Genomic DNA, 114,923 nt, shown 5'->3' with positions numbered 1-114,923 from the left:
CTTCTAAGCCTGCAAATACGGTGCTGGTTTCCCGAAGCTGCAGGCGTTGAGAGGTGGTTTCGCTTGTTCCCGAAAATGGCGCCAGATGCAGAACTCGGCGCGATCACTCTGAACGCATCATGGTGGTCTTCAGAACGCAGAGATATCTTCACGGTGCATATACATAGGCGTACGACGCGAATGGCGCCGAAGATTCTAAGGGTTCAGCAGGTTTGAGGGGCCAGACGGTCGCCGTTCCATGCGCAGGGCATGGGCCGCACCACTTGGTCACTCAACTCCGGCCGGCAAAAAGATACACCATCAGGCCGCCTGCCCAAACACAAGAGCGGCCTTGTTGCAAAAAGTGACCTGGCTTCGATGCAGAAGCACCGCCGAAGTGGAAGCGCACAAATTGCGGCGGTCAGGTTTCGGCAGACGACCCAGCAGCTTGAAAACGGACCTCGAACTCACGCCGCAAGCTTTTCCTGACCTCAGCTGCGCGCTGGCGCTGCTTTCGGACGGCGGTGACGGGATCGTAGGGCGGAACAGCAGTCGGACGCCCTTCGGCGTCAACGGCGACCATGGTGAAATAGCAGGAATTCGTGTGCCGACGCTCGCCGGTGCGGATGTTTTCGGCTTCGACGCGGATCCCGACTTCCATCGACGTCCGCCCGGCATGATTGATCGAGGCGCGAAAGGTCACGAGTTCGCCGACATGGATCGGTTGGCGAAAGACGACCTGGTCCACTGACAGGGTTACCGCATACTGCTGCGAATAGCGTGAGGCGCAGGAGAACGCGACGCGGTCGAGAAGATTGAGCAGGGCGCCACCATGGACCTTGCCGCTGAAATTGGCCATGTCGGGCGTCATCAGGACGACCATTTCTAGCTCGCTGGTATCATGTCCGGCTTCCACGGCAACTCCTCTGGATTGGTTGACAAAGCCCCCTTGGGCGACGTCTGCGTCGTCCTCCCGGAGACGTAGTCGTTATCATATGCACTGCGGCCCCCGGCTTGAAGTCCATTCCTCCAGCTTCGGTAGCCACGCCGAGATGTTTCGGCCTGCCTAGGTCCGCGCCCCGCCGAGCGCGGCGGGCAGAACCGCTCCGTGAGCGCCCGGCGGCTTCGGGGCAGGGATCTTGCAGCGATACCGCATCGTTCTGCGGGCGATCGACCCAGAAAAGGGTCTGCGGTTGCGGCGAAAGGTCTTGAATTCCTCTCGCCCGCAACCTTTACTGGCAACGCGGGCGGATGCTGGCGTTGAGGAACGCCGCTGTATGACGATGGAGGGGGCCATCGGAAGCGCGCTTGGACCATTGTTTATTTCATGATCGCTCCGGGCGGCGCCCCCCTCGGCGCTCACAGGGCGTTGATGCCGTTTTACCTACCCGTTTTTCCCGGGAGGACAGCTGCATATTGTGACAGCGCCTCCCTATCACTTTTTTTCCTTCTTCAATATTGATCGTCATGAATGAGCAATTTCACCCGTCCGACCTTTCCGACTCTGCCCCCCCATACGAACTGATCGCGATTGCCGAATGTCTTCATCCCACGATGAGGCAGCCATCGCACGACTGGGCCTATATGGCCGCCGCCCACCTCATCGGTTCGCCGGCCAACATTGCGATTGCGGCAATTCTGGAGGAAACCGGCAAGCTTGCCGGTGCCGACAGGGCGTGGATGTTCGAATACGACGACGATTTTCTGCACTTTCGAAATACCGAGGAGTGGGTGGGCAAGGACGTCTCGTCACATGTGAGTGATCTGCAGCAGACGCCGGTGACGATGATCGGCTGGCTGCATCAGTGGCTGGTCACCGGCAAAGCGGTGATGATCAACGATGTCGCCAATCTTCCGCGTCCTGCGCGCGCCCTGCAGGCGGAAATGCTGAGGCAAAACGACAAGAGCGTCCTTTGCGTCCCGATCTTTCACGACTGCATTCTGCGTGCCTGCATCGGCTTCGATGCGACCAGGACGAAACGCCGGTGGCCGGTGGACGAGATCCACCAACTCGCCCGCTGTGCGAGGTTGATCGGAATCGCCCGCTACGGGCGAGCGCCGGTGGATGGCCGACGGGACGTGGTTGCCGGAAGTGCGCTCAACGGCGCTGAACCCCTCGTGCATCTGCATATGCCGGGGCGCACGCGCGGCGTACCATTGGCGGCGATCGTCGGACTGCGTTCCGCGAAGGATTACACGCAGATCTGGTTGAGAGACGAAGCAGCCGTTCTCGATCTGCGGCCGCTCTCGTTCTGGATCGGCCTGCTGCCGAAACCGAACTTCCTGCGCATCCACCGGACCACGGTGATAAACATATCGCATGTAACCGAGTTGGATCGCCACGCAGGCCCGACCAAGCAAGCCTGGACAGTACGCCTGCGCAGATTCGATCAGCCCTGGGCGGTATCGCGGCCTTACAGGCAGGAATTGCGCAGCCGGCTCGGGATCTGAGATTTTCCACAGCCGGAATCCCCCTAGCTTTGTTGCTTCGTCGAACCTGTAGGTTGTTTCGTCGATATGGCATTGCTGCTTCAGGGTTGCCGTGCAAGCCAGCTTCCTGGGATATTTTGAGTTGTGGGCGGAGGGCAAGCCTTTGAAAAAGATCAATTGTATTACTAAGGGCTTGGCTACTGGGCTTAAGGGCGGTGAACGCACGGGTCGCCAACCGTCGTATCGAGGGCGCTCCACATCCAGCAACCAACGCTTGCTGATGAGCAGCACTGCTCTGTGGTTGTTCGCAGCCACCGGCCTTGCACTCGGCATGGTCGCGGCCGTGCCGCTGGCGCAGGCGGCAGGCAAGGGCGGCAACGGTGGGAGCTCGGGCGGCGCCGGCGGCAGTGTCGATGGCAATTTGCAGGGCACGCCTGGCAGCAATGCGCCTATTGCCGGAAGCGGCGGCGGCGGCGGCGGTGGGCCGGGTGCGGCCGGTGGCACGGGAAGTCAGACAGGTATCGGGGATGCCGGCTCTGGCGGTTTCGGCGGGACCGGCGGCAGCCCGAACGGTGCGTCGGGTGGAAATGGCAGCGGCAGCGGCGGACATTATGGCGGTGGCGGCGGCGGGGGTGGCGGTGCGCACGGCAGCGTCGGCATCGCAGCCGGTCGCGGTGGCGATGGCGGCTCCTCGTCGAACGGCGACGGCGGCGGCGGCGGCGGCGGCGGCTACGGCCGGATTATTGCCGCTGGCGGCACGGACAGCATAACGGGCACGCCCGTTTCAGGCGGACAGGGTGGCAACGGCGGCAATGGTGGTGCAGCGACGGGCGGCATCGGACTTGGCGGCAGCGGTGGTGACGGCGGCGATGGCGCGGCACTGGTCAATGGTGGAACATTGACGGTGAACACCAACGTGACGGGCGGTGCCGGTGGCAACGGTGGTGCAGGCGGTCAGCTGTCAGAGAAGCGCAATGGCGACGGCGGCCACGGTATCAGCGCGCTGAACGGCGGTACGGTGAACGTAAACGGCACTGTGTGGGGCGGTCTGGCCGGAACGGGCGGGACAGGCGGCGTGGGCGGTTCGGGCCTCTTCGGACGCGATCTGATTGTGAACCTGGGTGCTTCCGGCTCCATCAACGGGCAATCCGGTGGCAATGCCATGACCTTTGATGGCGGCGCCAACACATTCCGTTTTCTGGCCACGTCCCCCGGCCTTTTTGGCAACATTGCAATCAACAATTCCGCCAGCCTGACGATTGAGCAGAGCAGCAACGGTAGTCTGAGCAGTGCGATTACGGGCAACGGGTCGCTTAGCAAAACCGGCAGCGGCACGCTGACACTGGGTGGGATGAACACCTATACCGGTGCAACGTCGATCGCGGCGGGCGGTACGCTTGCCCTGTCCGGCCAGGGCCGGATCAACGCCTCAAGCGGCCTGACGGCCGACGGCGTCTTCGACGTCTCGGCGGCGGGCGCACCGTCGGTAAAGTCTGTTGTCGGCAGCGGCCAGGTGGAGCTCGGCACCAAGACGCTGAATATCACCAATGCGACCGGTACGTTCTCCGGCGCGATCAACGGCAGCGGCGGCATTTCTGTCAGTGGCGGCACACAGGTGCTGACCGGCGCGAATACGTTCAGCGGTCAGGCGGGTATCAATATCGGCTCGACGCTGCAGATCGGTGACGGCGGCGCGGGCGGCTCGCTCGTATCGAACATTCTCAACAGCGGCGCGGTGGTCTTCAACAGTTCCAGCAACTCGACCTATGGCGGCTCGATCACCGGCAATGGTACGTTCTCGCAGATCGGTAGCGGCACGCTGACGCTGACGGCCAACAACAGCACGGCTGGCGCGGTGACAATCGGGTCGGGCAGCACGCTGCAGCTCGGCAATGGCGGCACGACAGGCTGGATCGGCGGCAGCGGCAATTTTCTAGGCCCGATCACCAACAACGGCACGCTCGTTTACAACCGCTCGAACGATGTCAGCCATGCTGGCACGATCAGCGGCAACGGCACGATTTCGCAGGCCGGAACCGGCAAGCTGACGTTGACGGGCGACAATTCGCTGTTTGCAGGCGCAACGTCCGTGACGTCGGGCACGGCCTATATCAACGGCCAGCTTGGCGGCAACGTCAATGTCGGCTCCGGCGGTACGCTCGGTGGATCGGGCCGGATCGGCGGCGGCGTCACCGTCAATGGCACACTTTCCGCCGGCAACAGCCCGGGCACGCTGACGATCGGTGGTGACCTGACGCTCAATGCCGGCTCCACGTCTGTGTTCGAGCTGAACGCACACGGCCTCGTCGGCAGTGCCGGCAACAACGATCTGGTGAAGGTCGGCGGTAACCTGACGCTCGGCGGCGTGCTGAATGCTCAGGTGGCGTCGGCCGGTTATTACCGGCTGTTCGAATATGACGGTTCGCTCACGGGCAGTTTTGCTGCGACGGCTGCGACATCGACGGCGCCGAGCTTCACGGTTGCCAGCCACGAGGTCCAGACGGGCATTGCCAAGCAGGTCAATCTCTCTGTGCTCGGCACTGGCCAGACGATGCACTTCTGGGATGGAGTGGACACGACCGGCAACGGCGCGGTCAACGGCGGCACCGGAACCTGGTCTTCGACAGGGACCAACTGGACCGGCCCGTCGGCGCGTTCCGGCATCAACGGCAGCTTCGGCGGATCGGTCGGCGTGTTTGCCGGTACGAACGGCGGTGCCGTCAACGTCGTCGGCACGCAGAGCTTCGACACGCTGCAGTTCTCGGCGACGACCGGTGGCACAGGCTACACCCTCAATGGGGATGCGCTTACCTTCAACCCGGCAAGCGGCACAGCGGCAATGATCAATGTCGGCAGTGGCGTTTCAACCACGATTGGCTCGGTGCTGCAGGATGGCGGGACTGGTCGCGGGCTCAACAAGGTCGGCAACGGCACGCTGACGCTGACGGGCGCGAACACCTATACCGGCGCGACGAGCATCAACGCGGGCGGTACGCTGGCCCTGACCGGACAGGGCAGCATCAACACCTCGAGCGGCCTGACGGCCAACGGCATCTTCGACGTCTCGGCGGCCACATCGGCGCAGATCAAGTCGCTGAGCGGCAGCGGCCAGGTGGTGCTCGGCAGCAATTCCCTTGATATCAACAACGCCACCGGCACATTCGCGGGCGCGATCACCGGCACCGGCGGCGTCAATGTCGCGGCTGGCACACAGGTTCTGACCGGCGCCAGCACCTATACTGGCGCGACGACGATCGCGGCGGGCGGTACGCTTTCGCTTTCGGGTCAGGGGCGGATCAACACCTCGAGCGGTCTGACTGCCAACGGCACCCTCGACATCTCGGCGGCGGGCGCGCCGGGGGTCAAGTCGCTTGTTGGCAGCGGCCAGGTTGTGCTCGGCAGCAAGTGGCTGGCCATCAGCAACGCGGCCGGTACGTTCTCCGGCGCGATCACCGGCGCCGGCGGCATTTCCGTCAATGGCGGCACCCAGGTTCTGACCGGTGCCAACACCTTTACCGGCAGTGCGGTGACGAGTACTGGCGCGACGCTGCAGATCGGCGATGGCGGCGCGGGTGGCTCCATCGTCTCGGACATCTTCAACAACGGTGCCGTGGTCTTCGATCGTTCCGGCAACTTGGCCTATGGCGGCTCGATCACTGGCGACGGAACGTTTTCTCAGATCGGCGCGGGCACGTTGACGCTGACGGCAGACAGCAGCACGGACGGCGCGGTAACGATCGGTGCGGGCAGCACGCTGCAGCTCGGCAATGGCGGCACGACCGGCTGGGTCGGTGGCACGGGCTCGATCGCCAACAACGGCGCGCTCGTCTACAACCGCTCGAACGATGTAATCTACGCCGGCACTGTCTCGGGCAACGGCACGTTGACCCAGGCGGGCACGGGCAAGCTGACGTTGACGGGCGACAATTCGCTGTTCAACGGCGCAACGTCGGTGACGTCGGGCACGACCTACGTCAACGGCAAGATTGGCGGTAACGTCAATGTCAGCACCGGCGGCACGCTCGGCGGGTCGGGCGAGGTCGGGGGCGATGTCACGGTCGATGGCACGCTTTCGGCCGGCAACAGTCCGGGCACGTTGACGATCGCTGGCGATCTTACACTCGGCGCTGGATCCACGTCGGTGTTCGAGCTGAACACGCCCGGCCTCGTCGGCAGCACCGACAACGATCTGGTGAAGGTGGGCGGTAACCTGACGCTCGGCGGTGCGCTGGACGCTCGGGTGGCTTCGGCCGGTTATTACCGGCTGTTCGAATATGACGGTACGCTCACGGGCAGCTTTGCAACGACGACTGCCACATCGACGGCCCCTAGCTTCACTGTTGCCAGTCATCAGGTCCAGACGGCCATCGCCAAGCAGGTCAATCTGTCGGTGCTCGGCACCGGCCAGACGATGCAGTTCTGGGACGGTGCGGACACGACAGGCAATGGTGCGGTCACCGGCGGCACCGGTACCTGGACGTCTGCCGGCACCAACTGGACCGGCGACCCGCTGAATGCCGGCGTCAACGGTACCTTCGGCGGATCCGTCGGCGTGTTTGCCGGCGCCACCGGCGGCACCGTCAACGTCGTCGGCACACAGAGCTTCGACACGCTGCAGTTCTCCGCGACGACCGATGGCAGCGGCTATACCATCAACGGTGGCGTGCTCGCCTTCAATCCGGCGAGCGGCACGGCGGCGACGATCAATGTCGGCAGCGGCGTGACGACGACGATCGGTACGGTACTGCAGGACGGTGGAACTGGCCGCGGCCTCAACAAGGTCGGCACCGGCACGCTGACGCTGACGGGCATGAACACCTACACGGGTGCAACGAGCATTGCTGCCGGCGGCACACTGGCGTTGTCAGGCCAAGGCCGGATCAACGCCTCAAGCGGCTTGACGGCCGACGGCACCTTCGACGTTTCCGCGGCGGCTTCTGCACAGATCAAGTCGCTCGCCGGCAGCGGGCAGGTGGTGCTCGGCAGCAAGACGCTGATCATCAACAACGCTACGGGCACGTTCTCCGGTGCGATCAACGGCACCGGCGGCATCTCGATCGGTGCTGGCACGCAGGTTCTGACGGGCACCAACGGCTTTACCGGCGGCGCCGGCATCTCCCAGGGCGCAACTCTGCAGGTCGGCGATGGTGGCACGGGCGGTTCTCTGGCATCCAATGTCACCAACTACGGCGCGCTCGTCTTCAACAGCTCCGCCAACACGACCTATGCGGGCTCGATCAGCGGCCCCGGCTCGTTCTCGCAGATCGGCATGGGCACGCTGACGCTGACGGCAAACAACAGCACGTCAGGCGCGGTAACCGTTGGCACGGGCAGCACGCTGCAGCTCGGCAATGGCGGCACGACCGGTTGGATCGGCGGTTCCGGCAATTTCCTCGGCTCGATCGCCAACAACGGCGCGCTGATCTACAACCGCTCGAACGACGTCACCTATGCCGGCACGGTCTCGGGCAACGGCACTCTTTCTCAGGCAGGCACGGGCAAGCTGACCCTGACGGGCGTGAACACTTTCACCGGCGCGACAGACATCAAGTCGGGTGACCTGATCGTCAACGGCTCGTTGGCGAACTCCAGCCTGACCACGATCCGGCGCGGAGCGCGTCTCGGCGGCACCGGTACGCTTGGCAACACCACGATCCAGGCCGGTGGCGTCCATGCTCCGGGCAATTCGATCGGCACGCAGACGATCGCAGGCAATTATACCAACAACGGCGTTCTGCAGATCGAAGGCACGCCCACAGCCACCGACAAGCTGATCGTTTCGGGCAGTGTCGATATCTCCGGTGCTACGCTCGACCTCCTGCTTTCCCCCAACACGGCGGCGAGCTGGAACCCGATCAACGGCCCGTTCATTCTCATCGACAAGACGAGCTCCGGGGCGATCACCGGCACCTTCGCGTCGATCGTCGACAACCTGGTGTTCCTCGATCCGACCGTCGATTACAGCGGCGGCGATGGAAACGACCTGTCGCTGAAGCTGAGCCGCAACGATCTCAGCTTTGCCAGCGTCGGTCAGACCCGCAACCAGATCGCCACCAGTGCCGCTATCGACCGCTTGGGCCTGGCCAACCCCGTCCTCAACGCCATTGCCTTTTCGGCAACGCCCGAAGCGGCACGTAAGGCTTTCGATCTGCTTTCCGGCGAGGTTCACAGTTCCTTCCAGTCGATCCTGGTCGAGGATAGCCGGTTCCTGCGCGACGCGGCAAACGATCGTCTGCGTACGGTCCTCGGGGCCGTCGGCGCCAAGCAATCGCCCGGAAGCACAGCGGTCGAAACGGGCGAGCTCGCCCTGTGGTCCCAGGGATTCGGTTCCTGGGGACGCTGGGATGGCGACGGCAACGCGGCCAAGGCAGATCGATCCATCGGCGGCTTCTTCGTCGGCGCCGATACGCAGGTGGACGAATGGACCGTCGGCGCGCTTGCCGGCTACTCGCGCTCGTCGATGGATGTCGACGCGCGGTACTCCTCTGCAACATCCGACAATTATCATCTTGGGCTCTATGCCGGCGGACAATGGGGTGACGCTTCGCTGCGCACGGGTGCAGCCTATAGCTGGCACGACATCGAGACGAACCGCTCGATTTCGTTCCCTGGTTTCTCCGATCGTCTAGACGCCGACTATAATGCCGGCACCGGCCAGGTCTTCGGAGAGTTTGCCTATGCCGTCAAAACCGGGTCGGTCGATTTGGAGCCGTTTGCCAATCTTGCCTATGTCCACCTCAACCGCGACGGCTTCGCCGAAAGTGGCGGGGCAGCAGCGCTCGTTGGCAAGGATGCGTCGCAGGATACGACGTTCACCACACTGGGTCTGCGTGCAGCCACCAGCTTCGACCTCGGCGGCGTGTTGGCTACGGCGCGCGGTACGATCGGCTGGAAGCACGCCTTTGGCGACACGCTGCCGCTGTCGTCGAACGGGTTCTCGTCAACGAGCACCTTTGTCATCGCCGGCATTCCGATCGCCGAGAATGCAGCGGTGCTTGAAGCCGGCCTGGACTTTGCGCTTACGCCGGAGGCCAATTTCGGACTGACCTACGCCGGACAGTTCGCCAGCGGCGTCAGCGATCAGACGTTCAAGGCAAACCTGAGCCTCAAGTTTTAAGCGATCGCAGCCGAACAGCCGCCTGTCGAGGTCATGTCTGACGTTGACAGGCGGCTTTTCTTGTCCGAAACGGCGGCTCGGGCGCATGAGTGCCGGCCGCAGCAAACGCCACCGTCTCCGCTCAGCGCGGCCGTTCGGATACCATCCACACATGCGTCCACGGGGTACGCGGACCTCATGTCGTGCTGTGGGCTCGTCTGACAATTGATTGCAATGACGACCTCGGCCAGTTCGGCGCTCCCTCGGATCGCGGGCCAACGCCATCCGCGTTTAAAGCGCGTCGCGATCTTTCAGATTCGCTTGGCGCGCTTTAAGGTCTTGTTTTCACGCATCTCGTTAGCGCAAAACAGCTGCACACTTTTGCGCGATATGCTTTACGCTCCGAGCTTCGTGCGCTCCGCAAGCCGCCATGCTCTGGGTGTCATCCCGGTCTGGCGCAGGAAGAAACGGGAGAAATAGGCGGGATCGGCAAAGCCCAGCCTGAAACTGATTTCCTGGACGCTACCGCGGGTGAAAACGAGCTCACGTCGGGCTTCGTCTGTCAGCTTGCGCGCGATGATTTCGTGCGCGCTCTGGCCGGTGACGCTGCGGGCGATACGATTGAGATGGGTTGGCGAGAGGCCAAGTTCGCGTGCATAGAACGCCGCCGGCTTGTGTGCGCGGTGGTGTTGCTGGACAAGGCCCAGGAAGTGCTCGACGCGCCGTTCGTCTTGCGTGTCGGCGGCATCGTCCTTGACCGGATGCGCCTCGCCGAGGCGGGCACTCAGCGTCAACGCCGACGTCAGATAGGCGTCGAGCAGGTCGGTGCGGTGGCTCCGGTTGGCCTGCCATTCCGCCCCCAGCCGGGCAAGCGTCAACGCCACATAACGGCCGTCTTCGTTGGTGTCGAGGCGGGTTACGCGTGGTGCGGCCATCCAGGCGCCAAGGCGGCTGCGCTCGCCGGGTGATACCCTGAGGTTCGAGGCGAGGACGGTGAAGACGAACCCGTCGATATCTCGGGAGAAACGGAACCCATGGCTGGTTGCCGGCGGCACGGTGATCATCACCGGCGGGCGAATGGCGTGCACCGTGTCGCCGAACACCGCATCTCCCGACCCGTCGCCAATGTACAAGATCTGAAAGAAACTCTCGTGACGATGCAGCCCGATCTCCCAATGGTGCAGGCTGCTGCGCGAAGGGATCGTTTCGCAATGCAGCCAGAAATCTGGCCGTTCTCGCGTTTCTTCGCCATAAAGCTCGTAGGTCGGGATATGTCGTTTCATCGTGTGCATCCGTCAACGATGTTCGATTAGTGCAATTTCTTGGCCGAAATGTCCATTGAGGCCAAAGGCGCTCCCGCGCAAGATTTTGTCAAAAGTCAGTTTCGGGAGGAAGGCATGCGCACACAGGTCGTCATCATCGGTTCCGGCCCATCGGGCCTTCTGCTTGGGCAATTGCTGACCGGTGCGGGCATCGACAATGTCATTCTCGATCGCGTCAGCAAGGACTACATTCTGGGCCGGGTGCGCGCGGGCGTGCTGGAGGAGGGTACGATTCACCTCATGGATCGAGCCGGATCCGGCGCTCGCATGCACGCCGAAGGTCTGCCGCATGATGGCTTTTCGCTGGCCTTCGATGGCCGCGATCACCGCATCGACCTTCACGAACTGACCGGCGGCAAGCGGGTCATGGTCTATGGCCAGACGGAACTGACGCGCGACCTGATGGAAGAGCGTGCGCGCACCGGCGCCCCGTCGATCTACGCGGCCGCAAATGTCGTGCCGCATGATTTCGATGGCCATGCGCCCTGCGTCACCTATGACCTGGACGGCACAACGCATCGCATCGATTGCGACTTCATCGCCGGTTGCGACGGCTTTCACGGGATTAGCCGCAAGTCGGTTCCCGAAAAGGCGATCCGATCCTTCGAGAAGATCTATCCCTTCGGCTGGCTCGGCATCCTTGCCGACGTCCCGCCGGTCAGCCACGAACTGATCTATGCCAACCATCCGCGCGGGTTTGCGCTTTGTTCGATGCGCTCGCAAACCCGCAGCCGATACTATCTTCAGTGCGCGCTCGACGAGAAGGTCGAGGCGTGGACCGATCAGCGCTTCTGGGACGAACTGAGGCGGCGACTGCCGGCCCACCACGCCGAGGCGCTCGTAACCGGGGCGTCATTCGAGAAGTCGATTGCACCTCTTCGCTCCTTTGTTGCCGAGCCGATGCGTTTTGGACGGCTGTTCCTCGTCGGGGATGCGGCCCACATCGTGCCGCCCACCGGCGCCAAGGGCCTGAACCTTGCGGCGAGTGACGTGCACTATCTCTTCGAAGGGCTGCTGGAACACTACCAGGATCGCTCGAATGCCGGCATCGACGCCTATTCCACACATGCGCTGGCAAGGGTCTGGAAGGCGGTTCGCTTTTCCTGGTGGATGACCACAATGCTGCATCGTTTTCCGGATACCGGCGATTTCGACCAGAAGATCCAGGAGGCGGAGCTCGACTATCTCACGCATTCGCGCGCAGCCTCGACGGCTCTTGCGGAAAACTACGTCGGGCTGCCGTTCTGAAGCGGGCTCTTTGCGGCGAGATCGCTGCGAAGCATGCCGTAGAGGGCGGTGTCCCATCTGACATCGCCGACCCTGGCGGAAGACCGCCGCACGCCTTCCTCGATAAAGCCGAGTTTGAGATAGGTGCGGATCGCAGCGGTATTGAAGGTGTAGACGTTGAGTTCCAGCCGCTCGAAGCGAGCGTCTGCGAAGAACCGTTCGATGATGCGCTGGAGGAAAGGGTGGGCGAGGCCCTGTCCGCGGAACCCTGGATTGATCGCGACACGGCTGAGGCGGCCGACGCCATTGTCCCAGTCGAGCGCCACCTGGGCGTGGCCGGCAAGCTCGCCATCGACAACGCCGGCAAACATCCAGCGCGCCGGTGGATCGCCCAAGGTCGAAGCGTACATCTCTACGAGCTGCGCCGCATCGAGCGGAAAGCCGAGCCCCGGCCCACCCCACTGGGTGAGCGCTTCGGCGGTCGGAAACCAGGTGCCGAGCTCTGCGGCATCTTCGAGGAGGAAGGAGCGAAGGGAGATCGGCACGGCGGATGGCGTTTCTGTAATGGAGTTCTGTGTCGTCGCATTCTTGCGTTTGAGGAAGCGTTGTAAAGTGGTGTTTTGCCGTTGGCGTCTGCGCTTGCTGCGGTCCACCGTACGCCTTTTTTGCCTATTTTGTTCGGCGCGCGCCCCCGGGCTTGTGATTGCACATCTTCGTTGAAACAGGCGCGGTGCGTCAATGAATGTCATCTCTGCCGTCACCAGCAGCTTTGGAAGAGGCCTGGCGGAACGGGTCGGCCGCAGCTTTGGCAGTTTTGTCGAGCGCGCGCAGAAAGCAGCGCCTACCCCCATTGTTGATGCTGGTGCGGACAGTTGCGTCGTTTTCGGCAAAGGGCTTGGTCGTGAAGGCGATGATTTGCACGCAGCATTCCTCCGGGCGGCCAAGAAGTGCGCGACGCCATTCGGAAGGTTCAGGAGGGCGCCACCATGGACCTTGCCGCTGAAATTGGCCATGTCGGGCGTCATGAAAACGACCATTCCAAGCTCGCTGGTATCGTGTCCGGCTTCCACGTTGCCTCCGTCTTGGACGATTGCGGCGCTTAAGGGCCGATAGAACCAAAACTTTGTAGTCTACCGACCGGCAGGGCAAGTCGGCATCGTCGACGATTTGGCCGCCAAAGAAAATCTTTGGATGCCTCCCTCGACGGCAGCCATGAACGAGTTGGCGTTCCTGAAAGCCTGATTGGCGACTGTTTCAAGCCGATTTTCGCATTTGATACCTCGAATTTGCTATTCTGATTAGGTGCGGAGATGGCTGGCCGTTGTGTTACTATCAAATGGTCTGATTTCTCTAGGTGCAGTGAAGGCAGCCAAATTCGGGAACAAACCCGTCCCGAGTGTGTTTTCAAACAGCGTAGTGGCCGTATCAGAAGTCTGACTTTCGGCGGCCGCAGGAGGGTTCAATGAGGACCAGCGACGGCGATGTATTCGACGTATTTTCAAAGACGTACGCGAGTGGAGTGCAAGAGAAAGTAAGCTTACAGGAATATCTCCTGGCCTGTCGCGACGATAAGAGCATGTACGCCACGGCGCCGGAGCGCATGGTTACCGCGATCGGCGAGCCCCAGCTGATTGATACGAGCGCGGATGAGCGCTTGGGGCGGATTTTCGCTAACCGAACCATCAAGGTTTACCCCTCCTTCTCTGACTTCTATGGAATGGAAGACACGATCGAGCGGATCGTTGGCTACTTCCGATATGCCGCGCAGGGGCTCGAGGAACGCAAGCAGATCCTTTACCTGTTGGGGCCGGTAGGTGGCGGCAAATCGTCTCTTGCCGAACGCCTCAAGAAGCTGATGGAGCAACAGCCGATATACACGTTGGCGATCGACGGGAAGATAAGCCCCGTCTTTGAATCGCCCCTCGGTCTGTTCAGCCGCGATCACATGGGGGATCTTCTCGAAGACAAATACGGAATTGCAAAAAGGCGGCTCACCGATTTGGTGTCGCCCTGGGCGGCCAAGCGGCTAGACGAAATCGGCGGCGACATTTCGAAGTTCAGCGTCGTAAAGCTCATGCCGTCACGTCTGCGCCAGATCGCCATCGCCAAGACCGAACCGGGTGACGAGAACAACCAGGATATTTCTGCGCTGGTAGGTAAGGTCGATATCCGTCAATTAGAGAATTTCAGCCAAGCCGACCCTGACGCCTATTCTTATAGCGGCGGGCTCAACAGGACAACGCAAGGGCTCCTCGAATTCGTCGAAATGTTCAAGGCGCCGATCAAGGTTCTGCATCCACTGCTCACCGCCACGCAGGAAGGAAGCTACAACGGCACCGAGAACTTCGGAGCCTTTCCCTATCAGGGCGTGGTACTTGCGCATTCCAACGAGTCGGAATGGCTTCAATTCAAGCACAATAAGAACAACGAGGCCTTTCTCGACCGAATACTGGTCGTCAAGGTTCCCTATTGCCTTCGTGTCACGGAGGAACGGCTCATCTATGAAAAGCTGCTACGCGAGAGCGAACTATCCGAGAGCCCGTGCGCGCCCGAAGTGCTGGAGAACCTTAGTCGCTTTACGGTGGCGACGCGTCTCTCTCTGCACGAAAACTCGCCGACCTACACAAAGATGCGGGTCTATGACGGCGAAAACCTGAAGGACACCGATCCCAAGGCGAAGTCCCTGCAGGAGTATCGCGACGCCGCAGGCGTCGATGAGGGCATGACCGGTGTAAGCACCCGCTTTGCTTTCAAGGTTCTGTCGGAGACCTTCAACTACGACACTAAGGAAGTCGCTGCCGATCCGGTTCACCTGATGTATATCCTTGAACAGGCTATCCGGCGGGAGCAATTTCCCAAAGAGATCGAAGCGAACTATCTCGATTTTATCCGCTCGGAGCTCGCCGCTCGCTATGCGGAGTTCATCGGTCACGAGATCCAGAAGGCCTATCTAGAATCTTATAGTGAGTATGGTCAGAACCTGTTTGACCGCTACATCGCCTACGCGGACGCCTGGCTCGAGGATCAAGATTTTAAGGATCCCGATACAGGCCAAATCCTAAATCGCAACGTTCTCGATGGCGAGTTGTCACAGATCGAAAAGCCTGCAGGAATTGCTAACCCCAAGGATTTCCGCAATGAAGTTGTAAAGTTCACTTTGCGTACCCGCGCCAGGAACAACGGGCGCAACCCTGCCTGGACCAGCTACGAAAAGCTCCGGGAAGTCATCGAGAAGCGCATGTTCGGGCAGGTCGAGGATCTTTTGCCGGTCATCAGCTTCGGCTCGAAGAAGGACAGCGCGACCGAAAAGCAGCACGCTGAGTTCGTTGAGCGCATGACCGAACGGGGCTATACCGTACGTCAGGTCCGGCGGCTCGTCGATTGGTACATGCGGGTCAACAAGGCCGGTTGATGATGCCGATGCGGGGGACGGGAAAATGCCGAACTTTATCGATCGCCGGCTTAACCCCAAGGACAGGAACCTCGGCAACAGGAAGCGCTTTTTTAAGCGAGTCCACGATGAGTTGAAGCGGACCATCAGGGATCAGATAAGGTCAGACAAGATCACCGATGTGGACGCCACCCACGGCGTTCCGATCCCGAACCGGGGAGCAGACGAGCCTAGTTTCCGGCATTCGAGCAACAGTGGCGATCGGCAGTATGTCCTGCCCGGAAACGAGATTTTTTCGCCGGGAGACCGACTTGGTAAACCGAATGCCGGCGCCGGTGAAGGGGGCGGCGCTAAACCTGGCCGGGGCGAACACGCGGACGATTTTGTTTTCCTGCTTTCGCGCGAGGAAGTGCTCGATCTTTTTTTTGAAGATCTTGAGCTTCCGGATATGGTGAAACTGAGCCTGAGGGAGACCGTCAGATACAAATCCCATCGCGTCGGGTTTTCGACGGTGGGCACTCCTAGCAACATTAATGTTGGTCGAACGATGCGCAATAGCTTCGGTCGGCGCATGGCCCTGCGCCGCCCGAGCGAGAAAGAATTTCAGGCGCTTGTTGACGAGATCGCGGCCCTGAACGGGGAAAACCAACCATCCTCACAACAGCGCCACAGGCTCTCGCAGGCGCGCGAAGAACTGGAAGCGCTTGAACGGCGGCGGCGGCGTATTGCCTATGTCGATCCCGTTGACGTGCGGTTTAATCGTTTCGAACGTCAGCCCTTGCCGAATGCGAGCGCGGTGATGTTCTGCCTGATGGACGTCTCGGCCTCGATGGGTGAACGCGAGAAGGACCTTGCCAAGCGCTTCTTTGTTCTCTTGCACCTGTTTCTTAAGCGCCGTTACGAGCGGATTGACATCGTGTTCATTCGCCACACGGACGAAGCGCGGGAAGTTGACGAGGAGACGTTTTTTTTCAGCAAGCAGAGTGGAGGCACTGTTGTTTCCACGGCGCTTGAGGAAATGCTGCAGGTCATTGAGGATCGCTATCCCTCGAACCTTTGGAACATATATGCAGCCCAGGCCTCCGATGGCGACAATGCCAACGGTGACTCGGAGCGGTGCGCCGAACTTCTGCGGGGATCACTCATGCGTCTGTGCCAGTATTACGCCTATGTCGAGATCATAGACGAGCGCGAGAGCGGAATATTCGGCTCGACGGACAACGGCACCTCACTCTGGCGCGCCTACCGCAAGGTTGATAGCGCGGTGCCCAATTTCCAGATGACGCGGGTTTCAAGACCCGCCGACATCTACCCCGTCTTCCGAAAACTTTTTGCCCGGCATCAATCCGGTCAATTGAGCAGGTGAGGGGACGCGCGAATGGCAAGACGGCCAGTCTCAAGTCTGCTGTTCGACGGTTCCGAATGGAATTTTGCGACACTTTCGCGCGCCTATGATGCGATCGAGGCGATTGCGATCGGTGAGATGGGACTAGATGTCTATCCGAACCAAGTCGAGATCATCTCCTCCGAGCAGATGCTCGACGCTTATTCGTCCGTCGGCATGCCGCTGATGTATCAGCACTGGTCGTTTGGCAAGCGCTTCGTTTTCGAAAGCCAACTCTATCAAAAAGGCTATCGCGGGCTGGCGTATGAACTCGTGATCAACTCCAATCCCTGCATCACCTATCTCATGGAGGAGAACACAATGCCGATGCAGGCGCTGGTCACCGCGCATGCTGCCTTCGGTCACAATCACTTCTTCAAAAACAACTATCTGTTCCGCCAGTGGACGGATGCAGGCGCCATCCTCGGCTACATGGACTTCGCCAAGAAATACATCGCCAAATGTGAGGAGCGGCACGGCCTTAGTGCGGTGGAGGAAATCCTCGATTCGGCTCATGCTTTGCAGGATCACGGCGTATTCCACTATCGCCGTCCCCCCCGGCTCTCATCGGAAAAGGTGACGGAGCGTGCGCGGGAACGGCTGGAATACGAGGAGCAGACATATAGCGACTTGTGGCGGACGCTGCCAGCGGCAGGTGGAACATCCGATATCGAGGAGACGGAGCGCGAGGCGTTGGAACGGAAGAAGACGCTTAACCTTCCCGAGGAGAACCTGCTCTATTTCCTCGAGAAGCACAGTCTGATCCTTGAACCCTGGCAGCGCGAGATCTTGAGGATTGTTCGCGTGATCGCGCAATATTTCTATCCGCAAAGTCAGACCAAAGTGATGAACGAGGGCTGTGCGACCTTCGTCCACTATTCCATTATCAACAGACTGTTCGACCAGGGTAGAATCAGTGAAGGCGCAATTCTGGAGTTGCTGGCGAGTCATACCAATGTTGTCTTTCAGCCGGGCTTTGATAATCCCCGCTTCAACGGCCTCAACCCTTACGCGCTGGGCTTTGCGATGATGCAGGACATCGAACGCATCTGCACCACGCCGACGCAAGAGGATCGGGACTGGTTTCCTACCATTTCCGGCAATGGCGACCCGATGGGCACGCTGATTGACGCCTGGGAAAACCATCGCGATGATTCCTTCATTCTGCAGTATTTGAGCCCGGCGGTGATCCGCAAATTTCGCCTGTTTCATCTCTCTGACCGCGCGACCAACAAATTTTGTGAGGTCACTTCCATCCATGACGAGCGGGGCTATTCATCCGTGCGCGCCGCGCTCGCTCGGAACTATGACCCTGTGGCAAATAGACCGGAAATACAGGTGGTTGATGTCGATCTGCTTGGCGATCGGCAACTTCGATTGAAGCACGTGGTCAAGAACGGCCTCCTGCTGGAAGAAAACAATCGCGACGCGACGATTGCCCACATCAGCCGGCTTTGGGGATATGATGTGAGCCTGGCGGGTATCGATGCTTCAACCAGCAAAGTGCTCTATGAATGTTCATCCGCACAAACGTGACCGCAAAGCAAGCAGTCATCGTGGGCAATCTTTCATTACTTTTCATGGGCGCCAGTTAGGCGCGGCCTTAGGGTTGGCCGTGAACTCCGGACACGCCTAATCTACCGGAGGACGAGTTTTCGCGGTATTTCCGGTCTGTCCTCAGACCCGTACAAGCGCGCATCCGGTTGACGTTCCAAGCGGCTGCAAAATGATCTCGCTTTTGCGTGCCGTCCGGCCACGTGCGTTAGTCAAGCAGGATGCGGTTGGACGGCGAAAGCCAAATCCCGCGACGGTCAGCCAGTGAGAAGCCTTGAGCGATCATGCTGCTGGCGACGGTGACCCGCTCATGCCGCGCCGACCGTCGCTATCGAGGTAATTCCTATCGCGGCGGTGGCGATCAGGTATTGTCTGTTCGCTGGCTTGGCCAGAGAGCTACGCGCCTAGCCTCGTGGGTGAGGCGATGTAGAAGGCAGCTGGGTACTTCCGACCGCCGTCATGGTTTCTGGGAGATGTCCGATGCCGCCTCGCGGATAGTTTGCATGAGGATGGCGAGCGGTAACGATGGCACGGAGTCGGCACGCATTGTCAGGCCGACCGGGCCCTTGGTCTCGCTGGTGTCGATCGGCAGGATCGCAAGCGTGCCGTCATCGATATCGCTGGCGACCACACCCGCCGAAATGATCCAGATCGCATCGCTGGTGCGCACAAAGGCGCGGCCGAAGGCATCGGACACGGTTTCGATCTGGTTGGGTAGGCCCGGTATGCCGTTGGCGATCAAAAAATGCTCGACGAAGGGGCGAATGATCGAGGCGCGTGTCGGCATCAGCACCGGGTAGTCGCCAAGATGCGCGAAAGCCGATTGCGTGCCGGAAAGCAGGGGATGCCCGGCGCGAACGGCAAAGACCACCTGTTCGGAATAGAGATGCTCGAAGGAAAAACCGGTCATCTTTTCGGGCGCCGCCAGGCGGCCGACGACGAGGTCCAGATCGCCGACGCGCAACTGTTCGAGAAGCACGGCATTTTCGCCGGTGACGATCTTGATTCTGGCGCCGGTGTCTTCCTTCAGAAAGAGCGACATCGCCCGCGGCATGATGCGCGTTGAGACTGTCGGAAGGGCGCCGATGCGCACCGGGACGCCATCGCCGGAACGCTCCTGCGAAACCGAATCGAGGCCCTGGCGAAGCGCCGTCAGCGCCGCGCCGGCGTGGCGAAGAAAGACCTCGCCATAACGGGTGATCTTGATGCCGCGCCCCTCGCGCTCGAAAACGGCGACGCCCAGGACTTCTTCCAGCTCGCGGATGGTCTTGGTAACAGCGGGCTGACTGACATGCAGGAGTTCGGCCGCCTTCATCACGCTCTTCTGGCGAGCGACCTCGACAAACGTCTGCAGATGACGAAACTTGACCCGGGCGTCGACCATCGAATTCATAACCCTTGAGTTAATGGAATGCCGTGAAATATCATTTTACCTAACCAGATTAAACAGACAATTTGGTTGCAGAGGAGACGTGCCGTGCAGTTTGCCCGCATCAACGACATTACCATCCACTATCAGGTCATCGGCGCCACGGCCGAGCGGCCGGTATTGGTCTTTGCCAATTCGCTGGGTACGGACTTTCGGATCTGGCGTGATGTCATCGTGCGTCTTGCCGGCGACTATGCGATCGTTCTTTACGACAAGCGCGGCCACGGCCTCTCCGATATCGGCCCCGTCCCTTATGCAATCGAAGACCATGCCAACGACCTGGCCGGCCTTCTCGACATGCTCTCGGTCAAACAGGCGATCATCTGCGGGCTTTCGGTCGGCGGGCTGATCGCCCAGTCGCTCTACCAGCAGCGCCCTGATCTCGTGCGGGCCCTCGTCCTATGCGACACCGCCCACAAGATCGGTACAGCAGAGCTTTGGGCGCAGCGCATCGCCGCGATAGAGGAGCACGGTATTGAGGCGATCGCCGACGGCATCCTCGAACGCTGGTTCACGCCCGAGTTCCGACGCCCGGAAAATGCGGCGTTGATCGGCTATCGCAACATGCTGATCCGCCAGTCGGCGACGGGTTATGCCGCCACCTGCGGAGCGATCCGCGACGCCGACTATACGCAAGCGGCGGCCCGCATCGCCGTGCCCGTCCTTTGCGTCGTTGGCGACCAGGATGGCTCGACGCCGCCGGACGTGGTGCTCGCAACCGCTCGCCTCATACCCGGCGCCCGTTACGAGGTCATCCGCGACGCCGGCCATATCCCCTGCGTCGAAAAACCGGAGGCTTTGACCGCCGTATTGCGGGCCTTCTTTGAAATTGTAATGCATGGAGACAAGAGCCATGAATGATGCCTTCGCGCCCTCCGACCGCTATCGCCAGGGCATGGCGACCCGGCGGGCCGTTCTTGGCGACAACCATGTCGACCGGGCGCAATCGACTTCCACCGATTTTGACCGGCCATTCCAGGAGCTGATCACCGAGGCCGCCTGGGGGCACGTCTGGTCGCGTCCGACCTGGACCAAACGCGAGCGGTCGATCGTGACGATTGCGCTTCTGGCAGCACTTGGCCAGGACGAGGAGGTTGCCATGCATGTGCGCGCCACGGCCAATACCGGCGCCACGCGCGACGACATCTGCGAGGCGCTGCTGCACGTGGCGATCTATGCCGGTGTTCCCGCAGCCAACCACGCGATCAAGATCGTCAAGCAGGTGTTTGCGGAAATGGACGCCGGCGAGGCGGCCTGACGGGAGAACGAGATGTCCGACAGAGCAGACCGGAAACCCGAGACCGGCGCCTTCTTTCCGCGCGACAGAAACTGGCACGCGCCGGCACTGACGCCGGGCTACAAGACTTCCGTGCTACGCTCGCCTCAGAAGGCGCTGTTGTCGCTCGATGGCACGATCTCCGAAATCACCGGACCGGTGTTCGGCCATTCGATGCTGGGCGAACTCGACAACGACCTCATCCACAATTTCGCCAAGCCGGGCGAAAGCGCGATCGGCGAACGCATCATCGTTCACGGGCGGGTGCTCGACGAACGCGGACGGGCCGTTTCCGGCGCGCTTCTCGAATTCTGGCAGGCCAATGCCGGCGGGCGCTACCGCCACAAGAAGGAAAGCTATCTCGCAGCGCTCGATCCGAATTTTGGTGGTTGTGGTCGCACCATCACAGACGAGCAAGGCTTTTATTCCTTCCGTACGATCAAGCCCGGTCCCTATCCCTGGCCGAACGGCGTCAACGACTGGCGTCCGGCCCACATCCACTTTTCGGTTTTCGGCCACGGCTTTGCACAGCGATTGATCACCCAGATGTATTTCGAGGGCGACCCGATGATCTGGAAGTGTCCGATCGTCAACACGATTGCCGATCGCCGTGCGATCGAACAACTGATCGCGCCGCTCGACTGGGCCAATACCATCCCGATGGACGCGCGAGCCTACAAGTTCGATATCATCCTGCGCGGTCGTCGCTCGACGCTGTTTGAAAACCGCATGGAGGGCAACTGATGGTCCAGGCGCTCGATTACCTCAAGGAAACAGCTTCGCAGACGGCTGGCCCTTATGTGCATATCGGTCTCACGCCGAATTTCTGCGGTATTGGCGGCGTCTACGATACCGACCTCGGCACGACGATGGTCAGCGAACGGACGCTTGGCGAACGCATCACCGTCAGCGGTCGGGTGCTCGACGGTACAGGAACGCCGCTCAAGGATGCGCTGGTGGAAATCTGGCAGGCGGATGCGGCCGGCCTCTACAACTCACCGTCGGAGTTGCGCGGTGCGGCCGATCCGGCTTTCTCCGGCTGGGGACGCTGTCCGACCGGCGGCGAAGATGGCGCTTTTCGGTTCGAGACGATCAAGCCGGGTCGTGTCCCGTTCAAGGACGGCCGGCCGATGGCGCCGCATATCACCTTTTGGATCGTCGCGCGCGGCATTAATGTCGGCCTGCACACGCGGATGTATTTCCCCGACGAAGCGGAGGCGAATGCCGCCGATCCCCTGCTTTTGCGCGTCGAACACCGGCACCGCGTCGCTACGCTTGTCGCGACCGGCAGCGCCCCTAGTTATATGTTCGACATTCACCTGCAGGGTGAGAAGGAAACGGTCTTCCTCGACATCTGAAACCGGAATGTCATGCCTGGGGCCGGTCCATTGCATCCCGGTGCGTGGATGGCCCAGACGAGAATGAGGCATTCCGTTCAAGCGCCGGCGTCCATCGCGGCAATCATCGGGGGGACCATGACCTATTCCGCTTTCGATCATCCCTATCTCTCCGGGCTTCTCGGCGATGAGGCGGTCGCGGCCGAGTTTTCGACCGCCGCCGACATTCATGCCATGCTTTCTTTCGAGGCCGCGCTCGCGCGTGCGGAAGCTATCCATGGCGTGATACCGGAAAGTGCTGCCGACCGGATCACCGAGGCTTGTCGCGGCTTTTCTCCCGACGTGGCAGCACTCCGGCGGGGCATGGCGGTTGATGGCGTTGTGGTCCCCGAACTCGTGCGGCAATTGCGGGCCACCGTCGGCGGCGAGGCGGCAGCGCACGTGCATTTTGGCGCGACCAGCCAGGATGTCATCGATACCAGCCTGATGTTGCGCATGAAGGCCGTTGCCGAGCTGTTCGCCACCCGCCTCGGCGATGTCGTGTCGGTTCTGGAAGAGTGCGACGACCAATGGGGAGAGCGGACGTTGATGGGCCGCACACGCATGCAGGCAGCGATACCGATCACCGTGTCAGATCGGCTGCGGACCTGGATCGAACCGTTGCTCGATCACAAGGATCGGCTGGAGGCGATGGAGCGCGACCTCTTTGCCGTCCAATTCGGCGGCGCGGCGGGTACGCTCGACAAGTTGCAGGACAAGGCGGAGGATGTGCGCGCGACGCTCGCCGAGGAATTGGCACTTGCCGACTTTCCGCAATGGCACAGCCAGCGTTCGGAAGTTGCCGATTTCGCCAATGCGCTGTCGCTGGTCACCGGCAGCCTCGGTAAATTCGGGCAGGACATAGCCCTGATGGCGCAGCAGGGCGATGAAATCGAACTGGCTGGCGGTGGCGGATCCTCGGCGATGCCGCACAAGCAGAACCCTGTCGCAGCCGAGGTTCTGGTGGCGCTTGCCCGCTTCAACGCGACCCAGCTGTCCGGCGTCCATCATGCATTGGTACACGAGCAGGAGCGCTCCGGTGCCGCCTGGACGCTCGAATGGCTGATCATGCCGCAGATGGCAGGTGCAACGGCAGCTGCCCTGAGGCTCGCCGCCGAGCTTGCCGGCAATATCAGGCGTCTCGGATCTGCTTGAGCCCCAGGAGGCTGTCGGCTAGCCTTTGTTGGCGGCCATGCACTGCTTATCCAACCGTTTGAGGAAGACGGTGATTTCGCGCGCCACCTGCAGGTCACCCTTTTGCTGGGCGACGGCTCGTCCCTCGGTCCAGATGCGCAGCGCCTCTTCGATGCGGTTGAGTTTCAGCATCGCCGCGCCGCGCAATTTCCAGGCGGCAGAATAGGTGGGGTCGAGCTCGATCGCGCGCTGGAGATGGACGAGTGCGGTCTCTGCGTCCGCCTCCTGTAGGCAGATGCTGCCAAGCGTGAAGCGCAGAAGCGCGTCGTCGCGGCCGTCATCCAGAAGTTTTTCAAGCACCTGTCTCATGGTCGCTCCCCAACGGACGTTCGTTCGCGCGGCTCAGATCGTCGGGCACGCGGCACGGGATGGCAATGGGCGCCCACCGGATGGTGCGGCAAAAGCTGCCGATCTGTCGAGTGCCTGATATTGCCGCTCGCTCCACAGAAGGGGCTCGGCATAACCGCCGGTTTCCGTGGCGATGATGGTTCCGATAAAGAGGCGGTGATCGCCAACGAGGATGGAGGCACTGAGCATGCAGTCCAGTCCTGCCGCAGCCCCGAGAAGACGCGGGCGGCCGGAAGGCCAGTCGGCCCAGACGCCCACGAGATAGCGGCTTGCCGCCGCGACCCGGCCGGCAAAGGCATCGGCAACCAGCTCCTGGCCCTGGGCGAGCATCGCCAGTGAAAACCCATCCTGTTTCGAGATGGTGTCCGCCAGCGCGCTGTCGGCCTTGATCGACACGACGATCGACGGCGGGTTTGCCGAGAGCGAGAAGACGGCCGTTGCCGTACGACCCAGGCATTCGGTCCCGCTGCCGGAACTGACGACGCAGACTGTCGATGCCAGCCGCGCCATGGTGTCGGTGAACTGGGGTCTGGTGACGGCGCGCTCCGCGTGGGCGGCGATATCGACTGTGGCAGTCTGGGGCATGGGGTGCATTCCGGCTGGGATGGGGCGCGGCGCCACTGAAGCGGCGCCGCGGCAGCGGGGGTCAGGCGGACTTCAGTTCCGCTTCGGCGAACTCATAGTTCGCCAGGCGGTCGAGGAAGTTGCTGACATAATCGGGGCGGCGATTGCGGAAGTCGATGTAGTAGCTGTGTTCCCACACATCGAGGCCGAGCAGCGCCCTGCCTTCATTGGTGGCGACCGGGTTCGAGCCGTTTGCCGTTTTCGTCACCTTGAGCTTGCCGCCGGCATCGAGCACAAGCCAGGCCCAGCCGGAACCGAACTGGCTGGTGGCCGCCGCCTTTAAGGCGTCCTTGAAAGCGGCAACGCTGCCGAAATCTTCGACGATCTTCTTCTCAAGACCGTCCGGGATGCGGCCGCCCTTCGGCGAGAGATTGTTCCAGAACAGGATGTGGTTCCAGTGCTGCCCGGCATTGTTGAACACCGGTGCCAGCTCGGCCTTGCCGTTGGCGTGACGGATGATGTCTTCGAGTGAAAGCCCGGCAAGCGCCGGGTCCTTTTCGACGAAACCGTTAAGCGCCGTGACATAGGCCTGGTGGTGCTTGCCGTGGTGGAATTCCAGCGTCTCGGCGCTCATGCCGCCTTCGGCGAGCGCACTGACGGAAAAGGGGAGGGAAGGCAGTTCGAAGGCCATGGTTGAAATCCTCTTCAGCCGGATCAAACGCAGCGACTGTCTTGTGCGAAAACCATCCGGCGTGTATTTAACAAGACAATTCTTTGTAAATCTGCGGCCGATAATATGTCAAGCGACCACTTGTTAAATTCAAATCAGAGCCAGGGACGGTCGCCGGCCGAACGCATCCTGATGGCGCTGAAGTTGCGAGGGCCGCAGACGGCGCAGGCGCTCGGCAAGCAACTGGCGATATCGGGCGAGGCGGCGCGCCAGCAGCTCGTGCGCCTCTCGGAAGATGGCCTTGTCAACTCCTGGTCGGAAGCGCGCGGCGTCGGTCGTCCCTCGCAGTTCTGGGGGCTTACCGCTTCGGGCCATGCGGAATTCCCCGATACTCACGCGGAACTGACCGTCCAGCTGCTGCGCACCATCCGCCAGACGCTCGGGGAAGCGGCGGTAGATCGCATCGTCGCGGCGCGCGAGGAGGAGACGCGAACCGGCTATCGCGCAGCGCTCGAGGGTGCCGAAAGCCTCCAGGACAGGGTGGAAAAGCTCGTGCGCCTGCGGACGGCCGAAGGCTATATGGCGGGATACGAGGAGGCGGGCGACGGTACCTTTCTCTTTGTCGAAAACCATTGTCCGATCTGTGCCGCCGCCGCCAGCTGCCAGGGCTTCTGCCGAGCGGAGATCAACGTCTTTCGCGATATCTTGGGCAAGGACGTTGCGGTCGAGCGCACCGAACATATTCTCGCCGGCGCGCGCCGTTGCGCCTATGTCATTGCTCCGACAGCCATCGAAGGCGGCGCCTGACGGCAACTGTTCTGGCGCGACATTCCCCGCATGGCTCCGACCATAATGCCGAGTAAAAGTCGGGTGTCAGATGTGCGCCGATGGAACTATGAGGCTTTCGAAACGCGCTTCCTGTCCATGAAACACAGCAACGGCATGGCTGGCCGGATGCTGGCTGCATCCGGCGCCATCACATACAGGTGTCAGCGCGCGCCCATGCGCAACGCGCCGTCGAGGCGGATGACTTCGCCGTTCAGCATCCGATTTTCGCAGATATGCTGGACAAGGGCTGCAAACTCCTCCGGTTTGCCGAGGCGCTGGGGGAAGGGAACGCTCTTGCCGAGCGAGTCCTGAACCTCCTGAGGCATGCCGGCCATCATCGGCGTTTCAAAAATGCCCGGTGCGATCGCGACGACGCGGATCCCGTGTCGCGCGAGTTCGCGGGCAATCGGCAAGGTCATGGCGACGACACCGCCCTTCGAGGCGGAATAGGCGGCCTGGCCGACCTGCCCGTCGAAGGCAGCGACGGAGGCGGTGTTGATGATAACGCCACGCTCGCCGTCTTCGTCAGGCGCTTCCTTTTCCATCGCGGCGGCTGCCAGCCGAACCATGTTGAAGGTGCCGATGAGATTGATGCCGACGGCGCGGGCAAAGCTGTCGAGGCGGTGAGGGCCTTCCCGGCCGAGCACCTTTTCGCCCGGCGCGATGCCGGCGCAATTCACCAGCCCATGGAGATGGCCGAAGGAACCGACAGCCGCGGAAACTGCCGCTTTGCCATCAGTCTCACTGGTGACGTCGGTCTTGACGAAAAGAGCATTGTTTCCGAGCGCTTCGGCCATTGCCCGCCCGGCGTCTTCGTTGATGTCGGCAAGCACCACGCGCGCGCCGTTGCCGTGAAGCAAGCGGGCAACGCCGGCGCCAAGGCCCGAACCGCCGCCGGTCACAATGAAGACTTTTCCGTCGATCAGCATTCCAGAACTCCTCCCAAATCGAACTCCGCAGCCATTCGGCGCTAACCGCCAATGACATGACGCGGAGCCCACCGCCATCAGGCGTGACGGCGCGACGTTAGCGCCTTTGAAACGCGGCGGAAATCGGCCGGCGTGATTTTTGGTTCTAGGCTGCAGAGAAAATGGCCCGCCCGTCTACCGGGTCAGCGGCAAAGTCCGCGCCTGCGCCGTGCGCAATACGCGCCGCCGAGGGCTGGCCAAAAGAGCCGCGATGGCTTAAAAGCAGCCCCGCATCCGGTCGCAGCCCACCCGGTCAAAACAAGGGATCCACATTTATGAGAACTATCGTCATCTGCTCCGGCGGATTGGACTCCGTTTCGCTCGCGCAGAAGATTGCGGCGGAACAGGAACTCGTCGGCCTGCTTTCCTTCGATTACGGCCAGCGCCATCGCAAGGAACTCGACTTCGCCGCTGCCTGCGCCCAGCGCCTTGGCGTACCCCATCAGCTCATCGACATCACCGGCGTCGGTCGGCACCTGACCGGATCGGCATTGACCGATGATATCGACGTGCCCGATGGCCACTATGCCGAGGAAACGATGAAGGCCACCGTGGTGCCGAACCGCAATGCTATCATGCTGGCGATCGCATTCGGCCTTGCCTCGGCGCAGAAGGCCGACGCCGTTGCCGTTGCCGTCCATGGCGGCGACCACTTCATCTATCCTGATTGCCGGCCGGGCTTCATCGATGCATTCCAGAAGATGCAGGACGAAGCGCTCGATGGCTATGGCGCCGTCAAGCTTTACGCCCCCTACGTCGATGTTCCCAAGGCGGCGATCGTTGCCGATGGCGCCAGGCATGGCACCCCCTTCGGCGAGACCTGGTCCTGTTACAAGGGTGGTGAGCGCCATTGCGGGCGCTGCGGCACCTGTGTCGAGCGGCGCGAGGCTTTTCATCTGGCCGGCGTCGAGGATCCGACCGAGTATGCCGATCCGGATTTCTGGCGCGCCGCCACCAGCCGCTTCTCGGCAGAGGAGATCCGCTGATGTACCGCATCACCAAAGAGTTTCATTTTTCCGCCTCGCACCAGCTGAGCCATCTGCCCGCCGATCACCAATGCGCGCGGCTGCATGGGCATAACTACATCGTCGAGGTCGAGCTTGCCGCCACCGATCTCGATGAAAATGGCTTCGTGCGGGACTATCATGATCTGGCACCGCTCAAGCGCTACATCGATGGCAGTTTCGACCATCGCCACCTGAACGATGTGCTTGGCCATGACCGCGTAACGTCGGAATGCCTTGCCCGGCATTTCTATGCCTGGTGCAAGGAGCGGCTGCCGGAAACATCGGCCGTTCGCGTTAGCGAGACGCCGAAGACCTGGGCGGAATACCGGCCATGACCGGTGCCGCGATCCGCGTCAGCGAGATCTTCGGGCCGACGATCCAGGGCGAGGGGGTGCTGATCGGTCAACCGACAGTTTTCGTGCGCACTGGCGGCTGCGACTATCGTTGTTCCTGGTGCGATACGCTGCACGCCGTCGACACCGAATACCGCGAAGAGTGGCGGCCGATGTCGGTCGACGACGTCTGGAGCAGGGTCAAACGGCTCTCCGGCGGCGTGCCGCTCACCGTGTCGCTTTCAGGCGGCAACCCCGCCATCCAGCCGCTCGGCCCGCTGATCGATCGCGGCCACAGAGAGGGCTATCGCTTTGCGCTGGAGACGCAGGGCAGCGTCGCCAGGGATTGGTTCGCCAGCCTCGACGTGCTTGTCCTCAGCCCGAAGCCGCCATCGAGCGGGATGGAAACCGACTTTGCAAGACTGGACGACTGTCTTTCGATGGTCGCCGGCGGGCCGATGACGGTGCTCAAGATCGTCGTCTTCGATGATCGTGACTATGCCTATGCCAAAGAAATGGCGCGGAGATACCCGGCGCTGCCCGTCTACCTGCAGCCGGGAAACCACACGCCACCACCGCCGGAAGACGACAGCGCGACAGTGGATGTGGACGGCATCATGAACCGCATGCTCTGGCTGGTCGACAAGGTGACCGGCGACAAATGGTTCGATGCGCGGGTGTTGCCGCAGTTGCATGTCCTGTTGTGGGGCAATCGCCGCGGCGTTTGAGTATGGGGAATGTGAACATCGGGAGCGCGGTCGTTTGCTCGCCGCGCCCCCCTGCACGCTTGCAACAGCGTGCTGTGAGGCACAGTTCACGCGTTCTGCTCCATCGGCCGGACCGGTCGCCGTGGCGCTTCGATGGAAAGGCGCGGCCCGTGTCAAAGCCGAGACCGGCCGAGCGCTCTCCCATCATTGCTTCAGGGGTGACTATCCAGGGACTATCCAGGTTGACGGGGCCTGGCTTGTACCAGCTCGTAGACTTCCACCGCTTCCATCCGTCCCTTCACTTTCATCAGCCCGAGCGGACGGAACGCAAATTCATCCGCAACGACATGCTGGATTGCGGCGCTTGCAAGGATGGTCGTTCCGAACTCCTTGTTGAGGCCTTCCAACCTCGACGCGACGTTGATCGTATCGCCCATGGCTGTGTATTGCTGCCGTGCGATTGCACCGAAACTGCCGACGACCGCCTGCCCGGTATGCAAACCGAACCGGGTTCTCAATTCGGGACGGCCGATCTCCCGGTTGCGTTCATTCAGTTCGTCGACAGCGACGCTCATGGCGAGCGCACAGCGACAACCGGACGCGACGTGATCAGCATCTCTGATGGGCGCATTCCACATGACGAAAATGGAATCGCCGAGATATTGAACGACCGTGCCGTGGTGGCGCTCGGCAATCTGGTTCAGCAGCTCGAAGTAGGCGGACAGGATCTCCACGACGTCTTCGGGCGGGTGCTGTTCGGAAATCGTGGTGAAGTCGCGAATGTCGGTGAACAGGACTGTCACGTCCTGCCGAGCCGCCTTCGTCGAGGTATCGGCGGGGTCGACGATCCGTCGGACCACTTCCCTGGGAACGTAGAGGGCAAACTGAGCTATGGCACGCCGCGAGGCTGCGAGCGCACCCTCGAGCGTATTGATCTCACTGATCCAGGAGGGCGACGTTCCCTTTCCGGCGAAATCCAGATCCCCGATCTTTCGCGCTTCGGCGGCAAGCTGATAGAGAGAGGCACTGATCAGGCGCGCGAGAACAATCGACGCACCGACGCCTGCGATAACGAAGATCGCAGCCATCATGACGTTGCGCGCGAGCTGTCTGTTTGCCTGGCTGACAAGATCGTGGAACGGCACGACGACGGCGACGGACGTGCCTTTGAACAGGTCCGAGAAGGTGACTGGAGCAATTTCGACAAGATAGGGCTCACCGTCGAGATCGAACCGTGCAAGCTCTCCTTTTGTGAGCTTTGCGTCTCGGCGGAGCCGGATCACTGTGTCGACGGTTCGGTCCAAAGTCTTTGCCGCCCCATCGTCGGCCTCGCCGCGTTGCGTCCATAGGCCCAGTATTCTGCTCATCATTGCCGGGTCAGAATGTGCCACAAGTCCGTCTTGTTCATCGAGGATGTAGCTGCGGGCACGCGGCGATATCTCGCGCGCGTCGAGCAGCCGGCTGACAGTCTCCAGGTGTATGTTCACACCGACCGCGATCTGGCCGTTGTCCTTCATGGGCGCTGCAATCGTGAGGGTCGGCACCTTCAACGTTCCGCTGACGAAGGGGCCCACTGAAACAGGCTTCTGATGCTGCAGCACCGAACGATACCAGGGACGCTGTCGCGCATCGAATGTGGTTCCTTCGGAGCGGCGTTCTCCGATGAAGCGGCCACCGGAATCGAGGAACCGCATGATCTCGATTTTCCCAGCATTTTCATGGGCCACGATTCTGATCGCAAAAGCTGTGCCGTCGGGCGCCGAAAGCGCTGTTCGGACATAAGGATTGGCGGCGTTGATTGCCTGGATGTAGGATCCGTCGGGATAGCCGGCCAGCATGCTCGTCGCATTCGGAACGTTTCGAAGGACCTCAAGGAAGAATGCCTGCTTTTCTTCCAGCTCGAGGGGTGGACGAGAGGCGATGTGCTGCAGGGTGGAGGCAACGGCTACGGCCTCGTATCCTCCTGCCAACGCATATTTGTAACCCTCGACCAGACGCAGGCTCATCTGCCGCATCTGCTTCTCGCCTGCAACGATCGCCGCTTCGCGGCCGTGACTAAACGCCATCCAGATCAATGGAATCGAAATGCACAGCAGCAGTGTCGCGACCAGCACGCTGAGATGCAATCTTAGAGGCTTCGACCAGCGCACGTGATTTCCCTCTGAGACCCAAGAGGTCGCGAGTGTATCGCTACTCGAATACCGCGACCACTCTCGCAGGTCGATGAACTGAGGCAAAGTTCTCACGTTATCGATCTGCAGCGTCAGTGCCGTGCCACCCCCAAATGTCGAAATGTCAATCAACTTCAGCTTGGAGTTTGCCTGGTCGATAACGCGGCAAGCGGGGCAACGAGATCGCCCATCCAAAGGCGCGATGCTCGACTGACCAGGCCGCCCGCACCAAAGGAAACAAGCAGCCGACGAGAGCCGAGATTTTTCGTGCTGATACGAGGCGATCGCCGGATCGACGTGTATCTAATCCAGGAACGAGGCTTTCCCGCGACTGCGCAAATTGCTGATGCGGCAGACCGAAGAAGCACGTCTCGAACTGTCGGCGATGGTTGGCCGATGATGCGGATGCGGAACCGCCAGGCTCTAGGCGGTGGCGCGGTGGTTCTTTGCGGGTCACCGGTCGAAATCGGCGGCTGTATGTAAGACCTTGCAGGGGTTGAGGAGCGCAGATCTGTCGAGCGCGTCCTTGACCCGATGCATCAGCGCCACTTTCACCGGGTTTGAAATGGCTGACAGCGACTGGACTCTCTTGAGGCCGATCCCGTGCTCGGCGGAGAACGATCCGCCGATTGCAGCGATGTCCCGGTACAGCACAGTTTCGACGGCTCTTGCCTTTTCGCTTGGAACATCTCGACCGGCCGCGTTGAGGACGATGTGGAGGTTCCCGTCGGCAAGATGGCCAAAGACATAGGGATCAAAGGCCACATCGACTTCCTTCAAGCCCGCAAGACAGCGGTCGAGATAAGTCTCGATTTTCGAAAGAGGGACCGAGACATCGTAGGACGGTGCGCCAGGGTGTTCTCGGTAGATGAGGTCTGTGTCCTCGCGCAACCGCCAAAGATCTGTCTCCTGCGCGACGGACGACGCGATGACCGCCGAGGCGTCGGGGTGATCCTCGATGAGGTCTTCGTAGATGCGTCCAAGTTCCAATTGCAGCGCTTCCTCCTCGGCCCCGCCCAGGGAGACCAGAAGGTTTATCGGATGATCGGCACTGTAGTCGGTGACTGACCAGCGATGATGGCCTGATGTCAGGCGGAAATATGTGTTCCAGATTGCTTCTGCCGCTCGCAGTTGACCATACTTCGCGTCGAGCCCTCGGCCGACCGTCTCGAGCGCGGCGTCCACAGACGGGAGGCCGAAGAGGACGGTGGCGGTGGCAAGGGGCTGGGGTTCGAGTTTGACGGCAAGACGCGTGATGATGCCGAGTGTGCCTTCGGCCCCGACGAACAGATGCTTCAGATCATAGCCGGCGGCGTTTTTTACCACCCGTGTCATGTCGGAATAGATGGAGCCATCCGCAAGCACGGCCTCCAGGCCAAGGATGCGATGCCGCATGACCCCGTGCCGGAAGGCCGCGATGCCGCCGGCGTTCGTTGACGCCATTCCTCCGATCGTCGCCGAACCGCGCGACGGCAAGTCGATCCCTGTTTCAAGCCGATGCTCTCCGGCCGCCGCCTGCAGCGCCTGCAGCGTCACGCCGGCCTCCACCACGGCAACGCGCTCGATTGGCGAAACATGCAGGATCCGGTTGAGGCGGGCAGTCGAAAGCACGAGTTCGCCCGGCCTGGACATTGCACCGCCGACGAGACCAGTTCGTCCCCCATGGGTGACGAGCGGAACTCCGCTGGCGAGGCAGCATTTGACGACCGCGGAAACCTCGCCGGTTGTTCCCGGAAGGACCACGGCGCCCGCGCCGAGATTTTCCGGTGCGACGCCGTGGTCGATCGATGAAAGGGCCTCTCCGTCCTTGAGATTTCCGTCACCAACAATCTTGCGAATTTCGTCTTTGAATTCGGGCCGTAGGCGATCCATGCGATGTTACCTGTTGGTAGGTGTCGAGAACGGAGAGAGGTTGTGTGCACCAGGCTTGTTCAGGCCGCGTGCGTCTTGAGAGCGCCACTCTTCTTTGCCGTCCAGGTGGCGATGAGATCCATCAGAACGGGATTGAGGCAGTCATAGGGTTCGAGGCCAAGGTCTCTGAGGCGCGCGCGCACGCCGTCCATCTTTGCCGGATCATAGCCGCTTTCGATGATCGATGAGACGAAGGCGGCAAAGCCCGGCTTCGCCCATCCCGTTTCCTGGAACCGTTCGGGATGCAGGAAGGAAAGACCCTTGAACGCATGATCGCGTTCCACCGGGCCGTACATGTGCACGCCGCATTCCTTGCAGGCATGCCGTTGGATGAGGGCGGCCGGGTCGATGACAGCGAGCTTGTCGCCGTTTTCGAGAACCTCGATATTTTCCGTCGGGGCAACGGCAACGACGGAGAATGCGGCACCTTCGGGCTTCCAGCACTTGGTGCAGCCGCAGGCGTGGTTGTGGGCGATGTCGCTTTTGACCCGAACTTTTACGGGCTTGCTTGTGCAGTTGCAGACGAGCGTTCCGCCCGAAAAGGCAGCGTCGGTCGCCTTGAACCCACTGTCGAGTGTTGGATGTATGGCAATGCTTGGCATGGGTTTCTCCTCCTTCATCGCCGACGCTTGATGCGCGGCCGATCACTGGCGCAGTCGGCCGGAGGCCGACGATGCGATGCACGGATTGCATTCCTGATGCGGTCTTGAAGACTTGCTCAGTATAGCACGACCGAACGGATGCTTTCGCCGGAGTGCATCAGCTCGAAGCCCTTGTTGATGTCTTCGAGGGCCATGGTGTGGGTGATCATCGGATCGATCTCGATCTTGCCCTCCATGTACCAGTCGACGATCTTGGGCACGTCGGTGCGGCCGCGTGCGCCGCCAAAGGCGGTGCCCATCCAGCTGCGGCCGGTGACAAGCTGGAACGGACGGGTGGAGACTTCCTGGCCGGCGCCGGCAACGCCGATGACGACAGACTTGCCCCAGCCGCGATGCGAGGCTTCGAGCGCCTGGCGCATCACCTTGGTGTTGCCGGTGCAGTCGAAGGTGTAGTCGGCGCCGCCGATCTGGTCGGCACCACGCTTCGTCATGTTCACGAGGTAGGGCACGATGTCCTCGCCGACTTGCTTCGGGTTGACGAAGTGGGTCATGCCGAAGCGCTCGCCCCAGGCCTTCTTGTCGTTGTTGAGATCGACACCGATGATCATGTCGGCACCGGCAAGGCGCAGACCCTGGATGACATTGAGGCCGATGCCGCCGAGACCGAAGACGATCGCGGTTGCGCCCATCTCGACCTTGGCGGTGTTGATGACGGCGCCGATGCCGGTGGTGACGCCGCAGCCGATGTAGCAGATCTTGTCGAAGGGCGCGTCGGGGTTGACCTTGGCAACCGCGATCTCCGGCAGCACGGTGTAATTGGCAAAGGTGGAGCAGCCCATGTAGTGATGGATCTTGTCCTTGCCGATCGAGAAGCGCGAGGTGCCGTCCGGCATGACGCCCTGGCCCTGGGTCGAGCGGATCGCGGTGCACAGATTGGTCTTGCGCGACAGGCAGGACGGGCAGGAGCGGCACTCGGGCGTATAGAGCGGGATGACATGATCGCCCTTCTTGACCGAGGTCACGCCCGGTCCGACATCGACGACGATGCCGGCACCCTCATGGCCGAGGATTGCCGGGAACAGACCTTCGGGATCCGCGCCCGACAGCGTGAAATCGTCGGTGTGGCAGATGCCCGTTGCCTTGACTTCGATCAGCACTTCTCCGGCCCGCGGGCCTTCGAGCTGAACGGTCATCACTTCCAGCGGCTTGCCTGCCTGAACGGCGACGGCGGCGCGTACATCCATGAATTTTCTCTTTCTCTTAATTTTTTCAGACAGATAGGCGATCTGCGGCCTATCGGGGCAGGTGGCGTGTGAGACGGGCTTCCAAGAGCCGGATAAGCGTGATCAGCACCAGGTTGATCAGCAGGTAGAGCAGGCCGGCGATGGCGAATACTTCGAGGATTGCATAGGTCTGGCTCATCAGCCGCTTCGCATGGCCGGTGATCTCCAGGACGGTGATGGTGGAGGCGAGGCTCGTTCCCTTGACGACGAGGACGAGTTCGTTGCCGTAGGCCGGCAGCGCTTGGCGGATGGCAAGCGGAAACGTGATCCGGCGAAACCGCAGCAGCCGCGACATGCCGCAGGCCTGTGCTGCTTCGACGAGCCCTCCCGGAATGGATATGAGCCCACCGCGCAGGATCTCCGACGTATAGGCCGCCGTGTTGAGCGCGAGTGCCATGACCGCGCAATGGACACCGTCGCCGATGATCCACCAGAGCACGGCGTTGTCTCGCACGAAGGAAAGCTGACCGAGGCCGTAGTAGAAGAGAAAGAGTTGCACCAGCAGCGGCGTCCCGCGAAAGACGGTGCTGTAACCCTTGGCAAAGCCGCTGACGGCGCTGTTCTTCGACAGGCGCATGACGGCAAGCGCCAGGCCGAGGTTAAAGCCGATGGCGACCGAAGCGATCGTCAGTATGGCGGTGAGCCACAGTCCCTTGGCAAGCGTTGGAACCGCGAGGAAAACGAGTTCGAGATCCATGACCTATTTCCTCGTACGGGGGCGCAGACGGCGTTCGATCCAGTCGAAACCACCCTGGCTGACCAAGGTGATGGCGAGGTAGACGAGAGCGGCGATGAGATAGAAAATGAAGGGATGGCGGGTCGAACCGGCCCCGACGAAGGCGACGCGCATCAACTCCTGCAGGCCCACCACCGAGACAAGCGCGGTGTCCTTGATCGTGGTCTGCCAGACATTGTTCATGCCCGGAACAGCTATCCGCAGCATCTGCGGCGCGATAATGCGGTGAAAGATCCGTCTGCCCGGAATCCCGAGTGCCCGCGCCGCCTCGATATGCCCGCTCGGAATGGCGGCGAGTGCCCCTCGCACCACTTCGGTCGAATAGGCGCCCGATATGGCGGCGATCGCGACGACCGCGATGGTGAAGGCATAACCGTTGCCGGCCAGTCCCTCGTAGCCGAATGCCGCGGCCACTTGGGCCACGAACTCGACGGAGGAGAAAAAGAGGAGATAGATGATCAGAAGTTCCGGCACGCCCCGCACGACCGACGTGTAGAAGTCCACGACAAGCATCAGCGGAAAAATACGGGCCCATTTAATCAGGCCGCAGCCAACGCCGATGACGACGCCAATGGCCATGCTCGCCATGCCGAGGGCGATGGTGATTGCCGCCCCGCGCAGGATTGCCGATATCCAGCCACCTTCCCACACCTGCCAAAGTCCAAGTTCCATCGAACACGCCCAACCTATGCCTTGTCCTGTCGGATGAAGCCTCCCGAGAAAGGATCGACCTTCCGGTCGTTCGTTCTCCCGGGAGGGTGCGGTTCCCGTTACTGGCAGGGACGGGAGATATCCGTCTTGAACCAGGTCTGGCTTGCCTTGCCGATCGAGCCGTCGGCGACCAATTCGCAGAGTGCCTTGTCGATACGAGCCTTCAATTCGGTATTCTCCTGCGCGATGCCGACGCCGATGCCCTCGCCGAGCGTCGGGTCGAAGGTGCTCAGCACCTTGACGTCGACGAACTGGAAGTCCTTGCCGTCGGGGCGCCCCAGGAAGTCCTGAAGGGCGGACGAATCTGCAAATGCGGCCTCGACGCGGCCACTGGCGAGGTCGATCTGCATCTGGTCGAGCGTGTCATAGGTCTTCAGGACGGCGGATGAGGCCCGCTTTTCCATGAAGTGCGCATGGGTCGTACCGGCCTGGACACCGACCGTACGACCGTCGAGCGATGTCAGCAGCGTCTCGATGTCCTTGACGCCGGCAAGATTGGAATCCTTTTTGACGACGAACATGTTGGCGAGTTCCGCATAGCCAACCGAGAAGTTGATCTGCTTCTTGCGCTCGGCGGTGATCGACATGCCGGAAATGATGATGTCGAATCGTTTGGCTTTCAGCGCCGGAATGAGGCCGTCGAAGGCCTGCACGACGAAGTGACACTTCATTTCCAGTTTGGCACAGAGCAGGTTTCCGACATCCGCGTCGAAACCGGTAACGTTGCCGGCGGCGTCAGCCATGCTCCACGGCGGATACTCGCCCTCCGTGCCAATCGACAATTCCCCCTCGGCTGCGTGGGCCGTATTAAGGCCGGTGGCGAAGAACGTGGCGAGCAATAGACTTTTCAGCTTCATGTTTTGGTTCCCCTTGCTGAGCATTCTTGTTGACTTCCGTTCCAGGGAGAGCCCCGGACGGGTAATAACGGCGGGCTGTCAGAGCGTCCGGGCCAGGAACTGGCGCATGCGTTCGGAGCGTGGGTTGGTGAAGACATCCGCCGGGGCACCCTCTTCCTCCACCTTTCCCTGGTGGAGGAAGAGGATCTTGTGCGAGACCTCTCGCGCGAACTGCATTTCGTGCGTCACGAGGATCATCGTATTTCCTTCTTCGGCCAACTGCCGGATGACGCGCAGGACCTCGCCAACCAGCTCCGGATCAAGCGCGGAGGTGGGCTCGTCGAGGAGGATGAGCTTCGGGCGCATGGCAAGCGTACGGGCAATGGCGGCACGCTGCTGCTGGCCACCGGACAGTTGACCGGGGTATTGGGCATGTTTGTCGGAAAGGCCGACTTTCTTCAGCAGCGCGTGGGCGTGATCGGCAGCTGCCTGTCGCTCCTCTTTCAGGACGTGCATCGGCGCCTCGACGATGTTTTCAAGGACCGTCATGTGGGGCCAGAGATTGAAGTTCTGGAACACCATGCCGACGCGCGAGCGGATGCGCTCGACCTGCCGGATGTCGGCAGGTGCTGCACTGCCGTCCGGTGTCTTCTTCATCCGGATTTCTTCACCATCGATGACGATGCGCCCATCGTTCGGCTGTTCGAGCAGGTTGATGCAGCGCAGGAAGGTGCTTTTTCCCGAGCCGGAAGAGCCGATCATCGACACGACCTCGCCCGGCTGCGCAGAGACGCTAACGCCGTTGAGCACGGCGAGGGGACCGAAGCGTTTGTGGATGTCGTGCACCTCGATCGCCGGTCTCTGGTCAAGCCTTGGACCGCCAGCCTCCGGATGGGCGACGAGGATAACAGCGGCTGCGGCGGGGACGGACTTTTCGGGTTGCGCGCCGCCGACGGACTTGAGATCGTCAAAGGCGCGGTCGAAGTGACGCAAAGATGCCTCAAGACAGGCGCGCTGCCAGTCGGCGTCTTCGGGAATGAAGGCGGCGCACAGGTCCTTCTTTATCCTGTCGCCGAGCGGCGTATCGATTTTGCCGAACAGGTGAAGCCAATTGTCCGCCTGGACCGCATCCGAGACAGTCGCGCCGTCGAGGGTGCCGCATTCTACGACAAGCGGCAGGACGCGCGCCTTCGGCAGCGCGGCGCGCACGGCGGCCGACACGTAACCGGTGGCGGTCGCGGCGATGCCGGTATGCGTCGTCGCATTTTCGCCGGTCACGACGACCGAGAGTGCGGGGCCGAAGATGCGCCGGCCCCATTCCAAACCGGCGTGCTCGCTATCGGCGACCGAGAGGAGGGCGGGGTAGCCGTAAGGCCCGGCACCAGTGTGCAGGTCGAAGACGACAACCTCGGCGGCCTTCTGTGCGAATGTCGACAGGATCTCGGTCAGGGTTCGGTTGGACCAGACCGGACCGTCGCCGCCGTAGAACAGGCCGTCCGGAAAGTCGTATTGACCGGCTTCCACAATCGGGGCGATGCCGGCGTAGCCACCGAGCCGCCGCTTGGCGTCTTCGTATGCCGCAATGGCTGCGTCACGCTCCGGGCCGTCCCAGGCGCGACAGACCAGAGCCCCGTGCAATGCGGCATAGCGTTCGTTCTTCGGCGGTGCCTTTCGCCAGTCGATGAAGTTGCGGTTGAGATCGACATTGTCTTCGTTGACCCGGCGCGCCCATGCCGTGCCCCAGGGGTTGATGAGGTGGATCGCCAGAACGGCGGTATCATCAGGAAGTTTCCAGGGGGAGTTTTGTGAAAGCCACGCGGTCTGGCACGCCGAGCCGAAGGGACCTTCGACGCCATGCGTTCCGGAAATCAGCACCAGGAGCTTTTCGGCATCGTTGCGCCCGAGATAGGCAACGTCGGTCGCCAGGCGCTCTCCCTTCGGCCCGTGCAATGGGTGCAGGTATTCGACCAGGCTCGCGCCAGCGGTACGCGCGGCGGCGAGAAATCGGGCGCGCAAGGCGGAAAAGTCACCGGCGAAAAGTCCGGACGGCGCTGAAGGGGACATGCGATGGGGCTCCCGGTTTACTCTGTGCAGGCTTGCGTTTCCGCTCATGTGTTCGTTCCCGTGGGGTCGTGCTTCGCCCCTTGTTGTGTCTTGGCTTGAAGGGTGACGCAGGCCGTCACGTCCTCAGAAGGTCGCGAAGCGCCTTGAGAAAGCGGTCGTTTTCCAAGGGGGTGCCGATCGTCACGCGAATGAAGGTGCCATAGCCTTCCTCCTTCCATGGCTTGACGATGATCCCGTTTGCCAGGAAGTGATCGAACGCGGTCCGGCTCTCCAGCCCAACGTCGATGAACAGGAAGTTCGTTTGCGACCTGGCCGCCGAAAGCCCCATGGCGGCGACGGCGTCGGCCACACGCGCCCGCTCGCGTTTCAACCTTGCGACCGAAGACTGCATCCAGGCTTCGTCGTTGAGCGCGGCGACGGCCGCCGCCTGCGCGGCGGCATTGACGTTGAACGGCGTCTTGGCGGCGCTCATGGCCCGCGCCAGCCGGACATCGGAGGTGACCGCATAGCCGACCCGCAACCCTGCAAGCCCATAGGCCTTGGAAAATGTTCGCAGTATCACCCAGGCGAGGTTCGTCGCCGAGAGCGCGGCAAGCGCATCGGGCGTGTCTTCGTTCGTGAACTCGAAATAGGCCTCGTCGAGCACCAGAAGCGTTTCATGACTGACAGCCGCGAGAATGCGCGTCAGCCCCTCACGATCGAGCGCCGGACCGACCGGGTTCGACGGGGACGAGAGGAAAAAAATTTCAGGCGCACGCTCGAGTATGGCGGTCATCGCCGGGATGTCGAAATCCAGTTCTGGCCGCATGCCGACCTTCTCGACCCTGGCGCCATTGGCAAGCGCCTCGATCTCGTGCAGCCCGAAGCCGGGACAGACCGTTGCCACGACGGAACCAGGACGCAGCACGGCGCGACAGATGGCGGCGATCATTTCCTCCGAGCCGTTACCGGCGACGATCCGGTCGGAGGTAACGCCGAGCCTCTGGCTGAGGGCCGCCCGCAGCGCCGTGCAGGCATGGTCGGAGTAGCGCGAAGGCTCAAGGTTTGCGAGCGCGGCCGCGACATCCGGCGAACAGCCATCCGGGTTCTCGTTGCTGGCAAGCGCTGCGATGTCTTGCCGTCCGCTCTGCAGCCGCGCCACAGCGATGTTCATGCCGGCGTTGTAGGGCGGAAGGCCGGCCACATGCGGATTGAGAGGGATCTCGGTATGAAGCGGTTTCGTCACGGATCTTCCTTCAAGGCTTGAACATCAGGATGGCGCCACGGCCATTCGGTCTTTTGCAGTCAGAGATCGAGCACGATCGAGGACTTCGGCCTGGTGCAACAGAGCAGCACCCGGTCGTCCGGCACTTGATCGAGAGGCTCCTCGAAGTAGTCGACTTCACCTGAGACAAGGCCCTGTTCGCAGGTGCCGCAGACGCCCGCGCGGCATGAGAATTCGGGCTCGATCCCCTGCGCTTCCAGGAAAGCGAGGATGGATTCGCTCGTGCTGTCCCAGGCAAGTTTGATGCCGGATTTCTGTAGGACGACGCAGGGGCCTTCCTCGTCGATAACCGAATTGGGGGAGAAGGCCATTTGCGATCGTGGCGTTGACGGAGCTGCCTCCGTCAACAGGCTCGCCGGCCCGAAGAACTCGTAGGCGATGCGCTCCTTCCGCACTCCGAAGCCAGTCAGAATGCCGTAGAGCGCCTGCATGAAGGGTTGCGGCCCGCACATGTAGAAGTCGTAGTCGTCGAGCGGCAGGAGGCTCTGAAGCGTGGTGCGCGTCAGGAAGCCTGTTGAATGGCAGTCGGCAACCTTGCGATCGGCTTCTTCGGCGAAACGGTAGCAATAGTGCACGGTGATGCCGGGGCGGAGAGCGGCGAGATGTTCGACCTCGTCCCGCAGCGCGTGGACGGCTGCACCGTCACACGCATGGATGAACCATACCGGGCGGTTGCTGTCCTTCGCCAGCACATCGAGCATCGAAACCGTCGGCGTCAGCCCGACGCCACCGGAAAGAAGGACGACGGGCCGGGCACTGGCGCTGTCGAGCTTGAAGGCGCCGCGCGGCGGATCGATCTCGATGACCGCACCGGGCTCGATCTCGTCATGCAGCCAGCAGGAACTCAGGCCATTTGGCACATTGCTCGATGGTGCGGCCTCGCGCTTGACAGTGATCCGGTAACTTCCTTCTTCTCGTGGGGAAGAGGAGACGGTGTAGTTGCGCAGGACATGCCCGCCCTTGCGATCGGGAACACGCATCGTCAGGAACTGTCCCGCCTCGAACGGCCGCCAGTGCTGGCGTTCGAGTGGGGCAAGGCGGAACGAGGTGATGGTGGCGCTTTCCCGGACCTTCGAGATGACTTCGAAGGGACGGAAGCGCGAGGCGGCTGCATCGAGCATCCGGAGCGCTCCCTACTCGGCTGCGACGCTGGCGGGATCGGCTTTCGTCTCGGCGGCGATCATCTGAGCCAGCTTGCGCCGGAAGCGCATCGGGCCGACGTCGATTTTCAGGTCGAGGTTTGGCGTCTGCTGGTTCGCCATTCCGTGATGAACCGCTTCCAGTACAACACGATCCTCTTCGAAGGCGCCGCGCACGGACTTGGCAAAACTCTCGGAAACCTTGACGTCCTCAGGCGCAAAGTTGCGCATCTGGAACCAGTAGTATTTGGTCCGGTTTTGATCGACAGGCGTCATGAAGTTGTAGCTGTCCATCAGAAAGGTATTTTCAGGCAGCGCGCGGCCTTCTCCGCCGGTGTGGGCTGGCGCGAAGATCGCCTTGATGATCGCGTTGCTCGGATAGCGCACCTCGTAGTGCTGCTTTCGGTCGGTGTTGCCCTTGAACTGCAGGAAGGGCGCATAAAATGGGGCCGGTTCGGAATCGATCATCCAGCGCCAGACGGTGACGCCGTCATCTTTCACGGTCGTTTCAAGCGGTGTTTCTTCGCAGGCGGAACTGGCGAAGGACGACTGGTGGACCCAGGCGACATGGGACGGATCAAGCAGGTTGTCCGTCATGTAGAGGTAATTGCAGTTCAGCGTCATTGACTCGCCGCGATTGATGCCCCAAGCCGGGTCGCCGAAGTGTTCGACTTCAAAGATGTCCTTCGGATCCGCCTTGTCGGCATCTCCCATCCAGACCCAAAGCAAGCCATAGCGCTCATGGATCGGGTAGGAGCGCACCTTGGCGACATGCGGAATCCGCTCGGCTCCCGGAACGCGTGTGCAGATGCCCGAACAGTCGAAGGTGAGGCCATGGTAGCCGCATTCGACGTCGTCGCCCTTGATGCGCCCCATGGAGAGCGGCAGCTTGCGATGGGGACAGGCATTTTCGAGCGCGGCGGCCTTACCGTCCTGCTTGCGGTAAAGGACGATGTTTTCGCCGAGCATCGTGACGGGTTTCAACTCGCGGTCGACTTCGTGATCCCAGGCTGCGACATACCAGGCGTTCTTGAGAAACATTTCGCTCTCCTTGCGTTTTGTTAAGCGAATGTTCGACGTTTTTCATGGGCCAACAAGTTGCCAGCGCCTGCGTTCTTTTTTAGATTTTCTAAATTGGAGCGACTGATTGAAGGAGTGCTTTACGATGCCGAACCCGTCTTTGCGCGGCTTGCAGGCCTTTGAGGCGATCGGACGATGTGGCACGGTCAGCGCTGCGGCGGCGGACCTCGGCGTCTCACCCGGCGCCGTGAGCCAACTGGTAAGAAACCTGGAGCAATGTCTTGGCCTGACATTGCTGGAGCGCCGCGGGCGACGGGTTGAACTGTCTTCATGGGGACGGCTGTACTATCGCGAAGTCGCGAAAGGCTTTCAGCAGCTCTCCCATGCAGCAAACGTCCTCACCCGTGCGAGGAACGAGACCAGCATCGTTCTAAGTGCGCTGACGTCAGTCGCCAACAAGTGGGTCAATCGTAAGATCTTCGATTGGCAAACGCTCTGTCCGCAATCGAGTGTCCGCATTCTTGGGCAGGAGCAGGAGCCTCGCATCGGTGCGGATCAAGTGGATTTCCGTATTACCTATGGTCGGCGCTCCTATGTGCATGAGCACGTGGCCACCCTGTTCACGGACTGGATGGTGCCTGCCTGCTCGCCGATGCTGATCGCCGGACGCAGCCTTGAAACGCCGCGCGATATCCTGACATTTCCTCTCCTTCATGTGGAATGGGAGGCGGACTACAAGGCTTCTCCGCAATGGAACGACTGGGCAGCCCTAGTGCACGCCGATGGCGGCCAGAAGTTTTCCGGCCTCTCCTTCACCTTGTCGAGCAGTGCGATCGACGCGGCCGTAAACGGCAGGGGGTTTGTTCTTGCGCAAGTTTCCATGATCACGGATGAGATCGCCTCTGGAAGCCTGGTCGTGCCCTTCGACATTCGCATGAAACTGCCTGAAAGCTATTACCTGGCATGGGATCGGGCTGCACTGGAGAAGCCGTTTGGGCAAAAATTTCACAAGTGGCTGCTTGGGGTCGCGAGGCAACAGGAGCAGATGTCGGCGCCATGCCCTGGTTCGAACCGGGTAAAATGACAACTTAGTCACAAGAAAAGTCTTGCCTGACCCCGGTTGGTGCGTGGTTCGCAGTTCGATACAGTTCAAGGTGTCAGATCTTCAATATTTCTTCTTGCGAACAATCTTGTTGCCGCGTGGTCCTCTGATGACAGGTGTTCTGTCACGGTTTTCAGAAACAAGACTTCGCCAGCGTTCAACGCGGTCGGCGGTCAAAGTGCCGCTTTTGACAGCTGCCCGAACCGCGCAGCCCGGTTCAGGCGCATGGGTACAATCGAGAAATCGGCAAAGCGGTGCCAGTTCCTTTATGTCGGAAAAAGCTGTTGCGCCCGCCCTTGCCATGGTCGCCGGCGCCGATGGTCACAATCGTTTCGGCAATCGACAAAAGCACCAGCGGACCATCCGCCGGCCGATGCAACAGCTGCTCCCTGAAGAGCAGGAGAGCAGGATAATCTTAGAAGTCGGATGGAGGTCCTTGAGCTTCACCAAGGGCTAGTTGGCTCAGCGTTCGAGATAGTCGAGGACACAGGGCACATGTTCCCCCAGCAAGTGCCGCAACGTTTAGCGGAGATCATGAGACACTGGCTCGGCCGACAATAAGTCCCTGTGATTTCCCGCTTGTCGCGCAAGTGCGACCACCGGCTTTCGCCGATCGTCAGTAAGCTCGTCTGCTCAGCAATCCTTAGCGCGGACTGGAGGTGTGCTCGTTTTGTGCTTCGAAAGTAGCAAATTGACTTGCACGGAACCCGTGCCAGGTGCACGCCAATGCACGTCAAAGTCGTCGAACACGAGAGCGCAAGCGGAGCGGGGTGGCCGGTGCTTCAATCACAGCCCGCTAGGCGCCGTTAGGTCGGCAAATCCGGGGCAATCAATGTCAATTTCGGGAAATAGGTTCGATAGCGCCCAACATCACGTGTGAGCAAAGGAAGCCCGCTGACGGCCGCATGCGCACCGATGAAGAAGTCTGGGAGAACGCCGGTCCTCGCTCCGCCTGCCTTGCGATATCGCGTGAAAACCTTGCTGGCCAGAAACAGGGCCGCCCGCGGGACTGGTGCCAGTTCTAACCCGGCTTGATTAAGGAACGCGTCGACTTCTTCGATCCGATCGTAGCGGACGGCCAGTTCTGCGTAGACAATATCGTTGATCCATAGTGTCCCCCCAAGACTTGCATTTTCGAGTTGCGCTATGGACCAATCCGCCCATGTCGGATCATCGGTCACGACGTCAAGAAGAACATTCGTGTCTACGAATATCAAGGCTCGCCACGCGTGAGTGCCATGATCGCGGCCGTGTCCAGCCCCTTGCCGGCGTGCCCTCGCAGTTTTGAGAAGCGGCTGGGCTGCTGTTTTTTGGCGGCATGGACGAGCACAATGCTTCCATCCGGCGCGCGCCGGAAATCAACCTTGCTGCCCGGCACAATGCCCAAGAGGTCGCGTACTGGTTTGGGGATCGTGACCTGTCCTTTAGCTGTAACCGTCGTCGTCATTGTCAACACCGTTGTAAGGAGTGGTTTCCCGAAGGTATTACTTCGCGACCTGGCTTTCAAGACCATTGGACTAGGGAACAGTCCCACCGAGCTCGGAGCATGAGGGCCGATGACCCCTTTCGCACTTCACGCGCACCCTATGGCTTTGAGATCATGAACATTGCCCGGTCGCTGGCGCGGCCGGGCAACTGAAGGGCCAGAGACATTCGCAAACAAAGTGGACCGTGAGAAGTTACTGCCCACTTCGCTTTGACTTTGCCTTTGCCTAGCCGAGCACGGAGGTGACCGCATCAGCGGCCGCTTTCACGACGATGTCGGCCTCTTGCCTCGTGAGGCAGAGCGGTGGCGCGAAGCCAAGGATATCTCCCTGTGGCATGGCGCGGCCGATGACGCCCCGCTCCAGCAGGGCTGCAGAGATTTGCGGGCCGATCTTCTTTTCCGGATCAAAGAAGATGCGGTCGTCCTTATCCTCGACGAACTCGACCGCGGCCATCAATCCGTCGCCACGCACCTCGCCCACATGTTTGTGGCCGCCGAGGGCTTTCGTCAGTTCAGCGCGGAAGTAGGCGCCGGTCGTGCCGGCGTTGTCGACCAACTCCAGTTCGTCAATCAGCTCGAGATTGGCAACACCCGCAGCTGCACATATGGGGTGGGCTGAATAGGTCCAGCCGTGGCCGATGGCACCCAACTCGTCGGAACCCTGAACCAGCACCTGCCAGACCTTGTCCGAGACGATGGTGCCGGAAAGCGGCGCATATGCGGAGGTGAGACCTTTCGCAATGGTGATGAGATCGGGCTTGATGCCATAGTGGTCGGAGCCGAACATCGTGCCGAGGCGGCCGAAGCCGGTGACCACCTCGTCTGCGACAAGCAGAATGTCATACTTGTCGAGCACGACCTGGATCTTCTGCCAGTACCCCTTCGGTGGCGGCACAATGCCGCCGGTGCCGAGGATCGGTTCGCCGATGAATGCGGCGATCGTATCCGGCCCTTCGGCCAGGATCATCTCCTCGAGCTTGTCGGCGCAGGACTGCGAGAACTGTTCTTCGTCCATAGAGCGGTCCGGGCGGCGGAAGAAGTAAGGCGCTTCTGTGTGCAGGATCGGCGCGCGCGGCAGGTCGAAGGCGTTATGGAAGAGATGGAGGCCTGTCAGCGAGCCGGTCATGATGCCGGAGCCGTGATAGCCGCGCCAACGCGAGATGATCTTCTTCTTCTCGGGGCGACCCAGGATGTTGTTGTAGTACCAGATCAGCTTGATGTTGGTCTCGTTGGCGTCGGAGCCGGAAAGGCCGAAGTAGACCCGCGACATGCCCTCAGGCGCGCGGTCGATGATCATCTTCGACAGAGTGATCGAGGCCTCGGTGCCATGCCCGACATAGGCGTGATAGTAGGCGAGGTTCCTGGCCTGTGCGGCGATCGCGTCGGCGATCTTCTGGCGGCCGTAGCCGACATTGACGCAATAGAGGCCGGCAAAGGCGTCGAGACTCGTCCTGCCGTTCGTATCGCTGATGTAGACGCCTTCTCCACCGCCGATGACGCGCGTCGGCGTCTCACCGCGGGCGTGCATGCCCATGTGTGTGGACGGGTGGAAGAAGTGATCACGGTCCCAGGCTGTAAGTTCGTTGCTTTTGTCGAGCATGGTCTTTCCTTTCGCGTATGGACCTGGCGCGCCTGCCTCAGGCGGCTGTGTCGATGCAGAGATACTTGAGTTCGGTGAAAGCCTCGATGCCGTGGCGCGAGCCTTCACGGCCGAGACCCGATTGTTTCCAACCGCCGAAGGGGATCGGGCCGCCGGTGATCTTCACGCGGTTAATGGCAACCATTCCATATTCGAGCGCCCTGCCAAGGCGCATCTGACGCGCGCCATTCTCAGTCACGACATAGGCGACGAGACCGTATTCGGTGTCGTTCGCCCTTGCGATCACTTCTTTCTCGCTGTCGAAAGCAATGATGGCGGCGACCGGGCCAAAGGTTTCTTCACGCATGATGAGCGCATCGTCGGGTACTTCCACCAAAAGCGTCGGCTCAAAGAAGAGAGTGCCTGCCTTATGGCGCTTGCCACCGGTCAGGAGCTTCGCGCCGCGCTTCAGGGCATCGGCGACCTGTTCCTCCACTTTGGCAATGGCGCGCTCGTGCATCAGCGGGCCGATGTCGCTGCCTGGTTCAAGCCCCGCTGCCACTTTCAGCGCTTCGATGCGTGCCTTGAATAGCTGGGTGAAGTCCGGGAGTGCGGAGCGTTCGACATAGATGCGGTTGGCGGCGAGGCAGTCCTGGCCGGACGTCGCGAACTTGGCAGCGATTGCGATAGCGGTTGCCTTCTCCATATCTGCATCGGCGAAGACGATCAGCGGCGCATGGCCGCCGAGTTCCATCACAAGCCGCTTCATGGTCGATGCGCATTGACCGGCGATGCGTTTCCCAATCTCGGTGGAGCCCGTAAAACTCAAGGCGCGCACACGTGCATCGACGTTCAAGCAGCCGACAACGGTTGCCGCATCGCCGGAAACGACGTTGAAGACACCGGCAGGAAGGCCCGCACGTTCGCCGAGTTCGGCAAGCGCCAGCGCCGAAAGCGGTGTTTCGCTGGAGGGATGCGCAACGACGGTACATCCGGCAGCGAGGGCTGCTGCGGCCTTGCGGGTAATCATGGCTGAGGGGAAGTTCCAGGGTGTCACGATCCCGACGACGCCTAGCGCCTCGCGCCGCACGATCATCTCAGCGCCGGGTAGGTGGCTGCTGACGCTCTCGGCGTTGAGACGCTTGCCCTCCTCGGCATACCACTCGACGAAAGAGGCGGCGTAGTCGATTTCTCCAATGGATTCGGAAAGCGGCTTGCCCTGCTCAAGGGTCATGATCAAGGCCAGGTCCTGCTTGGCAGCCAGGATCAGCTCGTACCACTTGCGCAAGATCGCAGACCGCTGCTGCGGCAACAGCGCTCGCCATTGCGACAGAGCTTTCTGGCCGGCATCGATCGCATGCTCCGTTTCCCGCGCCCCAAGGCTTGCTACCCAGGCAAGTGAGATGCCGGAGGCTGGGTCGGTTACTTCGAAATTGGCCCCGTCGCGCGAACCGGTCCAGCGGCCGTCAATATAGGAAAGATTGCGCAGCAAATGGCGATCACGCAGGCCAGACAGGGCTTCATGGTAATCGGGGCGGGCAAACACGGCTGTCATTGTCGAGTCCTCTCTTCTCTCGCAGCCGATTGTTCATGGTATGCGGCGAGAGATTGTCCATTGATGCCGGCAGATAGAGGCAATCTGTCCGAAACCACGCGCTGGATGAGAGAGATTGACTATCCCTGTGACGGAACCGATGGAGGCCCGGACTGGGTACGGGCCACTGGACAGGCGTGTTTCTACAGGACGAGTTCTAGGCTTCGTCGGCCACCAGCAATGACACGGGAAGCACAGGTTCTTCCTTGACCGTCTTGGTGACGATGTAGGTGAAGTAGCGGGCAATCCCGAGCTCGCGGTCGAGCAGCGCATCAATCAGGCGCTGGTAGGCGTCGATGTCGGCGGCAACAATCTTCATGATGTAGTCGACGCCGCCGCCAACCGACCAGCAGCAGACGATTTCCGGAGTGTCCCGGACGGCTCGTTCGAACCGGTCGAAGTCGGCCTGGCGGTGGTTGGCGAGCGTTAGCTCGACCATGACGCTCGCAACGGGCGCGACCCGCCGCAATGCCACATGTGCATGGTAGCCGCTGATGATCCCGGCCTTTTCCAGCTTGCGCAGCCGCATCCAGCATGGCGTGGGCGAAAGGCCCACCTTTTCGGCGAGCGCAAGTTTGGTGATGCGGCCATCCCGCTGAATTGCATCGAGAATGCGCAGGTCGATCGCATCAAGCTTCATGGCAAACTCCGGCACAACTCGTATGTCTGCTCTTATCAAGCCTTGCTGAGCAATGCAGCCTTTTCCGCATCCATTTCCGCTATGTCGTGGAAACGGTCAGCGATGCGCGCATGGGCACGGCCACTGTCGGAGGCGCCGATGGCGACGATGATCTCGTCCGGGCCCGGCGCGTCGGCGATCTGGAAATTGGCGGTCAGGAAATGCGATCGCTTGCCGCTCTCGCTCTTGTGCATCATCGGTAGAGAAAGGAGCGCGCCCGGTGCATTGCGGGTGTTGGCAAACTCCAGGTAGTTCGTGCCGCCGATCGCCTCGCGGAAAGGGTTGCCGAAGCGCAGCGTATGGATCATCGCCGACGCATGCTCGATTTCACCACTGATGCCGACTGCAGCTGCCTTGCCGCACGCCTCGATCCGTTCCGGATCCATTTGGCGCAACAGCCGGTCTGTCATCTGATGGCTGAGCTCGCTGGCAATGCGGATAATTTCCGGCCTGAGATTCTCGACGAAGCCGCGGCCTGCCCAGGGATTCTGGATCACTGCCGCGACCACGACGATATTGACGGGGCGCGGCGCCGCCATGCCGCCCTCCACCAGGGTTTCTTCCAGGAAAGTGCAGATTTTTCGAATGCCGATCGTCATGGGATGTGCCGTTGCTGTTTTGTTGGGATTGCTTCGCACCCTAGCGGGATCGCCGGATGGTGCTTCCTACGTTCCGTCGCAAGATGTGCGCCAAGACTTCGCGGAAGCAGAGTAGACTTTGGCGCTCGGCGCGCGCATGGTCGATTGACAGATGTCAAGAGGTAGACGACTTGGATCAGAAGTCCCGGATACTGGCGCTCCGCGACGTCGCCAGTCAGATCAACAGTGGTGGCGATCTTCAGATCGTGCTGCAGCAGCTCATTGCGGCCGCCTGTCGCCATGCGAACTGGTCGTTGGGGTCGATCATGGGCATCGATGCCGCTCATGGGTATGCGCATGTCATCGTGCGCTACGACCCGACGTTGATAGAGCGGTCTTTGCCCGACAAATGGGAACTAGCCACAAGCCCGTCGCTAATCGCTTTGCAACGAAACGAACCCGTCTATATCCGCGACGCGCGTGAGTCCGCCGAATTTCCAGGCTACAGGAAAGAGGCCTTCGAGCGCGACTACCGCACCGTTCTCGTCATGCCGATGAACTGCAAGGACTGGGAAGGCCGGCCGATGGTCCTGAGCGTCATCGCCCGGCAGGTGACGGATGTTTGCGAGGACGATCTCGCCTTTCTCGGCACGATCATTCACCTTGGCGCTGTTGCCGTCGAACGCGAACATCAACTGGAAGCGCAGAAGGTCTCGGCTCAGCGTCTGGAGCGCGCGCTGAAGGCTCATACTTCGCTTCTGGAGCATGTGCTGACCGACGGTTCTGTCTCGTCGCTCTCCGCGATGGTCGGAACCATGCTTCCAAATCCGACTGTTGTCGTCGATTTCACGGCGAACCAGATCATGGCGGGCAAATCGCCGAATGCGACCCTCTTCGACGATGGAAGTTGGCAAGAGGCTGCGTCGACCGCACTTGCCCGGCCGCTGATGAAAGCGGCGCGTGACGCTGTTGAGAAGGGGACGACCGAGGCGACGAGCCTGTTTCTGGATGATGGCAAACAGCGTTTCCGGACAACCGCGCGCATCGAGGGGCTGACGGTCGATATGCAACTTGTCGGCGCGCTGATCATCTTTCCGACATCGCACGAGTTCAGCGACCTTGACCTCTTGATGCTCGACAGCGCCAAGTTCGCGTTGAGTGTGCAGATGATGCGCAGCTTCATTCGCTTCCGCTTCGAGACGCGGACACAGGCCGAGCTTTTCTTCGAGGTGGTTGAAGGGCGTTGGCGCAATGCGAACGATATATCCCAGCGTGCTCAGCGCCTTGGGCTCAGTTTCGCCGCGCCGCAGCAGATGATCGTCGTTGATTTCCCGGAAAAGACCAAGGCGTTCGGTGGCGCATCCGTCGATGTCGAGCACACGCTTTCACGCATCATGAAGCAAGCATCCCTGCAATCGAACCTTGTCGGCATCGAAGGCGGGGTGGTTTGCCTGGTACCCCCGGAGTCCGGCAAGCGGCAAGAACGTATGGCGAAGCTCACGCGCCGTATTGCCGAAGAGCTCGGCCGCTATTTCGACGAGGAACCGATCGTGGTGGTCGGTAATCGTTGCTCCACGCTGAGCGACTATCCTGCCGCTTGGGAGCGATGCGTCCGCATGATCGGGATCGGTCGCTCGTTTGGCCTGACAGGCGCGATATCAGCCCAGGATTTCGGTCCGCTTCCGATGTTGGTGGCTGCCTGCGAAGCGGGGGATGTGCGCGGCTTCGTGCAGGATAGCATCGGCGCTATCGCCGACCACGATCGCGAAAACGGAACGCCCTATCTCGAGACCTTGTCGGTCTATCTGCAGGAAGGCTGCCGCAGCCAGGCCTGCGCCGATACGATGGGTTTGCACGTCACCACGCTACGTTACCGTTTGACGCGAATTCAGGAACTCTTCGGTATCGATATCGAGGCGCCGGAAAAGCGGTTTGCCGTCGAACTCGCCCTTCGCCTGCACGGTGTCATCGACAACCGGTCCTCGGCACGCACCTGATATCTCTCTCCCGCTGAAGTGCCCTTTGCGACAGGATCGCCATGCTCCTTCTTGGCTTGCGCAGGGCTGCTAGGGATCGATGCAGAACTTCTCGATCTCTTCCTATGAAGCCATGGAAGAACGGCCGCGATGGCCACGATAGCCTTCTCTCCAACTGATCGAGAGGAGGGACATACGCATGGTGGTGGAAGATGCATCGACGGACGCGCCGATAGATCCCATTGCGCTACGCCGCGCGTTCGGGACTTTCGTGACCGGCGTCACTGTGATCACGACCCGCGACGAGGATGGCATGCCTCGCGGCATGACGGCGAATTCCTTTACCTCGGTTTCGCTTGATCCGCCGTTGCTTCTCGTCTGCGTCGCGAAGTCGGCATCGAGCTATCAATCCTTCACCAACGCGGGGTGCTTTGCGGTCAATATCCTGCACGAGGGACAGGTCGACGTGTCCGGTACCTTCGCTTCGAAGGCACAAGACAAGTTCCAGTCGGTGACCCACGACAACATTCATACGGGCGCACCGGTGCTGACGGACAGCCTGACCTGGTTTGATTGCACCACCTTCAATACTGTCGATGCAGGCGACCATGCGATCCTGATCGGCCAGGTTCGTGCTTTCGGGACGAGCCCGACCGCGCCACTCGGTTTCTGTCGCGGTCGCTACGCGAGCGTCAAGGATCCGTTACCGAACGGCTGGCTTGCCTCTCATGGAATGATCATCGGCTACCTCATCGAGGCGGGTGATCGCCTGTTGCTGCGCTCTGATGGCAAGGGGACCTGGGTGCTGCCATGCGCGCGGCGCCGCAAGGCCGACAGCCAGCTCGTCGTCGACGGCGGCGGGGCCCTGCGCCTCGTGCCAGAGGAAACCTTTCTCTATTCGGTATTCGACGTTGCCGACAGCGATCCAGGCTACCTCGTCTATCGCGCCCGACTGGCCGGCGACGGGACAAATCTCCCTGGCGATCTCCGGTTCTTCTCTCTCGACGATCTGCCTTACGCCGCGATCGCGACCCACGAGCTGAGATCCATGCTGCGGCGCTATGTGCGTGAACGGCAAGCAGGACGCTTTGGCATCTACATGGATAGCGATGATGGCGGTCGCGTCGCGATGATCGACGGCAAAGCTCACGACTGGCTTCAGGCCTCCCAAGACCAAGGACAATAACATGAAGACGACAGTCAGCTCCGTTGAAAGCTCGCGCCAGCCCCTGTTCATCGGCGGGCAGTTCGTGGCGCCGAAGAAGGGCAATTACATCGCCAGTTTCGATCCGACGACCGGCGAGCCCTGGTATGATCTGGCCGAAGCGGATGTGGATGATGTCGAGGCCGCCGTGGCCGCTGCCAATGCCGCCTTTCGCAACCCTGCCTGGCGGCGCATGACGCAGACCGATCGCGGCGCGCTGATGCGTCGGCTTGCCGAACTCGTTCGCCTCAACGCCGATACGCTCGCGGAGATTGAAACGCGGGACAATGGCAAGCTGCTCAAGGAAACCCGGGCGCAGATGCGCGCCATGCCTGACAGCTACCATTATTTCGCCGGCATGGCCGACAAGCTGCAGGGCGAGACGATCCCGATCAACCGGCTCGACACGTTGAACTTCAATCTTCGCGAGCCCTTGGGCGTCGTCGGCATGATCACGCCGTGGAATTCGCCGCTGATGCTCTTGACCGGCACGCTCGCGCCTTGCCTTGCGATCGGCAATACGGTTGTCATCAAGCCCTCCGAGCACGCAACGGCCTCGACGCTGGCACTTGCCGAGTTGATCCACGAGGCGGGCTTCCCGGAAGGCGTCGTCAATGTCGTGACGGGTACGGGGAAAAGCGCCGGCGAGGCGCTGACGCGCCATCCCGGTGTCGCGAAGTACGTTTTTACCGGCAGCACGGCCACGGGCCGTCGGATTGCCGGAAATGCGGCCGAAAACCTTATTCCCTGCTCGATGGAGCTCGGCGGCAAGTCTCCCCATGTGGTCTTCGGCGATGTGGACATCGAGCATGCGGTAAACGGCGTCGTCTCCGGCGTCTTTGCCGCAGCCGGCCAGACCTGTGTGGCCGGTTCACGCTGCTTCGTAGAGGCTCGCGTCTTCGACAAGTTTATCGATGCACTCATCGCCAGGACGCAACGCATCCGCGTCGGCCTTCCGACGGTCGACGACACCGATATCGGTCCGCTCGCACTCGCAGACCAGCTCTCGAAGGTGGAAGCGTATCTCGCGTCCGGCGTGAAGGAAGGGGCGAAGATCGCAACAGGCGGCCGCCGTCCCCAGGCAGAAGGACTTGCTGATGGCGGTTGGTACTTCGAGCCGACCGTGATGGTCGACGCGGGAAACAACATGGCGTTCATGCGTGATGAGCTCTTCGGACCTGTGGTCGGCGTCATGCCGTTCCACGACGAGGAAGAGATGATCCAGCTTGCCAACGACACCCGCTATGGCCTCGCCTCCGGCATCTGGACCAAGGACATCGATCGGGCCCTGCGTTTCGCCAATCGGATCGACGCCGGCACGGTATGGATCAACACCTATCGCTCCGCCTCGTTCATGTCCGCCAACGGCGGCTTCAAGGAAAGCGGCTACGGCCGGCGCGGCGGCTTCGAGGTCATGCACGAGTTTTCGCGGCTGAAAAACGTCATCGTCGACTACTCCGGCGCGATGCAGGACCCCTTCGTCATTCGCCTGAAATAACGACAAACGCACGGGCACAGGAAAGGCAGGAAACCATGAAGTTCGCAGTCTCCCTCACGATGGAACGCTTCTCACCGGAGGTGCCGATGGAGCGGGTGAAAAGCAATCTGCTTCAACTCGCGCGAATTGCCGACGAAGGTGGTTTCGAGGCGCTCTGGACCGCTGAACACCATACCCTCGAATGCACGATCTCGCCGAACCCGTTCCAGACGCTGGTCTGGCTTGCCCAGCACACCGATCGCATCCGGCTGGGTACCTCCACGCTGGTGGCGCCCTACTGGAACCCGATCAGGCTCGCAGGCGAGTCGGCGCTTTGCGACCACCTGACCAACGGCCGCCTGGAGTTCGGTATCGCGCGCGGTTCCTACCAGTACGAATTCGACCGCATGGCTGGAGGCATGCCGCAGCAGGAAGGCGTCGCCTACATGAAGGAAATCGTGCCGGCCGTGAAAAAACTCTGGTCCGGCGACTATGCGCATGAGGGGCACTATTGGAAGTTCCCGATCACGGCGGCCGTGCCAAAGCCGCTTCAGCAACCCCATCCCCCAATCTGGGTGGCGGCGCGCGATCCGGGTACCTTCGACTGGGCAATCGCAAACGGCGCCAGCATCCTGTCAACGCCGCTCTCTGCGCCGGCTGCGGAAATTCAGGTGCTTTCCGACAAGTTTCACAAGGCAGTCGCCGATCATCCTGAGGTGCCGCGGCCGCGTTTCATGATGCAGCGCCGGACCTGCGTCTACGACAGGCCGGACGGTTGGGAACGCGCTGTGAAGCACAGCATGGACTACGGCCGTGCCTTCGAAAACCTAATGCAGAATATCGGGACGGTGCACAACGGGTTCCCCGAGGCCGTGCCCTACGAAGCGGTCAAGGGCAAGGACAACTACAATCCGGAAAACATCCGCAAGAACCTGATGTTCGGCACGCCGGACGAGGCGATCGAGAAGTTGCTGGCCTACGAGGCTGCCGGCGTCGATCAATACTGCCTCGGCCTGACCTTCAATCTGCCCTTCGAAATGCAGAAGCGGACGCTTGAGCTGTTCGTCACGGAGATCATGCCCTTTTTTGCAGCCCGCGAAAAAGAGCAGAAGCGCGTCGCAGTGGGGCGCTGACGATGACAGGGGTCCAGCGTCATACCATCGGCGAAGTAACGCTCAACTACCGCATCGAGGGGGACGGCGAGCCGCTCGTCTGTATCCACGGTGTCGGATCCTATCTGGAGGCGTGGTCGGGCGTGGTTGAGCGGCTGAAGGACCGCTTTACCATCCTGACCTTCGATCTGCGCGGCCACGGCCAGTCGAGCCGGGTCATGGGGCGATACGAGATCGACGACTTCGTCAACGAGACGTTGGCGCTTGCCGACCGAGCGGGGTTCCCCGTATTCAATCTCGCCGGCTTCTCGCTGGGTGGCCTGATCGCCCAGCGCCTGGCGCTGACCCATCTTCAGCGATTGCGCAGGCTGGTTCTTCTGTCGACCGTTGCCGGCCGCACGCCGCTCGAGCGCGCGCGCGTTCTTGAGCGCCTTGCCGCGCTCAGAGCGGGTACACCTGCAGATCACCACAATGCCTCGCTGTCGCGATGGCTGACGGAAGACTTTCAGGAGCGCAACCCGGATATCATTGCAAGGCTGCGATCGCGCGACGCCGAAAATGATCCGGATTGCTATGCCTCTGCCTACCGGGTGCTGGCTGAGACGGACTTCGGCGGCTTCCTCGACCAAATCCGCTGCCCGACGCTGATCGCCACCGGCGAGGACGATGCCGGCTCCAATCCGCGCATGGCCCGTTACATGCATGAGCGCATCCCCGGATCGATGCTCCGGATCCTGCCGGGTTTGCGCCATTCGATCCTCATCGAAGCGCCTGACGCCGTAGCGGACCTGATGAGTGAATTTCTGAGCCAGGGAGAGACGGTCGATGGATGAGGCTCTGCAGAGAAGAGGCGAGGCTGTCAGGCGCAAAGTACTCGGCGACGAGTATGTCGATCGGGCAATCGGCAACAGCGATGCCTTCTCGCGCCCCTTCCAGGATCTGCTGAACGAGTATTGCTGGGGCACCGCGTGGACGGACGAGGGGCTGAATCTGAAGAGCCGAAGCCTGCTCAACCTTGGAATGCTAGCGGCTCTCAACCGCATGCATGAATTCGCCATCCATTTCCGCGGCGCGATCCGCAACGGTCTGACCGATGAAGAGCTTCGTGCGGCACTCGTCCAGATCGCGATTTATTGCGGCATTCCCGCGGGCGTCGAAGCCTTCCGGATCGCCCGGACTGTGCGTGACGAAATGGACAAGAAGGAAGAGCGCTGATTTCCACGTTTATGAGGAAAGGGCGGCTCCGCGCTGCCTCGTATCGCCGGAAGACGGAAGGGCGTCTGAGAACTCAAGATCACCCCTATGGCAGGAAGAGGACCCTGCCAAAACCCAGAACGACAAGAGGGAACGACAGAATGAACACTTTCGCCAGACTGACAGCGGCGGCCGCATCGATTGCCATATCGTTCGCGGCGCTTCCGGCTTACGCCGGTGCCGTCCTTGACCGCGTGCTCGACGCAAAAACCCTGAAGGTTGCAACCGACGCCAGTTGGGCGCCGCAGTCCTTCATGAACGACAAGAACGAGATGGACGGTTTCGACATCGATGTCGCCAAGGAAATCGGCAAGCGCCTCGGTGTCGGCGTCGAGTTTGTCACCCCGGGCTGGGATATCATCACCGCCGGCAACTGGCAGGGCCGCTGGGACATGCATGTGGGCTCGATGACGCCGACCAGGGAACGCGCCAAGATATTCGACTTTCCGGCCGTCTACTACTACACGCCGGCGGCGGTCGCCGTCCACAAGGATAGTCTCGCCATCACCTTGATCGACCTGGATGGCAAGGTCGTCGGAACAACGGCAACGTCGACCTTCGAAGCCTACGCCAAGCAGGAATTGACGCTCGATGCCGCTGGGGCTCCCGCCTTCGAATACGCCTTCAAGCCGAAGGAAGTGAAGTCCTACGCCAACTCGACAACGGCCTTTGACGACCTGCGCCTCGGCGACGGCGTTCGCGTCGATGCGGTGGTGTCGTCGTTGCCGAGTATCCGCGATGCCATCAAGGCCGGGTATCCGATCAAGCAGGTCGGCGACCCCGTCTTCTACGAGCCGCTCGCCGTTGCCATCGAGCACGGCGACAAGGAACTGAACGACAAGATCGCTGAAGCGATCAAGGCGATGCAAAGCGACGGCACGCTGAGCAAGCTGTCCGAGAAGTGGTACGGCGTCGACTACACCGTCGTGAAATAGCCCTTCCCACACCTGGCGGTCCGGGTCGGTCCGGACCGCCTTTTTGTCCAGAGGGACTAAGATGCTTTATCCGGATACCGTTGAGTCCGTCGTACTCGTCCACCAGCCGCGGTTCGTCGCGACGATGTTCGCCGCCGCCCTGGTCGTCTTCACCGTCTTCAATCTGACCGGCACGACAATGGGCGAACTCATGCGCCCGGTGATCGGTGAGCCTTTGCAAAGCGGCTTCTACGGCCGTTTCGCCATTGCCCTTGTGATCGCAGCGCTCTTTTGCCTGAACATCGTTCTGATTGGCTTTGCCAGCCTCAAGATCCAGATCGCTATTGTATGGATTGAGCTTCTCCTGGTGTTTCTCGCCTTCTTCCAGACGTTTCACCTCAGCCTGCCGTTTATCGAGCAGAAGCTTCCTTTCCTGATCGCGCAGGGCCTTGTGACGACCGTCTATGTGTCGGCGATTTCGATTGCAATCGCCTCGCTCATCGCCATCCTTGGTGCGGTAGCAAAACTGTCGACCAACGGTTTTGCCTACGCGATCGCAAGCTTCTACACATCGTTCTTTCGCGGGCTGCCACTCCTGATGCAGGTCTATTTGATCTATCTGGGTCTGCCTCAGCTTGGCATCATCATCGATGCCGTTCCGGCAGGTATCCTGGCACTTTCGCTCTGCTACGGCGCTTACATGACGGAAATCTTCCGGTCCGGCATCCAGAGCATCGACCGCGGCCAGTGGGAGGCATCAAGGTCGATCGGCTTTGGCTTCGGACTGACCATGCGCAAGATTATCCTGCCGCAAGCGCTGCCCGTCATAATTCCGCCAACAGGCAACCAGTTCATTTCGATGCTGAAAGATAGCTCGCTCGTCTCCGTGATTGGCGTCTGGGAATTGATGTTCCTGGCGCGCACGCTTGGCCAGAAAACGTTCCAGCACATGGAAATGCTTATCTCAGCCGCCATGCTCTACTGGATCATGTCAATCTGCCTCGAACTCATCCAGTCCCGCATCGAACGCCACTATGCCAGGAGCAAGGTCAGATGAGTGCAGAGACCATTATCGACGTCAGGAACGTGTCCAAATGGTACGGTGCGTTTCAGGTGCTGACGGATATCAACCTGAAGGTCCGCAAGGGAGAACGTATCGTCATATGCGGCCCGTCCGGGTCGGGCAAATCGACATTGATCCGCTGCTTCAATCGACTGGAGGCCCACCAGGAAGGCGAGATCGTCGTCAACGGCATCAACCTGCACGCCAAGATGCGCAATGTCTCGGACGTGCGGCGCAATGTCGGCATGGTGTTTCAGCATTTCAACCTGTTTCCGCACATGACTGTGCTGATGAACTGCATGGTTGGGCCGATGTGGATCAGTGGTGTGCCGGAGGCCGAGGCGCGGGCAAGGGCACTGAAGTATCTTGAGCGGGTTCGTATTCCTGAACAGGCAAACAAGTTCCCGGTCCAGCTTTCGGGTGGCCAGCAGCAGCGTGTGGCGATCGCCCGCTCACTCTGCATGCAGCCGGCAGTGATGCTGTTCGACGAGCCCACCTCGGCCCTTGACCCTGAAATGGTGTCGGAAGTGCTCGAAACCATGACTGCTCTCGCCAAGGACGGAATGACAATGGTCTGTGTCACCCACGAAATGGGGTTCGCGCGCGCGGTCGCTGACCGTGTGATATTCATGAACGGCGGGCAGATTGTCGAGGAGGCGACCCCTGACGAATTCTTCACCAGTCCCAAACACGAACGCACGCAGGTCTTCCTCAGCCAGATACTGAAGCACTGATTGGCGAATGTACTGAAGGAAGAGCGGCAGGGTATGGACGTCACTGACACACTCCCGGGGAAATTGCTCCTGAGAACGGTGCGGTTCACATCCCGTCGACCTAGCCTCGGAATCCGCGCGGCCAGAATATCAGCCTTGCCTGCGCGGTATCTGATCCCCTTCTGACAATTTGGCGATTTCCGACCGCCACGAAATTGCTCCGACACTGCGGATGGAACTCACGAGGGCCGGAGCGATCTGCTCCGACTGCGGTGCGAGGATTCCTGACGATGTCGACCTGCCCTTCACGGTCTTTTCGGCTGCGTTATGCCCAGCCCCGCGCTGACGGCAGTAACGGGAGCGCAAGCGGATTCCCGCGGCCCATTGTCATCAGCTCCGCCAGGAGGAATGCGGTCGTCGGACCCAAAGTGAAGCCCTGGTGTCCGTGGCCAAAATGAAAAAACAGACCCCTGTGCCGGGTCGGGCCGACGACAGGCAGCATGTCGGGCATGCAGGGCCGAGTGCCCGACCATGGTGTGGCTTCAACGGGGTCTCGCAGTGCAAAAAGATCACGGGCAGCGTCGGTCGCGTGTCGAATTTGTCGCGATGCCGGCGCTGTTCCCGGCGGCGTCATATGCGCGCCGGTCAAGACCCGCCATCCGGCGTTCATCGGCGCAACCAGCGTGGAATTGTCGACGTCCAGCATTGAGACGCGCGGCCCGTGCTCTCCTGAAAAATGCCTGTGGTAACCGCGCTTGAACACCATGGGTATGCGATAGCCGAACGTCTTTACGAGCGTAGGCGACCATGGCCCCAGGGCAACGACCGCGTTTTCAGCGCCGACAACGCCATCCTCGGACAATACCCGCCAACCCGCACCATTCGGTCGCAAGGTCATTGCGTCGCCGCGTGCCAGCGTACCGCCACGCGCCACGAAGAGAGCGGCGTATCGCGCAACCAGCTCGCCCGGATCACGGCAGGTCCAGGGCGAGGTCCAGTGGACGGCACCCGCGAGCCGACGCTGCAGCGCCGGTTCGCTTGCGGCAAGATCGTCCGTGCCTAGAACAGCTGACGGCACGCCATAGACACGCTTCAGCCGGTCCGCATCGGCTGCAGCCGCTTCGAAACTCGCGGGCGTACGATAGACGGCGCGCCACCCTTGCCGGACAATCAGGTCGCTTGCGCCGGCGGGTTCGATAAAGCGCGCGTGATCGTCGCTCGCCCTGAGCGCGAGCTGTGAATAGGCCGCGATGGTTCTCGCGTAAGGCTCAGCCGCCGACTGCGTGAAATACCGCAAGAGCGGCCCCGCCACGCGTGGCAAATCGCGAAGCCGCCAATCGACGTCGTTGCCGCGCTTCAGCGCCACCCTGGCGATCTCGCTTACGCTGCGCGGGAAGGGATAGGGCTCTACGGCCTCGGTCTGGATGATGCCGGCGTTGCCATAGCTTGTTTCCCGCCCCGGTGCCTGGCGATCCAGTAGCACCACCTGGTGCCCGTTCTCCTGCAAGGCAAGCGCGGTTGAGACGCCGACCATGCCGGCGCCAAGGACAATCGAGGTGGTCATGAATGGGATCCGTTGCGGAGTTGGTCAGAAAGTCAGGCGTGAATTGTAGCCGACCACGAACTGGATGAAGCGCGAGACGTCGACCATGTCGTCGCCCTGGTAGCGGATCGTGTAACCGTCGGTGCGTTCGACGCCCTTGAGGTAGGAGAGATACTCGGCCGGCAGACGATTTCGGAACACGATCTCCAGGACCGGATTTTCCAGCTTGAACGGTTTCGCCGCACCGGCTGTTGACAGCGCCGCCTTGACGCCCTCGCGAATCCGACGATGCGCGACGGCCGGCGTCAGCGATATCGCCGACTGTGTGCTGTAAACCTGCTTGACCGGCACCGTCACGATATCGCCGATGCAGGCCTTGATCTCGTCAAGGGCGATATTGTCGCCGGAGGCGAGCAAGACGGGCACGTCGAAATGTCCGGCAATGGCGGCGTTGATACCGGCTTCCGGCATGACGTCACCGTTGATGCGCACCTCGGCAAACGCCGTGCCGCCGATCGTGTGCGACAGAACCCCACCCGGATGGCTTGCCCCGGCGTGGTAGCCGAGCAGCATCGCACCGACGAAGGAGCCGAGCTCGACGCCCTGCATCATCATCAGCGGTCGCGGCCAGCTGCGCACGATCTGCACATAGTCTGGCAGACGGTCAATCAGGATGCTCTCGCCATTGCCGTGGGAATCGCTGAGGATGACTTCCTCCACGCCTTCCTCGTGCGCGGCCTCGCAGGCGTGAACGACGGTATCGGTCATCCAGCGGCGCGCGTTTTCGTATTCGAAACCTTCCGGCATCAGTTGGTCGCGGCTGACGACCCCGACGATCCCCTCGATGTCAGCTGAGATGTAGATGCGCATTCCTGCCTCCCCGGCCAGCCGCGCGATGGCGCGAATGATGCATTTGACTTTCCTACGGTAAACATAGTTTTATGATTAGAAAATATCTTTCTTTCTGGCGGAGGCAAAAATGAAACTGTTTATTGCGGGTCTGGACACCGAAACCAATACCTTTTCGCCGATGCAGACGGGGCTCGAGGCTTTCCAGGAAAACCTGATCGCCTATGGCGACGCAACCAGCAAACCACTGACGTGCTGCTCGTCGCAGATGCTGGTCTGGCGCAATGCCGCCGAAGAAGAGGGCTGGGACGTGGTTGAGAGCCTCTGCGCCGTGGCCGAGCCAGGCGGCAGGACCACGCGGACCGTCTATGAGAGCTTCCGCACAACGATCCTCGACGACCTCAAGGCCGCCATGCCGGTCGACGCCGTCATGCTGGCGCTGCACGGCGCGTGCGTCGCAGACGGCTATGACGATGTCGAGGGGGATCTGATCGAGCACGTGCGCGCAGTGGTCGGGCCGAATGTCCCGGTTGCCGCCGAGCTCGATCTGCATTGCCACATCACCGATCGCATGATTGCCAACGCGACGATGATCGCCACCTACAAGGAGTATCCGCACACCGACATCGAGGAGGTCGCAGCCCAGTTGTTCCAGCTGATGAAGCGGACCCTTGCGGGTGAAGTGCGGCCGGTGATGGCCCTCTATGACTGCCGGATGATCAATACCTTCCATCCGCATCGCGCGCCGTTGCGCGGCATCGTCGACCGCATGAAGGCGATGGAGGGGCAGGATGGTATTCTCTCGGTCTCCTTCGGTCACGGCTTCCCCTGGGGCGACGTCGAGGATGTCGGCGCCAAGATGCTCGTCGTGACCGACGATGATAAGGAGAAGGCGGCACGCACCGCGGAGGCCATCGGCAGGGAGATATTCGATGCGCGTGAGCACATGCGCGGCACCTATCTCGGCATCGATGCCGCGCTGGACCTGGCCGTCGCCGCAAAGAGTGGACCGGTCGTGCTGGCCGATGTCTCCGACAATGCCGGCGGCGGGGCGCCTGGAGACTCGACCTTCATCCTGCGCCGCATCATCGAGCGCGGCATCGAGAACGTGGCGACCTGCCTCTATTGGGACCCGATTGCGGTGCGTATGTGCCGCGAGGCGGGAGAAGGGGCGACGCTGGCCCTGAGGATCGGCGGCAAGGTCGGGCCGGCCTCCGGCGATCCCGTGGACCTGACCGTGAAAGTCAGGCGCATTGCCTCCGGCGTTACCCAGCGCTTCGGGCCGACGCCGCTCGGCATCGGCGACGCTGTCTGGGTCACGGCAGGCGGCATCGACATCGTGCTCAACACGCTGCGCACACAGGTCTTCCACCCGGAATGCATGACGGCGCTGGGCCTCGACCCGACGCAGAAGAAGATCGTCGTGGTGAAATCGAGCAACCACTTCCGCGCCGGCTTCGAACCCATCGCCAGCGAAATCCTCTATGTTGGCGGCCCCGGCGCCCTGCAGCCCAACTTCGAGGCGCTGCCCTTCACCAAACTGAAACGCCTCTATTGGCCGAAGGTCGCCGACCCGTTTGCGCAGGAGGACGGATGCCATGCGGCGGCGCTCACGGCATAGACCTCTGGCGAACCATCGCTGTCGTCGATGCAGACGGCGGATGGACTGCAGGTCGAGCCGATGACGCCGGCATGCAAGGGTGGCATTGCTTTTCGGGCCGATGTTGATTTCGGCCCCGTATTATAGGAAATGGTTTTCCTATCATGCCAATCGGATTCTGCCCGCGTCGCTGGCTGAGCCGAGACCGGCGGGCGGTCGTGACGGCTGCGGGCAAATTGGAGACGCCTACGATGACCGATGCGAAATCCACCCTAGGCGATATCTTGAAGGAGATTCGCAACCGTAATCGCTGGACGCTGGCAGAGGTGAGCTCGATGACGGGACTGGCCGTCTCGACCCTTTCCAAGGTCGAGAACAACCAGATGCAGCTCACCTACGACCGGTTGGTCCAGCTGGCCCAAGGCCTGAAAGTCGATATCGTCGAGCTTTTCGGGACCACGGCCGGCGCCGAGGAGGCGCCCAGCATGCTGGGACGCCGCACCTACACCAGAACCGGTGAGGGGCGGGAGATCATCACGCAGAACTACGACTATCTCTATGTTTGTACTGAGATTTCGAAGAAGTCGATGGTTCCGATCGTGGCGGTGGCCCGCGCCCGCACACTCGACGAATTCGGGCCACTGATCCGACATAAGGGCGAAGAGTTCTTCTACGTTGTCGAAGGGGAACTCGAGCTCCATACCGAGATCTATGCACCCTTGCGGCTCAGGAAGGGCGATTCCTGCTACTTCGACGCCATGATGGGGCACGCCTATCTCAGCGTGAGCGAAGAGCCTGCGCAAATCCTGTGCGTCTGCTCTACCCCGGAAACCGAATTGGTCTCCACCCTGTCGAACGCGCAGACGATCAAGTCCAAAGGCTGATACAACTAAAAACGAGTACGATAAGAAAAAATATTGCACTTAGGAAAATCGTTTCCTACTCTAGTGCTGCGGTTGGTGCCGGGAGGGCATCGTGCACCGCAGTTCTGGGGAGGACTACGAGATGAACGGTTCCAAGTGGAAATCGATTGGCGTCGCCTTGCTTCTGGCATCAACGCCGCTTTCCGGCGCGATCGCTGCGCAGGACGTCCTGGTGTTGGCGCGAGCGGAAGATCCGCCGACCGCCGATCCTGGCGTTGAAATCAGCAACAGTGGCTACACACTCATTTATGCTGCCTATGAGAGGCTCGTCGCCTACAAGGGCGGCTCGACGGAAGTCGGGCCGGAACTGGCCGAAAGCTGGACGGCCGACGACGCCGGTCTCGTGTGGACCTTCAAGCTCGCCAGCGGCCACAAGTTCGATGACGGCGCACCGGTCGACGCGGCCGCGGTCAAGTTCAGCTTCGATCGGCTGATGAAGCTGAAGGCAGGCCCCTCCGACGCGTTTCCGGTGCTGAAGGAAGTCGAGGTCGTCGATCCGCAGACGGTGAAGTTCCATCTGACGGCGCCCTTTGCCCCCTTCATCTCGACGCTCGCCGTCTCCGGCGCGGCCATCGTCAATCCCAAGGTGATGGAGCACGAGAAGGACGGCGACATGGCGAAGGCCTGGCTCGCGGAGCACTCCGCAGGCAGCGGCCCCTACCGTATCGCCTCCTGGGAGCGCAACCAGAGCATCGTCCTCGACCGCAACGAACATTACGCGGGCACCAAGCCGGCGCTGAAACAAGTCGTCATCCGCATCGTCGGCGACGTCTCGGCCCGCCGTCTGCAATTGACGAGCGGTGATGCCGACATCATCGAACAGATCCCGCTCGATCAGGCAGAGGCGTTGCAGAAAGACGCCTCCGTCGTGGTGGAGAGCAATCCCAGCATGTATGTGAACTACATCTACATGAACAACCGCCAGCCGCCGCTGGATGATGCCAAGGTGCGCCAGGCGATTTCCTATGCGGTCGACTATCAGGGCATCATCGACGGCATTATGCTCGGCCAGGCCAAGCAGATGCGCGGCGCGGTGCCGAGCGGCATGTGGGGGCACGATCCGCAGGGATTCCAGTACACATACGATGTCGAGAAGGCCAAGGCCCTGCTTGCCGAATCCGGCAAGAGCGACATCCGCCTGACTTACACCTTCTCCCAGGCCGATCCCGCGTGGGAGCCGGTCGGGCTTGCACTGCAGGCGTCGCTTGCCGAAATCGGCGTCAAGCTCGACCTGCAGGCGGTCGCCGACACGACCAAGCGCGAACTGGTGGCCAACGGCAAGTTCGATATGGCGCCCGGTGCCTGGACGCCTGACTTCGCCGACCCCTACATGTTCATGAACTATTGGTTCGACGCCGGCAAAATGGGTGGTCCTGGCAACCGTTCCTTCTACGACAACGCCAAGGTGACCGAACTCGTGCAAGAGGCGGCAGCCATCGTCGACGAGGGGAAGCGCAAGGAGCTCTATGTCGAAGCGCAGACGCTCTCGACGCAGGACGCGCCCTATCTCTACATCATGGAAAAGAACGACATCTTCGCCCGCCGCGCGGTCGTCAAAGGCTATGTCTACAATCCCATGCTGATCCAGGTCTACAACTTCGGAACGATGTCGAAAACGGAATGAGAAAGCGGGATCGCACCGATCCTGTGGCCGCAACAGGCCCCATTCCACGGAGCATCTGCCGCCAGCCTTAACGGCTGTCGCGGCAGGGTTTCATCGTTCCCAAGCAAGGCAGGGTGCTCCTGCCAGAAGGGCCGACGTCCATGGCAATCACCCGCATCATCATCCCGCGCCTCGTTCTTCTGCTTTTCGTGGTGTTAGGCGTCGCCATCATTACGTTTACAATCTCGCATCTCATACCGGGAGATCCGGCACGCATGATCGCCGGCGACCGGGCGAGCGCCGAAACGCTTGAAAACGTCAGGCGCAATCTGGGTCTTGATCGACCTGTGGTCGAGCAGTTCACGATCTATATCGGCAATCTGCTGCAGGGGGATCTCGGGACATCGCTGCGCACCAATCGCCCTGTTGCCGGCGATATCCGCACCTTCCTGCCAGCGACGCTGGAGCTCGGATCAGTCGCGCTCTTCATCGCCATCTGTCTTGGCGTGCCGCTTGGCGTGCTGTCGGCGGTCTACAAGGACGGTCCGATCGACCAGATTGCACGAACTGTCTCCGTCTGCGGCATCTCGATGCCGGTGTTCTGGTTCGGTCTTATCCTGATCTATCTCTTCTACGCCAAGTTCCAGATCCTGCCTGGCAGCGGTCGCCTGGCCATGGGCATCGTCGCGCCCGAACGCATCACCGGATTCCTGTTGATCGACTCGCTGCTGCAAGGCCGCTTCGACGCCTTTCGCAGTGCCGTCTACCACATCATCCTGCCGGGCTTCGTGCTGGCCTTCGCCAATATGGGGGTGATCACGCGCCAGATTCGCGCCTCGATGCTGGATGTCCTTCAGGAGGACTACATTCGGACCGCGCGCGCCAGCGGTCTGCGCAAGCGCATGATCATCTTCAACTATGCGCTCAGAAACGCACTGATCCCTTCGATAACCCTGTTGGGGCTGGCACTTGGCGATCTTCTCTATGGCGCGGTGCTGACCGAGACGATCTTCGCCTGGCCCGGCATGGGTACCTATGTCGTTACCTCCATTCAGACGCTCGATTTTCCAGCCATCATGGGTTTCACGATCGTCGCCTCCATCGGGTATGTGCTGATCAATCTCCTGGTCGATCTCGCCTACATGCTCGCCGACCCGCAGATCAGGGAGGTCTGATCATGTCCGCCGTCATGCCGACTGAACCCGCCACGGCGAGCCCTGCGATGCGCAGAGCCAAGTCCATCTCCGAGCGCCTGCTGTATCTTTGGTACCTCAGCCGCCGGAGCCCGCTGACGCTGGTCGGCGCTGCCATCATCCTGCTCGTGCTTTTCATGATTATCGCCGCGCCGATGATCGCGCCCTACAACCCGGACAAGGTCTCGCTGACGGCGCGCCTGCTGCCACCAAGTGCTGTCCATTGGTTCGGCACCGACGAGGTCGGCCGCGACCTGTTTTCGCGCGTGATCTACGGGGCAAGAGCATCCTGTGGCGCTGCCTTCATGATCGTCCTGATTTCGATGTTGGTCGGGGTGCTGATCGGCTGTTTTTCCGGTGTGGTCGGCGGACGGGTCGACACCGCCATCATGCGGCTGATGGACGTCGTCCTTGCTTTGCCCGCACTCGTGTTGGCCATGGCGTTGGCGGCCGCACTTGGTCCGAGCCTGTTCAACTCCATGCTGGCCGTGGCGATCGTGCGTATTCCCGCCTATGTGCGCCTGGCCCGAGGCCAGACGCTTTCCCTGCGCGAGCAGGTCTTCGTCAAGGCGTCGCGCACTTTCGGCGCCTCGCCGTTCTACATCCTGCGCTGGCATATCCTGCCAAACGCCATGTCGCCGATTATCGTGCAGGCGACACTCGATCTTGGCGGCGTCGTTTTGATCGCGGCCGCCCTGAGCTTCATCGGCCTCGGCGCCCAGCCGCCCACTGCCGAGTGGGGCGCGCTCGTCAGCAGCGGCCGCAGCTACATGCTCGATCAGTGGTGGTACGCGACCTTCCCGGGTCTCGCCATTCTGATCACGGCCATGGGATGCAATCTCGTTGGCGACGGCATCCGCGATATGCTCGACCCGCGCCTGAGGGGCAGATGATGACCGCTACCGTCCAATCTCGCGGCCAGGCGCTGGCCATTCAGAATCTATCGCTGGAGTTTCCAACCTTCAGCGGCGCGATCAAAGCGCTCGACAATGTCTCGATCAATGTCGCAAAGGCAGAGATCGTCGGGATTGTCGGCGAGTCCGGCTGCGGCAAATCGGTGACGACCATGGCTGCAACCGGGCTGCTGCCGAAGGGGCGCTACAGGATCACCGGCGGCTCGGTCCGGCTCTTTGGCCATAGCACCCTGACCATGGACGAGAGCCAGTTGCAGGACGTGCGCGGCAAGATGGTCTCGACCATCTTCCAGGAACCGATGAACGCGCTCAACCCGACGATCCGCATCGGCAAGCAACTGACCGACGTCATCATGCGTCACGAGGAGGCAAGCCTGTCGGATGCCAGGCGCATTGCCCGGGATATTCTTGCCGACATGCTGATCGGCGAGCCCGAGCGGGTCATGAAGCAATACCCATTCGAACTCTCCGGCGGCATGCGCCAACGGGTTCTGATCGCGATGGCATTCTCGTGCAATCCCGGGCTCATCATCGCCGACGAGCCGACGACTGCGCTCGATGTCACCGTCCAGGCCGTGATCCTGCGGCTTATCCAGAACCGTGCGCGCCGGACCGGAACGTCGGTGATCTTCATCTCGCATAACGTTGCCGTCGTGTCGCAGCTCTGCGATCGACTTTACGTGATGTATGCCGGAAGGATCGTCGAGCATGGCGCGACCCGAACCGTTCTCGACGCGCCGCAGCATCCCTATACCCAGGCACTGCTGCGCTGCTTGCCGGAACGGGTGGCGCCGAAGCAGGAGCTCGAAGCGATCACCGGCGCAGTCCCGAACCTCATGCAACCGCCTGCCGGCTGCTATTTCCAGCCGCGATGCAAGGAAGCGATCGATCTCTGTCGATCCCGATCGCCGCAGCTGGCGGGGGCCGAGGGCCGTGAGGTGGCGTGCTGGCGGCGTGGTGTTGGACTGGAAATAGCAGAGCAGGGGAGCCGGCCATGACCGAAGGCGTTGACATGATAGCCCGTCCGGTCCTGGAGGTTTCCGATCTCAACGTCCGTTTCCCGGCGTCCCGCGACTGGCTCGGCCGCCCCAACTCGCATGTGCACGCCGTCAATGGTGTCAGCCTTCAGGTTCGCCGTGGTGGAAGCCTCGGCATTGTCGGTGAGTCCGGTTGCGGCAAGAGCACGCTTGCTCAGGCGATCATCGGGCTTGCGCCCTACGAAAAGGGCAGGGTGGCGATCGCTGGCCAGGATCTGCAGGCAGCCCAGGGAAAACAGAAGCGCGAACTGCGGCAGAAGATGCAGATCGTTTTCCAGGATCCGCAATCCTCGCTCGATCGGCGGCTGCCGGTCTGGCGACTGATCAGCGAACCGCTGCATATTCGCGGCGGGCACAGCAGTGCCGAACTGCATGCGAAGGCGGAACAGCTGGCCGCTGCGGTCGGCTTGAGGCCGGAACATCTGGATCGTCTGCCGCATGAATTTTCCGGCGGCCAGCGCCAACGCATCGCGATCGCCCGCGCCATGAGCACGGATCCCGATCTCATGGTGTTGGACGAGCCGACATCGGCGCTCGATGTGTCGGTGCAGGCGCAGATCGTCAACCTGCTCTTGAAGTTGCAGCGGGAGCGGGGGCTGACATACCTGTTGATCTCCCACGATGTCGCGCTGGTGCGCCATTTCTGCGATGACGTCGCCGTGATGTATCTCGGCCAGATCGTGGAATCCGGGCCGGCCGACGCGGTTCTCGGCAATCCTCGGCACCCCTACACCCAAACGCTTCTTGCCTCGGCGCCGAGCTTCGAAACGCCCTTGCCGACCCTGGCCGAGGTTCGGATCGGGGAGCTTCCCAACAACCGCAAACTGCCGACGGGCTGCTTTTACAGGGAACGGTGCAGCAAGGCTGCTGGCGGATGCGAGGCGCCGCAGGGTCTTCGGCGCCTTGATGACGGCGCGCGCCAAGCGAGGTGTCATTTGGCCCAGGGGTGAGGCGCGGAAGAGCGCAACAGCTGCGCTCCACTGCCCGTCCGCATAGGCGGCAGCTGAGCGGCGCGATGTCGTTTGCTGCGCCAAGTGGACATTTTAAGAAATTTAATTTTCTTATACGAAAAATAATTTGATTGATATTTCCGACTGTGCAAACTTGGCGCCGTTCGCTCCGCGGCGCTCAGTCGAAATCCGCCCCACCGCTTGCCGGAGAAAACAGTGACCTGAACCAGCGCAAATCGGCGCCCTGTGTCGGCTGCCGTTTCCGCATGTTTCGCAATGTTTGCCAGACGCAGTCGCGCGTGTGGCGGTCCGGGCGCGTGCGACCCGGGCATTAATGTGATCTGATGAAAGAGGCCTGACATGACGAAGGAAGTTGAATGGGCGCGCATGACCGCACCCAGCCTGCGCGAAATCGCCGGTAAGCCGGGGGCGCTCGCCATCCTGCCGATTGGCTCGCTGGAGCAGCACGGGCCGCACCTGCCGGTCATTACCGACACTGCCAGCGCATCGGCAGCGGCAGTTCGTGCCGCCCGTCTCGTCGCAGATGATATCCCGGTCGCCGTTCTGCCTGGCCTCTGGCTCGGCATGAGCGAACACCATTTGCCCTTCGGCGGAACCATCACGCTCGACTACGATACGCTCAGCCGCGTCATCCGCTGTATCGTCCGCTCGCTGAAGACATCAGGTTTTTCGCGGCTGTTCATCGTCAACGGCCATGGCGGCAACATGGACCCGCTCGCGGTTGCCGTGCGGGAGCTGGCGGTCGAGTTCGCCATGCCGATCGTCGCCACGACGCCTTGGATGCTGGCGCCGGAGGAGACGGGGAAGATCTTCGAGGTCGATACCGGTGCGCATCATGCCTGCGAAGGTGAGGCGTCGGTCATGCTGGCGATCGCTGCCGACGCGGTGAAGACCGAGATGTTCGGCCAAGCCTACGGCAACCAGCAGCATCCCGTCGATGTGCCGGCGGACGTGTCGCGGTTCTATTCATTCTCCGAGCGTGCGCCGGTGACTGGCACCTGGGGCGATCCGCGCAGTGCAACGGCCGAAAAGGGCGAGCGCTTCCTCGACCTGCAGGCGGGTGAACTGGTCAATCTGATCCGCAATGACGTGCTCTGGACCGCGCCAGACCCGGTCTGGGCACCCGGTCGCGGCCTCGGAACAACCGCCGGCAAGGCCGATTGAGCAGCCGGCGAGACATTTTCCGGACATTTCGCATTCCATTTCTGAGGGAGAATACGCCAATGACACTGAAATTCGCGCGGACGCGCAGGACTGTTGTTTCCCTGTTTGCTGCAACGATGCTTTCGGGCCTCGCCCTGACACCGGCCATGGCCAAGACGCTCGTTTACTGCTCGGAAGGGGCGCCCGAGGGCTTCGATGCCGCGCTCTACTCGGCCAACAGCACCTGGGACGCTTCGGCCGAAACGATCTATGACCGCCTGACCGAATTCGAAAGCGGCACGACCAATGTTATTCCGGGCCTCGCCGAAAGCTGGACGATTTCCGACGACAATCTCGAATATACGCTGAAACTGCGCGAGGGCGTGAAGTTCCAGTCGACGGACAACTTCACACCGACGCGTGATTTCAACGCAGACGATGTGCTCTTCACGTATCATCGCCAGCTGGACAAGGACGATCCCTGGAACAGCTATTTCCCCGGTGCGAACTGGGAAATGTTCAACGCGATGGACATGCCGTCGGTGATCAAGGACATCGTCAAGGTCGACGAAAAGACCGTCAAGTTCGTGCTGAAGCAGCCGGACGCGTCGCTTCCCGCAAAGCTTGCCCTGAACTTCGGCTCGATCATGTCGAAGGAATATGCCGACAAACTGGCGACCGAGGGACGACGTGAGGACCTCGACCGCAAGCCGGTCGGAACCGGACCGTTCCGCTTTGTCGACTACCAGCAGGACGCGGCAATTCGCTTTGCGGCCAATGCGGATTATTGGGACGGCGCGCCGAAGATCGACAACCTGATCTTCGCGATCACCACCGATCCGACGACGCGCATGCAGAAGCTCCAGGCCGGCGAATGCCATGTCGCGCCGTACCCGGCACCGGCCGACATCGCTGGACTGAAGGCAAATGCGGACCTGACCGTGTTGGAACAGCCGGGTCTCAACGTCTCCTATCTCGCCATGAACACCCTGGTCGCACCGTTCGACAAGCTGGAGGTGCGCCGCGCCATCAACATGGCGATCGATCGCACGGCGATCGTCGATTCCGTCTATCAGGGCATGGGACAGATCGCCAAGAGCGTCCTGCCGCCGACGATGTGGGGCTATAACGGCACCATCGAGGGCTACAGCTACGATCCGGAGGCGGCAAAGAAGCTACTGGACGACGCCGGCGTCAAGGATCTGAAGATGAAGATCTGGGCCATGCCCGTCAGCCGTCCTTATATGCCGAACGCGCGCCGCGCGGCAGAACTGATGCAGGCGGACCTTGCCAAGGTGGGCATCGGCGTCGAGATCGTTTCCTACGAATGGGGCGAATACCTCAAGAAGTCGCGGGACAAGGCGCGCGATGGCGCCATCATCCTGGGCGGCACGAGCGACAACGGCGATCCTGACAATCTGCTCAGCTACTTCTTCAGCTGCTCCGGCGTCGGCGGCAGCAACAATGCCAACTGGTGCTCCAAGCCGCTCGACGAGATCTTGCAGAAGGCGCGCACCAGCGCGGATCAAGGCGAGCGCACGAAACTCTACGAAGAGGCACAGGCCATCATCAGCGATCAGGCGCCCTGGGTGCCCATCGCCCACTCCACGGTAGTGCTGCCGATGTCGAAAAAGGTGAAGAACTATGTGATGGAGCCCTTGGGCTCGCACCGCTTCGAAAAGGTCGACATCGAGGAATGAATCCCCGCAAAAACGGCCCGCAGCCCCGGCTGCGGGCCGAACCTCGAACAGGTCCTCCACCCAAATCGCATTCATGGCGACTGCGGCGATCGAGACGATGGTCGGGATCGAAACTATCAAAGGCCGAGGCGAGGCCGGTAAATGTTGCGCACGAATGCTGGCGGTCGGCACGAAGGAGATCACTGTCTGCGCCCCCAACTGTCCCATCCACGGCTTCCGGACTACAGCACCTCCAAGGCGGCGATCACGCTGCTTTCCAAAGCCCTTGCCCGGGAATTCACGCCGAAGGGCATCGGCATTAGGCACGGATCGAACATTGGCCTGATGAAGAGGTTCGCAGTTCGGTACAGTTCAAAGGGGCAGATCTTCAATATTTCTTCTTGCGGACGATCTTGTTGCCGCGTGGTCCACTGATGACAGGTGTTCTGTCACGGTTTTCAGAAACAAGACTTCGCCAACGTTCAACGCGGTCGGCGGCCAACGTGCCGCTTTTGACAGCTGCCTGGACCGCGCAGCCTGGTTCATGCGCATGGGTACAATCGCGAAATCGGCAAAGCGGTGCCAGTTCCTTTATGTCTGAAAAAAGCGTGTCGATCCCATCGGTGATATCGCTGACGTAAAGTGTTCTGATCCCAGGCGTATCGATGACCCAGCCACCGCCGGGGATGGCATGCAGCGAGCGCGCTGTCGTGGTATGGCGGCCTTGCGCGTCATGTTCGCGAATAGTCCCGGTTTTCTGCTTTGAGTCAGACGCAGGTCCGGTCAGCGTGTTCACCAACGTCGACTTTCCAACTCCGGACGATCCCACCAGGGCGATCGTTTGGCCAACGCCGCACCAGGAACTCAAAAGGGAGCTTGCATCGGCAGAGCGCCCGTTCAGGGCGACGACAGCTAGATCATGCTGCAAAGCCTCGGCTTTGGCCTGAAACAGGCCAACGTCGTCCGCGGTGTCAGCCTTGGTCAACACGATGACCGGTTTGCTGCCCGCCTCGTTTGCCATGATGAGGTAACGTTCAAGCCGATCAACATTGAAATCGGCGTTGCACGACGTCACGATCAACAATGTGTCGATGTTGGCAGCAACAAGTTGTTGGACACGACCGACCTCCGGGCGACGCCTAAACACGGTTTTCCGGTCAAGCCGGCGGACAAGCATGTCGGACCGAGGATCGGCAAGCACCCAATCGCCCACCGCGAAGTCAGCCGTATTGGCATTGGCAGGTAGCTCTAGCCTGACTGACCCCGTGGCGCCGATTGCCTCGACGCGTGCCCGGTGAACCGACGCGACGCGCTTGGGCACGAGGTCTGCTTCGGTCGGCTTTACCTGATCCGCAAAAAAGTCAGACCAACCAAGCAATTCCAACGCTGAGTGGAGACACGAGTTCGTCAAATTTAGCTTCGCCTTTAATTTATGCGGGATTGTTGCCTAGCCGCGCTTATGATCTCGCTTTGGCAAAGACTTTGCGTAAGCAGCAGCCTCGCCGGAGTAGGGGAAATCGTCCCCTAAGTGATGGTCACCATCATATACTTTGAAAGTTGGTCCATCGACTTCGACGATCTTATACCCATTCACGTATTCAAACTTTGGCGTTTTCCAACCCATAAATGCGCTCCAGTCTCGGTCCAGTGTTTCCAAACTCTGAAGATGATGTCCGGCTCTCATACTTCGTGGTCTATCGCAGTATCACGTGCGTGCACAAAAGACGAACTGGCCAACGTCGGTTCGTATCCTCTCAAGAGCCCCCGATGATCTTGCACCGAAAATGGAGTGATGAAGCAGATTGGGTTTTCATAGGATCCAGAATTCTTTTTCGCCGATCGGTTCGAGTGCCGTAGCGTTGTCAGCTACGGCCAAGTGAAAAACGAACTCGAAATCTTACCCGGCGTTCCGTGTGAAATTGCATCAGCTAACGCTTGGGCTGTGCTAAGCACAAGCAATGGGATTCGGGGTTTTCATTCATCGCTCAGATTCGATCTACGACGACAGCCCAGCGGAACAGTACCAGTTTCCAAGCCAATATCTTGGACGGGTGCGGGCCTGTCTCGGCGATTGGATCATCTACTACGAGCCGCGCAAGGTTGCTGCGACACGCGGTTACTTTGCTGTTGCCCAGGTGGCCGAAGTCATCCCGGACCCAAAGGCGGCGGGCATGTATCTCGCGCTCATAAAACCCGGTAGCTATCTCGACTTCATCAATCCGGTTCCGTTCAGTGGAGCCGAGGGGGTGGTTGAGCGCGGCGTTCTGAATGACGTGGGCCGGATATCGGGCAGGGCGCAGTCTGCGGTAAGGCCTGTTTCGAGCGCGGACTTCAATCGCATCGTCGGCATTGGCCTCAATGAGCAAGAACCAGAATTGCCTCGGACCGGAGAATTGGACTCCAGGTTCTCGGTTGAGGGATTGGGCGAAGGCGCACAGGCGCCGTTCCTGTTCGAGCAGGAGCGTGATCGCGTCACACAGCTCTCGTCACGAATTGTGCGTGATCGGTTGTTTCGCCGTCTCGTCGTTCAGGCTTACGACAAACGCTGTGCGATCACAGGCTTGAAGCTCATCAACGGTGGGGGACGCGCCGAAGTAGATGCGGCGCACATACGGCCCGTCGGAGAAAATGGACCCGATATCCTGACCAATGGGATCGCGCTGTCAGGTACCGCACATTGGATGTTCGACCGTGGCTTAATCAGCCTTTCCGATGATCTTGACATCCTGGTTTCGAGGCATGCTAACGATCGAGACAGCATTCAAGGGCTCATCAACAGGTCTGGTCGTGCGATCGTGCCAACGCGGACGTTCGAGCGGCCGCATCCGCATTTCCTGCGCTGGCATCGAGAGAACTGTTTCAAGCAATAAAAGATGGCGCAGAGCACGGTACGCCTCGCAAGATGTTTGAAGCCGTTCCAGATGATTAGTCGCCAAATCCGAGCGTAAAATTGCCGTCGCTCAGGTTGGCGGACGACCACGCCAGGCCAAGTTGGGGGCGTTGAGCGTCCACGGCAAGGCGAAGGCCGTGGTGCCTTTAGCACTGTTGAGCGCATCGGATTGCCCTTGGGGTCCTTCTGTCCCGGGCGCCACGCGGGACAGCGCCAACGACCGCAAACCGTGTGAAGCGATCGTGGCGTCTCGATCGCAAAGGGCGCGCGCTGGTTTTCCTCCAGCTCCACATTTCTCCGAATGCGGAAGGTTCCAACCTATTTGCCTCCCATTGACGTGAGCATTTTTCACGACAATAGGATCGGGCAAGAAAATGTGGTAAGCGCCAGCCAAAATGGAGAATGATCGTGAGTGAGCCGAGCGTAGAAGATGCAACAAACCGCATTTATGAATCGCTGCAAGCGGACAATGCCGACATCGATGTCCATATCGCGGCCCTCAAGGCCGCGTTGGTACGGACGGGATTGAAAGAGGCCGTGTTCGACCCTGTCAAGCTCGTGCAGAACAATCGCTCTGGCAGGAAGCTTATGCAGGCCTACTTTCGCCAGCGCGGCGTGACGGTGAAGTTCTCGGCTTGATGAAGCGCCCACTGTCGCCAGACAGGCAGCATTAGGACGGCCGGATTATCCCCACATGCCTTCACCCAAGTTTTGACCTCGGGCGTGAATTGAAGTGTAGCCTCCCTTCCGGGGTGGCTCGACCAACGACGTCATTCGGGGATTGGAGAATCGCCATCGAAATTGCGCGCTCGCTGCTTAGGGCGGGTAAGTGAGGGGCGAGGTTCCGAAAACCTCGTCGTCGGCGATCAGCAAGCAGAAGAGTGGCGGGATCGCGAAGCGCCGACTACGCCACTACGATCGGGACTTTGTTTGGCGATGCTTTGACCCGGTTGTAGAGGTCGATGACGTCCTGGTTGATCATGCGTACGCAACCCGACGATGCTTGCGTGCCGATGGTCCACCACTCGGGTGAGCCGTGCACGCGATAGCCGGTGTCGTTGCCGTCCTTGAAGATATAGTGTGCGCGGGCGCCGAGCGGGTTGTCGAGGCCACCCGGCTGGCCGCCCGTCCATTTGACCAGCTCCGGCTTGCGCGCGATCATCTCTTTGGGTGGCGTCCAGGTCGGCCATTCCTTGGTGTACTGGATTTGCGCGCGGCCGGTCCATTCGAAGCCGGCCTTGCCGATGCCGACGCCGTAACGGACCGCCTCGCCGCCTTCCTGTACCCAATAGAGATGCCGCTCGTTGAGCCGCACCACGATTGTGCCCGGCGCCTCGCCGGTCGGGTCGATAACGATCTGACGACGGAATTCGGGCTTTACCTTCTGGAAGGGGACTGCCGGGATCACGAAGCCATTGTCGATCAGCGAGGCATACATCGAACTATTGTCGGTGATGTTGCTGTCGACGCTGATCGGTGGGATCGGCCGGATGGACCCGGTCGGCATGTGGTCAACGCCCCCAGGCGACATACCGCCGGACGGCTCGATTGTTCCCAACGACGGGAACTCGAGTGTCTGCGAGCAGCCGGATGCGCCTAGGAGGGTCATGATACCGAGACCCGAAAGCACGGAGCGACGAGAGACGACGGAGCCGGATTCCCGCATGGGGTCGGAGGAAAGTGTCTGGTCTTGCGGCTTACGCATACATTCTTACCCCAACGAACAGTCGGCATCATGCCCACCGGATGAGCCGCATTTTCATCATTCATGGTTAAGAAGGCGTGAAACCTTTACCGCCCGTGCCCACCTATCGGTGAGTTCGACATGCCGCTCGTACACCGATGGTGATGATGTTGGCCGTAGGGAGCCTTGATCAGAGTAGGCTCTGCATCCGTAGCCTAGGATGTGACTGCCGATAAGATCCCTTTTTCGGATTTTGCCAAGCGTCGAGATACTGCCCGTCGAGCTTCAGACGATTAGGTCCACCCACGCCGCATTTTCGTAATCTCTACGGTTCGAATCCGTTCGGCGAGGTACAACGATTTGGCGATTTGTTCCGAAGTCGCCCAAAGTCGGGTCAAACTGAAGGACTGCAGCGGGTGGATTGGGGCCTTCCCATAGGTCGGTACTTCGCTGAAGCGGTGCAGGCGAGATGATTTACCGTTTCGCAATATGTTCCGCGATGTGAGCGGCATCATCTCCGACGCCAGAAAGGTGCGAGGACCTCATGGTGTGCATGTCACGGAGACCAAGGAAATAGAACCCAGCACAGCGGGTCACCCCTCGCGTTTGGACCGGTCTCCCAAGTTCATCGAGGACTTTCGGCTTTACTATTCCGAAGTCATATCGAAAGCCAGTGCACCAGATGATGGACGTGATGCCAGCGCTTACCATATCCAGTTCCCCAATGGGTTTGATCAATTCGGACGTGGAGGAAAGCGTCTCTTCGGCTGGATCTTCCGCGGGCATGTTCAAGCCATTTGTGTGAGCATAGTCCCGCATCATGCTTGTGAGTTTGCTGTAGCACGCCTCGGCCAAATCGAGATTGCTTTGCAGGTCCGGAGCGAAGAACAGTTTGGTATCGAGAACGCCCCGCAGTTTTCCGACCGCAACCACTCCGTCGGCTGCAATTTTCCGCAGATGGATGTCATGACCGCCTCCGACACCCGTGACATGAGGGCTGAAGCGCCCGTTGCGAGTTTCTCCGGCCGGTTGACGAAGGATACCCAGTACGTCCAGCCACCAATAGACGTCACGCCCGCCAAACCGCCTCGGAGTTCTTTGATGGCGACCCACGGAAAGGTATGTCCGACGTCCGTTGGCATTCAATTCCTCGGCGATCTGCAGACCGGACGCCCCACATCCCACAACCAACACAGCACCCGGAGGCAATTGCTTCATGGATTTGTAGTCCCGGGAATGAACCTGAGTAACCATGTGCGGGATGAACTGGCCGACACTTGGAATGACCGGAGCGTGATATGGGCCGATGGCCAGCACAACGTTTACGGCTTGCACCACGCCATCGTCACTCGCGACGAGGAAGCGCTCCGAGGTTTCTTCCTGCTGGATGGTCCGGACTTCAATGCCCTGCCGAACCGGCGCTTCAATTTCGTCAGCATAGTCGTCAATGAATCTGACCACATCATCTTTCGATGAAAAGCCGTCAGGATCAGCGGCTGGATAAGGGAAGCCCGGAAGCTTGATGGACCAGTTGGGAAACTGGAACATCAAAGAATCCCAGCGCTCGCTACGCCATCGCTCGGCAATCCGCGCACGTTCAAAAATAAGATGCTCTCGACCGAGCCTTTTCAAGTGGAAGCTAAGCGCAAGGCCCGCTTGCCCGCCGCCCACGATCACCGTTTCGACGATTTCCGCCATGGCTAGCTCTCACCTAGAGAGATTATAAGCTATCATGTTGAAGTCGCAGGTTCCATCCGGCTTGTCCTGGCGCCGATTTTTCGCGCACCTTTAGAAAAGGACGGTCCGCAATGGGTCGAGTGCAGCGCTAGCTTTGTAGATTTGCGAGCATTGGGAGCAGTATCGCACCCTACATCGCGGCTTACGTGGTGACAGCGGGTCCGATTCGCATTCTGCAAGGCGACCAGATATGGCTTTTCGAGTTCGGCGACGAGTAACATCGACCGCGAGCCACTTCTTTGGTTGCCGTGGGTTCGCGTCCTTTCAACAGCAAGTCGACGCGGTTCGATACCGTTCAAGGCGCGAGCTTCACCTGACATTTGCCATAAGCGACCTCCGTTCGGCCAACGTCTGCCGAAATTCAGCATGCCTGGGGCAGAGCCTGTCTGGGGTGTCCTTGCTCGCGATGGAAGATGCGGATAGCTAGAACGACGCCAACGACAAGAACACCAACGCCGGCGGTTTCAATTTCCGTGGGCCAGCGCGCGTGAACGACAAGCCCACCGATGACGCCGAAGGCCGTCTCCGAGACGATTAGTTGCGCCGCCAACGCGACAGGCAAACGTCGGGACGCGACATTCCATGCCCACGCCCCGGCGACCGTCGCAATTAGCGAAAGGGATGATCCCCAAAGATAGAGGGAGCTTGCGGAGCTCCACCCGAAGCCGAGTGTCGGAAGCTGGAAAAGCCCAAACACAGCGCCGATCGGAAACAAGACGAGCATCTGGATGCCGCCGGCCACCAGTATGAGCGCAGACCAAATGCCGAGCGGCATATCAGGTCGGACGGCCAGCGCTGCCTGATTGGCGATGGCAAACCAGACCCAGAGCGCAACGGCTGCGAGAGCCAGCATAATGCCGATCCAGACCGACCGGTCCGATCGCAAGCTTTCGGTCGTGAAGGCGGGGCCGTTCACCAGGAGGAGGCCAACCAAGACCAGCCCGAGCGGTAAAATCAGGAGGTGCCAGGAAAGTGATCCCTCACGCCGATTGCCAACGATTGCCAGGACGATTGGCACGAGGCCGAGAAAGGCAGGTGCGACGACCGGCCCACTGAAAATGGCTGCTCCGGTCACCGTCAGAAAGTAGCCGACATAACCGATGAAGGCCAATCCTGCCGTTGCAAGCCAGTTTCGGAGCGTGAGGTGGCGCAAAATGTCCTTCTTCGACACCAGAACCATAGCGCCAACCAATGCCGCGACGACATGGCGGACAAGGGCGAAATCGAATGTGGTGTAGTCACCGATAATGAAGGGAACGATGAAGTTGAGCGAAAAGCCAAAGGCTGCGAAGAGGGCTGCAAATACGCCGACGGTGAATTGTTTGTCCATGGTGTGATCTACCTAACCTGAAAATCAGAGGGCCTTAGCCGATGTCCTTGGCGGGCAAAGCATGGAGGGGTGGCAGTTATCGGGATGACACAGTCGTTCCCCGCGCCGCAGGCGCGCAGCATGTCTGCTCGGTCCCTCGAGACGGCTGTTGTTATGAAGGCGGTGCTCGACCGATACTCACGGGGTGGTCCTTTCTCCATTGCCGCGACAGTTTTGTGCACCTCCCTCTCGGTAGAGGCTATGCAGTTCAGCTTAGAACTGTAACGCTCTTGCGAGAATTGCCATCGCTTGGCGAACACTCAACCGTTTGACGGCATAATCAGGCATATCTGGTTATGGGTACCGCCGCGCGGTCCGCTGTTGACGTGCTTCTGTTGCGGCGTCTATGGTCTCGGAGATCAGAACGGGTTGAAATCGCTGCACTAGCGAATTCGTCGCGCCGGCAAGCCCTGCAGGCTTGCGAGGATCGAGCGCCTGCAGGGCTTGGAAAGTCAAATCTCAACCGCTGCCTGAGGTGTGTTTCGAAAGCTGATCGCCATCCTGTTGTAAGCATTCATGAGGCTGATCGCGATCGTGAGGTCGGTAATCTCGCGTTCGTTGAACTCCGTGCGTGCAACCTCATAGGCTTCGTCCGGGACACCCGTCTCGGCGACGCGTGTGACTGTTTCGGCCCAGGCAAGAGCTGCCCGCTCACGCGGGTCAAAAAGATTGCCTGCTTCGCGCCACGCTTGCACCAACACGATCTTTTCGACCGGCTGGCCCTTCTTGAGAAGCTCGCGTGTGTGCATGTCGAGACAGTAGGCGCAATTGTTGATTTGCGAGATCCGAAGATAGACCAGTTCCACAAGACTAGCGCGAAGACCGCTCTGCTGGATGTATCCATAGACACCACCAAGGGCTTTGACTCCTGCCGGTGCGATCTGGTTGTAGTCGAGACGCTTGCTCATTCTTCTGCTCCTCAATTCGGGCCTACTTGATCGGGGTGGTGAGTGCTTTTTCATTCGTGTCTGCGACGAACACCGCAAGAAGCCTTGCCGGCGTCGTCTTGCTCGCATTGCGACTTATGAGGTGCTTGGCCGCAGGCGGCTCGTACCAGCTCTCGCCGGCGCGATAGGTCAGCGTCGGTCCGTCGTTCACCTTGGATTTGATCTCTCCGGAGAGAACATAGGCGAAGATGAACGACGACTTTGCATGGCTGTGCGGAACCGACGCCCCGCCCGGGGGATAGTCGACGATCAGGGCCGTCAGCGTCTTGCCCGGTATGTTGGGGATCTGATGCTCGAAGTGGGGCGTGACAACGTCGCCGGTGTCGTGTGCGGTTGCAGGAATTGCCGATACTACGGCTGCAAGAATTGCGCCTGCGATCATTCGTGCGCTCATGGTGACAGTCTCCTTGTTTGGTTTTGGAAGGCGAGGCCGCACCCATTGCCAGGGCGGGTGTTCGCCATTGGTCGCCAGGCAAACCGAAAGCTGCGCCTGGTGCCGAGATGCTGGCGCTGCTCCTTTCGGCAACGCGCCCGCCTGACGGTCAGACCAAACCGATGCGGAGCACGTCCGCCGCCTGGAGAGCTGCTGCGCGATAGTCACTCAACGGTTGGATCCACATGGTGGTCAGAATTCGTTCAGGCATTTCTTTTCCTCCGACAAGGCTTTGCCATCGGTCGGACAGGGTCCAGCCGCAGGGCGATTGCCGCTTTGATGGTTGTCTCCGGGTCGGAGACGGTACCCGCGATGATCTCAGTGTCGCCGCTAAACTAAGACTAAGTTAGTCGTAGTAATTCGGCAACGGCGATTCCAGCCAATTTGGAAAACGCACTGTCAATGGAGGGAGGACGGCAGAGGGCTTGCAAAATCGGGGCTTCGATGATATCTCCGACAAAATTTGTCGGTGTTTAGGTGTTCCATGGCCCACGTCAGCGCAGGTGTCGAATACGCCCTTCACTGTCTGCTGTACCTTATTGAGGCGGAGGGGACCGGCCAGCCGGCAAGCGCACGCGATCTCGCCGAACTGCAGCGGATCTCTCCTGATTATGTCGCAAAGCTTTTCACGAAGCTCCAGAAGGCGGGCATCGTTGTTGCCCGCGAGGGCATTGGCGGCGGCTTTGCGCTTGCACGCCCGGCAAACGAGATAACGGCGCTCAAGGTTATCGAGGCCGTTGACGGACGCAAGGCGTTGTTCGAATGCAAGGAGATCCGTGGACAGTGCGCGCTCTTCGGCGACCGTACACCCGCATGGGCACAGGACGGCGTGTGTTCCATCCACGCGGTCATGATCGAAGCTGAGAAGCGCGCACGAGAAGTAATGGCTTCCTACACGCTGGCTGCCATCTCTGAACGTGCGGCAGCGAAGGCGCCCAAGGAACACGCCGGTGAAGTAAGGGATTGGCTCGCAGCAAGAACGCCGCAGCGACGCCGCCGCGGCGATCTAGCAAAGACAGAGCAGCGGTGAAGGCCTTGCGCTGTGCCAGTGCGCCGCAAGGCTGCAATCGCTCAGTCTGTCGGGCCAGGCCGAAGGCTTCGAGCACCTTCGCAGTGACGGCGGATCACTCGGCCGCTGACCGACGCGGTAGCACCCAGTTCTGGCGCGGGAAGTGGCAGGTGTAACCGTTGGGATAGCGCTCCAGATAATCCTCGTGCTCTGGCTCGGCCTGCCAGAACTCTCCAACGGGTTCGACTTCCGTCACGACCTTTCCTGGCCACAGGCCCGAGGCTTCGACATCCGCGATGGTATCTTCGGCGACGCGTTTCTGTTCGTTATCGGTGTAATAGATCGCCGAACGATAGGACATGCCGATGTCGTTGCCTTGACGGTTCTTCGTGGTCGGGTCGTGGATCTGGAAGAAAAACTCCAGAAGCCGCCGGTAACTGGTCTTCTCCGGGTCGAAGACGATCTCGATGCCCTCGGCGTGGTTGCCGTGGTTGCGATAGGTCGCATTGGGGACGTTGCCACCTGTGTAGCCGACGCGCGTATCGACGACGCCCGGGAGCTTGCGGATCAGGTCCTGCATCCCCCAGAAGCAACCGCCGGCCAGGACAGCTTTTTTGGTCATTCAGATATCCTCCACCTGGTTTACGAACGCGCCGTAACCCTCCGCTTCCATATCCTCGCGGGGAATGAAACGAAGGGCGGCGGAATTGATGCAGTAACGCAGGCCGCCGCGATCACGAGGCCCATCGGGAAACACGTGGCCAAGGTGACTGTCACCATGCGTGGAGCGCACCTCAGTGCGGATCATGCCATGGGAGGCGTCGCGCAGTTCCGCGACATTTTCAGGCTCGATCGGCTTGGTGAAGCTCGGCCAGCCGCAACCGGAATCGAATTTGTCGGCCGAAGCAAACAACGGCTCGCCGGAAACGACATCGACGTAGATCCCGGGCCGCTTGTTGTCGTTGTACTCGCCGGTGAACGGGCGCTCGGTTCCGCTCTGCTGTGTGACGCGAAACTGCTCGGGAGTCAGTTTTCCGATCGCGTCGTCTGTCTTTCTGTATGTCATTCCCTGTCTCCAATAGGGGCGCCTCGATGGCGCGTTCAATCGACGGCTCCCGTTTGTCGCCGGTGCCGCAGAAATCGCTCTTCAGCGATAGCGTCGTGCTCTGATTCCGGCCGTCAATGGCTAAACTGCCGCCGGGCGATAGCATCAATCTCAGCCCGGGAAATGCCGACGTCTTCGAGCTGATGATCGCTGTATCGACTAAGTTCCAGTGCGGTCTGGCGATATCGCTGATGTGCGCGGACCTTCGATACGATGTAGTTCATAAACATAGCAGGTTCCTTCTGTTCAGTTGGCGAATAGCCGGTGATGGTGTTTCTGCAAGTGCGGCAGAAGCGGCTCCCGCGTTCGTCGATCAGGTTCGGGTCGCTCTCAGTGCTGCGAGAGAATTGACCGCAATCCAGAGCGAGAGGGCGAACAAACCAATGTCCTTGAGCAGGAACTGCCCAGGAACGACCGAGATCGCCGGAAAGCCGAGTTCAGGCACGAATACGCCGGGGGTCGTCACCATGAAGCTGAGTGTTGTGGCGAACAGACCGGCCGAAAGCAGACCGCCGATGAGCGAGTAGATCGGCTTTATCAGTCGTGCCGCGATGAGGGCTGCAATGCTCAACTCGAGGATGCCGAGAAGGCTCGAAAAACCTTCTACGCTGAAGACCGAGTAGGTCCAACTCAGCAAGGGATTGTTGCTGACCAGTCCAACCAGACCTTCCGCCTCGTAGCTCGTGAATTTCATCCCGCCGAACCAGCCGTAAATCACGGCAAGCGAGCCATAGAGGCCGACTTCGGTGCCGATGCGGCCGTGATGGCTGACCAGATCGAATGCACAAGCGGCACTCTGAACCTGTGCGCGCGAGTCCGCAGATACGCTGTCTGTGGGATCATGCGTCATTGTTTCCTCCTTGGTGACAACGGCCAAGCGGTTCGACCTGTGTCGGATTAAAGGATACCGATCTGTATCTTTGTTGCTGATATATACCGATCTGTATCGTTTTTCAATCCGGGTTGCGACATTTCCTCTCGCTGCGCGATGCGCATAGCGTACGAGCCATTTGCATTCTCGTCATTCATTGTTATTTTGATACAAATCTGTTTCGTTAAGGGGGTGAGATGCGTCGTTCGGAGATTCGGGGTCATCTGCTTGAAACCGCATTGCGGCTGTTCAACCTGTATGGCTATCACGCGACCGGCATCGATCTGATCATTGCTGAGGCGGGAGTTGCCAAGACGACGCTCTATCGGCATTTCAAGACCAAGGAAGATCTCATCCTTGCCGCGCTTCAGTCACGCGACGAGCAATCCCGTATAGAGATGCGCAGGTTTGTCGAGGAACGCACGAAGGATCCGACCGAACGTCTCCTGGCGACGTTCGACTTCCTGGAGGGATCGGTTCGCGACAGGCAGTTTCGCGGTTGCATTTTCTTGAGTGCCGCCGGCGAGCATAAGGAAGCCGTCGATCCGGTTTTTCAGGCGGCCTTGATGCATAAGCGTCTGGTGCTTGCCTACTTCGAGGAGCTGGCGCATGCGGCCCGTTTCACCGAGGCAAAACGCATCGCAGATACCATCAACTTGCTGCACGAGGGGGCGACAGCGGTTGCTCAGATGACGCGTAGCGGTGAGCCGGTCCGCCAGAGCAAGCGTATGGCGGTTGCTTTACTTGCCCAGGAGCTTCGAGCTCCGCCGGATTCGTCCGTCGGGAATGTGGAACGGGAACCGCGGGCGCAGCTTTCCGCGACCTGAAGCGGTCGCCAGCCGGTAAGGGGAATATAATGGATCGCCTCGAAGCAATGAAAATGTTGCTGGCCGTTGTCGATGCCGGGAGCATATCTGCCGGCAGCAGAAAACTGAACGCGCCGCTTCCAAGCGTCAGCCGCAAGGTCGCCGAGCTGGAAAAGTACCTGGGCGCGAGCCTCCTCGTGCGAACAAGCCGCAATCTTCAATTGACCGATGCCGGCAGAGAGTACGTCGACGCAGCGCGCAAGATTATGGCAGATCTCGACGAAGCCGAGCGTCGGGCTGCTGGTGAGTATCAGACCCCGCGCGGAATGCTGACGGTGACAATGCCTATCGAATTTGGCGCCCGCTATGTGATGCCGATCGTGCTTGACTACATGGAGAAGCACCCGGAGGTCTCACTTAATCTCCTCTCGCTCGACAGAACTGTTAATCTGGTGGATGAGCAGGTCGATGTCGCGATCCGCCTCGGCGATCTCGAAGATAGCTCGCTTTATGCAGTTCGGGCGGGGGAGTTCCGCCTGCTGACCTGTGCCAGTCCGGCATATCTGCAGCGCCGGGGCGTGCCGGAGCATCCGAGCAATCTCGCAGAGCATGACGGGATACTGTTCAACAAGCGGACTTTCTTCTGGACGTTCAATGTCGATGGTCGTCCCCTCGAGGCGCTTCCGCGCAACCGCCTCGAGGTCAATACAGCGGCCAATTGCGTGGTCGCGGCGGTTGGCGGAGCCGGTATCGCGCGCCTGTTCGACTACCAGGTCCCGGACGAACTCGCCTCAGGGGCTCTCATGCCGGTTTTGAAGGATTTCGACGGAGCGCCCCTGCCGATCCACATCGTCTACTCACGGCAGGGTCCGCTCACGTTGAAGGTCCGCTCTTTCATCGACTGGGCTCTTCCACGCCTTCGTTCTGCATGTGGACGTGGCGAAGCGGCACAGGCTTAGTCGGCAAAGGCGGCGCGAACTTCTCTAATAGTTATTGCCGGATCCTGAAGATGCGGGAAGTGGCCAATCCCGCTCAAGACGTCGAATTGCGCGTTCGTGCGTTCGGCAAACTCCTTGCCCATATCGTGGTGGATATAAATGTCCCTATCGCCCCAGATCACTTTTATCGGCGTTCGGAGCTTGTCAAGATTGGCTTCAAGATAGTCCTGGTCACGATTGAAATGGGAATAATAGAGGGCAAAGGCGTCGGCGCTCGTCATGCCGGCTCGCGTCCAGGAGGCCCTCATTTCGGTTTCAACCTCGGGCGACAGTTCGTACTGAGTTTCCCGCGCGAGGCCGCGGCGATGCACGTTTTGCAGGATCTCGTCGCTGGTCTTGTTCATATAAGCTAGCGTCGGCGTCGCCGTCGGCTCCGCCTTGAGATTCTGCAGGTTCTCGTACATGTACTGCGGCCGATTGAACGGGGCGAAGTCGCCGACAATGATCTTCCTGGCCACGGTTGGTTCTTCGATGGCCAACAGCAATGCGGGAAGGCCGCCGATATCGGAGGCGTAGATGACCAAATTCGATCGGTCGACACGCGTCTTTGCGATATAGGCCTTCAGAAGCCTGGCGTAGTCTTTTGGCGAATACGAAAACTCCGGCGCCGAGGGGCGCGAAGACTGGCCGTAACCAGGCCAGTCGAAAGCATGCACCTCGTAGTCCTTGCTCAATGCTTCCGCGATTTCCTTCCAGACAATCAATGTCTCCGGGAAACCGTGCAGGAAGAGAACTATGCCCTTCGGGGATGCTGGGCTGGTAACCATGCGCCGCAGCGTGATGGTTTCGTCGATCTTGATGAAATCGATCTTCGGCCCCGTCACGGAGATGGAGGCGCCGGCATGTGCGGATGCTGCCGAAGCCATTGCCATGGAAGCGGTTGCGATGAAATTCTTGAGCGGTGGCATAACCATGTCAGGCGTCCTTCTGGTTTATCTGATCCTGCCGACAAGATCCGATGTTCGACTGGTTGCTGGCAGATGGTGTTTCTGAGAGGAAGCCTCTTGAACCAAGCAAAAGCCGTGCTGCGGCATGATGCTTAGTCCAGTGCCCGCTCTTGTGGTGCCGTTCTCTGTCCTTGCTCCCAGCTGTCCCGACCGAGCCACGTGTTCGCATGAGAGGTTGGCTCTCAAATCCGCTGGGTGCTGGCCGCCCGGCTTCGTTCCTAGATTTTCGTTCATTCGCGGATCGTCGGTTTTTGACGTCGATGCTTAGCGAAATAGCGAGACGAAAAATCGCTCGCCTATAAAAGGAAGATCAGAATGAACGATATGACATCCGCCTCGCGAAAAGCGACCCCGGAAAATGCTAGAGCGCTCCCGGGCCACTCAACCGTCGGCACGAACGATCTTGACGCCGCCGCTACCTACTACGACAAATTTCTCGCCGTCTTCGGCATCGGCCGCGTGCTTGTTCAGCCGGGACGCGCTGTCTACTACGGGCATCGTGCCCTCGAGTTCGGCGTGCTCAAACCGTTCAATGGCGAGACGGCCATTGCCGGTAATGGTACCATGATTGCCTTCGAGGCCCGCTCGCGGGCGCAGGTGGATCTCGCCCATGCGACCGCTCTGGAGGCGGGCGGTTCGGACGAAGGCGCTCCCGGTCCGAGAGGCCCTGATGGCGGCGACCCTTACTGTGCCTATTTTCGCGATCCGGAAGGAAACAAATTTCTGATCTACCGCAAAGGGCCCGACGAGGCCTGACCATCAGTAGCCCGGGCCTCTCCAACACCGGCGAGTCCCGGGCTACGTCCAAACCCGTTGGATGACGGATTGTGCGTGTTCGCAAAGGGAACCCTCAAATGGACTTGGAAAATAAGACGGGGCCGGGCCAGCTCACGCGGCGCTCATTTCTGCTTTCGGGTGCTGCGATCGGAGCAGCGGTGGTTGTGCTGCCAGCGACCGGCGCCAATGCCAACATGGATGCGCCGATCAAAAGCGCCGATATCCGCCCCTTCAGGGCCGCGGTTCCCGAGGCCGCCCTTGTGGACCTCAAACGTCGCCTTGCGGCGACACGCTGGCCCGACAGTGCAACCGTCAAAGATCGCTCCCAAGGCGTCGAACAGCAGACGCTCCAGGAACTCATGGCCTACTGGGAGTCTGGCTACGATTGGCGCAGAGCGGAACGAAAGCTCAACGCGTTTCCTCAATTCCTGACGAACATCGACGGACTGGACATTCATTTCATCCACGTGCGCTCGCGCCATGACAGCGCGCTTCCGCTGATCATGACCCATGGCTGGCCAGGTTCTATTTTTGAGTTGCTGGATGTCATCGGTCCGCTAACCGATCCGACAGCTTATGGCGGCAAGGCTAAAGACGCATTCCATCTTGTCGTCCCCTCAATCCCCGGCTTCGGCTTTTCGCAGAAGCCGGCCTCGACGGGTTGGGACGCACAGAGGATCGCGATGGCCTGGGACACGCTGATGAAACGGCTCGGGTATAATCGATACGTTTCGCAAGGTGGTGATTGGGGCGCAATCATCAGCGACGCCCTCGGGCGCCAGGCGCCGGAAGGGCTGCTCGGTATCCACGTCAACCGGATCGAGCGCGGGTCGACTTTCCCGACCGACGCCGCCCAAGCGCTGAAGAGTGGAGGGCCGGCTCCGGACGGCTTGTCAGGCGAAGAGAGGAGAGTTTTCGACGAGGCTCGCGATTTCCTCAACAACGGTTTTGGCTACGCATCGATCCTCAGCACGCGTCCGGAGACGATCGGGTACGGGCTTGCGGATTCTCCGGTGGGTTTGGCGGCGTGGATCTACGACAAGATCGCGGATTGGGTGTTCACACGAGGCCATCCGGAACAGGCTCTGAGCCGAGACGATATTCTCGACAACATCACCTTGTACTGGTTGACCAACACCGGCCCCTCGAGCGGACGCATCTATTGGGAGAACCTCAAGGCGGGGGCTAAGCTCTCCGCTGTCAAGGTTCCGGTTGCCGTAACCGTGTTTCCTGGGGAGGTCTATCGGCCGCCAAGAAAATGGCTGTCAAACGCCTATCCAAAGCTCGTCTACTATAATCGTGCCGCGAAAGGCGGGCACTTTGCCGCGTGGGAGGAACCCGAAATCTTTGCGGAAGAGATCAGGGCCGGTTTCAAGGCCATGCGTTTTCGAAACTGAGCGTTGTTCGGTCGCGGGGAGCCAACCCGACTGATTAGTCGCGGCGTGAAGCTGGGCATGGGGCGTCCGGAATGGCTCTCGGGACTGAGGCCGGTCGCACCCCGCCGCCCACTTTGGCTGATTCATTGGTACCATTCGCGTTCTGCCACCAGTGAGGTTGCCGCCGGCTTCGACGGCGTGGAAATCCACCGAGCCAATGGCCACCCGTTGCAGCAGTTCCTCAATATCACCCGCAGATCGAGGAGACCTAAATGCATCTGGCGCCTACGCTGGCCGCTCGTTCGCCTATGTGCATCTGAAGGACCAGGGACCGGCCAGCTCCCCGGGGCTTTCGGAGGATCTCTTCGCAGCTTCCGTGAAATCTATCCCGCCACGCTCACCCCGGCGCGCGCTGGGCAAAGGCCGTGCCGAAGGGTTCCTGCAGGATGGGCTGATTGATCGTGATGCCTTCGGCCAGCCCTTCATTGCCAAACCCGACCTTGTCGAGCGGCTGCGGCGCGACATCCTGGCAAAGTCCATTCGCGAGACCCATTACGGCGGTGGCGCGCAAGGCTACACCGACTACACGGTCCATCAAGTCACTCCTGAGGCAGAAGCCGCATGACGGCGGTCTAACCTGGCGGCTGCCTTTGCATTCGAATTCCCCAGTTTCTTGGTCCCAGCGAAAATCGCGGACCGCACACATCACGTTGAACAGAATCCCTGGGACGCTGCCGGCTTGGCTCTGCTTCTGAAAACCGCGATTTGTGGGTGCATTTACGTGGCCCATTCTATGCACGCCAGCAGCAGAAGACTTTGCCCGATGAGTGACTGAATGCCATGTCCTCATGCCGTGCGCAAAGGATAGCGGCCGTTTCGCAGCGGGCTCGAGGTCGCCCGATCCACGGGCGACCTCGAGCCCGCGACGACATCATCGACATTGCTCGGTCACTCGTGAGGGCTGGCAGGTGAGAGGCGCTGTGTATCCCTCGGCGCGGCGAGTGCGCAGGCGTAGCGCGGTTTAACAGTGCCAGGTTCGGTTCCGGTGCAGGCGTAGAAGGGGTTGCCGCATCGCCGCGCTTCATGAAACCGATCGTTCGCCCGCACTCCTTGGTGGTTGGTGGAGGTGTTAGATCCCTCAGCCGAACGTGAAAGCGTAGGCTTCCGCACCTGGATCGAGAAATCGGATCTCGAAGTTGCGGGCTTCGATCCGGTCCGACTGACGAACGAGTTGGTAGAGGCGTGTGGCGGTGATCGTGCCGTTGCCATCGTGGTCGGTATCCGCACCATGGTTCTTGCCGGGCGCCTTGCCGTCGATCGTCACTCGAAAGCGAACCGGCTTGCCACCTTCACCGGGACCCAGCACGAGGTGAAGATCGCGGGCCTTGAACCGATAAGTGATGCCCCCGCCGGCGGTGTCGAGCACAGCCCTTTCGGCTTCGACCGCCCAGCGACCGGAAAGGCCCCATTCGTTAAGGCCGGGCTCGGCGACGGAATAGTCGCGCGGCCGGCCCGGGAGCAGACCCTCGGGAGAGGCAAAGTTGGACGCACGCTCGTAGCCGAGGTAGGTTTCACCCGATCCGATATGGCTGAGATCGGGCGCTGCATGTGCACCCTGGGCGTCCGGCGCGACCGTCGCGTCGGCCGCCATCTTGTTTCCGGCTTCGCGCAGCAGATCCTGGATTGCCTGTTCGGTCTGGGCGTAGTTGCCTTCGCCGAAATGATGGTAGCGGATCTGCCCCTTGGCATCGATCAGGTAATGCGCCGGCCAATAGCTGTTCTCGAAGGCGCGCCAGATCCGGTAATCGTTGTCGATGGCGACGGGATAGTCGATCCCAAAGTCCGCAACCGCCGCACGGACATTGTCTATCTTCTTTTCGAAGGCAAACTCCGGGGCGTGGACACCGATCACAACGAGACCCTGGTCCTTGTACTTCTCGGCCCAGGCGCGGACATAAGGAATCGTGCGAATGCAGTTGATGCAGGAATAGGTCCAGAAGTCGACCAGAACGACCTTTCCGCGTAGCTGTTGGTTGGAGAGTGGCGCCGAGTTGAGCCACTGGACAGCGCCGTCAAGCGGAGGGGCGATACCTTCGACTGGCAAATCGCTCAGGAAGGGCTCTTTGGTATCGCGAGCCGTCATGACGGCTGCATTGCTCACGACCTTTGGCGATGTTCGGGTATCGACCCGACCCAGTAAAGCCTGCTCGAAGGACGAGGTGCTTGCGTAGGACAATCGGGCCAAAAGCCCGGTATCGAGGCCGGATGCGACGGTCGCGACGCCGACGAGAACGGCGACGCCGAGACCCTGGCGGATGCGTTCGCTGATATGGAGCGATTGCTTCATCGATGCAAAGATCTTGCCGCCGACAAACAGGGCCACCGCGAGCGATGTCGCGGCACCGCCTGCATAGGCAACAAGCAGCAGCGTGGTCGCGACGTTTGCTCCCTGGAGCGCGGCGCCGGTCAGAACCAGGCCGAGGATCGGTCCGGCGCACGGAGCCCAGAGCAAGCCGGTCGCGATGCCAAGGGTGAGCGAGCCCAACACAGTCGGGCTGCCTTGATGGCCGGCAACGCGGTTGAGCTTGTTGCCGAAGTCGACGGCAGGGCGCGTCAGCCAGCCTGCGACCCGTGGCGACAACAGGCTGGCGCCGAAGAGCGCCAGCAGCGTCAAAGCGGCAAGCCGGCCGTATTCGTTGGCGTGGATGGCCCAGCTGCCACCGACAGCGGCAAGCGTGGCGACGAAGGCGAAGGTGACGGCCATTCCGGCCAGCATGGGCAGCGTGCTCTTCATGAAAGGCTGGCCCGCGCGGGCGAAGACAAAAGGCAGGATGGGGAGGATGCAGGGGCTGAGTATGGTCAGCGCACCTCCGAGATAGGCAATGATAGCGAGCGTCATCGTCGTTTCCCTTGAAATCGATTGCTGCGTCTCCGGAGGGGCGACCCGCTCCAGCAACGCTTGTCATGGAGTTGGAGCGACGTATCCGGGATGTGTCCGGCGCGAGGGGAAAACGTACCGAATTGTACGAACAGGCTGATGGCGCTACACAGCGATACAATAAAGGCCGCTGCGGAAATCAGCGGGATACATGAGCACGGCTTTCTCCCGATCGTCATCGAACGAACGGAGAGCCCCATGTCAGGTGAAATCAATCTCAACCGCCGCCGCCTGTTCGGCATGGCGGCATCGGCTGTCGCTGCTGTTGAATTTGGTCTGCCTGGTGCTGCTCGGGCGCAGTTAGCCGATGCATTGACCATGCAGCGACCGACAGTCAGGCCAGATGCCAACAATTCTTTCGGATCCCTGAACAGCATCAGGGCAGGCGAACTCGAAATCGGCTATGCCGAGGCGGGGGGCGAGCACGATCCCGTCGTCCTGCTACTGCATGGCTGGCCCTATGATATCCATACCTACGTCGATGTCGCGCCTTTGCTCGCTGCCCAAGGCTATCGGGTGATCGTCCCCTATCTCCGCGGTTACGGCACAACCCGGTTCCTTTCGTCTGAGACGCCGCGCAACGGCCAGCAGGCCGCGCTCGCGGCAGACATGATCGCATTGATGGATGCTCTGGGCATCGAAACTGCGATCATTGCCGGCTGTGATTGGGGCGCGCGAACGGTCAACATCATGGCGGCGCTCTGGCCGGAACGTTGCCAAGCCATGGTGTCCGTCAGCGGCTATTTGATCGGCAGCCGGATGGCAAACGCGAAACCGCTGCCGCCTGAGGCGGAGCTTGCCTGGTGGTATCAGTTCTATTTCGCCACCGAACGCGGGCAGTTGGGTTACCGGCAGAACACTCGTCAGTTCGCTGGGTTGATCTGGCGCACCGCATCGCCTGCCTGGCAGTTTGACGATGCGACCTTCGAGCGGTCAGCCCGGGCGCTAGACAACCCAGATCACGTTGCGATCACGATCCATAACTATCGTTGGCGTCTTGGCCTTGCAGAAGGCGAAGCCCGCTTTGATGCTCTTGAGGAAAAGCTTGCCACCGGCCCGAAGATTTCTGTGCCGACGATCACGCTGGAAGGCGATGCGAATGGCGCGCCACATCCTGAACCGTCAGTGTACGCCGCCAAGTTTTCGGGACGATACGAACATCGCACGATCACCGGCGGCATCGGCCACAACCTGCCACAGGAGGCGCCGGAGGCCTTCGCTCAGGCGGTGCTCGATGTCGCCCGGCTCTAACGCAGGCGGTCGCCGCATTGGGAATTGCTCTTCGCGACGACCAGCTTAAAGTCTACGGAACCGGGGCGCGGAGCCGCTCCGGGGACGTCCACCGACAAAGGAAGAAGCCTTGAGATGGAGCATGTCGATCATATCCTGATTGTTGATGACGATCGCGAAATCCGTGAACTCGTTTCCAGCTATCTCACGAGGAACGGCCTCAGAACGACCGTCGCCGCGGACGGTCGCCAGATGCGGAAATTCCTCGAAGCCGACACGGCCGATCTGATCGTACTCGACCTGATGATGCCGGGCGACGACGGGCTTGTGCTCTGCCGTGAACTGCGGGCCGGAAAGCACAAGGCAACGCCTATCCTGATGCTGACGGCTCGCTCCGATGAAACCGACCGGATCGTCGGCCTGGAAATGGGCGCTGACGATTATCTGCCCAAGCCTTTTGCCGCGCGCGAGCTGCTCGCGCGCATCAAGGCCGTGCTTCGCCGTACCCGCATGCTGCCACCCAATCTGCAGATATCAGAGGCCGGTCAGTTGCTTGCCTTCGGCGACTGGCAGCTCGACACAGTTGGCCGTCACCTGCTCGACAAGGAAGGTACGGAGATTGCGCTCAGCGGCGCCGAGTATCGGCTGCTCCGCGTCTTCATCGATCACCCGCAGCGGGTGCTCAACCGCGACCAGCTGCTCAACCTGACCCAGGGGCGCGAAACGGAGCTTTTCGACCGCTCGATCGATCTGTTGGTGAGCCGCCTTCGACAGAGGCTCGGGGATGAGGCGCGCGAGCCGACCTATATCAAGACCGTGCGCAGCGAAGGCTATGTCTTCTCCATGCCTGTCGAGATTTCGGAGCCTCGCCGATGACCGCAGGCGTTGCGCTTCGATCCGGCGGGCTGTGGCCCCGCACCCTCAGGGCGCGGCTTTTCCTCATCTTCTTTGTCGGCCTTGTGATCGCCTATGGACTGGCGTTCAGCGTGCTTTTCGCCGAGCGCTACATGTCTGCGAAGGCCGTGATGCTGGGTACGTTCGAGACCGATATCGCGACGTCGATCGCTGTTCTTGACCGATTGCCAGCCGATGAAAGGGAACCTTGGCTCCAGCGGCTCAGCCGCGGCAATTATCGGCTGGTGCTCGGCGCCGGCCTTCCCGGCGCGCCTGATATGTCGACAAGAGGCCGGGAGATCGCCGGTCGGATCGAGGAGGCAGTGGGGGGCCGCTTTCCTCTGCGCGTGGAGTCCATTCCGGGTGACGACAGACGCCTGCAGGCCCACCTTGCACTCAGCGACGGCAGCCCGCTGACCATCGACGTCATGCCCACAGGCGTAATGCCGATGGCGCAATGGCTTCCCTATGTCCTTGCGATGCAGATGGCACTTCTCGTGTTCTGCGCCTGGTTTGCCGTCAGGCAGGCAATCCGACCGCTTGCGGATCTTGCCTCGGCTGCCGATGCACTGGATCCGAACAGGAGGACCCCGTTGATGAGTGAAGAGGGGCCAAGCGAAGTCGCACATGCCGTCCGCGCCTTCAACGCGATGCGCGAACGGATCGCGCATTACCTCGACGAGCGCGTGCAGATCCTTGCGGCGATCTCACATGACCTGCAGACGCCGATCACCCGCATGCGATTACGGGCGGATCTCGCCGACGATACACCGGAAAAGGAAAAGCTGTTGAATGACCTCGGCGAAATCGAGCGGCTGGTGCAGGACGGCATCGCCTATGCGCGCAGCGCGCATGGCAACGTCGAGAAGCCGTCGCGCATCGAGATCGCCTCGTTCGTCGAGAGCATTTGCTACGACTATCAGGATACGGGCAAGGCTGTGTCGGTTACCGGCGCCGTCGAAGCCAGGATCGAGACCAAGCCGCATGCACTGCGCCGGATCCTATCGAACTTCATCGACAATGCCCTGAAGTTCGCCGGTGCGGCGGAAATCCGCGTCGACCGCAGGCAACAGGGCGAGATCGCCATCACGGTGATGGACCGTGGTCCGGGCATACCGGATGACCTCCTGGAGGCCGCCATGCAGCCCTTCTATCGGCTCGAACAGTCGCGCAATCGGGAAACCGGCGGAACTGGTCTGGGCTTGGCCATCGCCCAACAATTGGCCTCGGCTATCGGCGGCTCTGTTCGGCTTTACAATCGTGATGGCGGCGGGCTGGCTGCCGAGCTGGTGATCTCGTGACGTTGGACCCGACAAGGTTAGGCAGCCATGTGTCCGAGACTGTATCCGGTGCGAGCATAGCTACACATTGATACATTTCCGGCGCTTCTGAAAACATGCCGGATACGCTGGCCTGTCAGAACACACCCCGTCAACACAGTCGCACGGTATGCGACACAAGCGATGGAGTGATCCCGTGACCAAGATCGACAAGGTTATCTATACAGGCAAGACCCGCACCACCGGCGGGCGCGATGGCGTCGCCAGGAGCAGCGATGGCGAGCTCGATATCAAGCTGTCGCCTCCGGGTAGCGCTCGGCCCGGCACTAATCCGGAGCAGCTCTTTGCGGCCGGTTGGTCGGCTTGCTTCATCGGGGCAATGGGCTTTGCCGCTGCAGCCCGGAAGATCAAGCTCCCGGACGACCTTTCTGTCGACACCGAAGTCGATCTTGCCGCGGCCGAGGGCGGCTATCTCCTGCAGGCCCGGATGAGGATCAGCATCCCCGGCATCGATCCAGACGTCGCGCGGGCGCTCGTCGATGAAGCCCATCAGACGTGCCCCTATTCGAAGGCGACACACGGCAACATCAATGTCGAGTTCACTGTCGCCTAGGCAGGCGGCGCAAGCTCCCACTCAAGTCAAAGGAGCATGTGATGAAACTCGCTATCATCCTTGCGCTTTGCTCGGCCGTCGTCTCGACGCCATGCATCTACGATGCGAGCTCGAAAGAGCCTTCGCCTCTCGTTGGCGGCATCACCGCAATGTTCGGCAATACCGTCTCGGCTCTTGCACCTGATGTGCCCATGAGAGGAAGATAGGAGCTCCATGGGGCGATCGGCCATGTCTGGCCGGCCGTCCCAAGGAGGAATTATCGCTTCCACGCGCTCACTGCACGCCGATGCGCGGAGCTTGCGCGGCCAGTTCACGCGGAGATGGACCGCCCGCAAACGACGTGACGAGCGGTGGATGCCAGGGCACAAGCTCACGAAGATCCCGATTCTCCATCGTCATTGCCCTCTCCATCTTGCCCATATGCGCTATCATACCCGACAAGGTCGGTTCGCTGGCGGTTTGCCGCTGAGACTAACGCTAACGCTTACAATGGGCGTGACGAACTGCACTCCTCAACAATAACCTGCCCGCATTCACCGGGGTCCGTCGGGGAACTGAGATTCTGCTGGTCGGATCGGCATTGCCGACCGAAGTGCTTTTACCCATTGACCTCTTACGGTTCATACCGTCAGCACAGATCCGCTAACAGATACAAAATTGCAGTGGCATTACAATTTCTCTTGACGGCGACGCCGGCTTGGGCGAAATTGTAGTCACAGAACAATTCTGGGAGGGATGTCTGTGGACCAGATTAATGGCTCCGTCGGGCTGACGGAGCGGCTGCGGCGTCGACGCAAGGAATTGAAGCTTACCCTGAAGGATGTGGCGGAGAAATCCGGGCTGTCCTTCAGCTTTATTTCGCAGATCGAGCGCGGGCTGACGATGCCTTCGCTGACGTCGCTGCTGGCGTTGTCGCGGGCGCTTGATAGCTCCATCAACCAGTTCCTGGAGCAGCCGGTCGGAGGCGCGGCCGACACCCGCCACAACAAGCGGGTCCCGTATGCAATTGGTCCGAACTCGGCCACCTACGAGCGTCTCTCCACGAAGTTCCCCGGAAGCGTCCTGAGCAGCGCGCTCATCACTGAGCCGCCCGGCCGCCGAACCGAGCCGATGTCGCACGAAGGTGAGGAATTCATCTTCATGGTCGAGGGGGCGCTGACCGTCGAAATCGAGGGGAATGTCTACGTGTTGGAACAGGGCGACTCGCTGCATTACGCCTCAACACGAACCCATACGACCTGGAACCACACGGACCGCATCGCGGTTATGCTCCATACCTGTACGATGGAGTATTTCGGAGACGATCCGGAAGACGCGCCTCACATCGAGACCGAGACCTAGTTGCCGCTCGACTGCCAATGAACGCAGGCAGTTAGAAGATCCCGATTTGAACGCAGTTGCACTGCCCGTTGGCTGACGCCGGCGGGAGAGGGATTTCTGTTGGCTGCAGAGAACGACGGGCAGGGTGAACCGGCTCCGCAAAAGAAAACCGAAATTGATAGCGAGATGTTCATGATCAGAAGTGTGCTGAGCTTGAGGCCCAAAGCCGGCGGGAGCCAGGATCTACTGCGATTCTTTCGGGATCGGCGCATTCCGGAACGCGCCCTTGCGTCGCCCGGATGCCTTGGGGTCGAAGTCCAAGCCCTTTTTCCTGACGGCGACGAGGTGCTCGTTACAGCTCTCTGGGCCTCAGTCGGAAGCTACCAGACCTGGCTGCAGTCCGCCGGGCGCCACGAGGACGGCGTGCAGATGCAGCCTTTGCTTTCCAGTGCTGCTGACGCTGTGGGTGCAGCCAAACTCTACGAGGTCGGTCCGTGCGCCCGGCACGGTGCCTGAAAATATCTTGCCCGTCGGCTAAGGCCGAAGGAGGGCGCGACAATATGAAATGTCTTACCTGGAGGAAGAAATGAGTTCGCCCCATTTGCGTGTCGGGGTCGATATCGGAGGAACATTCACCGATATCGTCGTGATCGATACCCACGCCAAAAGCACTCGAACATACAAGGTGCTCAGCACACCCCGTGAGCCTGCAAAGGGGATGCTGCAGGGACTGGATGAACTTGGCATAGCAAGGGAGATCGATTTTCTCGTTCACGGTACGACGGCGGGATTGAATGCCATTCTGTCGCGCACCGGTGAGCGCATTGCGCTGGTGACAACCGAAGGCTTCCACGATGTGTTGTCGCTCGGACGGGCAGGCAACAAGGATATCTGGAGTCTGAAGCCCAAGAAGCCGGATCCGCTGGTTCACCCAAAAGACGTCCACACGGTTCGTGAACGTATCCGTCATGATGGCTCGGTTGAGACACGGCTCGAGGTGGCGGACGTCGATAGGCTCGCAAACTGGCTGGCCGCCGAGGGCGTGCGCAGCGTTGCCGTGTGTTTCCTGCACGCCCACAAGAACCCTGTTCATGAGCTCGAGTTCAAGGCGCTGCTCCACAAGCGTCTTCCGCAGATCTCCGTGGTGCTCTCCCACGAGATTGCGCCGGAACAAGGAGAATTCGAGCGGACATCGACGACGGTCGCAACAGGTTATGTCGCCCGCACGGTCGAAACCTATCTGGCTGAACTCGTGCGGGAACTTGGTGCACGGGAATGCACAGCACCCTTGCACGTGATGCGTTCGAGCGGCGGTATTTGTTCGGCCGAACTTGTCGCGCGCCAGCCCATTCAAACCATTCTGTCAGGCCCCGCTGGGGGCGTGGTCGCTGCCGAGACCATATCGCAAACGTTGAACCGGCTGAACATCATCGCCATCGACATGGGCGGCACGTCTTCGGACGTGAGCTTGGTCATCGACGGACGCATGACCTTGTCCGCGGAAGGCGACATCGCCGACAACGTGATGAAGATGCCGGTGGTGGAATTGCATACGATCGGTGCGGGAGGTGGATCGATCGCGCGTGCGGAAGCTGGCGGATTGCGCGTCGGACCATTGAGCGCCGGCGCCAATCCCGGTCCAGCCTGTTACGGGCTCGGTGGAACGCAACCGACCGTTACGGACGCGCAGCTTCTCTTGGGGCGGATCGATCCAGCCTGGTTCCTTGGCGGTCGGATGAACCTGGATGTTGGCGCAGCCGAGGAGGCGATGGGGTCGCTGGCCCGTGAATTGAACATCGACGTTGACGCCGCCGCCGCGGGCGTGCTCGCTGTGGCGAACGCGATGATGGCCAATGCCATCCGGACGTTGACCATGCGTCGCGGTATCGATCCTCGCGATTTTTCGCTCCTCGCCTTTGGTGGGGCAGGTCCGCTGCACGGCGCCGCTCTGGCTGACGAACTCGGCATTTCGGAGGTCATTGTTCCCTTCGGCACTGGCGTGCTGTCGGCCTGGGGCATGTTGCATGCCGACATCCGCCATGACGTTTCTGCCCCGCTGAGTGGTCTCGCCCACAACCCGGATGCTCGGTCACTCCTTGAGCAGACACACGCCCTGCTTCGTGAGCAGGGCGCCAGGCTTCTACAGGAGGAAGGGGTAGAGGACGTTGCCTCCTGCTACTCCGCAACAGTTGAGATGCGCTACGCCGGCCAGGCCCATCCCGTTTCCGTCCAGATGGTTGATCCCGAAAGCCTGTTGCAGGCGTTTCACGATACCTACCGTCAGCGCTTTGGGCACTCGATGCCAGGCGCGCCGGTCGAACTCGTCCAGATGCGGCTTGCGGCAACCGGAAAGATCGGTGCCGATTTTCTCGACCGGCACACGTCGGCTGAAGAACGGGGCGAAACGAAGCGGACAGTGACCATCGATGGCAAGCGCCACGAGGCACGTATTGTCCACCGTGAAAGCCTCGATCGTCAGGACGTTGTCACCGGCCCAGCGATCATTCTGGAAGATGGTTCGACCACGCTGGTGCCGCCTGGATGGGCTGCGCGCCAACAACAGTTCGGAACTCTAATTCTCAGGAAAATCAACCCATGACCGTCGACGTCGTTACCACCGAGATCGTTCGAAACCTGTTACTGTCCGCTGCCGACGATATGTTGGCGACTTTGGTGCGATCAGCCTTTCAGCCGCTGATCTATGAAAATGGCGACGCAGCCGTCGCGCTGCTCGACCGCAATGCGGACGTTCTTGGTCAGTCGAGCGGCCTGCCGCTCTTCCTCGGCAGTCTCGATCAGGCAGTCAAGGAAGCAGTGCGGTTGCGCGGCGGGAAAGATTGGCTTCAGGAGGGCGATATCGTCTTCTTCAACGACCCCTATATTCAGGGGACGCATCTCACTGACGTGACGATGTTTGCGCCGCTTTTTCTGGAAGGGGAGTTGGTTGGCTATGTTGCTGCACGCGCCGACGTCACAGATGTCGGCGGGCGCGATCCTGGCGGCGGAACCGAGACGACTGAGGTCTATCAGGAAGGGATACGCTTCGGGCCGGTCAAGATCGGGAACAAACACGGCCCAGTCGAGGACATCATCGACATCATTCGCAGGAACAGCCGTAGCAAGGACCTGATCGTTGGCGACATCAACGCTATGATCGCTTCTTGCCGGACGGGTCAACGGCGTATGCTGGAGATTATCAATCGTTTCGGCCTCGCCACCGTCGAGGCTTGCCGCGATGAAATCTTCCGTCAAAGCGAAATTGCAGATCGCCAATCGGTCTCGGCCATTCCTGATGGCCTCTATGAGGGTAGGGGGTATTTGGACAATGACGGCGTCGTGCTCGGCCAGCCGGTTCCAATCGCGATCAAGGTCCATGTCGAGGGCGAGCGGCTTGTCGTCGACCTCAGCGAAAGCCCCGACGCCACGAAAGGACCGATCAACTGCGGTCGCGCCCAGACCGTCGCCGCACTGCGGGTCGCCTACAAGATGCTCTTGGCCCCAGAACGTTCGTTTGACGGTGGATGTTTCCGCAATATCGAGATCATTACTCGACCCGGTTCGCTGCATGACGCTCTCGAGCCGGCGGCCTGTGCCTGGTACTACTCGTCGTTTGGTCTTTTGATCGACCTCTTCATCAGCGCGTTTTCCTCCGTGCTGCCCGATCGCGTTACCGCTGCGCAGTTCGGGGACTCGATGATCACCTACTTCGCAGGTCAGGACCCGCACGATCCCAGCCAATCCTACATGTGCGTGGAGGCTCATGCCGGTGGCTGGGGGGCGTCGGCCAACGCCGACGGCGCCGATGGCGTGATCAACGTGCTCAATGGCAGTTTCCGGAACACGCCCGTCGAGGCGCTGGAAGAGCGCTATCCGGTGACCGTCACCGAATACGCCATTCGCGAGGGTTCAGGTGGGGCCGGCCAGAATCGCGGTGGCTGCGGTATCGTGCGTCGGTATCGTTTCGACGCGCCGACCCAGCTCTATCTTTGGCTGGACCGGTCGATAACGCCTGCCTGGGGATTGATGGGGGGCGAGCCCGGTCTTCCGCCACGCGTCGAAATAGACGGCAGCGTCAACAGGGACGACCTTCTGAAAGCCAATGGAATTTTGCTCGCGGCGGGTGATCGGCTGTCGATCATGACCGGCGGCGGCGGCGGCTTCGGCAAGGCAGCCTGACGAAGACGCACAAGACCAGCTCCAAACAGCAACAAAAAGGGGAATGTGATGACCAACATGTACTCGTCGGGCGAATCCGGCGCGGGGACGCAGGGCTTGACCGATGCGCCGGCGGGCGCCCGGGCAGGCCGGCTCGGGGCCAAAGACGTGGTGTTCTTTGTCATCGCGGCCGCAGCACCTCTCGGCTTTGCCGTGGGCTCGACGCCGCTTGCAATCGGGCGCGGCGGTATCGGAACGGCCGGCATGTTTCTGGTGGTCGGCGTGTTGCTCGCGATCTTTGCGGTCGGCTACACCGCGATGACGCGTTTTGTGCCCAACGCTGGTGCGCTCTTCTCCTACATCGCCGCTGGCCTGGGGCGTCCACTCGGTCTTGGTACGGCCTTCGTCGCGGTACTTGCCTATGCGATCGCGGCAACGGGAGCCATCGGTCCCTTCGCTGTCTTTGCAAGCCAGGCGCTCGCATCGATGACGGGCGTGCAAACCTCTTGGGTGCCATGGGCGTTCGGGGCATTGGCGGCGATGGGGGTTCTCGGCGTCTTGAATGTCGAGCTGAACATCCGTGTTCTCGGCGTCATCATGGTCGTTGAGGTCGTGGTCTTGATCGTCCTTTCTGTCGCTATCGTCTTTGCGGGGGGCGCGGAAGGGCTATCGCTCCAGCCGTTTCGTCCGGACACCGTCGTCGGTGGCGAAATTGGCGTTGTGTTGCTGTTCGTCTTCGCCGCCTTTGCAGGCTTTGAGGCCACGGCGCTGTTTCGCGAAGAGGTGCGCAATCCCGTTGCAACCGTCCGCAAGGCGACCTTTGCGTCAATTGGCCTGATCGCGGTGTTTCAGGCACTTGTCACCTGGGCCATTGTGCAGGGTTTCGGCAGCTCGGCTGTGGCCGTTGCCAACGAGAAGCCGACGGAAATGTTCACCATGGCCGCAAGCCAATATGTCGGGACAGGCTTTGCCGACGTCATCACGCTTCTTGTCGTCGGCAGCTGGTTTGCGTCCATTCTAGCCTTCCACAATGCCACTGCCCGCTACCTCTATGCGCTCGGCCGCGATCGCGCCATCAATCCTGTTTTTGCGAAAAAGTCGAAGAGGAGCGGGTCGGTCTGGGTGGCGAGCCTTGCCCACACCCTCTTCAGCGCCATCGTTCTGTTGTTCTGCGTGTGGCAGGGCCTCGATCCCTATCTGGACCTGTTTATCGTCGGAAGCGTGCCGGTTGCGGTCAGCATACCAGCAATGGAATTGCTCACGGCAATCTCGATCATCGCCTTCTTCTGGCGTGACAGCCGAGGCGTCTCGTGGTGGGAAGGGAAGGTTGCGCCTGCGATTTCCGCGGTGGCGCTTGCGGTCTTCGTCTACTTCGTCCTCAGCAACTTGCCGATGTTTACCGGTCGGGAGGGAGCGATAAACTGGATTCTTCCGAGCATCAATCTCGTCGCCTTGGCGCTCGGCATCAGTCGCGCCCTCTGGATGCGCCGTCATCGCCCTGCCGAATACCAGCTGATCGGCCATTGGGGCGAAAGGTAACAATCGGGATAGCAATTATCTCATGCGGCGCTTCGCGCAAAACGCGAAGCGTCGCCAATCATCCGCGCTGAATGGAGTCAAAAGATGATGTCGCCTGCCTCGAAACGGCGCTCCGTGCTGCTGATCGGTTGCGGAAACATGGGATCTGCAATTGCGCTTGCTCTTCAGGATAAAGCCGCGAACCTTGATCTGACGGTCATCGATCCGGATGAAGAGAGGACAAGGCAGGTTCTGGGAAGTCAAAATAAAATCAAAGTCGTAAACGATTGGGCAGGGCTCGGTTCGGCGCAGTTCGACGTGTGCATTCTGGCGGTTAAACCAACAAGTGCATTGGAAACGCTGGTGGATGCGCAACAGAATCTGCAGGCCTCTCTTGTCATCTCCATTGCCGCCGGAGTTCCACTTGCGAAGCTGCAGCAGGGTGTAACCAACAGAGCGCGGGTCGTGCGGGTCATGCCAAATCTTGCCGCGATCGTTCGCAAGGCGATCAGCGTCGGCTATGCCGATGGGGCGATATCAACAGAAGATCGAGAGCTTGCCGAGTTCGTCTTCGGGGCCATAGGGCGTTTCCAATGGCTGAAATCGGAGAACGAAATCGACCTTGCCACGGCAGTCACAGGCAGCGGTCCAGGATACGTCTTTTCCTTCGTACAACATCTGCAGCACGCAGCCGAACAGATTGGGTTCTCAAAGGAAACCGCCGATTTTTTCGCGCGCCAGATCATCATCGGTGCGGCCGGCCTCCTTGAGGAGGATCTTCGCTCGCCGCTTCAACTCAAACACGCGGTCACCAGCCCTCATGGGACAACTGCAGCGGGGCTGGCCGAGTTCGAGCAGGAGCAGGCTATGCCACGAGTGATACGACAGACCGTCGCGGCAGCCGCGGCGCGCGCGAAGGAATTGGCAACGGAGCAAAGCTAGCGACGTCGCAATGCTTGACGCTGCTTCCGCCTGGCCCGAAAGCGTCCTTTGTCACTGAACCGTTTCTGGGAGGAATCCGTCATGCCGTGGATAAGAATTGACCTGTCCGAAGGTCGTACCGTCGAGCAAAAGCAGAAAACGGCCGAGGCCGTCACACAGGCACTGGTCGAACACTGTGGGTGTACGCGCGAGTCGGTCAGCATCGTCTTCAATGACGTCAGCGACGACAATTGGGCCTTCTCCGGCAAGCTTCTGTCGCAACGCGTCAAGCCATAGAACGCTGAAGCTCTCTCGTCCGGCTTGCCTGTCAGGCGAAAGGCAAGTCGATCAATGACATCATCGACATCAACGCCAGTGCCCCGGCCGCTGGCGCGACCGGGTCGGTGAGGGGAGAGGGCGTTTGATTGCGATCGATGGCTCCCTTGACCGAGCGGAGGGGCTTGCCGGGGGTGGTCGGTTCCTGTTCCCGCCCTCCAGGCGGCGCGTCTCTAATCGGCGCGCGAAGGTCAAGTGCTTTTCGAGCTTTCCACCCCGGGGACGATCGGTCGCAATGCAGCCTCAGGCGCCAGCGATCGCAATGATCTGAAGAACCGGTGCCCCGACGGCGCGCCGGACGATCTCGATGCCAACCATTTTATCCTGGTTGAACGTCAAAAGGAGTGGCGGCGGTTGGGGAACAACCCCCCTGAAAAACGCCGCTGCCGTTGACACGGACTTGCTCATATTGCTAAGTGAAACCGGTTTCACTATTGAGGCACGCCGCTTGCAGTTCGACCTGTCGATCCTCGCCAAACACATACCCTTCCTGCTCGAAGGGACTTGGCTGACCTTCAAGGTCTGCCTGATTTCCGTCATTGGCAGTTTGGTGCTCGGGCTCCTGGTCGCCGCGGCACGCACCTCTTCCTCGACGTTTCTCAACAGGCTGTCGGCGGTCTACGTCGATATGTTCCGCAACATCCCCTTCATCGTGCAGCTGTTCTTCTTCTATTTCGGGCTGCCCGAGATCGGCATCTACATCGATGCGCTGTCGACGGGCATCATCGCCCTGTCCATCGCCGGCGGCGCCTTCACCTCCGACGTCATCCGTTCCGGCATTCTGGCGATCGAGCCCGGCGTTATCGAGGCTGCACAGGTCAGCGGGCTGAAGAGGGCCACAATCTTCCGCAGGATCGCCCTTCCGATAGCCTTGCGCACCTCGGTCCGACCCTTGGGCTCGGTGTTCATCAACCTGATCCTGACCTCTTCGGTGCTGTCGACGATCACGCTCAACGAACTGACCGGCTCGGCCAAGATCGTGGCGTCCCAGACCTTCAGGCCCTTCGAAGTCTATTTCGTCCTGCTCGTCGCCTATGCGGCGCTGACCTGGTCTGTTTCCATCGTGATCGGGGCGCTGCATCGTCATCTCAATCGCAACCAGGCAGAGGGAGTGGCCTGATGCGCTACGGAGATTTCACGCCGTACGATCTCGTGCTTCTGTTGCAAGGCCTTAGCGTTTCGCTGGCTTTGTTCGTGTCGACCACGCTGATCGGTCTCTTGGTCGGCACACTCTGGGCGGTGATCCGTTTCTATCGCCTGCCGGTCTTGGCGCAGCTCGTTGCCTTCATAGCAGAGCTGCTCAAAAACTCGCCTGTGCTCGTCCAGCTTTTCCTCGTCTTCTTCGGTCTGCCGGCCTTCCTCAAGATCAACGTTACGCCGACCGAGGCCGCCGTTATCACACTTTCGGGCAACAGCGCCGCCTTCATCTACGTTATCGCCGTCTCGGCGATCGAGTCGGTCGGTCGCGACCAGCTTGAGGCAGCGAGGGTTTTCGGCCTCAACCGCTGGCAAATCCTGCGCCGGGTGATTGCACCCCAGGCAGCGGCATTTGCCGTCGGCCCGTTGACAGGACTGCTGGTCAATCAGTTGCAGGTCACCTCGCTGATTTCGGTGATCGGCGTGATCGACCTTACCAAGGTCGGCAACATCCTCAACCTGCGCACGCTCAAGCCGTTCGTCGTCTGGACGATCGTTGGTGCGCTCTATTACCTCACCGCCAAGCTGGTGGCCTATGCCGGCGCGCGCCTTGAGACGCGGCTTCGCGCCCACACCAAATGGAAGGGTCTGTAAATGATCAGCATCACCGGCCTGCACAAGTCCTTCGGTTCGGCAACCGTGCTGCGAGGCATCGATCTCGAGATCAGTCAGGGAGAAGTCGTCTCGGTGCTGGGCTCGTCTGGATCGGGCAAGTCAACGCTCATCCGCTGCATCAACGGTTTGGAAAAGATCGATGGCGGCAGGGTCACGGTCGACGGGTTCGACGTATCGAAGCCCCGCGAGCTAGCTGACGCGCGCAAGCGGTCAGGCACCGTGTTCCAGCTGTTCAACCTCTACCCGCACATGACGGCCGTGCAGAATATCGCGCTCGCACCCGTCGAGGTGCTGAACGTCCCGCGAAAGGATGCCGAAGCAGAAGCGCGCCGGCTGCTTCAGCAGGTGGGTCTGTCCGAACGCGCCGACGCTTATCCGGCCCAGCTTTCCGGCGGCCAGCGCCAGCGGGTAGGCATCTGCCGGGCACTGGCCATGAAGCCCAGCTATCTCCTGCTCGACGAAGTCACAAGCGCACTCGATCCCGAGATGACTGCCGAGGTGTTGTCGATCCTCGCCAATATCGCAAAGCAGGGCACGACCATGGTGTTCGTCACCCACGAGATCGAGTTTGCCCGCTCCATTTCCACACGCATCGCGTTCCTCGACAAGGGACAGATGATCGCCGACCTGCCGACCGAAGACTTCTTCTCCGACAAGGGTATGGCAATGCCACGCGTGGCCCAATTCCTCTCAAAGATGCGAAAAGACTGAAGATGATACTCCTTGCCAATTCCGAGGCCTGGCCCGGTTTCTCCAAGTCAATTGATCTGTTGAAAGCGGGTCGCCATGGCCTCGACGCCATGGTCGCCGGCATCGGGGAGGTCGAACGCGAAGTCAAGGTACGGTCGGTCGGCTACGGCGGCTGGCCGAACATGCTCGGTCGTATGGAATTCGACGCCGGCGTAATGGATGGCACCACCCGCGAGGTGGGCGCAGTCGGCGCCGTGCCCGATACGCTTCCGGTCTCGGCTCTTGCCCATGAGGTCATGAAGCGTCTGCCCCACGTCATGTTGACCGGTGACGGTGCCCGCCGCTTTGCCACCGAGATCGGTTTTACCGTGGATGAGACGTTATACGAGGACAGCAGGCGCGTGTGGTGGGAGCGACTGGAAAAGGAGCTTTCGCCGGAAGAACTCGCCAGCTTCCCCGACATTCCCCTGGCGCCGCTCAGCCGCACGATCACCGACCCGGAGCGCGTGCGCGACACCACCGTGTTTCTTTCCAAGGATAGCGCCGCCGGCCTCAACGTCGTCACCTCGACGTCTGGGTGGGCCTGGAAGTATCCGGGACGGTTGGGCGATTCTCCCATTCCCGGCGCCGGCTTCTATGCCGACAGCCGCTTCGGTGCAGCCGCCTGCACCCACACGGGCGAGATGACGATGCGCTGCGGCACCGCGCGTACCATCGTCCTGGCACTGCGCCTCGGCCATTCGCTGGATGATGCCATCGCTCTGGCGGTGACGGAATTGACTGAGCTCAAGCAGGGTTTTCTTGCCGGCGTCGTCATCCACGCGCTCGACGCGAACGGCAACCACAGGGTTGTCAGCCTGAATTGCGAAGAACAGATCCGTTATTGGTATTGGGATGAGAGCCTGCCAGAACCGGAACGTCGCTTCGCCGAATCGGTAAAATCCTAACTTTCAAGGAGAGGGAGCATGAAAAGGTTTATTGCGAAACTGGCAGGCGTGGCGGTTGCCATCGGTCTGACGGCTGCGGGCGAGGCGCAGGCGGGCAAAATAGACGAAATCCGCGACCGCGGCACCGTCCGCATCGGCGTGTCGCTCGGCGGCGAACCCATCGGGTTCCGCGACGCGCAGAACAACCCGGTCGGCTACGATGTTGACGTTGCGACGCTGCTCGCCGAGAAGCTTGGCGTTCCGGTAGAGTTTGTTGACGTGTCAGGTGACGCCCGCATCTCGATGCTGATGTCTGGTCAGATCGACATCGCCGTCGCCAACACCTCGGCGACGCTCGAGCGCGCCAAGTCAGTGGATTTCTCGATCCCCTACAACCGTGCTGGCCTGCGCATCATAGTGCAGAAGGATGCCGGCATCTCGAAGATCGAGGATCTCGCAGGCAAGAAGATCGTGGTCGGCCGCGGATCAACCGGCGAGACTTTCATGCAGAAGGCGGTTCCGGGAGCCGAACTCGTCTACACCGACAACTTCTCGCCCGAGGGCGTGCTGCTGCTTCAGCAGAAGCGTGTTGACGCGGCGATCGAAGATTCCTCGCTGCTGGACTATCTCGCCACCAAGAACGACAACCTCGTGACGCTTCCCGGGCTGTACTCCAACGACCCGATCGGTATCGCTGTCGCAAAGGGTGACGACGGCTTCGCCCGCTGGATCGACATGTTCGTGTCGGAATACATCCAGAGCGGCGCCTACGAGGCAAACTATAAGAAGTGGTGGGGCGAGAAGGCTAACCCGCCGGCGCTGACCCCGCTCTGGTAAGCGACTGACATGGAAGCGGCAGGCAGGGAAACGTGGCTGCCGCTTCTTACGACGTTGCCCGCGACACGAAGAAGGTCGGCACCGTTACGTCGACCCTGTCACCGGCCACCTCGCCGGTGCGCGTGAGAAATCGCAGGATCTCTCCGACATAAGCCTTCTTGTCGTAGCCGATGGACGAGATCGGATACGCCTCGAAATCGGTCAGCGATAGATTGTCGAAGCCGTAAAGCCGGAAGCGCGCAGGCTTGTTATGCGGGAACGCTTCACGATGGACGTCCATAACGCCCATCGCCATGGCATCCGAAGTGCAGAACACAGCATCGACATCAGTCCAGCCGCTCGACTGCGCCATCTGACGACCGCTCGCATAGGAGTAGTCGCCGCGCAGTTCGGCAACCAATCGGATACCGTGGCGCTTCATCTCGGACTTGTAAGTGGCGATACGGCTTTGCTCGACAGGCGAGGAGATGCGACCGGTCACCATGGCGGCAGTGGCAACGCCTTTGCCAGCGGCATCCGCTACCGCCTCGGTGATGCCAATGACTTCATTGGGCACGACAGAGGGAGAGGTGCCGTCATGCATGCCATTCAACATCAGGACTGCAGCGTTGCGAAACATCTTGCGCACGTCAGCCGCCGCCGCGAAGTCAGAGAACACGAGTGCGGCATCGACGTGATAGGCCACGCCATTGCGCAGAAATTCCTCGGCACGTTGGACCGAGCCGACGCGCACGAAGATGACCTGCTTGCCGATCGACTGAATCTCACCGATCAGGAAGTCGAACAGGTCGAGGTCAGAGAAGTCGTGAATGTGATTGACGATGACGGCGATGAGATTGACCGTCTTCGTGGTGAGGCTGCGCGCCAGAAGATTGGGCTTGAAACCCAGCTTTTCGGCCGCCTCGAGCACCCGCGCCCGTTTATCGGCGGAAACCGGACGGCTTTCGTGCGACAGCGCGCGCGAGGCGATGGCGCGCGACACGCCGGCGAGCTCGGCCACATCGGTGATGGTGGGCGACGTGCGTCCCTTGCGCGAACTCTCCATTGTAACCTTTCCCAAGTCTCGGTCTGCGGCGTGCCCAGTCGGATGCCCCGCAGCGGAATTTCCATCGGGAACTGATTTGATGATTACCTGCTTCGACATTGGCGGTTCAACGATAAAAAGCGCCTACGCCCTTTCAAGTGACGAAATTGAAATCATCGACCGCGTGCCAACGCCCCTCGATGATTTCGACGCCTTTGCCTCCGTCATCGCCGAACGTGTGACATCGAGGGGGCAGGGCGCATTGGGGGCCTCAATATCGATCGCCGGCGTCGTCGACCCGGCTTCCGGACGCCTGAAATGCGCCAACATTCCTTGTATCGACGGGCGGCCGATTGCCCTCGATCTCGAGCGCGTCATCGGCGTGCCGGTACGGATCGCCAATGACGCGGACTGCTTTGCGCTCGCAGAGGCAACCGGCGGCGCCGGCAAAGGTCACCGCAACGTCTTCGGCGTTATCCTCGGGACCGGCGTTGGCGGCGGGCTCGTCATCGACGGGCGCATCGTTGCGGGCGCTGGTGGCTATGCCGGCGAATGGGGCCATGGCACGGCGCTGCAGACGCGGGTCGGTCGACCACCGGTCGAGGTGCCACACTTTGCCTGCGGTTGTGGGCATTGGGGCTGCCTTGACACAGTCGGCGGCGCGCGCGGCATGGAACGGCTGCATGACTTTCTCTGCGAGGAGGCGCTTGCGAGCACCGACATCATCGACCGCTGGCGCGACGGCGAGGCGAAGGCGAGCCGCACCATCGACGTCTACATCGAATTGGTCAGCGTGCCGTTGGCGCTGACCCTAAACATCATCGGTGCCTCCATCGTGCCCGTTGGCGGCGGACTAGCGAACGTGCCGGAACTCATCGAGGCGCTCGATCGCGAAGTCCGTGGGCGCACCCTGCACCGTGCCGCCGACCCGCTGCTGGTACGCGCGGCACTGACCACCGAGCCTGGCCTTCTCGGCGCCGCCGCTCTTGGCCTCAAGGAGATCGCCAATGTCTGAAAATATTCTGCTTGAAGTCTGCGTCGATAGCCCGGAAGGCCTCGCCGCAGCAATTTTGGGGGGCGCCGACCGCATTGAATTGTGCTCGGCATTGGAGATCGGCGGATTGACCCCTTCGCCGGGCCTGATGGCTCTCGCGGCCAGTGCGCCAATACCGGTCTATGCCATGATCCGGCCGCGACCTGGCGATTTCGTCTATGGCGACCGCGACATGGCTGCGCTTCTCGGCGATATCGATGCGGTGCGCGCTGCCGGGCTCCAGGGCGTCGTGCTTGGCGCCAACTATATCGATGGTGCGCTCGACCGTGATGTACTCACGCGCCTTGCCGATCACGCGCAAGGCTTGGGGATGACATTGCATCGTGCCTTCGATCTTGCCGGGGCAGACTTCGCCGCGGCCATCGAACTTGCCGTCGAACTCGGCTTCGAACGTATCTTGAGCTCTGGCGGAGAGACGACCGCGCTCACGGGGATCGATACCTTGGCAGCCTACTTCGCACATGCCGGTGATAGGATCACGATCATGCCGGGATCCGGGGTCAATCTCGAAACGGTTGGCGCCATCCGTGCGGGGCTGCCCCTTAGCGAAATCCACTCGTCCTGCTCGGTCGCTTCTGCCGTGGCCGGGGGCAAGGCGTTGCAACTCGGGTTCGTTTCACCACGGCTGAAGCGCACCGAACCGGGCATCGTCCGCGCGATGAAGACGGCCCTCCTCCCGACCTAGGCCTACGCGGACGCCGAAGGGCGTAGATGGCATTGCCTGCTGCCGGCGCCTTCGTACGCTCGCTTTTTGCTGAGGCCCGAAGCCGACGGGCTTCAATATCATGCCAGTGCGGCGACCAACGCCTCGTTGCCACTTTGGCATTGCCGCCGAAGCGAGGTACCGCATCCGCCCGACGGCGAGAAGCCCGCGGAGATTGGGATCGCCTTGTTTGCTGTTCGTTCCAACCCGGTCTTTGCCATCAGGTGAATCGTGCCGAGGTGGCAGGCCTATCCGCGCAGATAGTTGGCGTTTGGATTTGGAACGCGACGCTTCTGTCACTGTCGCGGCGATTGCGCGGGCAGCGATCGCGCCAATTCCAGGGGTCGCCGCAAGGCGACGGCTCGGTTCCTTTCACTGGAAGGTCGGCGACATTCGGTCCATGATGCCCTCCGGGCGGCATCGGCCGCGACTTCATTTGACGTAGGGAGACGACGGCGTAAGGAGATCGGCATGTCCGAGATGGATGACGAGCAAGAGCCGTGGATTAAGCGGCCGCAGGATGACCGGAGAAGGCGCAGTGCGCTTGGCGCATCTACAGCAAAGCGTCGTGCCGAAAACCCGCCTTTCACATGCTGGACCGATGACGCCGAGACCATCGATCTCTTTATCGATGGCAGGCACCGGGCGCAGGTGCTTCCCTCTTCCGCACTGGCCCGGCTATACGATCCCGATGGAAACGACGCCGGTTCGTTCACTCTCCTGTGGTCGGAGTGTCCCTATGCGGCGGTCGAACATCGGTTGGGAATCGAGCGTGTCGCCGAAGTTCGCGACGAGAGCATTGACGGCGGAGGCATCGTCAGTCCGCTCCTGCGCGAGGCCGCCGAACGAGGGGCACGCGCATTTCGCGAAAGCCATTCCGCTGTGGGGGAGGCTGCTCACTACCTTGAACGGGCGGCCGCGGTGGCCGATTTACTTGGCATGGAGCCCTCTGCGGAGAGGCAGATCTGGAGACGCTTGATCAATCGGGCGCTGGACGCTTTGACCGGTCACAACGTGTCGATGGCGCTTGAGTTGACGGAAAGCGCGCTCGTCGGTATCGACCGCGACGCAATCCTGGATTGGCAGGTCGCCTGGGTCGATTGTGAGCGCGGGGCCGAGGCGCTTCGGCGCATACTTCTAGCCCAGGCCACCCGTTAGATGCCGCTGCATGTCTGTTCGCATGGGTCGGAGGCATGGATGACAGGCTCGCTTTGGCTTTGGGCACCATTGTTTCGTCCCTGAAAGCACGTGTTCTGATATTACAGGCAGAAGCGAGCTGCTGCATCTGTGAACCGTTTCCGGGATGCGGATTGCTGGGTGATTAGCGTCGCTAGACACGTTTGAGGTGTACTGCGGCGGACTTGCGCCATCCTGGGTGAGTACGTTGTAGAACACCTCGCGACAGATGGTGCGTTCATCGATGCGAAGGGTTTCCTTGTGCAGGACAAAACATCTTGCGGTGTTACGTGTGAACATACAGCTTCGGCAACCCACGACTATCAGGCAAAAAGAGCCGGGCACCCTGGATGATCTCGGGTGTCCATAACCCGTTCGCGCCTTTCGACTCCGTTTTGTCTACGGTGTACGCTGCGAGCTTATCGAACTATTGACACCGTCCTCGTCGCTCGAGATTGACGCAACTCCGCATGGCATTGAAAGGCTCACTTTCAATGCCGACCGCTGCTCGCCATTTCTCGTTCCCCAGAACAAGTGTTCCCCCGAGGTATATTGCACCTGGAGCTGAGCGCGGCTCAGATGGCTCAGATGGCGAGGTTGACGTTGGCCGACGTGGTTGCGTTTTTTGCACAAGTAGCGCCAGGCCACGCAGGAAAACCGGCGCCGCGCCGACTATCTCCGATCGAACGTGACCTCAATTCTTCAACGTGGACGGGCATTTCGCGCTTTCTTTGAAGAAAAAAATCCTGCAAGAAAGATTCTGTCGTTTCAGGGCTTTGAAAGCAATGAACGGCGCGACAGGCGGGGGAAGACGGCGGCGCTATCGTTTAATGGGTGTCATCGCTGGGGTAGGACACAATTCTATGAATATAGCCAAGATTTTTCAGTCATTGATAGGCGCCAGTCGGCATGCACGCAACGCGATCAAGGTTCTTCATTTGACGCTCGCTACGCCTTCGTCGGTCGGCCTTGGCGGTAGAGATTGTCTTTCCGAGCATTCTCATTGTCTGAATAGGAAGGCCTGGGTGGGCCGCGCGTTGCGCCGATTGCTCTTGCTGCCCCTTCTGGTTGTTGCCTCCATGCCAGCCATGGCCTCGCAAGCATTCGCGTCTAATCCGACGGTCGCCAGCGTCGCCGTTCCGGCTAACGGAACCTATGCAATCGGTCAGCACCTCGACTTCGGCGTGACCTTCAGCAGCGCCGTTACGGTCACAGGGACGCCCCGGCTCGGCCTGACGATTGGCTCGCAGTCTCGCAATGCCGACTATTCTTCCGGCAGCGGGGGCACGACACTCACTTTTCGCTATACGATAGCTGAGGGCGATCTGGATGCTAACGGAATTTCCCTTGGGTCACTGCAACTCAACGGTGGGTCAATCCTCGATTCGGGCAGCGTTGCCAATCTCGTCCTGAACAATGTGGGGTCGACCGTCGGCATTCTGGTCGATGGCGTTCGGCCAGTCGTAAATTCCACAACCCCCGACGCCGGAGCTCAGCCCACGGATGCAAGCGTTGTGTTTGCGGTGGCATTTTCCAAAGCCG

Annotated in this window: 106 protein-coding genes and 3 pseudogenes (1 of these 109 running past the window's edge); 63 read left to right on the top strand and 46 right to left on the bottom strand. The window is 60.7% G+C overall.

What is annotated here, in order from left to right; genetic code table 11:
* Positions 1-400: 400 nt before the first annotated feature.
* Positions 401-862 carry an acyl-CoA thioesterase gene (locus tag HT585_RS14550; protein ID WP_176354174.1) on the bottom strand — a complete coding sequence of 154 codons (462 nt, stop codon included), beginning with the start codon at positions 860-862 and terminating at the stop codon, positions 401-403.
* Positions 863-1,533: 671 nt separating this feature from the next.
* Here HT585_RS14550 and HT585_RS14545 point away from each other — a divergent pair.
* Together HT585_RS14545 and HT585_RS14540 are read left to right on the top strand one after the other, a co-directional pair.
* Positions 1,534-2,430, top strand: coding sequence for a LytTR family transcriptional regulator DNA-binding domain-containing protein (locus tag HT585_RS14545; protein ID WP_176353613.1), 897 nt, complete (start codon positions 1,534-1,536; stop codon positions 2,428-2,430).
* 259 nt (positions 2,431-2,689) lie between these two features.
* The gene (locus HT585_RS14540; RefSeq protein ID WP_176353612.1) at positions 2,690-9,526 is read left to right on the top strand and encodes an autotransporter domain-containing protein; all 6,837 of its coding nucleotides are present in this window, start codon (positions 2,690-2,692) and stop codon (positions 9,524-9,526) included.
* 374 nt (positions 9,527-9,900) lie between these two features.
* On the opposite strand, the gene HT585_RS14535 is transcribed toward HT585_RS14540, so the two are convergent.
* On the bottom strand, positions 9,901-10,788 hold the full coding sequence (locus tag HT585_RS14535; protein ID WP_176353611.1) for a helix-turn-helix domain-containing protein: 888 nt from the start codon (positions 10,786-10,788) through the stop codon (positions 9,901-9,903).
* Between the two features lie 114 nt (positions 10,789-10,902).
* On the opposite strand from HT585_RS14535, the gene pobA reads away from it, so the two are divergent.
* Entirely contained in the window at positions 10,903-12,075 is a 1,173-nt protein-coding gene (pobA, locus tag HT585_RS14530; protein ID WP_176353610.1) for a 4-hydroxybenzoate 3-monooxygenase, read from the top strand.
* Here the strand turns inward: pobA and HT585_RS14525 are convergent.
* The 3 genes and pseudogenes from HT585_RS14525 to HT585_RS31740 all read right to left on the bottom strand — a co-directional run.
* Positions 12,054-12,599, bottom strand: coding sequence for a GNAT family N-acetyltransferase (locus HT585_RS14525; RefSeq protein ID WP_210270420.1), 546 nt, complete (start codon positions 12,597-12,599; stop codon positions 12,054-12,056). The two genes, pobA and HT585_RS14525, sit on opposite strands and share 22 nt — an antisense overlap.
* A gap of 190 nt (positions 12,600-12,789) precedes the next feature.
* Positions 12,790-12,975: a hypothetical protein gene (locus HT585_RS14520; protein WP_176353297.1), complete on the bottom strand. Its 186-nt coding sequence runs from the start codon at positions 12,973-12,975 to the stop codon at positions 12,790-12,792.
* A gap of 11 nt (positions 12,976-12,986) precedes the next feature.
* Positions 12,987-13,091 (bottom strand): annotated as a pseudogene (locus HT585_RS31740) (acyl-CoA thioesterase); the annotation flags it as partial.
* 425 nt (positions 13,092-13,516) lie between these two features.
* Here HT585_RS31740 and HT585_RS14515 point away from each other — a divergent pair.
* Genes HT585_RS14515 through HT585_RS14505 form a run of 3 tightly spaced genes read left to right on the top strand, consistent with a single transcriptional unit; the run spans position 13,517 to position 18,365 of the window.
* Positions 13,517-15,466: a PrkA family serine protein kinase gene (locus tag HT585_RS14515; RefSeq protein ID WP_176353609.1), complete on the top strand. Its 1,950-nt coding sequence runs from the start codon at positions 13,517-13,519 to the stop codon at positions 15,464-15,466.
* A gap of 25 nt (positions 15,467-15,491) precedes the next feature.
* A complete protein-coding gene (locus HT585_RS14510; RefSeq protein WP_176353608.1) occupies positions 15,492-16,811 on the top strand; it encodes a YeaH/YhbH family protein in 1,320 nt (439 codons plus the stop codon).
* A gap of 12 nt (positions 16,812-16,823) precedes the next feature.
* The gene (locus HT585_RS14505; protein ID WP_176353607.1) at positions 16,824-18,365 is read left to right on the top strand and encodes a SpoVR family protein; all 1,542 of its coding nucleotides are present in this window, start codon (positions 16,824-16,826) and stop codon (positions 18,363-18,365) included.
* 475 nt (positions 18,366-18,840) lie between these two features.
* Here HT585_RS14505 and pcaQ read toward each other — a convergent pair whose 3' ends face one another.
* The gene (gene pcaQ, locus HT585_RS14500; protein WP_176353606.1) at positions 18,841-19,767 is read right to left on the bottom strand and encodes a pca operon transcription factor PcaQ; all 927 of its coding nucleotides are present in this window, start codon (positions 19,765-19,767) and stop codon (positions 18,841-18,843) included.
* A 93-nt stretch (positions 19,768-19,860) separates the two neighbouring features.
* Here pcaQ and pcaD point away from each other — a divergent pair, with 93 nt between their 5' ends.
* The 5 genes from pcaD (at position 19,861) to HT585_RS14475 (ending at position 23,619) form a co-directional block, all read left to right on the top strand.
* Positions 19,861-20,673 (top strand): 3-oxoadipate enol-lactonase, encoded by an 813-nt coding sequence (gene pcaD, locus HT585_RS14495; protein WP_176353605.1) that lies wholly within the window; start codon positions 19,861-19,863, stop codon positions 20,671-20,673.
* Positions 20,666-21,070 carry a 4-carboxymuconolactone decarboxylase gene (pcaC, locus tag HT585_RS14490; protein WP_176353604.1) on the top strand — a complete coding sequence of 135 codons (405 nt, stop codon included), beginning with the start codon at positions 20,666-20,668 and terminating at the stop codon, positions 21,068-21,070. Before pcaD ends, pcaC begins: the two co-directional genes overlap by 8 nt.
* Before the next feature lie 12 nt (positions 21,071-21,082).
* Complete coding sequence (gene pcaH / locus HT585_RS14485) at positions 21,083-21,832, top strand: protocatechuate 3,4-dioxygenase subunit beta (RefSeq protein WP_176353603.1); 750 nt, start codon at positions 21,083-21,085, stop codon at positions 21,830-21,832.
* A complete protein-coding gene (gene pcaG, locus HT585_RS14480) occupies positions 21,832-22,446 on the top strand; it encodes a protocatechuate 3,4-dioxygenase subunit alpha (protein ID WP_176353602.1) in 615 nt (204 codons plus the stop codon). Before pcaH ends, pcaG begins: the two co-directional genes overlap by 1 nt.
* Positions 22,447-22,563: 117 nt before the next feature.
* Positions 22,564-23,619: a 3-carboxy-cis,cis-muconate cycloisomerase gene (locus HT585_RS14475; RefSeq protein ID WP_176353601.1), complete on the top strand. Its 1,056-nt coding sequence runs from the start codon at positions 22,564-22,566 to the stop codon at positions 23,617-23,619.
* Positions 23,620-23,637: 18 nt separating this feature from the next.
* On the opposite strand, the gene HT585_RS14470 is transcribed toward HT585_RS14475, so the two are convergent.
* The 3 genes from HT585_RS14470 to HT585_RS14460 form a co-directional block, all read right to left on the bottom strand.
* Entirely contained in the window at positions 23,638-23,967 is a 330-nt protein-coding gene (locus tag HT585_RS14470; protein ID WP_176353600.1) for a tetratricopeptide repeat protein, read from the bottom strand.
* 33 nt (positions 23,968-24,000) lie between these two features.
* Complete coding sequence (locus tag HT585_RS14465; protein WP_176353599.1) at positions 24,001-24,591, bottom strand: flavin reductase family protein; 591 nt, start codon at positions 24,589-24,591, stop codon at positions 24,001-24,003.
* Between the two features lie 61 nt (positions 24,592-24,652).
* Complete coding sequence (locus HT585_RS14460; protein WP_176353598.1) at positions 24,653-25,261, bottom strand: superoxide dismutase; 609 nt, start codon at positions 25,259-25,261, stop codon at positions 24,653-24,655.
* 171 nt (positions 25,262-25,432) lie between these two features.
* Here HT585_RS14460 and HT585_RS14455 point away from each other — a divergent pair, with 171 nt between their 5' ends.
* Positions 25,433-26,047 carry a helix-turn-helix transcriptional regulator gene (locus HT585_RS14455; protein ID WP_210270446.1) on the top strand — a complete coding sequence of 205 codons (615 nt, stop codon included), beginning with the start codon at positions 25,433-25,435 and terminating at the stop codon, positions 26,045-26,047.
* A 182-nt stretch (positions 26,048-26,229) separates the two neighbouring features.
* On the opposite strand, the gene HT585_RS14450 is transcribed toward HT585_RS14455, so the two are convergent.
* On the bottom strand, positions 26,230-26,997 hold the full coding sequence (locus HT585_RS14450) for a 3-hydroxyacyl-CoA dehydrogenase (protein WP_176353596.1): 768 nt from the start codon (positions 26,995-26,997) through the stop codon (positions 26,230-26,232).
* Between the two features lie 314 nt (positions 26,998-27,311).
* Here HT585_RS14450 and queC point away from each other — a divergent pair, with 314 nt between their 5' ends.
* Genes queC through queE form a run of 3 tightly spaced genes read left to right on the top strand, consistent with a single transcriptional unit; the run spans position 27,312 to position 29,103 of the window.
* Positions 27,312-28,022 carry a 7-cyano-7-deazaguanine synthase QueC gene (gene queC / locus HT585_RS14445; protein ID WP_176353595.1) on the top strand — a complete coding sequence of 237 codons (711 nt, stop codon included), beginning with the start codon at positions 27,312-27,314 and terminating at the stop codon, positions 28,020-28,022.
* The gene (queD, locus tag HT585_RS14440; protein ID WP_176353594.1) at positions 28,022-28,378 is read left to right on the top strand and encodes a 6-carboxytetrahydropterin synthase QueD; all 357 of its coding nucleotides are present in this window, start codon (positions 28,022-28,024) and stop codon (positions 28,376-28,378) included. The genes queC and queD overlap by 1 nt, the downstream gene beginning before the upstream one ends.
* Positions 28,375-29,103 carry a 7-carboxy-7-deazaguanine synthase QueE gene (queE, locus tag HT585_RS14435; RefSeq protein ID WP_176353593.1) on the top strand — a complete coding sequence of 243 codons (729 nt, stop codon included), beginning with the start codon at positions 28,375-28,377 and terminating at the stop codon, positions 29,101-29,103. Before queD ends, queE begins: the two co-directional genes overlap by 4 nt.
* 212 nt (positions 29,104-29,315) lie before the next feature.
* Here the strand turns inward: queE and HT585_RS14430 are convergent, their stop codons facing one another.
* The 11 genes from HT585_RS14430 to HT585_RS14380 form a co-directional block, all read right to left on the bottom strand.
* The gene (locus tag HT585_RS14430; protein WP_176353592.1) at positions 29,316-31,232 is read right to left on the bottom strand and encodes an adenylate/guanylate cyclase domain-containing protein; all 1,917 of its coding nucleotides are present in this window, start codon (positions 31,230-31,232) and stop codon (positions 29,316-29,318) included.
* 474 nt (positions 31,233-31,706) lie between these two features.
* Positions 31,707-33,125, bottom strand: a complete 1,419-nt coding sequence (locus tag HT585_RS14425) for an FAD-binding oxidoreductase (protein ID WP_176353591.1) — start codon at positions 33,123-33,125, stop codon at positions 31,707-31,709.
* Between the two features lie 59 nt (positions 33,126-33,184).
* The gene (gfa, locus tag HT585_RS14420; RefSeq protein WP_176353590.1) at positions 33,185-33,766 is read right to left on the bottom strand and encodes an S-(hydroxymethyl)glutathione synthase; all 582 of its coding nucleotides are present in this window, start codon (positions 33,764-33,766) and stop codon (positions 33,185-33,187) included.
* Positions 33,767-33,882: 116 nt separating this feature from the next.
* On the bottom strand, positions 33,883-35,010 hold the full coding sequence (locus tag HT585_RS14415) for an S-(hydroxymethyl)glutathione dehydrogenase/class III alcohol dehydrogenase (RefSeq protein WP_176353589.1): 1,128 nt from the start codon (positions 35,008-35,010) through the stop codon (positions 33,883-33,885).
* A gap of 49 nt (positions 35,011-35,059) precedes the next feature.
* Positions 35,060-35,746 carry an ABC transporter permease gene (locus HT585_RS14410; protein WP_176353588.1) on the bottom strand — a complete coding sequence of 229 codons (687 nt, stop codon included), beginning with the start codon at positions 35,744-35,746 and terminating at the stop codon, positions 35,060-35,062.
* A 3-nt stretch (positions 35,747-35,749) separates the two neighbouring features.
* Positions 35,750-36,457 carry an ABC transporter permease gene (locus HT585_RS14405; protein WP_176353587.1) on the bottom strand — a complete coding sequence of 236 codons (708 nt, stop codon included), beginning with the start codon at positions 36,455-36,457 and terminating at the stop codon, positions 35,750-35,752.
* A 98-nt stretch (positions 36,458-36,555) separates the two neighbouring features.
* The gene (locus tag HT585_RS14400) at positions 36,556-37,353 is read right to left on the bottom strand and encodes a transporter substrate-binding domain-containing protein (protein ID WP_176353586.1); all 798 of its coding nucleotides are present in this window, start codon (positions 37,351-37,353) and stop codon (positions 36,556-36,558) included.
* 78 nt (positions 37,354-37,431) lie between these two features.
* Positions 37,432-39,396, bottom strand: coding sequence for a DUF2817 domain-containing protein (locus tag HT585_RS32255; protein ID WP_176353585.1), 1,965 nt, complete (start codon positions 39,394-39,396; stop codon positions 37,432-37,434).
* Between the two features lie 115 nt (positions 39,397-39,511).
* Entirely contained in the window at positions 39,512-40,621 is a 1,110-nt protein-coding gene (hisC, locus tag HT585_RS14390; RefSeq protein ID WP_343213983.1) for a histidinol-phosphate transaminase, read from the bottom strand.
* Positions 40,622-40,680: 59 nt separating this feature from the next.
* On the bottom strand, positions 40,681-41,781 hold the full coding sequence (locus HT585_RS14385) for a 2Fe-2S iron-sulfur cluster-binding protein (RefSeq protein ID WP_176353584.1): 1,101 nt from the start codon (positions 41,779-41,781) through the stop codon (positions 40,681-40,683).
* A 12-nt stretch (positions 41,782-41,793) separates the two neighbouring features.
* Positions 41,794-42,840 carry an aromatic ring-hydroxylating dioxygenase subunit alpha gene (locus tag HT585_RS14380; protein ID WP_176353583.1) on the bottom strand — a complete coding sequence of 349 codons (1,047 nt, stop codon included), beginning with the start codon at positions 42,838-42,840 and terminating at the stop codon, positions 41,794-41,796.
* A gap of 124 nt (positions 42,841-42,964) precedes the next feature.
* Here HT585_RS14380 and HT585_RS14375 point away from each other — a divergent pair, with 124 nt between their 5' ends.
* Positions 42,965-43,903: a LysR family transcriptional regulator gene (locus HT585_RS14375; protein ID WP_176353582.1), complete on the top strand. Its 939-nt coding sequence runs from the start codon at positions 42,965-42,967 to the stop codon at positions 43,901-43,903.
* Between the two features lie 81 nt (positions 43,904-43,984).
* Here the strand turns inward: HT585_RS14375 and HT585_RS31725 are convergent.
* The 7 genes and pseudogenes from HT585_RS31725 to HT585_RS14345 all read right to left on the bottom strand — a co-directional run.
* Positions 43,985-44,206: pseudogene (locus HT585_RS31725) on the bottom strand (ribosome small subunit-dependent GTPase A); the annotation flags it as partial.
* 521 nt (positions 44,207-44,727) lie between these two features.
* Complete coding sequence (locus HT585_RS14370; RefSeq protein WP_176353581.1) at positions 44,728-45,138, bottom strand: type II toxin-antitoxin system VapC family toxin; 411 nt, start codon at positions 45,136-45,138, stop codon at positions 44,728-44,730.
* On the bottom strand, positions 45,135-45,368 hold the full coding sequence (locus HT585_RS14365) for an AbrB/MazE/SpoVT family DNA-binding domain-containing protein (protein ID WP_176353580.1): 234 nt from the start codon (positions 45,366-45,368) through the stop codon (positions 45,135-45,137). The genes HT585_RS14370 and HT585_RS14365 overlap by 4 nt, the downstream gene beginning before the upstream one ends.
* A gap of 265 nt (positions 45,369-45,633) precedes the next feature.
* Entirely contained in the window at positions 45,634-47,007 is a 1,374-nt protein-coding gene (locus HT585_RS14360; RefSeq protein ID WP_176353579.1) for an aspartate aminotransferase family protein, read from the bottom strand.
* Between the two features lie 37 nt (positions 47,008-47,044).
* On the bottom strand, positions 47,045-48,541 hold the full coding sequence (locus HT585_RS14355; RefSeq protein WP_176353578.1) for an NAD-dependent succinate-semialdehyde dehydrogenase: 1,497 nt from the start codon (positions 48,539-48,541) through the stop codon (positions 47,045-47,047).
* A gap of 196 nt (positions 48,542-48,737) precedes the next feature.
* The gene (locus HT585_RS14350) at positions 48,738-49,220 is read right to left on the bottom strand and encodes an Lrp/AsnC family transcriptional regulator (RefSeq protein ID WP_176353577.1); all 483 of its coding nucleotides are present in this window, start codon (positions 49,218-49,220) and stop codon (positions 48,738-48,740) included.
* A gap of 35 nt (positions 49,221-49,255) precedes the next feature.
* The gene (locus HT585_RS14345) at positions 49,256-49,858 is read right to left on the bottom strand and encodes an amino acid synthesis family protein (RefSeq protein ID WP_176353576.1); all 603 of its coding nucleotides are present in this window, start codon (positions 49,856-49,858) and stop codon (positions 49,256-49,258) included.
* Between the two features lie 170 nt (positions 49,859-50,028).
* Here HT585_RS14345 and HT585_RS14340 point away from each other — a divergent pair, with 170 nt between their 5' ends.
* The 9 genes from HT585_RS14340 to HT585_RS14300 all read left to right on the top strand — a co-directional run bounded on the left by HT585_RS14340 (position 50,029) and on the right by HT585_RS14300 (position 59,571).
* Positions 50,029-51,834: a helix-turn-helix domain-containing protein gene (locus HT585_RS14340; RefSeq protein ID WP_176353575.1), complete on the top strand. Its 1,806-nt coding sequence runs from the start codon at positions 50,029-50,031 to the stop codon at positions 51,832-51,834.
* A gap of 178 nt (positions 51,835-52,012) precedes the next feature.
* Positions 52,013-52,999 carry a flavin reductase gene (locus HT585_RS14335; protein ID WP_176353574.1) on the top strand — a complete coding sequence of 329 codons (987 nt, stop codon included), beginning with the start codon at positions 52,013-52,015 and terminating at the stop codon, positions 52,997-52,999.
* A gap of 1 nt (position 53,000) precedes the next feature.
* Entirely contained in the window at positions 53,001-54,515 is a 1,515-nt protein-coding gene (locus HT585_RS14330; protein ID WP_176353573.1) for an aldehyde dehydrogenase, read from the top strand.
* 35 nt (positions 54,516-54,550) lie between these two features.
* The gene (locus HT585_RS14325) at positions 54,551-55,627 is read left to right on the top strand and encodes an LLM class flavin-dependent oxidoreductase (protein ID WP_176353572.1); all 1,077 of its coding nucleotides are present in this window, start codon (positions 54,551-54,553) and stop codon (positions 55,625-55,627) included.
* A 2-nt stretch (positions 55,628-55,629) separates the two neighbouring features.
* On the top strand, positions 55,630-56,439 hold the full coding sequence (locus HT585_RS14320) for an alpha/beta fold hydrolase (protein ID WP_176353571.1): 810 nt from the start codon (positions 55,630-55,632) through the stop codon (positions 56,437-56,439).
* Complete coding sequence (locus HT585_RS14315; protein WP_176353570.1) at positions 56,432-56,821, top strand: carboxymuconolactone decarboxylase family protein; 390 nt, start codon at positions 56,432-56,434, stop codon at positions 56,819-56,821. Before HT585_RS14320 ends, HT585_RS14315 begins: the two co-directional genes overlap by 8 nt.
* A gap of 140 nt (positions 56,822-56,961) precedes the next feature.
* Positions 56,962-57,795, top strand: coding sequence for a transporter substrate-binding domain-containing protein (locus HT585_RS14310; RefSeq protein ID WP_176353569.1), 834 nt, complete (start codon positions 56,962-56,964; stop codon positions 57,793-57,795).
* 61 nt (positions 57,796-57,856) lie between these two features.
* On the top strand, positions 57,857-58,831 hold the full coding sequence (locus HT585_RS14305; protein WP_176353568.1) for an amino acid ABC transporter permease: 975 nt from the start codon (positions 57,857-57,859) through the stop codon (positions 58,829-58,831).
* On the top strand, positions 58,828-59,571 hold the full coding sequence (locus tag HT585_RS14300; protein ID WP_176353567.1) for an amino acid ABC transporter ATP-binding protein: 744 nt from the start codon (positions 58,828-58,830) through the stop codon (positions 59,569-59,571). Before HT585_RS14305 ends, HT585_RS14300 begins: the two co-directional genes overlap by 4 nt.
* A gap of 304 nt (positions 59,572-59,875) precedes the next feature.
* Here the strand turns inward: HT585_RS14300 and HT585_RS14295 are convergent, their stop codons facing one another.
* Both HT585_RS14295 and HT585_RS14290 read right to left on the bottom strand, forming a co-directional pair.
* A complete protein-coding gene (locus tag HT585_RS14295) occupies positions 59,876-61,114 on the bottom strand; it encodes an NAD(P)/FAD-dependent oxidoreductase (RefSeq protein WP_176353566.1) in 1,239 nt (412 codons plus the stop codon).
* A 24-nt stretch (positions 61,115-61,138) separates the two neighbouring features.
* The gene (locus tag HT585_RS14290; protein ID WP_176353565.1) at positions 61,139-61,963 is read right to left on the bottom strand and encodes a M55 family metallopeptidase; all 825 of its coding nucleotides are present in this window, start codon (positions 61,961-61,963) and stop codon (positions 61,139-61,141) included.
* Between the two features lie 109 nt (positions 61,964-62,072).
* Here HT585_RS14290 and HT585_RS14285 point away from each other — a divergent pair, with 109 nt between their 5' ends.
* From HT585_RS14285 to HT585_RS14245, 9 genes are all read left to right on the top strand, one after another.
* Positions 62,073-63,563, top strand: coding sequence for a M81 family metallopeptidase (locus HT585_RS14285; protein WP_176353564.1), 1,491 nt, complete (start codon positions 62,073-62,075; stop codon positions 63,561-63,563).
* Between the two features lie 230 nt (positions 63,564-63,793).
* Positions 63,794-64,426, top strand: coding sequence for a helix-turn-helix domain-containing protein (locus HT585_RS14280; protein WP_176353563.1), 633 nt, complete (start codon positions 63,794-63,796; stop codon positions 64,424-64,426).
* 91 nt (positions 64,427-64,517) lie between these two features.
* Positions 64,518-66,089: an ABC transporter substrate-binding protein gene (locus HT585_RS14275; RefSeq protein WP_343213982.1), complete on the top strand. Its 1,572-nt coding sequence runs from the start codon at positions 64,518-64,520 to the stop codon at positions 66,087-66,089.
* 140 nt (positions 66,090-66,229) lie between these two features.
* Positions 66,230-67,243 (top strand): ABC transporter permease, encoded by a 1,014-nt coding sequence (locus HT585_RS14270; RefSeq protein WP_176353562.1) that lies wholly within the window; start codon positions 66,230-66,232, stop codon positions 67,241-67,243.
* A 2-nt stretch (positions 67,244-67,245) separates the two neighbouring features.
* On the top strand, positions 67,246-68,154 hold the full coding sequence (gene ddpC, locus HT585_RS14265) for a D,D-dipeptide ABC transporter permease (protein WP_246707686.1): 909 nt from the start codon (positions 67,246-67,248) through the stop codon (positions 68,152-68,154).
* A complete protein-coding gene (locus HT585_RS14260; protein ID WP_246707685.1) occupies positions 68,154-69,173 on the top strand; it encodes an ABC transporter ATP-binding protein in 1,020 nt (339 codons plus the stop codon). Before ddpC ends, HT585_RS14260 begins: the two co-directional genes overlap by 1 nt.
* A complete protein-coding gene (locus tag HT585_RS14255) occupies positions 69,170-70,162 on the top strand; it encodes an ABC transporter ATP-binding protein (protein ID WP_246707684.1) in 993 nt (330 codons plus the stop codon). Before HT585_RS14260 ends, HT585_RS14255 begins: the two co-directional genes overlap by 4 nt.
* Before the next feature lie 360 nt (positions 70,163-70,522).
* Complete coding sequence (locus HT585_RS14250) at positions 70,523-71,347, top strand: creatininase family protein (protein WP_176353560.1); 825 nt, start codon at positions 70,523-70,525, stop codon at positions 71,345-71,347.
* A gap of 59 nt (positions 71,348-71,406) precedes the next feature.
* Positions 71,407-73,026, top strand: coding sequence for an ABC transporter substrate-binding protein (locus tag HT585_RS14245; RefSeq protein ID WP_210270418.1), 1,620 nt, complete (start codon positions 71,407-71,409; stop codon positions 73,024-73,026).
* A 367-nt stretch (positions 73,027-73,393) separates the two neighbouring features.
* Here the strand turns inward: HT585_RS14245 and rsgA are convergent, their stop codons facing one another.
* Entirely contained in the window at positions 73,394-74,446 is a 1,053-nt protein-coding gene (rsgA, locus tag HT585_RS14240) for a ribosome small subunit-dependent GTPase A (RefSeq protein WP_343214023.1), read from the bottom strand.
* Positions 74,447-74,963: 517 nt separating this feature from the next.
* On the opposite strand from rsgA, the gene HT585_RS14235 reads away from it, so the two are divergent.
* Positions 74,964-75,875, top strand: a complete 912-nt coding sequence (locus HT585_RS14235; RefSeq protein WP_176353558.1) for an HNH endonuclease — start codon at positions 74,964-74,966, stop codon at positions 75,873-75,875.
* 425 nt (positions 75,876-76,300) lie between these two features.
* A complete protein-coding gene (locus HT585_RS14230) occupies positions 76,301-76,534 on the top strand; it encodes a hypothetical protein (protein WP_176354167.1) in 234 nt (77 codons plus the stop codon).
* A gap of 265 nt (positions 76,535-76,799) precedes the next feature.
* On the opposite strand, the gene HT585_RS14225 is transcribed toward HT585_RS14230, so the two are convergent.
* The 5 genes from HT585_RS14225 to HT585_RS14205 all read right to left on the bottom strand — a co-directional run bounded on the left by HT585_RS14225 (position 76,800) and on the right by HT585_RS14205 (position 82,026).
* On the bottom strand, positions 76,800-77,600 hold the full coding sequence (locus HT585_RS14225; protein WP_176353557.1) for a L,D-transpeptidase: 801 nt from the start codon (positions 77,598-77,600) through the stop codon (positions 76,800-76,802).
* A 453-nt stretch (positions 77,601-78,053) separates the two neighbouring features.
* A complete protein-coding gene (locus HT585_RS14220; protein ID WP_176353556.1) occupies positions 78,054-79,277 on the bottom strand; it encodes an NAD(P)-binding domain-containing protein in 1,224 nt (407 codons plus the stop codon).
* Positions 79,278-79,677: 400 nt separating this feature from the next.
* Positions 79,678-80,646: an EamA/RhaT family transporter gene (locus HT585_RS14215; RefSeq protein WP_176353555.1), complete on the bottom strand. Its 969-nt coding sequence runs from the start codon at positions 80,644-80,646 to the stop codon at positions 79,678-79,680.
* Positions 80,647-81,137: 491 nt separating this feature from the next.
* Positions 81,138-81,593, bottom strand: a complete 456-nt coding sequence (locus HT585_RS14210; protein WP_176353554.1) for a carboxymuconolactone decarboxylase family protein — start codon at positions 81,591-81,593, stop codon at positions 81,138-81,140.
* 22 nt (positions 81,594-81,615) lie between these two features.
* Complete coding sequence (locus HT585_RS14205; RefSeq protein WP_176353553.1) at positions 81,616-82,026, bottom strand: cupin domain-containing protein; 411 nt, start codon at positions 82,024-82,026, stop codon at positions 81,616-81,618.
* Between the two features lie 523 nt (positions 82,027-82,549).
* Between HT585_RS14205 and HT585_RS14200 the strand changes: the two genes are divergently transcribed.
* The gene (locus tag HT585_RS14200; RefSeq protein WP_176353552.1) at positions 82,550-83,095 is read left to right on the top strand and encodes an RrF2 family transcriptional regulator; all 546 of its coding nucleotides are present in this window, start codon (positions 82,550-82,552) and stop codon (positions 83,093-83,095) included.
* Between the two features lie 94 nt (positions 83,096-83,189).
* Here the strand turns inward: HT585_RS14200 and msrA are convergent, their stop codons facing one another.
* From msrA to HT585_RS14180, 4 genes are all read right to left on the bottom strand, one after another.
* Entirely contained in the window at positions 83,190-83,696 is a 507-nt protein-coding gene (gene msrA / locus HT585_RS14195; protein ID WP_176353551.1) for a peptide-methionine (S)-S-oxide reductase MsrA, read from the bottom strand.
* The gene (gene msrB / locus HT585_RS14190) at positions 83,697-84,140 is read right to left on the bottom strand and encodes a peptide-methionine (R)-S-oxide reductase MsrB (RefSeq protein ID WP_176353550.1); all 444 of its coding nucleotides are present in this window, start codon (positions 84,138-84,140) and stop codon (positions 83,697-83,699) included.
* A gap of 113 nt (positions 84,141-84,253) precedes the next feature.
* Positions 84,254-84,409, bottom strand: a complete 156-nt coding sequence (locus HT585_RS14185) for a DUF1127 domain-containing protein (protein ID WP_176353549.1) — start codon at positions 84,407-84,409, stop codon at positions 84,254-84,256.
* A gap of 83 nt (positions 84,410-84,492) precedes the next feature.
* A complete protein-coding gene (locus HT585_RS14180; protein ID WP_176353548.1) occupies positions 84,493-85,029 on the bottom strand; it encodes a YkgB family protein in 537 nt (178 codons plus the stop codon).
* Positions 85,030-85,247: 218 nt separating this feature from the next.
* Here HT585_RS14180 and HT585_RS14175 point away from each other — a divergent pair, with 218 nt between their 5' ends.
* Positions 85,248-85,877 carry a TetR/AcrR family transcriptional regulator gene (locus tag HT585_RS14175; RefSeq protein ID WP_176353547.1) on the top strand — a complete coding sequence of 210 codons (630 nt, stop codon included), beginning with the start codon at positions 85,248-85,250 and terminating at the stop codon, positions 85,875-85,877.
* A gap of 29 nt (positions 85,878-85,906) precedes the next feature.
* On the top strand, positions 85,907-86,815 hold the full coding sequence (locus HT585_RS14170; RefSeq protein WP_176353546.1) for a LysR family transcriptional regulator: 909 nt from the start codon (positions 85,907-85,909) through the stop codon (positions 86,813-86,815).
* Here the strand turns inward: HT585_RS14170 and HT585_RS14165 are convergent.
* The gene (locus HT585_RS14165) at positions 86,812-87,768 is read right to left on the bottom strand and encodes an alpha/beta fold hydrolase (RefSeq protein ID WP_425513745.1); all 957 of its coding nucleotides are present in this window, start codon (positions 87,766-87,768) and stop codon (positions 86,812-86,814) included. The two genes, HT585_RS14170 and HT585_RS14165, sit on opposite strands and share 4 nt — an antisense overlap.
* 348 nt (positions 87,769-88,116) lie before the next feature.
* Between HT585_RS14165 and HT585_RS14160 the strand changes: the two genes are divergently transcribed.
* Both HT585_RS14160 and HT585_RS14155 read left to right on the top strand, forming a co-directional pair.
* Positions 88,117-88,557, top strand: a complete 441-nt coding sequence (locus HT585_RS14160; protein ID WP_176353545.1) for a VOC family protein — start codon at positions 88,117-88,119, stop codon at positions 88,555-88,557.
* A gap of 98 nt (positions 88,558-88,655) precedes the next feature.
* A complete protein-coding gene (locus HT585_RS14155; protein WP_176354165.1) occupies positions 88,656-89,975 on the top strand; it encodes an epoxide hydrolase family protein in 1,320 nt (439 codons plus the stop codon).
* A 376-nt stretch (positions 89,976-90,351) separates the two neighbouring features.
* Here the strand turns inward: HT585_RS14155 and HT585_RS14145 are convergent, their stop codons facing one another.
* Both HT585_RS14145 and HT585_RS14140 read right to left on the bottom strand, forming a co-directional pair.
* On the bottom strand, positions 90,352-90,549 hold the full coding sequence (locus HT585_RS14145) for a hypothetical protein (RefSeq protein WP_176353543.1): 198 nt from the start codon (positions 90,547-90,549) through the stop codon (positions 90,352-90,354).
* A 543-nt stretch (positions 90,550-91,092) separates the two neighbouring features.
* A complete protein-coding gene (locus HT585_RS14140; protein ID WP_176353542.1) occupies positions 91,093-92,853 on the bottom strand; it encodes a cytochrome c biogenesis protein DipZ in 1,761 nt (586 codons plus the stop codon).
* A gap of 237 nt (positions 92,854-93,090) precedes the next feature.
* Between HT585_RS14140 and HT585_RS14135 the strand changes: the two genes are divergently transcribed.
* The 5 genes from HT585_RS14135 to HT585_RS14115 all read left to right on the top strand — a co-directional run bounded on the left by HT585_RS14135 (position 93,091) and on the right by HT585_RS14115 (position 97,115).
* Positions 93,091-94,143, top strand: a complete 1,053-nt coding sequence (locus HT585_RS14135) for an alpha/beta fold hydrolase (protein WP_176353541.1) — start codon at positions 93,091-93,093, stop codon at positions 94,141-94,143.
* A 114-nt stretch (positions 94,144-94,257) separates the two neighbouring features.
* Positions 94,258-94,998, top strand: a complete 741-nt coding sequence (locus HT585_RS14130) for a response regulator (RefSeq protein WP_176353540.1) — start codon at positions 94,258-94,260, stop codon at positions 94,996-94,998.
* Complete coding sequence (locus HT585_RS14125) at positions 94,995-96,317, top strand: sensor histidine kinase (protein WP_176353539.1); 1,323 nt, start codon at positions 94,995-94,997, stop codon at positions 96,315-96,317. Before HT585_RS14130 ends, HT585_RS14125 begins: the two co-directional genes overlap by 4 nt.
* 175 nt (positions 96,318-96,492) lie before the next feature.
* Entirely contained in the window at positions 96,493-96,909 is a 417-nt protein-coding gene (locus tag HT585_RS14120) for an Ohr family peroxiredoxin (protein WP_176353538.1), read from the top strand.
* Between the two features lie 41 nt (positions 96,910-96,950).
* Complete coding sequence (locus tag HT585_RS14115; RefSeq protein ID WP_176353537.1) at positions 96,951-97,115, top strand: hypothetical protein; 165 nt, start codon at positions 96,951-96,953, stop codon at positions 97,113-97,115.
* Between the two features lie 67 nt (positions 97,116-97,182).
* On the opposite strand, the gene HT585_RS32085 is transcribed toward HT585_RS14115, so the two are convergent.
* Positions 97,183-97,308: a hypothetical protein gene (locus HT585_RS32085; RefSeq protein WP_281410681.1), complete on the bottom strand. Its 126-nt coding sequence runs from the start codon at positions 97,306-97,308 to the stop codon at positions 97,183-97,185.
* Between the two features lie 342 nt (positions 97,309-97,650).
* Between HT585_RS32085 and HT585_RS14110 the strand changes: the two genes are divergently transcribed.
* From HT585_RS14110 to HT585_RS14050, 13 genes are all read left to right on the top strand, one after another.
* Positions 97,651-98,250, top strand: a complete 600-nt coding sequence (locus tag HT585_RS14110) for a helix-turn-helix domain-containing protein (protein WP_210270415.1) — start codon at positions 97,651-97,653, stop codon at positions 98,248-98,250.
* A gap of 99 nt (positions 98,251-98,349) precedes the next feature.
* Positions 98,350-98,745 (top strand): antibiotic biosynthesis monooxygenase family protein, encoded by a 396-nt coding sequence (locus HT585_RS14105; protein WP_176353535.1) that lies wholly within the window; start codon positions 98,350-98,352, stop codon positions 98,743-98,745.
* Positions 98,746-98,815: 70 nt separating this feature from the next.
* Positions 98,816-100,828 (top strand): hydantoinase/oxoprolinase family protein, encoded by a 2,013-nt coding sequence (locus HT585_RS14100; RefSeq protein ID WP_176353534.1) that lies wholly within the window; start codon positions 98,816-98,818, stop codon positions 100,826-100,828.
* A complete protein-coding gene (locus HT585_RS14095) occupies positions 100,825-102,405 on the top strand; it encodes a hydantoinase B/oxoprolinase family protein (protein ID WP_176353533.1) in 1,581 nt (526 codons plus the stop codon). Before HT585_RS14100 ends, HT585_RS14095 begins: the two co-directional genes overlap by 4 nt.
* Before the next feature lie 48 nt (positions 102,406-102,453).
* Positions 102,454-103,923, top strand: coding sequence for an APC family permease (locus tag HT585_RS14090; protein WP_176353532.1), 1,470 nt, complete (start codon positions 102,454-102,456; stop codon positions 103,921-103,923).
* Between the two features lie 84 nt (positions 103,924-104,007).
* Positions 104,008-104,844 carry a pyrroline-5-carboxylate reductase gene (gene proC / locus HT585_RS14085; protein ID WP_176353531.1) on the top strand — a complete coding sequence of 279 codons (837 nt, stop codon included), beginning with the start codon at positions 104,008-104,010 and terminating at the stop codon, positions 104,842-104,844.
* Positions 104,845-104,925: 81 nt separating this feature from the next.
* Positions 104,926-105,120, top strand: a complete 195-nt coding sequence (locus HT585_RS14080) for a tautomerase family protein (protein WP_077502684.1) — start codon at positions 104,926-104,928, stop codon at positions 105,118-105,120.
* 234 nt (positions 105,121-105,354) lie between these two features.
* A complete protein-coding gene (locus HT585_RS14075; protein ID WP_176353530.1) occupies positions 105,355-105,552 on the top strand; it encodes a hypothetical protein in 198 nt (65 codons plus the stop codon).
* Positions 105,553-105,607: 55 nt separating this feature from the next.
* Positions 105,608-106,279 carry an amino acid ABC transporter permease gene (locus HT585_RS14070; protein ID WP_176353529.1) on the top strand — a complete coding sequence of 224 codons (672 nt, stop codon included), beginning with the start codon at positions 105,608-105,610 and terminating at the stop codon, positions 106,277-106,279.
* On the top strand, positions 106,279-106,950 hold the full coding sequence (locus HT585_RS14065; protein ID WP_176353528.1) for an amino acid ABC transporter permease: 672 nt from the start codon (positions 106,279-106,281) through the stop codon (positions 106,948-106,950). The genes HT585_RS14070 and HT585_RS14065 overlap by 1 nt, the downstream gene beginning before the upstream one ends.
* Positions 106,951-107,682, top strand: a complete 732-nt coding sequence (locus HT585_RS14060) for an amino acid ABC transporter ATP-binding protein (RefSeq protein ID WP_176353527.1) — start codon at positions 106,951-106,953, stop codon at positions 107,680-107,682.
* Positions 107,683-107,684: 2 nt separating this feature from the next.
* Complete coding sequence (locus HT585_RS14055; protein WP_176353526.1) at positions 107,685-108,608, top strand: isoaspartyl peptidase/L-asparaginase; 924 nt, start codon at positions 107,685-107,687, stop codon at positions 108,606-108,608.
* Between the two features lie 18 nt (positions 108,609-108,626).
* A complete protein-coding gene (locus HT585_RS14050; protein WP_176353525.1) occupies positions 108,627-109,424 on the top strand; it encodes a transporter substrate-binding domain-containing protein in 798 nt (265 codons plus the stop codon).
* Positions 109,425-109,470: 46 nt separating this feature from the next.
* Here HT585_RS14050 and HT585_RS14045 read toward each other — a convergent pair whose 3' ends face one another.
* The gene (locus tag HT585_RS14045; RefSeq protein ID WP_176353524.1) at positions 109,471-110,469 is read right to left on the bottom strand and encodes a LacI family DNA-binding transcriptional regulator; all 999 of its coding nucleotides are present in this window, start codon (positions 110,467-110,469) and stop codon (positions 109,471-109,473) included.
* A 79-nt stretch (positions 110,470-110,548) separates the two neighbouring features.
* Here HT585_RS14045 and HT585_RS14040 point away from each other — a divergent pair, with 79 nt between their 5' ends.
* Together HT585_RS14040 and HT585_RS14035 are read left to right on the top strand one after the other, a co-directional pair.
* Positions 110,549-111,463, top strand: a complete 915-nt coding sequence (locus HT585_RS14040) for an ROK family protein (RefSeq protein ID WP_176353523.1) — start codon at positions 110,549-110,551, stop codon at positions 111,461-111,463.
* Positions 111,456-112,187, top strand: a complete 732-nt coding sequence (locus HT585_RS14035; protein ID WP_176353522.1) for a copper homeostasis protein CutC — start codon at positions 111,456-111,458, stop codon at positions 112,185-112,187. Before HT585_RS14040 ends, HT585_RS14035 begins: the two co-directional genes overlap by 8 nt.
* On the opposite strand, the pseudogene HT585_RS32250 reads toward HT585_RS14035, so the two are convergent.
* A pseudogene (locus tag HT585_RS32250) lies at positions 112,119-112,553 on the bottom strand (transposase); the annotation flags it as partial. The gene HT585_RS14035 and the pseudogene HT585_RS32250 overlap by 69 nt on opposite strands.
* Before the next feature lie 123 nt (positions 112,554-112,676).
* Here HT585_RS32250 and HT585_RS14025 point away from each other — a divergent pair.
* Together HT585_RS14025 and HT585_RS14020 are read left to right on the top strand one after the other, a co-directional pair.
* Positions 112,677-113,363, top strand: a complete 687-nt coding sequence (locus tag HT585_RS14025; protein WP_176353521.1) for a hypothetical protein — start codon at positions 112,677-112,679, stop codon at positions 113,361-113,363.
* 725 nt (positions 113,364-114,088) lie between these two features.
* Positions 114,089-114,923: the 5' portion of an Ig-like domain repeat protein gene (locus HT585_RS14020; protein WP_176353520.1), read on the top strand. 4,097 nt of this gene lie beyond the right edge of the window; the window shows 835 of its 4,932 coding nt (coding positions 1-835); it begins with the start codon at positions 114,089-114,091; its stop codon lies beyond the right edge, outside the window.

The sequence above is a fragment of the Ensifer oleiphilus genome (assembly GCF_013371465.1).
GTDB lineage: Bacteria > Pseudomonadota > Alphaproteobacteria > Rhizobiales > Rhizobiaceae > Ensifer > Ensifer oleiphilus.
This window is presented reverse-complemented; position numbering and strand designations above follow the sequence as displayed.

Bases quoted from the DNA above. Each gene is read 5' to 3' on its own strand.
- HT585_RS14250 (WP_176353560.1), top strand. From the start codon at position 70,523: ATGACGAAGGAAGTTGAATGGGCGCGCATGACCGCACCCAGCCTGCGC.
- HT585_RS14185 (WP_176353549.1), bottom strand. From the start codon at position 84,409: ATGTTTATGAACTACATCGTATCGAAGGTCCGCGCACATCAGCGATAT.
- queC (WP_176353595.1), top strand. From the start codon at position 27,312: ATGAGAACTATCGTCATCTGCTCCGGCGGATTGGACTCCGTTTCGCTC.
- proC (WP_176353531.1), top strand. From the start codon at position 104,008: ATGATGTCGCCTGCCTCGAAACGGCGCTCCGTGCTGCTGATCGGTTGC.
- HT585_RS14505 (WP_176353607.1), top strand. From the start codon at position 16,824: ATGGCAAGACGGCCAGTCTCAAGTCTGCTGTTCGACGGTTCCGAATGG.
- HT585_RS14245 (WP_210270418.1), top strand. From the start codon at position 71,407: ATGACACTGAAATTCGCGCGGACGCGCAGGACTGTTGTTTCCCTGTTT.
- HT585_RS14160 (WP_176353545.1), top strand. From the start codon at position 88,117: ATGAACGATATGACATCCGCCTCGCGAAAAGCGACCCCGGAAAATGCT.
- HT585_RS32255 (WP_176353585.1), bottom strand. From the start codon at position 39,396: ATGTCCCCTTCAGCGCCGTCCGGACTTTTCGCCGGTGACTTTTCCGCC.
- HT585_RS14385 (WP_176353584.1), bottom strand. From the start codon at position 41,781: ATGCTCGATGCAGCCGCCTCGCGCTTCCGTCCCTTCGAAGTCATCTCG.
- msrB (WP_176353550.1), bottom strand. From the start codon at position 84,140: ATGACATACAGAAAGACAGACGACGCGATCGGAAAACTGACTCCCGAG.
- HT585_RS14410 (WP_176353588.1), bottom strand. From the start codon at position 35,746: ATGGATCTCGAACTCGTTTTCCTCGCGGTTCCAACGCTTGCCAAGGGA.
- HT585_RS14200 (WP_176353552.1), top strand. From the start codon at position 82,550: ATGGCCCACGTCAGCGCAGGTGTCGAATACGCCCTTCACTGTCTGCTG.
- HT585_RS14180 (WP_176353548.1), bottom strand. From the start codon at position 85,029: ATGACGCATGATCCCACAGACAGCGTATCTGCGGACTCGCGCGCACAG.
- HT585_RS14025 (WP_176353521.1), top strand. From the start codon at position 112,677: ATGTCCGAGATGGATGACGAGCAAGAGCCGTGGATTAAGCGGCCGCAG.
- queE (WP_176353593.1), top strand. From the start codon at position 28,375: ATGACCGGTGCCGCGATCCGCGTCAGCGAGATCTTCGGGCCGACGATC.
- HT585_RS14330 (WP_176353573.1), top strand. From the start codon at position 53,001: ATGAAGACGACAGTCAGCTCCGTTGAAAGCTCGCGCCAGCCCCTGTTC.
- HT585_RS14550 (WP_176354174.1), bottom strand. From the start codon at position 862: ATGGTCGTCCTGATGACGCCCGACATGGCCAATTTCAGCGGCAAGGTC.
- HT585_RS14095 (WP_176353533.1), top strand. From the start codon at position 100,825: ATGACCGTCGACGTCGTTACCACCGAGATCGTTCGAAACCTGTTACTG.
- queD (WP_176353594.1), top strand. From the start codon at position 28,022: ATGTACCGCATCACCAAAGAGTTTCATTTTTCCGCCTCGCACCAGCTG.
- HT585_RS14060 (WP_176353527.1), top strand. From the start codon at position 106,951: ATGATCAGCATCACCGGCCTGCACAAGTCCTTCGGTTCGGCAACCGTG.
- HT585_RS14540 (WP_176353612.1), top strand. From the start codon at position 2,690: ATGAGCAGCACTGCTCTGTGGTTGTTCGCAGCCACCGGCCTTGCACTC.
- HT585_RS14055 (WP_176353526.1), top strand. From the start codon at position 107,685: ATGATACTCCTTGCCAATTCCGAGGCCTGGCCCGGTTTCTCCAAGTCA.
- HT585_RS14425 (WP_176353591.1), bottom strand. From the start codon at position 33,125: ATGGATCGCCTACGGCCCGAATTCAAAGACGAAATTCGCAAGATTGTT.
- HT585_RS14365 (WP_176353580.1), bottom strand. From the start codon at position 45,368: ATGACGACGACGGTTACAGCTAAAGGACAGGTCACGATCCCCAAACCA.
- HT585_RS14400 (WP_176353586.1), bottom strand. From the start codon at position 37,353: ATGAAGCTGAAAAGTCTATTGCTCGCCACGTTCTTCGCCACCGGCCTT.
- HT585_RS14225 (WP_176353557.1), bottom strand. From the start codon at position 77,600: ATGCGTAAGCCGCAAGACCAGACACTTTCCTCCGACCCCATGCGGGAA.
- HT585_RS14315 (WP_176353570.1), top strand. From the start codon at position 56,432: ATGGATGAGGCTCTGCAGAGAAGAGGCGAGGCTGTCAGGCGCAAAGTA.
- HT585_RS14215 (WP_176353555.1), bottom strand. From the start codon at position 80,646: ATGGACAAACAATTCACCGTCGGCGTATTTGCAGCCCTCTTCGCAGCC.
- HT585_RS14220 (WP_176353556.1), bottom strand. From the start codon at position 79,277: ATGGCGGAAATCGTCGAAACGGTGATCGTGGGCGGCGGGCAAGCGGGC.
- HT585_RS14460 (WP_176353598.1), bottom strand. From the start codon at position 25,261: ATGGCCTTCGAACTGCCTTCCCTCCCCTTTTCCGTCAGTGCGCTCGCC.
- HT585_RS14345 (WP_176353576.1), bottom strand. From the start codon at position 49,858: ATGACGATCGGCATTCGAAAAATCTGCACTTTCCTGGAAGAAACCCTG.
- HT585_RS14515 (WP_176353609.1), top strand. From the start codon at position 13,517: ATGAGGACCAGCGACGGCGATGTATTCGACGTATTTTCAAAGACGTAC.
- HT585_RS14470 (WP_176353600.1), bottom strand. From the start codon at position 23,967: ATGAGACAGGTGCTTGAAAAACTTCTGGATGACGGCCGCGACGACGCG.
- HT585_RS14080 (WP_077502684.1), top strand. From the start codon at position 104,926: ATGCCGTGGATAAGAATTGACCTGTCCGAAGGTCGTACCGTCGAGCAA.
- HT585_RS32085 (WP_281410681.1), bottom strand. From the start codon at position 97,308: ATGACGATGGAGAATCGGGATCTTCGTGAGCTTGTGCCCTGGCATCCA.
- HT585_RS14155 (WP_176354165.1), top strand. From the start codon at position 88,656: ATGGACTTGGAAAATAAGACGGGGCCGGGCCAGCTCACGCGGCGCTCA.
- HT585_RS14140 (WP_176353542.1), bottom strand. From the start codon at position 92,853: ATGACGCTCGCTATCATTGCCTATCTCGGAGGTGCGCTGACCATACTC.
- HT585_RS14360 (WP_176353579.1), bottom strand. From the start codon at position 47,007: ATGCTCGACAAAAGCAACGAACTTACAGCCTGGGACCGTGATCACTTC.
- HT585_RS14335 (WP_176353574.1), top strand. From the start codon at position 52,013: ATGGTGGTGGAAGATGCATCGACGGACGCGCCGATAGATCCCATTGCG.
- HT585_RS14050 (WP_176353525.1), top strand. From the start codon at position 108,627: ATGAAAAGGTTTATTGCGAAACTGGCAGGCGTGGCGGTTGCCATCGGT.
- HT585_RS14355 (WP_176353578.1), bottom strand. From the start codon at position 48,541: ATGACAGCCGTGTTTGCCCGCCCCGATTACCATGAAGCCCTGTCTGGC.
- HT585_RS14045 (WP_176353524.1), bottom strand. From the start codon at position 110,469: ATGGAGAGTTCGCGCAAGGGACGCACGTCGCCCACCATCACCGATGTG.
- HT585_RS14270 (WP_176353562.1), top strand. From the start codon at position 66,230: ATGGCAATCACCCGCATCATCATCCCGCGCCTCGTTCTTCTGCTTTTC.
- HT585_RS14545 (WP_176353613.1), top strand. From the start codon at position 1,534: ATGAGGCAGCCATCGCACGACTGGGCCTATATGGCCGCCGCCCACCTC.
- gfa (WP_176353590.1), bottom strand. From the start codon at position 33,766: ATGCCAAGCATTGCCATACATCCAACACTCGACAGTGGGTTCAAGGCG.
- HT585_RS14310 (WP_176353569.1), top strand. From the start codon at position 56,962: ATGAACACTTTCGCCAGACTGACAGCGGCGGCCGCATCGATTGCCATA.
- HT585_RS14235 (WP_176353558.1), top strand. From the start codon at position 74,964: ATGGGATTCGGGGTTTTCATTCATCGCTCAGATTCGATCTACGACGAC.
- HT585_RS14130 (WP_176353540.1), top strand. From the start codon at position 94,258: ATGGAGCATGTCGATCATATCCTGATTGTTGATGACGATCGCGAAATC.
- HT585_RS14320 (WP_176353571.1), top strand. From the start codon at position 55,630: ATGACAGGGGTCCAGCGTCATACCATCGGCGAAGTAACGCTCAACTAC.
- HT585_RS14350 (WP_176353577.1), bottom strand. From the start codon at position 49,220: ATGAAGCTTGATGCGATCGACCTGCGCATTCTCGATGCAATTCAGCGG.
- HT585_RS14145 (WP_176353543.1), bottom strand. From the start codon at position 90,549: ATGGACCGTGTAGTCGGTGTAGCCTTGCGCGCCACCGCCGTAATGGGT.
- HT585_RS14090 (WP_176353532.1), top strand. From the start codon at position 102,454: ATGACCAACATGTACTCGTCGGGCGAATCCGGCGCGGGGACGCAGGGC.
- HT585_RS14115 (WP_176353537.1), top strand. From the start codon at position 96,951: ATGAAACTCGCTATCATCCTTGCGCTTTGCTCGGCCGTCGTCTCGACG.
- HT585_RS14375 (WP_176353582.1), top strand. From the start codon at position 42,965: ATGCCGAACCCGTCTTTGCGCGGCTTGCAGGCCTTTGAGGCGATCGGA.
- HT585_RS14295 (WP_176353566.1), bottom strand. From the start codon at position 61,114: ATGACCACCTCGATTGTCCTTGGCGCCGGCATGGTCGGCGTCTCAACC.
- HT585_RS14210 (WP_176353554.1), bottom strand. From the start codon at position 81,593: ATGAGCAAGCGTCTCGACTACAACCAGATCGCACCGGCAGGAGTCAAA.
- HT585_RS14175 (WP_176353547.1), top strand. From the start codon at position 85,248: ATGCGTCGTTCGGAGATTCGGGGTCATCTGCTTGAAACCGCATTGCGG.
- HT585_RS14170 (WP_176353546.1), top strand. From the start codon at position 85,907: ATGGATCGCCTCGAAGCAATGAAAATGTTGCTGGCCGTTGTCGATGCC.
- HT585_RS14285 (WP_176353564.1), top strand. From the start codon at position 62,073: ATGAAACTGTTTATTGCGGGTCTGGACACCGAAACCAATACCTTTTCG.
- HT585_RS14305 (WP_176353568.1), top strand. From the start codon at position 57,857: ATGCTTTATCCGGATACCGTTGAGTCCGTCGTACTCGTCCACCAGCCG.
- HT585_RS14280 (WP_176353563.1), top strand. From the start codon at position 63,794: ATGACCGATGCGAAATCCACCCTAGGCGATATCTTGAAGGAGATTCGC.
- HT585_RS14125 (WP_176353539.1), top strand. From the start codon at position 94,995: ATGACCGCAGGCGTTGCGCTTCGATCCGGCGGGCTGTGGCCCCGCACC.
- HT585_RS14255 (WP_246707684.1), top strand. From the start codon at position 69,170: ATGACCGAAGGCGTTGACATGATAGCCCGTCCGGTCCTGGAGGTTTCC.
- HT585_RS14065 (WP_176353528.1), top strand. From the start codon at position 106,279: ATGCGCTACGGAGATTTCACGCCGTACGATCTCGTGCTTCTGTTGCAA.
- pobA (WP_176353610.1), top strand. From the start codon at position 10,903: ATGCGCACACAGGTCGTCATCATCGGTTCCGGCCCATCGGGCCTTCTG.
- pcaC (WP_176353604.1), top strand. From the start codon at position 20,666: ATGAATGATGCCTTCGCGCCCTCCGACCGCTATCGCCAGGGCATGGCG.
- HT585_RS14100 (WP_176353534.1), top strand. From the start codon at position 98,816: ATGAGTTCGCCCCATTTGCGTGTCGGGGTCGATATCGGAGGAACATTC.
- HT585_RS14205 (WP_176353553.1), bottom strand. From the start codon at position 82,026: ATGAGCGCACGAATGATCGCAGGCGCAATTCTTGCAGCCGTAGTATCG.
- HT585_RS14300 (WP_176353567.1), top strand. From the start codon at position 58,828: ATGAGTGCAGAGACCATTATCGACGTCAGGAACGTGTCCAAATGGTAC.
- HT585_RS14325 (WP_176353572.1), top strand. From the start codon at position 54,551: ATGAAGTTCGCAGTCTCCCTCACGATGGAACGCTTCTCACCGGAGGTG.
- HT585_RS14475 (WP_176353601.1), top strand. From the start codon at position 22,564: ATGACCTATTCCGCTTTCGATCATCCCTATCTCTCCGGGCTTCTCGGC.
- HT585_RS14165 (WP_425513745.1), bottom strand. From the start codon at position 87,768: ATGGTTATGCCACCGCTCAAGAATTTCATCGCAACCGCTTCCATGGCA.
- HT585_RS14465 (WP_176353599.1), bottom strand. From the start codon at position 24,591: ATGCCCCAGACTGCCACAGTCGATATCGCCGCCCACGCGGAGCGCGCC.
- ddpC (WP_246707686.1), top strand. From the start codon at position 67,246: ATGTCCGCCGTCATGCCGACTGAACCCGCCACGGCGAGCCCTGCGATG.
- HT585_RS14035 (WP_176353522.1), top strand. From the start codon at position 111,456: ATGTCTGAAAATATTCTGCTTGAAGTCTGCGTCGATAGCCCGGAAGGC.
- HT585_RS14415 (WP_176353589.1), bottom strand. From the start codon at position 35,010: ATGGATGTACGCGCCGCCGTCGCCGTTCAGGCAGGCAAGCCGCTGGAA.
- HT585_RS14535 (WP_176353611.1), bottom strand. From the start codon at position 10,788: ATGAAACGACATATCCCGACCTACGAGCTTTATGGCGAAGAAACGCGA.
- HT585_RS14380 (WP_176353583.1), bottom strand. From the start codon at position 42,840: ATGTTTCTCAAGAACGCCTGGTATGTCGCAGCCTGGGATCACGAAGTC.
- HT585_RS14450 (WP_176353596.1), bottom strand. From the start codon at position 26,997: ATGCTGATCGACGGAAAAGTCTTCATTGTGACCGGCGGCGGTTCGGGC.
- HT585_RS14260 (WP_246707685.1), top strand. From the start codon at position 68,154: ATGACCGCTACCGTCCAATCTCGCGGCCAGGCGCTGGCCATTCAGAAT.
- HT585_RS14040 (WP_176353523.1), top strand. From the start codon at position 110,549: ATGATTACCTGCTTCGACATTGGCGGTTCAACGATAAAAAGCGCCTAC.
- HT585_RS14290 (WP_176353565.1), bottom strand. From the start codon at position 61,963: ATGCGCATCTACATCTCAGCTGACATCGAGGGGATCGTCGGGGTCGTC.
- HT585_RS14510 (WP_176353608.1), top strand. From the start codon at position 15,492: ATGCCGAACTTTATCGATCGCCGGCTTAACCCCAAGGACAGGAACCTC.
- pcaQ (WP_176353606.1), bottom strand. From the start codon at position 19,767: ATGGTCGACGCCCGGGTCAAGTTTCGTCATCTGCAGACGTTTGTCGAG.
- pcaH (WP_176353603.1), top strand. From the start codon at position 21,083: ATGTCCGACAGAGCAGACCGGAAACCCGAGACCGGCGCCTTCTTTCCG.
- HT585_RS14455 (WP_210270446.1), top strand. From the start codon at position 25,433: ATGGCGCTGAAGTTGCGAGGGCCGCAGACGGCGCAGGCGCTCGGCAAG.
- HT585_RS14135 (WP_176353541.1), top strand. From the start codon at position 93,091: ATGTCAGGTGAAATCAATCTCAACCGCCGCCGCCTGTTCGGCATGGCG.
- HT585_RS14405 (WP_176353587.1), bottom strand. From the start codon at position 36,457: ATGGAACTTGGACTTTGGCAGGTGTGGGAAGGTGGCTGGATATCGGCA.
- msrA (WP_176353551.1), bottom strand. From the start codon at position 83,696: ATGACCAAAAAAGCTGTCCTGGCCGGCGGTTGCTTCTGGGGGATGCAG.
- pcaG (WP_176353602.1), top strand. From the start codon at position 21,832: ATGGTCCAGGCGCTCGATTACCTCAAGGAAACAGCTTCGCAGACGGCT.